This window comes from Mycolicibacterium sp. 624 (assembly GCF_040548615.1).
In the GTDB taxonomy this organism is placed as follows: Bacteria; Actinomycetota; Actinomycetes; order Mycobacteriales; family Mycobacteriaceae; genus Mycobacterium.
Genome location: NZ_JBEPRZ010000009.1, coordinates 113,985 through 229,327, shown reverse-complemented (window position 1 = coordinate 229,327; position 115,343 = coordinate 113,985). Strand labels below are relative to the sequence as shown.

The following is a 115,343-nucleotide window of genomic DNA, read 5'->3' as shown; positions in this document are numbered from 1 at the left end:
GGCCGTGCGCACGACTTCTTCGGCACCGTCGCGGTCGACGAGGTCGCCGTGCAGGTAGCCGGTCATCGACGAGAACGTGGCCCCGGTGCGCGCGAGTGCCTGCAGATCCTTGTCGTGCCAGCTCCAGATCTCGACGGCGAAGCCCAGTTCGTCGATCCGCTTCACGCGATCGAGGATCGGCAGGTCGGTGAACACCATCTCGGAGCACGCCGCCAGTTGGAGTTCCGTCATCGTTTGTCACCCATCTCAATCTGACCTGGATCAACGGACCCTAACATTTGACCTGCAGTCCGAATGTCCTAACAAAGTATTGACATTCTGGTGTGAGCCGTATTACATCAGGACCGAGGCGTGTCGCAGCGCATGGTCCCATCGGATCCGAAGACGCGGCCGGCCAAGTCGAGACAAGGAGACAAACAATGGCGTTCAGGCGGCTCGCGGCGATTGCTGGAGCGGGCGTTATCGTGCTCGGGATCGTGTCGTGTTCATCGACCGGCGGGAAGCCCGCGTCCTCGGGTAGTGGCATGGGCGGAGGAACCGTCGACACACCGCGGATGACCGTCGCGATGATCACCCACGAGGTGCCCGGCGACTCCTTCTGGGACCTCATCCGCAAGGGCGCCGAGACGGCTGCCAAGAAGGACAACATCGAGCTGCGGTACTCCAACGATCCGGAGGCGCCCAACCAGGCGAACCTGGTGCAGAGCGCCATCGACAGCGGGGTTGACGGCATCGCCGTCACGCTCGCCAAGCCAGACGCGATGGCACCTGCGATCAAGGCCGCCATCGACAAGGGCATCCCGGTGGTGGCCTTCAACTCCGGTTTCGACAACTTCAAGCAGATGGGTGTGCAGGAGTACTTCGGCCAGGACGAGAAGCTGGCGGGCGTCGCGGCGGGCGAGCGGCTTACCAAGGACGGGGCTCAGAACGTCATCTGCGTCATCCAGGAGCAGGGCCAGGTCGCGCTCGAATCACGTTGCGCCGGTGTCGCGCAGGGATTCAAGGGCAAGACCGAGATCCTGAACGTGAACAGCAAGGACATGCCGTCGGTCGAGGCGACGATCACCGCCAAGCTGCAGCAGGATCGCTCGATCGACCACGTCGTGGCCCTCGGTGCTCCGATCGCGCTGACCGCCGTTCAATCGGCGAGCAACGCGGGCAGTTCGACCAAGATCGTCACCTTCGACACCAACGCCGCACTCGTTGACGCCATCAAGGGCGGTCAGGTGCAGTGGGCGGTGGACCAGCAGCCGTTCCTGCAGGGCTACCTCGCCATCGACGGCCTGTGGCTCTACGTGAACAACAAGAACCTGATCGGTGGTGGCCAGCCCACCTTGACCGGACCGTCATTCATCGACGGCTCCAACATCGATGCCGTAGCCGAGCTGGCCAAGGCCGGAACTCGATAGAGACGACGGGGAGAGCAGACGTGTCTACTCAAGCAGAACTGGATGTCGCCGAACACAAGGTCGTCCGCGATGAACGGGTGAAGGAACGCAACCGCTTGCAGCGCACGCTGATTCGCCCGGAGATGGGCGCGGGCATCGGTGCCATCGGAATATTCGTCTTCTTCTTCGTCGTGGCGGCGCCGTTCCGGGAGGCCTCGTCACTGGCCACCGTGCTGTACGCCAGCTCCACAATCGGCATCATGGCCTGCGGTGTCGCGGTGTTGATGATCGGCGGCGAGTTCGACCTGTCGGCAGGTGTCGCAGTGACATTCAGTTCGCTCGCGGCGTCGATGCTGGCCTACAACCTCCATCTCAACCTCTGGGCGGGTGCGGGCTTGGCGCTGATTCTCGCGCTGGCCGTCGGCTTCCTCAACGGTTATCTGGTGATGAAGACCAAGATCCCAAGCTTCCTCATCACGCTGAGTTCGTTCTTCATGCTGGCCGGCATCAACCTCGCGGTCACCAAACTGGTGGCCGGCCAGGTGGCCACGCAGAGCGTTAACGACATGCAGGGCTGGGACTCGGCGCGCGCGGTGTTCGCCTCGTCGTTCACGGTCTTCGGTGTCAGCATCCGCATCACGGTCGTGTGGTGGCTCGTCTTCACCGCAATCGCGACTTACGTCCTGTTCAAAACCAAGATCGGCAACTGGATCTTCGCCGTCGGCGGCGACGCGGAAAGCGCCCGCGCGGTCGGTGTTCCCGTGACCAAGGTCAAGATCGGGCTGTTCATGTTCGTCGGATTCTGCGCCTGGTTCGTGGGCATGCATCTGCTGTTCGCGTTCAACACCGTGCAGTCCGGTCAGGGCATCGGCAACGAGTTCTTCTACATCATCGCCGCGGTCATCGGTGGCTGCCTTCTGACCGGCGGGTACGGCACCGCGATAGGTGCTGCCATCGGTGCGTTCATCTTCGGTATGACCAACCAGGGCATCGTGTACGCCGGATGGGACCCCGACTGGTTCAAGTTCTTCCTGGGCGCGATGCTGCTGTTCGCGGTGGTCGCCAACAACGCCTTCCGTAACTACGCAGCGAAGAGGTGACCCGTGACCACAACAGTTGAACGTCCCGAGCACGACGCTCCATCGGGCGGCAATGTGCCACTTGTGGAGTTGCGCAATGTCGGCAAGTCCTACGGCAACATCACCGCACTCAAGGACATCTGCCTGCGGGTGCACGCCGGTCAGGTCACCGGCATCCTGGGCGACAACGGCGCTGGGAAGTCCACACTGATCAAGATCATCTCGGGACTGCATCAGCAGACCGAGGGGGAACTGCTCGTGGACGGTGAGTCGATGACGTTCGGCTCACCCGCCGACGCGCTCGCCAAGGGCATAGCGACGGTGTACCAGAACCTGGCCGTCGTTCCGCTGATGCCGGTGTGGCGCAACTTCTTCCTCGGCCAGGAGCTTCGTAAGAAGACATTCCCGTTCTCGTTGGACGCCAACGCGATGCGGGCCACCACGCTGACCGAACTCGCGAAGATGGGCATCGAACTGCCCGACGTCGACGTGCCGATCGGCTCGCTGTCAGGTGGTCAACGCCAGTGCGTCGCGATCGCCCGAGCGGTGTTCTTCGGGGCGCGCGTGCTGATCCTGGACGAGCCGACGGCCGCGCTGGGCGTCAAGCAGTCCGGCGTGGTGCTCAAGTACATCACCGCCGCCAAGGAGGCCGGGTTCGGCGTCGTGTTCATCACACACAATCCGCATCACGCGCATATGGTGGGCGACCACTTCGTACTCCTCAACCGGGGCAAACAGAAGCTGGACTGCACGTACGACGAGATCACCCTGGAACACCTGACCCAGCAGATGGCCGGTGGTGACGAGCTGGAGGCGCTATCGCACGAACTACGCGGCGCCAAGTAGTACCCGAATCTCCGCGAGGGCCCCGCCGACCGATTGGCCGGCGGGGCCTTCGGGTATGCCGGACCCATGACTCCAGACATCCCGATATCGATAAAGACAGAGGACGCCGGTCCGCGCCGTGTCAGCCGCAGCGTCCAGGTCGCGGCTCCGGTGGCCGATATCTTCGCCTGGTCGGCGATCCCCATCGTCACCCGGAGATCGACGGCTCGGGAACCGTGCGTGACATCGACGTCGAGGGTCCGCACAAACTCGCCCAGGGGGACGAGTTCACCGTCGGCATGTCGCAGTACGGGGTGCCCTACAAGATCAAGTCCAAGGTCACCGACGTCGAGGAGAACCACCTCGTCGAGTGGCAGCATCCGCTGGGGCACCGCTGGCGTTGGGAACTCGCGGAGGTCAGCCCGCGCACGACGAAGGTCACCGAGACATTCGACTACTCGACGGCGAAACTGCCCTTCGTCATCGAGCTCCTCGGGTATCAGCGCAAGAACGCCGACGGCATCGAGTCGACCCTGCGGGCGCTCGCAGACCGATTCGCCTAGCGCACCCACCGCCGAAATCGTCGTCCCTGTCGTTGAGCGTGCGAGTTCGCGACCCTGGGTTCGGTCTCAGCGGGCGACCGGTGGTCGAACCGGCAGCGCCTAGCGTGGCTCCATGCCCGCCGCACGGTAGGCGTCGTCGATGAGGGCCATGTTGGCCACGGCGTCCGTGTTGTCGAGCGGGATCGGGGCACCGTCGCGGACGTGCGCGGCGAAGGCCTCCAGCTGGTAGGTGTAGGAGGCGCGCCTGCCGTGATGCTCGACGGTGGTGCCGGCCGACGTGCTGATCGTGATTCGGTCGTCCTCGTGCGGCTTGATGAAGTTGTGCACCAACGCTTCTCCGCGGGTTCCGATCACCCGCAACGTGAACGAGTACTCGTCGGCGACCATGGTGTTGGTCGACAGTCCGGTGGCGCCGGAGGGGAACGCGACCTCGACATCACACCACTCGTCGATCCCGGGTGTGCGCTGACCCGCTTTGGCCCGCACGACCGACGGCGCACCGAAGCGACGCATGATGTGCAGGCCGTAGCAGCCGAGGTCCATCAACGCCCCACCCGCGAGTTCCAGCGACCAGCGCGGGTCCCCGGGTTGCGGTGCGGGCATCCCCATCCGGACCTCGACTCGGTTGAGGTCGCCGAGTGTTCCGTCGCCGGCCAGTTGCAGCGCCCGCTGTGTGACGGGATGGAAGTAGTAGTGGAAGCCCTCCATGACCGTGACCCCGGCGGCATCGGCGGCCGCCGCGACGTGCTGCGCCTCGGCGCGGTTGCGCGCGAACGGCTTCTCGGTCAGCACCGGTTTACCGGCCTGCACCGCCGCCAGGTTCCACGGTGCGTGCAGCGAATTGGCCAGCGGGTTGTAGACGACGTCGACCTCCGCGTCATCGATGACGTCCTGGTAGGACGCGACGACACGTTCGACGCCGTACTTCTCGGCGAACGACTCGGCACGCGAGCGGTCCCTGGCGGCGACGGCGACCAGCCGGTGGCCCAGTTCTCCTGCGGGCCCGACGATCGCCGACTCGGCGATGCGTGACGCGCCGAGCACTCCAATGCGGATGCTCATGACGTGACGGATCGCAGATAGGCCACACTCGCCACGACGTCGGCCACCGGGCCCTCGCCGTCGGGTTCGCCGTCGAGAATCGTGTCCTGCTCGAGCACGAACCAGCCGTCGAAGCCGTTGTCCCGCAACACCGAGACGATACCCGCGATGTCCACGTCACCAGTGCCGAGCGGTGTGTACATGCCCGCCTTCACCGCCTCGGTGTACGTCAGCTCTCCCGACTGCACCTTGGCGGCCAGCGCGGCGTCGACATCCTTGAGGTGGGCGTGCGCGACGCGGCCCGGCACCGCCTTGGCCAACTCCAGCGGGTCGGTGCCACCGATCAGCAGATGCCCGGTGTCCAGACACAGCGGAATCGACGAACCCTGTAGCACGCGGTCCACGTCGGCGCGGGTCTCGACCATGGTGCCGACATGTGGGTGCAGCACGGCCAGCAGGCCCCGCTCGGATGCGATGGCGGCCAACCGATCCAGGTTGGTCAGCAGCGTGGCCCACTGGGTGTCGTCGAGCACGGGGCGCGAGTCGTAACCTTCGGCGCCCGTCGCGGCAGCGAGCACGACCACTCCGGCACCCGCTGCCACCAGCGACTCCAGCGGTCCGGCGAGATCACCGGCCGGGTCGTGATCCGCCCTGAACAGCACGACGGGCACGAAGCCGCCCACGCACGCCAGGTCGTGCTCGCGCAGCACCGCTCTCAGGTCGTCGGTGTTCGTGGGAAGGAATCCCTCTGGCCCCAATTCCGTTGCGGTCAAACCCGCTCCGCGCATCTCGGCCAGTACCCGGTCCTGCTCCAGCTGGAAACCCCAGCCGGGCACCTCGCACACGCCCCATGAGATCGGTGCTCCGGCGACCTTGATTCCCCGGTCGCTGCGCTCCTGCCCGCCGGTGTCGATTCCCCGGTCGCTGCGCTCCTGCCCGCCGGTGTCGATCGTGCTCATGCGTTGCGGACCTCCGCGATCGTGACCGGCGCACCCCGGCGGAGTGACTCGGTGGCGGCTTCGGCGAGCCAGGCGACCTCGACGGCATCGGCGACCGTCGCGCCGGGGATCGCCTCTCCCTGCGTGACGCGGACGAACGCGGCCAACTCGGTCCGGAACGCCTCTGTGAAGCGGTCCATGAAGAAGTGGTGCGACGGTCCGGTGGGAAAGTCGTTCGCGGGGTCGGTGTTCCGTAACGGCACGCCCTGATCCCAACCCGCCGCGACGCTGTCGTCGAAGCCGTGGATCTCCAGGCGGCAGTCATACCCGCGGGCGTTGTAGCGGGCGTTGGACACCACGCCAAGCGCCCCGCCGTCGAACTTGACCACCACGGCGGCGGTGTCGACGTCGTCGTACTCGGTGAACAGCGGATCGCCCTGAACCGTTCCGGTGGCGTACACCTCGACGGCGCGCTGCCCGGTGATCCAGTTGAGGACGTCGAAGTCGTGCACTGCGCAGTCGCGGAAGATGCCGCCGGACCCCTTGATGTAGTCCATCGGCGGCGGAGCGGGGTCCATCGTGGTGCTGCGCACCGTGTGTAGGACGCCAAGCGATCCGTCGTCCACCGCACGCTTGGCCGCGGCGAAGGCCGCGTCGAACCGGCGCTGGTAGCCGACCTGGACCGGCACGCCCGACTTGAGGATCACCTCGGCGATGCGGGCGCTCTCGGCAGCGGTGGAGGCGATCGGCTTCTCGCAGAACGTCGGGATACCGCGTTCGACGGCGGCCAGCGTCAGCGCCGCGTGGGCGGGTGTCGCAGCGGCGACGACCACGCCGTCCACCCCGGAGGACAAAAGTTCCTCCACGGTGTCAACGGCCTTGACGCCGTGCTTGGCGGCAACGGCGGCGGCGATGTCGGTGCGCTCGTCGGTGATCACCAGGCCGTCGAGACCGTCCAGGCCGGAAAGGGTTTCGGTGTGGAAGGCGCCGATGCGGCCCAGTCCGATCACTCCGAGGGTGGTCATGGGGTTCTCCGTTCGTTCTGCTCGCCGAGCGCGAGGTGCAGTGCTGTGGGGGACATGCCGTCGGCCAGGGCGGCCAGCACGATATCGACCTGACTCGGGGGAGCCAGGCTGCCGATCGGTTGGTCGCGATCGAGGTTGGTGGGGAAGGCATAGCCCTCGGCGGTGGCGTTGACCGCGTTGGCCAGATCCCGATCCGACCGGCCTGCGGCCTTCATCGCCAGCAGTGCCGGGTAGACGGCGTGGACCATCGCGGTGCGGTCCATGGACTCCATGGCGCGCCCGAACGGTGACGAGATCTGCAGCAGGTTGGCCATCCGGGCGATGTCAGCCGATGTGTTCCTACCCGCGCCGTGATAGAGGGCTGGGTTGAAGAACACCGCGTCGCCCTTGCGCAGCGGCACCTGCACGTGGTGTTCGGCGAAGTACTCGATGAACTCGGGTCGGTAGAAGGCGATGTAGCCGGCCGCGAATCGCTGCGAGTGCGGCAGCAGCATGGTCGGTCCGCTGGCCAGTGGCATATCGCAGTGTGCGACGGCGCCCTGCAGGGTGAGCGCCGCCGACATCGCGTGCATGTGCGCCGGATAGGCGGCCAGCTGATCCTCATCGACGAAACCGAGGTGATAGTCGCGGTGCGGAACCTGCGCGGCGCCACCGGGATTGACGACATTGACCTGTGAGGTCACCTGGTACCGCGGGCCGAGCCAGGCCTGTGACACGACCGCAAGGGCATCGGCGGCGTAGTAGTCGGCGAACACATCGGGGGAGTGCAGCGCGAGCTTCTGCGCGGCGTTCCAGATCCGGTCGTTGGCGCCTGCCTTGCCGAAGTGGTCACCAGCGGCCGCGCCGTCGGCGCGCTGCTCGGCGATGAGCGCGGTGAAGGCGTCGCTGGCGCGGTCCACGACGTCGTGATTGAAGGCGTCCTCGAACACCACCACGCCGGGACCGTCGGCGAGCGCGCGGATCAGCTCGGCCTGCAGGGCGCGTCGGTCCGCGCTGGCGACCGTCTCGGCGTCGTAGACGAGCACGCCCGCACGGATGTCGGTCGCGAGCGGGTAGTCGGCGTGGACGGAGTCGCGGGAGACCTCGGCGTGAAAGGCCGCGAGATCGCAGTCGGATTCCTCGATCCATGCCCGTCGTGGGGCGGTGAGTGGTGCGGCCATGCCCGCTAGTCTTGTTGTGACCTGAGCCGCAATCAACACCAGAAAACCATCAAAAAGCCATCACCTGCCGCGTCTGGCGGAGCGATTTCGGCGCGAAAAGGCGCGCTCAGCGCGGGTTAGCGCGCCGAAATCGCAGAGGAAGTGAGGGGAGAGATGCCGCACCGGTACAAGGTCCGCGAGATCGCTCAGCAGGCGGGGCTGAGTGAGGCGACGGTCGATCGCGTCCTCAATGACCGCGCCGGCGTCCGTGAGAACACCCGCGCCGAGGTTATGCAGGCCATCGCCGACCTCGACAAACAACGTGCGCAATTGCGACTCAACGGCCGGCGCTACCTGGTCGACGTGGTGATGCAGACTCCGCAGCGGTTCTCCGACGCCTTCCGGGCCGCGATCGAGGCCGAACTCCCCGCGTTCGCGCCTGCGATGGTGCGGGCCAGATTCCACCTGTGGGAGGCGGGGTCGACGGCGCAGATGGTCGACGTGCTGTCGCGGATTCGAGGCAGCCACGGCGTCATCCTCAAGGCGCAGGACGAACCTGAGGTGGGCGAGGCCGTCGACCGCCTCGTCGACGCCGGGGTGCCCGTTGTCACCTACACCACAGACGTGCCGACCAGCGCTCGGTGCGGCTATGTCGGCATCGACAACCACGGCGCGGGTGTGACCGCGGCGTACCTCGTCGATCAGTGGCTGGGATCCGATCCATCAGGCGTACTGATCACGCTGAGCCGCACGGTCTTTCGTGGCGAGGGTGAGCGTGAGGTGGGATTCCGGGCGGGGCTCCGCGGGTCGGGGCGACACATCGTCGAGGTCAGCGACAGCGACGGTATCGACGCCACCAACGAGGCGCTGGTTCTCGATGCGCTCGAGCGTCACCCCGATATCGAGGCGGTCTACTCGGCAGGTGGTGGCAACACCGCGACGGTGGCCGCGTTCGAGAGGCTCGGCCGGGCGTGCAGGGTGTTCATAGCCCACGACCTGGACGCGGACAACCGGCGCCTGTTGCGTGACGGCCGGATCTCGGTGGTCCTGCACAACGATCTGCGTGCCGACGCGCGACTGGCGATGCGCCTGATTCTGCAGCAGCACGGTGCACTGCCCGCCGAGCCGTTCCGGCCGACCCCGATCCAGGTCATCACGCCGTACAACCTCCCGGCCTGAGCGTTGAATGGTTGAAATCCGACCAACCCCGATAGCATTTCGCCCCACGGCGCGCCAGAACGCGCCGACGTAGACCAGGAGATCATCGGTGTCGAGAGAACTCGTCAACGGCGTGACCGTCCTGGGCAACCTGGCGATCGACGTCATCAACGGAGCCCCCAGGAGCCCGGGCGGCTGCGCGTCGTTCGCCGGCGTGGCGCTGCAGGCGGCAGGTGGACGCGGCCGCATCGTGGCAATGGGAGCCGAGCAGGACCACACGCTGTTCGCCCCGCTGCGGGAGCGGTTCGGCGATTTGGTCATGATCCTTCCGGCCGATCGCACCAGCGGGTTCCGCCTCGACTACGAAGACGTCGACCACCGCCGTATGTCGGTCGACGCGATTGGCCCGGTGTGGGGGCGTGCCGAGGTAGAGGCCGCCGATCCCGACACCACATGGGTGCACCTCGCGCCGCTGCTCCGTACCGACTTCCCGGCCGAGACGCTGGCGCTGCTGTCCGAGCGGGGCCATCGCGTCGCCTACGACGGGCAGGGCCTGGTGCGGGCCGACCGGTTGGGGCCCCTGGTGGAGGACAGCCACTTTCCCGCCGACCTTCTCACCCACCTCGACATCCTCAAGCTCGCCGAGGACGAAGCCGTCGTGGTCGCCGACGGGGAATTTGACGCCGCGGTCGCCGCACGGTTGGGAGTGCCCGAGATCGTCGTGACGTACGGATCCGAGGGGTGCGACATCCACGTCGATGGCACGGTCTCTCGCGTCCCCGCGGCATGGCGTGTGCTGGATGTGCAGACCACCGGCGCGGGTGACATGTTCACGGCCTGTTATGTCGCAAACCGGGCCGCGGGCGCCGAGCCGACACGGGCCGCCGAATTGGCGAGTGAACTGGTTGCCCGCGAACTCGAGAAGCGGTTGCATGTCGGCTCGCCCGATCCCGTGTAGTCGCAGGTCGTGACGTTGTGCTGGGCAGATGCTCAGCAAGTGTGCGCGTGCCTACCGATCGGTAACCGAGTCTTAGAGAATGCCATTCTCGAAAAGTGACGAAAGCCACAAATCACTGCGGTGGCACTTGACTTCACAGGGGCTGACCTGCGAAGTTCATCGCCCTTTACGTGCGGGTAACCGGCGAGTCCGGTAAAGGTCAGACTAAGAGCAGTGCAATAATCGGTACTGCCAGTGACAGAAAAATCTGGGTGCACGTCATACCAGCGGCGCATCGCGCGGCAGCGGCCTCGATTGCGACATGGAATGACGTAGCCCACACCAAGCGTGAAAGGCAGGGCGTCGTGAGTCTGGACGGCACCGGCAACGGAACTGCCCCGCGGCAAAAGCTCGAGAAGGTCGTCATCCGGTTCGCTGGTGACTCCGGTGACGGCATGCAGCTGACTGGTGATCGGTTCACCTCAGAGGCCGCCCTTTTCGGCAACGACCTTGCCACGCAGCCGAACTACCCCGCTGAGATCCGGGCACCACAGGGCACGCTGCCCGGTGTGTCGTCGTTCCAGATCCAGATCGCGGACTACGACATCCTCACCGCGGGAGACCGTCCCGACGTGCTGGTCGCGATGAACCCGGCCGCGCTCAAGGCCAACGTCGCAGACCTGCCCCGCGGTGGCCTGATCATCGCGAACTCTGACGAGTTCACCAAGCGCAACCTGGCCAAGGTCGGTTACGAGTCCAATCCACTCGAGGGCGACGAGCTGTCCGACTACGTCGTGCAGGCGGTCGCCATGACCACCCTGACGCTCGGCGCGGTCGAGGCCATCGGCGCCACCAAGAAGGACGGGCAGCGCGCCAAGAACATGTTCGCCCTCGGGCTGCTGTCGTGGATGTACGGCCGCGAGCTCGAGCACAGCGAGGCGTTCATTCGCGAGAAGTTCGCCCGCAAGCCCGAGATCGCCGAGGCCAACGTGCTGGCCCTGAAGGCCGGGTGGAACTACGGCGAGACCACCGAGGCGTTCGCCGTCACCTACGAGGTGGCGCCCGCGAAGCTCGACGCCGGTGACTACCGCCAGATCTCGGGTAACACCGCGATGGCGTACGGCATCGTCACCGCCGGTCAGCTCGCGAACACACAGGTCATTCTCGGCACCTACCCGATCACGCCTGCCTCCGACATCCTGCACGAGCTGTCGAAGTACAAGCACTTCAACGTTCTGACGTTCCAGGCCGAGGACGAGATCGCCGGCATCGGTGCCGCCCTCGGCGCGTCCTACGGCGGCGCGCTGGGCGTGACCAGCACCTCGGGCCCCGGTGTGGCGCTGAAGTCCGAGGCCATCGGCCTTGGCGTCATGATGGAACTGCCACTGCTGGTCGTCGACGTGCAGCGCGGCGGACCCTCGACGGGTCTGCCCACCAAGACCGAGCAGTCCGACCTGTTGCAGGCGCTCTACGGCCGCAACGGCGAGTCACCGGTCGCAGTGCTGGCACCGAAGTCGCCCTCGGATTGCTTCGACATCGCGGTGGAGGCCTCGCGCATCGCGCTGACCTACCGCACGCCGGTGATCATCCTGTCCGACGGTGCGATCGCCAACGGCTCCGAGCCGTGGCGCATCCCCGACGTCACGACCTACGACGCTATCGACCACACATTCGCGAAGGCCGGCGAGCCGTTCGAGCCCTACGCGCGTGATCCCGAGACCCTGGCCCGCCAGTTCGCGGTGCCCGGCACGCCGGGTCTCGAGCACCGCATCGGCGGCCTCGAGAAGGCGAACGGCTCGGGCAACATCTCGTACGAGCCCGCCAACCACGACCTGATGACACGCCTGCGCCAGGCCAAGATCGACGGCATCACCGTGCCCGACCTCGAGGTCGACGATCCCAGCGGCGAGGCCGAGCTGCTGCTCATCGGGTGGGGTAGCTCATACGGTCCGCTCGGTGAGGCATGCCGCCGTGCACGCCGCAAGGGCATCAAGGTTGCGCACGCTCACGTTCGGCACCTCAACCCGTTCCCGGCGAATCTCGGCGACGTGCTGGCCAAGTACTCCAAGGTCGTCGCTCCTGAGATGAACCTCGGCCAGCTCGCCATGCTGTTGCGGGCGAAGTTCCTGGTAGACGTCCAGTCGGTGACCAAGATGGAGGGTATGGCGTTCCTGGCCGACGAGGTCGAGGGCATCATCGACGCCGCGCTGGATGGAACGCTTGCTGAGAAGGAAACCGACAAGACCAAGTTCGCACGGTTGGCAGCGGCCACCGTGGACGCTGGTGTGGGAGTAGACGCATGACGGACGTGATTGGGGCCGACCTCGGTCTTACACCTGCCGGTCTGACGAAGACCAGCGCGGTGCCCAGGACTGACGAGCCGCAGAAGGCCAAGGACTTCACCAGTGACCAAGAGGTCCGCTGGTGCCCCGGCTGCGGTGACTACGTCATCCTCAACACGATCCGTAACTTCCTGCCCGAGCTGGGCCTGCGCCGCGAGAACATGGTTTTCGTCAGCGGCATCGGCTGCTCGAGCCGGTTCCCGTACTACCTGGAGACCTACGGTCTGCACTCCATTCACGGTCGTGCGCCGACCATCGCCACCGGCCTGGCGCTGGCTCGCGAGGACCTGTCGGTGTGGGTCGTCACCGGCGACGGCGATGCACTGTCCATCGGTGGCAACCACCTGATCCACGCGCTGCGCCGCAACGTCAACCTCACGATCCTGTTGTTCAACAACCGGATCTACGGCCTGACCAAGGGGCAGTACTCGCCCACGTCCGAGGTTGGCAAGGTCACCAAGTCGACCCCGATGGGCTCGCTGGACTACCCCTTCAACCCGGTGTCGCTGGCGCTGGGCGCCGAGGCGACCTTCGTCGGCCGGGCACTGGACTCCGACCGCAAGGGTCTGACCGAGGTGTTGCGGGCCGCCGCGACGCACCGTGGCGCCGCGCTTGTCGAGATCATGCAGGACTGCCCGATCTTCAACGACGGTTCGTTCGACGCCCTGCGCAAGGAGGGCGCGCAGGACCGCCTCATCAGTGTCTCGCACGGTCAGCCGATCACATTCGGCGCCGAGGGCGAGTTCTGCGTGGTGAAGTCCGGTTACGGGCTGGAGGTCGCCAAGACCGCTGACGTCGCCCCGGCGGATATCGTCGTGCATAACGCCGAGGTCGACGACCCGGCCTACGCCTTCGCGCTGTCACGACTGAGCGAACAGAACCTCGAGCACACCGTGATGGGCATCTTCCGTCAGGTGAGCCGGCCGACGTATGACGAGATGGCGCGCGATCAGGTCAGCTCTGCCATGGATTCCAAGCCCCACGACACGGCGGCTCTGCAATCCTTGCTCCGTGGAAAAGACACCTGGACTGTCGACTGACGTCACCTCTCCGCTGGCCGCGATCGTGCTGGCAGGCGGAGCCTCCCGGCGAATGGGCCGGGACAAGGCCACGCTGCCGTATGCGGGGCTAGATGGTGAGATCACGATGGTCGAGCACATCGTCGCGACGCTGAAGACGCGTTGTTCGCCCGTGTTCGTCATCGCTGCGCCCGGCCAGGCGCTCCCGCAGCTCGACGCCGAGATCCTGCGCGACGAGGTGCGCGGTGTGGGGCCGCTGCTGGCGACAGCGCGCGGGCTGCATGCGGCGGCCGCTGCCGGTCTTGACCTGGCCTTTGTCTGCGCCGTCGACATGCCGTACCTCTCCGTCGAGCTGATCGACGACCTCGTCGGACCCGCATTGCGGCTACATGCCGAGGTGGTCCTGCCGTGGGACGGCCGGGACCACTATCTGGCCGGTGTCTATCGCACCTCTCTTGCCGCTCGCGCCGACGAGCTGGTCGCCGCGGGGGAGCGCAGTATGCGCGCCCTCATCGGCACCACCGACACTCAGCGGGTTGTCATGCCCGAGCAGCGGTCGCTGACCAACGTGAACACGCCCGCCGACCTGTTCTGAAACTCCAGCAAACTGCGAATTATGTCGTGAATTTTCGGCAATTCGTCAAGTCGCTTCAAATTGGCAATTAATGTTGCTGGTGTGGCGTGTTATTCACGTGACAATTCATGCCCCGAAAGGTCGGCTCTAGTCGCCGACCGGCGCGCTCGATCCGTGAAAGCCTCTGAGGTGGAGGTGGTTTCGTGGTCGCGACGGCGTTGAAAGTAAAGGCGGGCAGTCTGATTCATATGAAGTCCGTGACCATTCCTCGTGGTGGTGAGCCACATCATCTGTGCGAGTGGGCAGATCCCGGCCGAGAGAGGGCGGGGATGCTGCGGGCGGTGGCGCCGAGTCCCCATGCAAGAGCGGTTGTCCATAGTTTGAAACACATTGCAGTGCAACGTACTAACGCATCTAGATGCCTGTTGCACTGCCTGGCGGGCCGAATCTGACTGGATCTGACGCCAACCGCACGGGGTTGTAAGTACTTGGCATGCAGTGGGATTCGGTGTTCCTGCAATCCCCTCGGCGAGTTGTGGCTCAGCGAAGGCCGGTGTACCCCGTTCATGCCCTGAGCAGCAGATCTGGTGCGGCAGAATAAAAGTCGGGGACGCGTGGTGCTGGTGTGATCACCGAAAATGTGGGGCAGCTCACAAATTCGTGGTGATCTCGGTCACGGATATGCCGTTCGACGGCGAGCCTGGATGAGTGTCAAAACGCAGTGCTGACCTGCACGGACCCGCCGTTGGCCGAGTCGTTATCTGAACGTTATCTTCCCGCCACACCCCCGTCGCCAAACATGACTTCGCCGAAAAACCTTTGTACGTTCCCAGGGACTCCAAACGGAGCAAACAATTTCAAATACACGAACTTGCGTGTGAGCTAGGGCTGCGGCGTGCCTGGGACGATCCCGGCATTCACTGCGGCCACCGGGCGTTCAGCCCCGGCGAGGCCTTCCTGCCTCCTGCTGTCGTGCCTGACAGAGACGGCGCGACCCACATATCCCATACCTGGATTGCCAGGCGATCACGTCCGCGCGTGCGCGGACGGTCTATTGGCGCGCGCATGGCGAAAGGATCGAAGTTGAAGAACATCCGCACCAAGCTTGGTCTGGCCACCATCGCCGGGGCGCTCGCCGTGGCCCCGATGGCACTGGCGACCGGTACCGCGAATGCGGACAGTGGCGTGAACTGGGACGCGGTTGCGTCCTGCGAGTCAGGCGGCAACTGGGCGATCAACACCGGCAATGGCTACTACGGGGGCCTGCAGTTCAACCTGGGAACCTGGCGTTCCAATGGTGGTTCGGGATCGCCGCACCAGGCCAGCCGCGAGGAGCAGATTCGGGTCGCCAACAACGTGCTGAAGTCGCAGGGCATCGGCGCATGGCCGGTCTGCGGTCGCCGGGGCTAGTTCCCCCGCGGTTCATCTTTCCCGCTTAGTTCTATCTAGGTCTTTCCTTGGATCGATGACGTGACCGTTTGGATTGACGGTGCCGGGCGTTTATTCGCCCGGCACCGTTTTCTTTTGTCCCAAGCTCCCCAACGACCCATCACGTCCCGATAAAGAACTTCAGTCGCTTCTGTAACGCGTGAATTCCCTCACACGAAGTACTCGATGACTGCAGTGCAAGAGCGCATCACTTTCACCGCGGTCCTCGTGTCAACCGGTCGGGGAAGGACCGCAGAAATGAACATCAAGAACAGCATTGCAGGCCTGATCACCCGGAGCGTTCGGTTTGTCATCCTGAGCTGCGGCTTCGCCGTCGCCGCGATGACCCTCTCCACGGTCCTCTCTGCGGGCAACGCGCACGCTGACACGATGAACTGGGACGCCGTCGCACAATGCGAGGCGGGTGGCAATTGGGCCGCCAATACCGGTAACGGTCATTTCGGTGGACTGCAGTTCAAGCCGGCCACCTGGTCCTCCAACGGCGGCGTCGGCTCGCCCGCCAATGCATCGCGTGAAGAGCAGATCCGCGTTGCCGAGAACGTGCTGCGCACCCAGGGTGTCAAGGCATGGCCGAAGTGCGGCCCCCTCGGTGGCACGGCGCCGGCAGTGTGGAACAACCCCGGTGTCCCGGCGGCGCCCGCGACGGCGGTCCCCGTGGGATGCCAGACCATGCCCACCAAGGGTCTGCTGGGGTTCATCAACCCCCGCCAGATGTGCACCGCGCTGCTCAACCCCCTCGGTACCTTCGGCCAGGTGCGCTGACACCGCTCAGAGCCCGGGTGGCGGTTCGGGAAGCCTGAACGCCGATCCCGAGGCCACCCACGCCAGATGTCGGGTGAGCATCGCCTCCGGGACGAGTGCCGAGGACCGCATCAGCGCGGCACTCAGGAACGCAGGCCGAAGATTCACCAGCTGGCCAATCAGACGCGACTCCCGGGCCAGCGAGCGCACGCGGGGACGCCGGATCGCGGCGAAACGGGTGAACGCGGCAGCCAGATCCTCGCCCGATGCGACACAGCGCGCCAGGATCGCGGCATCCTCGAGGCCTTGGCAGCCGCCCTGGCCGAGATGAGGTCGCATGGGATGGGCGGCGTCACCGACCACGACGACGGGGCCGCGAGACCACTGCCGGGCCTCGTCGCGGTCGTAGAGATCGTTGCGCAGTACCGCGTCCTCATCGGTCGCCGCCAGGAGCGCCGGGATGGGATCGGCCCACGCGGCGTATTTGGCTCGCAGATAAGCCAGTTCACCGTCGGGCGCCGACGCCCCCTCGGGTGAGCGTTCGGTACCGAACCAATAGGTGTGCCCCTCGCCGAGGGGAACATGGCCGAACTCCGTGCCAGAACCCATGGTCTCGCCGGCCAGATCCGGATTCAAGGTGTACGCGGCGACTCCGCGCCAGGCGGTGTATCCCGCGTAGCGGTGCCGCAGTGCGCCGTTGAGGTGGCGCGCCACGACGGACCCGGTGCCGTCCGCGCCGATCACGCCGGCCACCTCGCGGGTGGTGCCGTCGGTGAGCGTGACTCGCACACTGTGGCCGGTGGGTACGAGTTCGGTTGCCGCGAGACCAGTTTCGATGGTTCCGGTGTGGAGTGCACCGGCGAGAAGTTCCGTAAGCACCGATCGTCTAATCACCACGAGGGGTTCGCCGAGCGCGGTGACGATGCGCTCGGCGCTGGGGTGCCGTAACCACGAGCCGTCGCGCCAGCGCATGGCGCCCGCGGTCACGCGGCCGCCTGACTCGCGCACCGCATCACCGAGGCCGATGGCATCCAGCGCGGCAAGCGCATTGGGCCAGATGCTGATTCCGGCACCGGAGGAGGTGTCCGTCCGCTCCTCGACAATGGTGATGTGATGGCCTTGGCGCTGCAGGGCCACGGCGGTCGCCAAACCGGCGATGCCGGCACCGACCACGAGAATGCGTTGTGTCACGCAGATGAAGCTAGGTCAGATCAGAAGTCGAATACCAGCAGTGTGCTGCTGGCGGTTGCGACCACCGCGCCGCTGGCGTCGGTGACGACACCCTCAGTGAAGCCGACGCGGGACCCGGACTTGACCACCGTTCCGGTCGCGAGAAGTGGGCCGCTGGCCGGCCGGACTGCCTTGAGGTAGTTCACCTTGATCTCGATCGACGTGTAGCCCTTGCCCTGGGGCAGCGTGCTGTGCAGGGCGCAGCCCGCGACCGAGTCGAGCAGCGTGCAGACCAGGCCGCCGTGAATCGCGCCGATGGGGTTGTACGCCGATTCGTCGGGCTGGCAACTGAAGACCACGCGACCGGGTTCGACCGAGACCAGACCGAACTCCATCAGGCCCGAGATCGGCGGTGGGGGAAGCGTGCCGTCGGCCATGGCCCGCAGGTAGTCGATACCCGCCATGGACAGGCCCAGGCTTGCGGTGGGGGCCGGATCGTGCCAGGTGACGACCTTCGAGCGTGCCTCGCCCCAACCCTCGCGGGTGGTGTCCTCGGTCAGTTCTGCGGTCACGGTGTCTCCTTCGTATCGATGAGGCTGGCGTAGCGGTTGTGCAGGTCGGGGTCATCGGCGGCCACGGCGTGCGCGACGCCCCACGCCAGAAGCGACTCAAGGACGGGAGTGAGTGCGCGGCCGGACTCGGTCAGCGCGTACTCATCGCGATGAGCCGTGCGCGGCACCCGGGTGAGGACGCCCGCGGCCTCGAGGGTCTTCAGTCGGGCGGCGATGCGGTCACGGGGTGCCCCAGTGCCACGGACGATCTCGCTGAACCGCGTCGCGCCCAGGGCAACCTCGCGCACGACTAACAGCGCCCACCGCTCGCCGACGACCTCGAGCGCCGCGGCGATCGGACACGCCCGCCCCGGCAGGTCAGCCAGCGGTGACGTCGTCATGGTGTCCAGCGTGCCAGTCATCGGTTTGAAAATCAAACCGATGGATATTGCGATGAAGTCGCGGACTCGCGCGGGTACGGTTCGCGGTTGTGCTGCTCTGCCTTCGAGACCTCAGCTGATATGACCGCCACCCCGTTCCACGACCTCGACGAGTTCCTCGCACTGCCCCGCGTCGGCGGTTTAGCGGTGTCACGTGATGGATCGCGCGTCGTCACAACCATCGCCGAACTCGACGAGACGCGCACCGAATATGTCACGGCCATATGGGAACTCGACCCCGACGCCAAGCGGCCCGCGCGCCGGCTCACTCGCGGCGCCAAGGGGGAGTCGGCACCGGCGTTCACGTCCGACGGCGACCTGCTGTTCGTGGCATCCCGTTCCCGGGTCGGCGCTGCCGAAGGTGACGACAAACCGCCCGCCGCGCTATGGCGCCTGCCCGCCGAGGGTGGCGAGGCGGTGGCCGAGTTGACGCTGCCCGGCGGTGTCGACGGTGTGGTCGCGGCCCGCGACGCAGACACGGTGTTGGTGCGCGCGAGTCTGCTGCAGTCGGCGGCCGGGGTCGAGGAGGACCGGCGCCTGCGCGCGCTGCGCAAGGACAACAAGGTGTCGGCAGTACTGCATCAGGGATACCCGGTGCGCTACTGGGATCACGACATCGGGCCGGAGCAGCCGCATCTGCTGACCCTCGACGGTGTTCGCGACATCACCGCGGATCCGGGCCGGGCGTTGCACGAGGCCGATGCGGACATCAGCCGCAACGGACTGTTCGCCGTGACGGCGTGGAACGCGCCGGCCCCCGGCGCCGCGGTTCGCGGCCGATTGATGCGCGTCGACGTCACCACCGGTGAGCGCACCGTGCTCGTTGACGATCCCTGCGCCGACCTGTCCCACCCGGTGATCTCCCCGGACGGCACCAGGGTGGCGTACCTGCACGAGACGTTGACCACGCCCACCGAGGCGCCCCGAATCACGCTCTGGGTCAAGGGCTTTGATGGCGATCCAGTCCGCCTGGCAGCGGAGTGGGATCGGTGGCCGACCTCGGTCACGTGGACCGACGACGGTTCGGCGCTGCTGGTCACAGCGGACGAGGCCGGCAGGGGGCCGGTGTACGCGGTGGATCCCGAGCACTCGACTGTCACCAGGTTGACCCGTGACGACTTCACCTACACCGATGTGCACGCCGCCCCGGGAGGCGTCCTCTTCGCGCTGCGGAGTTCCTACGCCAGGCCGCCACATCCGGTGCGGGTCGACGCCGACGGAACCGTGACAGAGCTGCCGTGTGTCGCGAGACCCGAGCTGCCCGGCAACCTCGTCGAACTGAGCGCCTCGGCGGCGGACGGTACGACCGTCCGGTCCTGGCTGGCGCTACCCGCGGGTGCCGACCCGGCGCCGCTGGTGCTGTGGGTGCACGGCGGCCCGCTCGCCAGCTGGAATGCCTGGCACTGGCGATGGTGCCCTTGGCTGCTGACCGCGCTGGGCTACGCGGTGCTGCTGCCCGACCCGGCGTTGTCCACCGGCTACGGACAGGACTTCATCCAGCGCGGTTGGGGCGACTGGGGCGGTGCGCCGTATACCGACCTGATGGCCGCCACGGATGCGGCCTGCGAGCATCCGCGCGTCGACGGCACGCGGACGGCCGCGATGGGCGGATCCTTCGGCGGCTACATGGCGAACTGGATCGCCGGTCACACAGACCGGTTCGACGCGATCGTCACCCACGCCAGCCTGTGGGCTCTCGACCAGTTCGGCCACACCACCGACGGCGCCTACTGGTGGGCCCGCGAGATGACGTCAGACATGGCTGAGCGGAACTCGCCGCATCGTCACGTCGGTGAGATCAGCACCCCGATGCTGGTCATCCACGGTGACCGGGACTATCGCGTGCCGATCGGCGAGGGTCTTCGGCTCTGGTATGAGCTGTTGACCGACTCCGTGCGGCCAGCCGACGACGACGGCACCAGCCCGCACCAGTTCCTCTACTTCCCGAACGAGGGGCACTGGGTGGCGATGCCACAGCACGCCAAGGTCTGGTACCAGGTGGTGGCGTCGTTCCTGGGCACGCATGTGCTCGGGGTCGAGACGGACCTGCCGGACACCCTCGGCTGACCCCGCAGGCCCTCCACCGACCGGTAGGTTGGGGCCATGAGTGCAGCGCAGCGTGAATTCGACATCATTCTGTACGGCGCGACGGGATTCGTCGGAAAGCTGACGGCCGAGTACCTCGCCAGAGCCGGTGGGGATGCGCGCATAGCGCTGGCGGGCCGTTCCACCGAACGCCTGCGGGTCGTGCGGGACTCGCTGGGCGAGGCCGCGGCGGCGTGGCCGCTGATCGCCGCCGACGCGTCGGCACCGTCGACCCTCGCCGACATCGCGGCGCGCACCAGGGTGGTGGTGACCACCGTCGGGCCCTACACCAGGTACGGGCTGCCGCTCGTCGCCGCATGTGCGGCGGCCGGCACCGACTACGCCGACCTCACCGGCGAGACGATGTTCATCCGGGACAGCATCGACGGGTACCACAAGCAGGCCGTCGACACCGGCGCACGCATCGTGCACTCATGCGGATTCGACTCCATCCCTTCCGATCTCACCGTGTACGCGCTGTACAAGCAGGCGCAGCGGGACGGTGCCGGTGAACTGGGCGACACGACCTTCGTCCTGCGTGACATGGCGGGCGGGGTCTCGGGTGGCACCGTCGCATCGATGTTGGAGGTGATGGCCACGGCGTCGGGCGATCCCGCGGCGCGCCGCGAGATGGCCGACCCCTACACGCTGAGCACCGACCGGCAGGCCGAACCCGACTTCGGCCACCAGTCGGACACGCCGTGGCGACGTGGCCGCGATATCGCCCCCGAACTGGATGGCCTCTGGACCGGTGCATTTCCCATGGGGGCGCCGAACTCCAGAATCGTGCGGCGCAGCAACGCCCTGCTCGACTGGTCCTACGGCCGCTCCTTCCGTTACACCGAGATGATGAGCACCGGCTCGTCGATCGCCGCGCCGGTTGCCGCGGCACTGGGAACCGCCGCGAACGCCGCAGTGCTGGGTCTGGGCAGTCGCTACTTCAACAAACTGCCGCGCCGGATGGTCGACCGAGTGGTCCCGAAACCGGGCACCGGGCCGAGCGAACGCGCCAGGGAGAACGGGCATTACACCGTCGAGACCTACACCACCACAACCTCGGGCGCGCGGTACCGCGCCCTGATGGCGCAGCGCGGCGACCCCGGTTACAAGGCCACCTCGGTGCTGCTGGGGGAGTGTGGGCTGGCGCTCGCCCTGGACCGCGACGCCCTGTCCGATCTGCGTGGCGTGCTGACCCCGGCGGCCTCGATGGGCGACGCGCTGATGGCCCGGTTCCCCGCGGCGGGGGTGAGGTTGGAGACCGACCGTCTTGCCTGATCCGGCACGGTCGAACGCCTGTGGGACAAGGTCACATTCGTCTAGTGTCGTCTGCGAGGGCTTCAACTACGCCAGCAACGAAGGTGGGAAGAACAATGGCCGGTCTCGACGATCTCTTCGCGCAGATCCCGGTAGGGGATATCGCGAAGCAACTTGGCGTGAATGAGGGCGAGGTGGACGCGGCCATCAAGACCTTGGTGCCCGCGCTGGTCGGTGGTGTGGCAGAGAACGTGCAGGCCGACAACATCGACTCGAGTGACCTCGAATCGGCTGTCGCCGCGCATGCGGCGAGCGGTCTGCTCGATGGAGGCGTAAGCGTTGACCAGGTCGACGCAAAGGAAGGCGACCAGATCGTCTCGAAGATCTTCGGCGGCAACGACAGCAATCAGGTTGCGTCGGCATTGGCAGGTACCGGCGCAGGCGGTGGCGATCTGGTCAAGAAGTTGCTGCCGATCCTGGCGCCCATCGTGCTGGCCTACATCGGCAAGCAGTTCGCGCAGAAGAACGCGGCCCCAGCCGAGGCGCAGGCTCAGGGCTCCGGTGGCGGCCTCGGCGACATTCTCGGCGGCATCCTCGGCGGAGCAGGCGGCGGCGCAGGCGGCGGCGGCAACAACCCGCTGGGCAGCATTCTCGGCAGCGTGCTCGGTGGTGGCGGTGGCCAGGGCAACGCCATCGGCGAGATCCTCGGCGGCCTGCTCGGCGGCAAGAAGTAGCCGGTCGGTCCCTATCGCGACAGCCTCCGACACCCAGCGAACGCACCGGGTGTCGGGGGCTTTCGCGTATTGCGGTCCGTCCTTCCTAGAATGGCTCGGTGACCCCCAGCCCTGACAATCGCGCCGATGCCCTCCCCAAATCCTGGGATCCGGGTTCGGTAGAAGCCGACCTGTACCAGGGCTGGGTGGATGCCGGCTACTTCACCGCCGACCCGACCAGCGACAAGCCGCCGTACTCGATCGTGCTGCCCCCGCCGAACGTCACCGGCAATCTGCACATGGGTCACGCGCTGGACCACACCCTGATGGACGCACTGACCCGCCGAAAGCGCATGCAGGGTTATGAGGTGCTGTGGCTGCCTGGCATGGACCACGCGGGCATCGCCACCCAGAGCGTCGTCGAGAAGCAGCTCGCCGCCGACGGCACGTCCAAGGAGGACCTCGGCCGCGAACAGTTCGTCGAGCGGGTCTGGGACTGGAAGCGTGAGTCCGGTGGCACCATCGGCTCGCAGATGCGCGCCATCGGTGACGGCGTGGACTGGAGCCGCGACCGCTTCACCATGGACGAGGGTCTGTCGCGGGCGGTCCGCACCATCTTCAAGCGGCTCTACGATGCCGGGCTGATCTACCAGGCCGAGCGTCTCGTTAACTGGTCGCCGGTCCTGCAGACCGCGATATCGGATCTCGAGGTCAAGTACTCCGACGTCGAGGGCGAGTTGGTGTCGTTCCGGTACGGCTCGATGAACGACGACGAACCGCACCTCGTCGTGGCGACCACCCGGGTCGAGACAATGCTCGGTGACACCGCGATCGCCGTGCACCCCGACGACGACCGGTACCGCGCTCTCGTCGGTCGCACGCTGCCGCATCCCTTCATGGACCGCGAGATCCTCATCGTCGCCGACACGCACGTGGATCCCGAGTTCGGCACGGGCGCAGTCAAGGTGACGCCGGCGCATGACCCGAATGACTTCGAGATCGGCATGCGGCACAAGCTGGCCATGCCGACGATGATGGACGCCAAGGGTCGGATCGCCGCCACCGGAACCGAATTCGACGGTATGGACCGGTTCGAGGCCCGCGTCAAGGTGCGTGAGGCACTCGCAGCGCAAGGCCGCATCGTCGCGGAGAAACGCCCCTACCTGCACAGTGTCGGGCACTCCGAACGTAGTGGTGAGCCCATCGAGCCCCGCCTCTCACTGCAGTGGTGGGTCAAGGTCGAGACCCTGGCCAAGGCCGCCGGCGACGCAGTTCGCAACGGCGACACCGTGATCCACCCCGCCAGCCTCGAGCCGCGATGGTTCGCCTGGGTCGACGATATGCACGATTGGTGCATATCGCGGCAACTGTGGTGGGGGCACCGGATTCCGATCTGGCACGGACCCGATGGTCAGCAGGTCTGCGTGGGTCCCGACGAGACGCCGCCGCAGGGTTGGGAACAGGACCCCGACGTCCTCGACACGTGGTTCTCGTCGGCGCTGTGGCCCTTCTCGACCATGGGCTGGCCCGATCGCACGCCCGAACTCGAGAAGTTCTATCCCACCAGCGTGCTGGTCACCGGCTACGACATCCTGTTCTTCTGGGTGGCCCGGATGATGATGTTCGGCACGTTCGTCGGTGACGACGACGCGATCACCTCAGGTGGCGCGCGCGGCCCGCAGGTGCCGTTCGAGAACGTCTTCCTGCACGGGCTGATCCGCGACGAGTTCGGTCGCAAGATGAGCAAGTCCAAGGGCAACGGCATCGATCCGCTGGACTGGGTGGCGACGTTTGGAACAGACGCGCTGCGGTTCACCCTGGCCCGCGGCGCCAGTCCTGGTGGTGACCTGTCGATCGGCGAGGATCACGCCAGGGCTTCGCGCAACTTCGCAACGAAGCTTTTCAACGCGACGCGGTTCGCGTTGATGAACGGTGCCTCGCCGGCACCGCTGCCACCCGTCGAGGACCTCACGGACGCGGACCGCTGGATCCTGGGTCGACTGGAAGAGGTTCGCGCCGAGGTTGATTCGTCGTTCGACGCCTACGAGTTTAGTCGCGCGTGCGAGTCGCTGTACCACTTCGCGTGGGACGAGTTCTGTGACTGGTACCTCGAGCTGGCCAAGGTGCAGCTCGCGGGGGAGCCGGACGGGCCCACCAACGCGGTGTTGGCGGCCGTTCTTGACGCGCTGCTCAAGCTGCTTCACCCGGTAATGCCGTTCGTCACCGAGACGCTGTGGAAGACACTGACCGGTGGCGAGTCGGTCGTCATCGCCCAGTGGCCTGCCGCATCCGGTATCGCGTTGGATCCCGTTGCTGCGCAACGGATCGCAGACATGCAGAGGCTCATCACCGAGGTGCGCCGGTTCCGCAGTGACCAGGGCCTCAACGACCGCCAGCGGGTGCCCGCCCGGCTCGTCGGCGTCACCGAGGCCGATCTGGACACGCAGGTGGCGGCCGTCGCGGCACTGGCCTGGCTGACCGATCCCGCCGATGGGTTCAACCCGTCGGCATCGGTCGAGGTGCGGTTGTCTCGTGCCACGGTCGTCGTGGAACTGGACACCTCGGGCACCGTCGACGTCGCCGCCGAGCGGCGCAGGCTCGAGAAGGACCTCGCTGCCGCGCAGAAGGATCTCGCCCAGACCACCGGCAAGCTCGGCAACGCCGAGTTCCTGGCGAAGGCGCCCGATGCCGTGGTCGAGAAGATCCGTGCACGCCAACAGGTGGCCCAGGAAGAGGTGGAGCGCATCACCGGCCGCCTCGCCGCGCTGTCATGACCGCGCCGACACCCGACGAGGTCGCATCGCTACTGCAGGTCGAGCACCTGCTCGATCAGCGGTGGCCGGAGACCAAGATCGAGCCCAGCACCGCACGGATCAGTGCGCTGATGGAGTTGCTCGGCTCACCGCAGCGCGCCTACCCGAGCATCCACGTCGCCGGTACCAACGGGAAGACGTCGGTGGCCAGGCTCATCGACGCACTGCTGTCGGCGCTGCACCGACGCACCGGGCGGACCACCAGCCCACACCTGCAGTCCGCGGTGGAGCGCATCTCGATCGACGGGCATCCCATCAGCCCCGCGCAGTACGTCGAGACCTACCGCGAGATCGAACCGTTCGTCGAACTCGTCGACGCGCAGTCCGAGGCGGCCGGCGGTCCGAGGATGAGCAAGTTCGAGGTCGTGACCGCCATGGCGTTCGCCGCGTTCGCCGACGCACCCGTCGACGTGGCGGTTGTCGAGGTCGGGTTGGGCGGCCGCTGGGACGCCACGAACGTCATCGACGCGCCGGTGGTGGTCATCACCCCGATCGGCATCGACCACACCGACTACCTCGGTGACACCATCGGGGAGATCGCCGGGGAGAAGGCGGGGGTGATCGTCAAGCAGCCCGACGCGCTGGTGCCCACCGACACCGTGGCGGTGATCGGGCAGCAGGCGCCCGAGGCGATGGAGGTGTTGCTGGCCCAGGCGGTGCGCAGCGAAGCTGCCGTGGCCCGCGAGGACTCGGAGTTCGCCGTGCTGCGGCGCGAGATCGCCATCGGCGGGCAACTTCTGGAGCTGCAGGGCCTGGGCGGCACCTACTCCGAGATCTTCCTGCCACTGCACGGCGAGCACCAGGCGCACAACGCGGTGCTTGCGCTGGCGGCGGTCGAGGCGTTCTTTGGGGCGGGAGCCCAAAGCCAACTCGACATTGACGCGGTTCGGGCCGGCTTCGCGTCGGTCCTCAGTCCGGGACGTATGGAGCGGATGCGCAGTGCCCCAACGGTGTTCATCGACGCCGCGCACAATCCGGCGGGCGCTGCGGCGCTTACCGCAACGCTCGACCAGGAGTTCGACTTCAGGTTCCTCGTCGGCGTGATCTCGGTGATGGCGGACAAGGACGTGGACGGAATCCTCGCCGCGCTGGAGCCCGCATTCGACGTCGTCGTCATCACCCACAATGGGTCCCCACGGGCCATGGACGTCGAGGCGCTTGCGGAGCGCGCCGAGGAACGCTTTGGGTCCGAACGCGTCGTGACCGCTGCGACACTCGCCGACGCGATCGAGACGGCGACGGCGATGGTCGAGGAGTCGGGCAATGATGACGGATACTCCGGCAGCGGCATGGTGATCACCGGATCCGTCGTGACCGCAGGCGCGGCACGCACTCTGTTCGGACGGGACCCACAGTGAACGAGCAACCACAGTGACCGAGCAACCGGTGGAATCGCCCACCCCACCCGACCCGTGGAAGAGCTTCCGCGGGGTCATGGCGGGCACCCTCATCCTCGAAGCGATCGTCGTGCTCCTCGCGCTGCCGGTCGTCTCCATGTCGCACGGCGGGCTCACCGTCTTCTCCGGTGGCTACGTGATCGGCATGGCCGTCCTGCTGATCCTGTTGGCGGGCATGCAGGGGCGGCCGTGGGCATTGAAGGCGAACATCGGATTCCAGGTGGTGGTGATCGCCGGGGCGTTCATCCACGGCGCCATCGGCTTCATCGGGGTGGTGTTCGGCGGGGTGTGGCTGTTGATCGCCTACCTGAAGGCCGAGGTCAAGCGCCGTCAGGAGCGGGGTCTCCTGCCTGGGCAACAGGGCGACGGAGCCTGACCGGTACGCTATCGCGGTGACTGAGCGGACGCTGGTTTTGGTGAAGCCCGATGGTGTGAAGCGCAACCTCGTGGGCGAGATTCTCGGCAGGATCGAGCGGAAGGGCCTGAGCATCGCGGCCCTGGAACTCAAGACCGTCAGCGACGAGCTGGCGCGCGCCCACTACGCCGAGCACGCGGACAAGCCGTTCTTCGGTTCGCTGCTCGAGTTCATCACCTCGGGCCCGGTCGTGGCGGCCATTGTCGAGGGCCCGCGCGCCGTCGCGGCGTTCCGTCAGATCGCCGGCGGGACCGATCCCGTCGAGAAGGCCACCCCCGGCACCATCCGCGGTGACCTGGCACTCGTCACTCAGGACAACCTGGTGCACGGGTCGGATTCGGCCGAGTCCTCGGCCCGCGAGATCGAACTCTGGTTCCCCGGACGCTAGCCGTTCGGTAAGCCTCCGACGGCACCTCGTCGGAATCCACGCCGCGATGTGGGATACTGGGCTCGGGTGACCGGCTTCATACCAGAGGCCGACACCCGGATGAAGACTTAGACGAGCGCGACAACCTGTGATTTGCAGGTGCGGCGCCGGCCGTCCAGCCGTCATTCAGCCAGGCACCGAAGGCCCTGCGGGGTCACTAGGAGCGAGACCATACAAACTCGGGTCAATCTCGAGTCCATAGCGGGAGCCCTCGCGTGGCCGCGTCGATTAGGACGCGCCCGGGGGCTTGAGGAGAATACGTGGCCCAGGATGCGCATACCCAAGACCAGCCAGAAGACTTCCAGTTCGAGCAGGAGCCACCTGCTCAGCTGAGTGAGTCCAGCCCCGCCGAGGCGATCGCCGATGCCTTCGGCGACGTGACCGAGGCCAACGAGGCCGACGTCATCGAGCAGGCGATCGTGGTTGAGGACGATTCCGTCGTTGCGGACGATCCTCTGGTTGATGAGACGGCACAGGGCGAGGAGCCCGAGTCTCGGCTGCTGCTGGAGCCGATGGATCCGTTCGCCTTTCCATTCCAGGTATCGGCCCCTCTCGCCCCACCGGCCCCATCGTCGGCGCCGGCCGTCGCGGCGGACTACCTGCCGCTCTTTGTCGCGCCGCAGCCCGTCTCATTCGAACCGCGTCGCCGCGATGACGAGGACAGCGACGACGCGGATGACGCCGACGAGGCCGATGACGCCGAGGACAGCGCCCTCGAGACCGACGATGACGACGACTCCTCGGACCGGCCCGCCAACCGGCGGCGCAGGCGTGGACGCCGCGGACGCGGACGGGGGCGCGGCGAGCAGAACCCCGACGACCCCACCGACGGTGACTCCGACGACGAGTCCGGTGACAGCGACTCCGACGACGATGAGTCCGACGAGGACGACGCCGACGATGACGACAACGCCGGTGGTGAGGGCGGCAACCGCCGTCGTCGCCGCCGCCGCAGGCGCAAGTCGGGTACGAGCGACGGTGACGAGTCGGCGTCGCCCGACGATCCGCCCAACACGGTCGTCCACGAACGCGCCCCTCGGGCCAAGGTCGACAAGAGCAACGAGATTCAAGGCATCAGCGGGTCCACCCGGCTGGAGGCCAAGCGGCAGCGGCGGCGCGACGGACGCGACGCGGGCCGGCGCCGGCCGCCGATCCTGAGCGAGGCCGAGTTCCTGGCCCGTCGCGAGGCCGTCGAGCGCGTCATGGTGGTGCGCGACAAGGTCCGCACCGAACCGCCCCACGAGGGTGCCCGCTACACCCAGATCGCCGTGCTCGAGGACGGCGTCGTCGTTGAGCACTTCGTCACGTCGGCCGCGTCGGCGTCCCTCGTCGGCAACGTCTACCTGGGCATCGTGCAGAACGTGCTGCCGTCGATGGAAGCCGCGTTCGTCGACATCGGCCGTGGCCGCAACGGTGTGCTCTACGCCGGCGAGGTGAACTGGGAGGCCGCAGGCCTCGGCGGTGCGCAGCGCAAGATCGAGCAGGCACTCAAGCCCGGTGACTACGTCGTCGTCCAGGTCAGCAAGGACCCGGTCGGGCACAAGGGTGCACGGCTGACCACGCAGGTGTCGCTCGCCGGGCGGTACCTGGTCTACGTTCCGGGAGCCTCGTCGACGGGCATCAGCCGCAAGCTTCCCGACACCGAACGTCAGCGACTCAAGGAGATTCTGCGCGAGGTGGTCCCGGCTGACGCCGGCGTGATCATCCGCACCGCGTCCGAGGGTGTCAAGGAAGACGACATCCGCACCGACGTCAATCGTCTTCAGGAGCGCTGGACGCAGATCGAGGCCAAGGCCACCGAGATCACCGGGAAGGCCGCCGGTGCGGCGGTCGCGCTCTACGAGGAGCCCGATGTCCTGGTCAAGGTGATCCGAGACCTGTTCAACGAGGACTTCTCCGGCCTCATCGTCTCCGGCGACGACGCCTGGAAGACGATCGACGATTACGTGACATCTGTTGCGCCGGAACTTCTTCCGCGGATGACGAAGTACGAGCCCGCGGGTGGTGGCAACGGCCCGGACGTCTTCGCGGTGCACCGCATCGACGAGCAGCTCACCAAGGCGCTGGACCGCAAGGTGTACCTGCCATCGGGGGGCACCCTGGTGATCGACCGCACCGAGGCGATGACCGTGGTCGACGTCAACACCGGCAAGTTCACCGGCTCGGGTGGCAACCTCGAGCAGACGGTGACGCGCAATAACCTCGAAGCCGCTGAGGAGGTCGTGCGCCAACTGCGGTTGCGTGACATCGGCGGCATCATCGTCGTCGACTTCATCGACATGGTGCTCGAGTCCAACCGCGATCTGGTGCTTCGCAGGCTGACCGAGGCGCTCGCCCGCGACAGGACACGGCATCAGGTCTCCGAGGTCACCTCGCTGGGGTTGGTGCAGCTGACCCGCAAGAAGCTCGGCACCGGCCTGATCGAGGCGTTCTCGACCAACTGCACGCACTGCAACGGGCGCGGCATCGTGATCCACGGTGACCCCGTCGACTCGGGGTCGTCGAACTCCGGCCGCAAGGCCGAGCCGGGCACGGCCGGTGGCCGGCGTGGCAAGCGCGGGAAGAAGGGCACTCAGCCCGCCGAGGCGGAGGTCGCAGTCGCCAAGGTGCCCGTGCACGGCGCCAACGAACATCCGATGTTCAAGGCCATGGCCGCCGCAAACGGACGTCACGAGGACGATGACACCGAGGGTGAGGTCGGCGACGACGAGACCCTGGTGGTCCCAGACGGCGAGGTCGCAGAGTCGGTCGCCAGGCACCGGGCACCCGATGACGGTGACTTCGACGAGATCGATGACGCCGAGAGCGACGACGAGTCTGATGACGACGAGGACGACGCCGACGAGGAGAACCTCGACGTCGATGACGACGAGAACGACATCGACGACGACGACATCGAGGTGATCGGCGCCGATGACGACGCCGATGATGACGACGCCGATGATGACGATGACGACGACTCGGATGATGAGGACGACGAGGACTCTGACGACGACTCGGATGACGACTCTGACGACGATGAGGACGAGGACTCCGACGATGACGAGGATGACGATGAGGACCTCGTCGCCCCGTCCCGTCCCCGCCGTCGCCGCGCAGCCGCACGTCCGGCGGGTCCTCCGGCCTCATGACCTGTGCACCGACCTACGGGCGAGGCGGTTTGACCCCTTACCCGCTGGTCACGTAATCTTGAGCAGTTGTCTGCTGGCTCCGTGAATATCTGAGCCGGTGGCGGCGGGGCCTTTCCCCGCACCCCAGACCCGCGCACGCAGCCTTCGGGTAGCGCGCGCCCGCTTCAGCGAAGTAGAGGAAGACACACTTATGGCGACGTACGCAATCGTCAAGACCGGCGGCAAGCAGTACAAGGTCGCGGTTGGAGACATCGTCAAGGTCGAGAAGCTGGAGATCGAGGCCGGCGACTCGGTCTCGCTTCCGGTGGCGTTGGTCGTCGACGGTGCGAATGTCACCACCGATGCCAAGGCCCTCGAGAAGGTCGCCGTGACGGCAGAGGTCCTCGAGCACACCAAGGGCCCGAAGATCCGCATCCACAAGTTCAAGAACAAGACCGGCTATCACAAGCGGCAGGGCCACCGTCAGAAGCTGACGGTCGTCAAGGTCACCGGAATCAAGTAAGGCAAGGGAGCGAACAATGGCACACAAGAAGGGCGCTTCCAGCTCGCGCAACGGTCGCGACTCCAACTCACAGCGCCTAGGCGTTAAGCGGTTCGGTGGTCAGGTCGTCAAGGCTGGCGAGATCATCGTCCGGCAGCGCGGCACCCACTTCCACCCCGGCGTGAACGTCGGCCGTGGCGGCGACGACACTCTGTTCGCCACCGCTCCGGGCGCTGTCACGTTCGGTGTCAAGCGTGGACGCAAGACGGTCAACATCGTCCGCGTCCCGCGACCCGAGGCCTAATACCCCGAGGACTTCCACGCGAGTGAAGCTGCTGCGAGTTCTCACCCGAATCGCTCACTAGCTTCACAATCGAGGGGAAGGACACCATGCCCCGGTTCGTTGACCGAGTCGTGATTCATGCACGAGCCGGCAATGGCGGTCACGGCTGCGCCTCGGTGCACCGTGAGAAGTTCAAACCGCTCGGTGGACCGGACGGCGGCAACGGCGGCCGGGGTGGCAGCATCGTGTTCGTCGTGGACCCTCAGGTTCACACGCTTCTCGACTTCCACTTCCATCCGCACGTCGACGCGCCCTCCGGTAAGCAGGGGGCCGGTAATAACCGTGACGGTGCGGCCGGTGCGGACCTCGAGGTCCGGGTGCCCGACGGCACCGTCGTCCTCGACGAGAACGGGCGGCTACTCGCGGATCTGGTCGGCGAGGGCACCCGTTTCGAGGCCGCCGCAGGCGGTCGTGGTGGACTCGGCAACGCCGCGCTGGCATCGCGTGCCCGCAAGGCTCCAGGGTTCGCCCTGCTGGGGGAGAAGGGTGAGGCCCGCGATCTCACTCTCGAACTCAAGACGGTCGCCGACGTCGGTCTGGTCGGTTTCCCCTCGGCGGGCAAGTCCTCGCTCGTGTCGGTGATCTCGGCAGCGAAGCCGAAGATCGCCGATTACCCGTTCACCACGTTGACGCCGAATCTGGGCGTCGTGTCCGCAGGCGAGCGCACCTTCACCGTGGCCGATGTGCCCGGACTGATTCCTGGCGCGTCCGCCGGCCGTGGTCTCGGCCTTGACTTCCTGCGCCATATCGAGCGATGCGCCGTGCTGGTTCACGTCGTCGACTGCGCGACGATGGAACCGGGGCGCGACCCGATCTCCGATATCGAGGCGCTGGAGGCCGAACTCGCCGCCTACGTCCCGACACTGCAAGGTGATTCGACGCTGGGTGATCTCGCCGGGCGCCCGCGTGCGGTGGTGCTCAACAAGATCGACGTTCCCGATGCCCGCGAGCTGGCCGACTTCGTCCGCGACGAGGTGACCCAGCGCTACGGCTGGCCGGTCTTCGAGGTGTCGGCCGTCAGCAGGGATGGATTGCGGCCCTTGACCTTCGCGCTGGCCGATATGGTGACGGCGTTCCGCGAGTCGCAGCCCGTCGTCGCGCCCCGACGTCCCGTGATCCGGCCCGTCCCGACGAACGACAGTGGCTTCACCATCGAATCCGACGGTGAGGATGGCTTCGTGGTGCGTGGCACCCGGCCGGAACGCTGGATCAACCAGACCGACTTCACGAACGACGAGGCCGTCGGCTACCTGGGTGACAGGTTGGCCAGGCTCGGCGTCGAGGACGAGCTGATCAAGTTGGGGGCACGGCCGGGTTGCGCCGTCACCATCGGCGATATGACGTTCGACTGGGAGCCCCAGACTCCGGCCGGTGTCGACATGCCGCTGTCGGGCCGCGGTACCGACGTGCGCCTGGAACAGACCGACCGCATCGGTGCACCCGAACGAAAGGCCGCTCGCAAGGAGCGCCGTCGGGCCGGTGGAGACGAGCAGTGACCAGTCTCCATCGCGAGGCGGTCCGCACGGCCCGCAGCGTGGTGGTCAAGGTTGGCACGACCGCGCTCACCACGCCCTCGGGCAGGTTCGACGCCGACCGCCTGGCCACCCTCGCCGACGCCATCGAGGCGCGCATGGAGGCGGGATCCGACGTCGTGATCGTGTCCTCGGGTGCTATCGCGGCGGGTATCGAACCACTGCGTCTGACCAAGCGACCCACTGACCTGGCGACCAAGCAGGCGGCCGCCAGCGTTGGTCAGGTGGCGTTGGTCAACGCCTGGAGTGCGGCATTCGGTCGTTACAACCGCACCGTCGGACAGGTGTTGCTGACGGCCCATGACATCTCAATGCGCGTGCAGCACAACAACGCTCAGCGCACCCTGGATCGGCTGCGCGCACTGCACGCGGTGGCGATCGTCAACGAGAACGACACCGTCGCCACCAATGAGATCCGGTTCGGTGACAACGATCGCCTGTCAGCGCTCGTCGCGCATCTGGTCGGAGCGGACGCGCTGATCCTGCTGAGCGATATCGACGGCCTGTATGACGGGGACCCACGCAAGGCGACCGAGGATCGCCCCGCGCGATTCATCGCCGAGGTCGCAGCGCCCGACGACCTCGACGGCGTCGTGGCAGGTAACGGCAGCAAGCTGGGCACCGGGGGAATGGCCTCCAAACTGTCGTCGGCGTTGCTGGCAGCCGACGCGGGCGTGCCGGTGCTGTTGGCTGCGGCGGCCGACGCCACCGCCGCGCTGGTCGATGCGTCGGTCGGAACGGTGTTCGCGGCCCGGCCCGAGCGGATGACGGCCCGTCGGTTCTGGGTGCGCTACGCGGCGGAGGCGGCAGGTGTCCTGACGCTGGACGACGGTGCCATCCGGGCGGTGCTCAGACAACGTCGCTCACTGCTGCCCGCGGGTATCACCGGAGTGTCCGGACGCTTCCATGGCGGTGACGTGGTGGAGCTTCGGAGCACCGACGCGGTGACGGTGGCGCGCGGTGTGGTGGCCTATGAGGCGGGGGAGCTGGCGACCATGATCGGGCGCTCGACATCTGACCTTCCTCCCGAGATGCGTCGCCCCGCCGTCCACGCGGACGATCTGGTCGCTGTCTAGGGCGCTTCGAGATACAGTGCGCCCCAGATGATCTGGGTCAGCGCGTTGGCGAGTTCGGCGTCATAGGAGTCCGGTCTGCCTGGCAGGTTCTGCTGACACGACCGCTCCACCATCCACGTCAACGTCGTCGCGGTCGACTCGGGCGGCAGCTCCTGGCGGATGGTTCCCTGCGCCTGGCCCTGCTCGATGATGGCGGTCACGCGCGCCGAGATTCCGGCGAGTATCTCGGTGTAGGTGGAGCCGACCAGTGGGTCGTAGGCAGACATCTCGTTCAGCGCCACGAGCAGGGGTTGATGGCGGCGGTAGCTCGCGATGATCGCGGTCATGGCGACACGGACATCGGCGGGGTCGCGGCGATGCGCGACGCTCCACCAGCGCTCGGCGCCGTTGGCCAGATCGCTGAACACCTGGCCCGTCAGCTGGCGCAGGAGGTGGCCCTTGTCCTCGAAGTAGATGTAGAAGCTGGCCCGCGATATCCCCGCCTCGGTCGCCAGCCGGTCCACGCTCAGCTCGGTGAAGCTGGCACCGGCGCCCATGAGGCGATCGGTGGCGTCGAGGAGCTGGCGTTCGATCTGCTCGCGACGTTCCTGTCGCTTGGCCTGCGGTCTTCGGGTGACGGACGGCACCGACTCAGGGTATCCGAGCGAGCCACACCTTGACTAGACATAGTGTCTAGACCTATGGTCAGCGCCATGACTGTGTCGCCGCTCACACCCAGCTCGTCGCGTCCGTACGATCCCATCGACCTGTCGTCGAAGGCGTTCTGGTCGGGCACCGCCGCGGACCGTGAGACGTCGTTCGCCGAGCTACGGGCCGCGCGCCCGGTCAGCTGGCATCCACCGGTCGAGGACTCGCTCATGCATGACCCGGAGGACCACGGCTACTGGGCGGTCACCCGCCACGCCGACGTCGTCACCGTCAGCCGCGACAGCGAGACGTACCTGTCCGGCAAGGGTGTGCTGTTCGAGAACATCCCCGAGGAACTGCTCGAGGCCTCGCAGTCGTTCCTGGCGATGGACCCGCCGCGGCACACGCTGATCCGCAAGGTCGTGCACTCGGCGTTCACCCCGCGCCAGGTGCGGCGCATCGAGGACTCGATCAAGGAGAACGCGCGGAACATCGTGGGCGAGCTGCGCGAGGCGGGCAGTGGTGCCGACTTCGTCGAGCACTGTGCCAAGGAACTTCCGATCCGAACGCTGTCGGATATGGTCGGCATCCCCGAATCCGAACGCGCGCAGGTGGCCAGCGCCGCCGATGCGCTGGTGTCGTGGGGCGATGAGGTCTACCTGGACGGCCGCAACCCGCTTGAGGTGCTGGTCGGCAATCAGATGTACCTGCATCAGGTGGCCGGTGCGCTGGCCGCGGATCGGCGGGCCAATCCCGGTGACGACCTGATCAGCGCGCTGGTGCACGCCGAGGTGGACGGCGACCGGCTCACCGATGCCGAGGTGTCGGCGTTCTTCGTGCTGTTGGCAGTGGCGGGTAACGACACCACCCGCCAGACCACCAGCCACGCCATGAGGGCGTTGACCGACTTCGGTGATCAACGCGCCTGGCTGGCCGCCGACTTCGACGACCGCATCGGCGGCGCGGTCGAGGAGTTCGTCCGGTGGGCCACCCCGGTGATGACATTCCGCCGGACCGCATCGACGGACTGTGAACTCGGCGACCAACGCATCGCGGCCGGCGAGAAGGTCGTGATGTTCTACTCATCGGCCAACTTCGACACCGAGGTGTTCGACGCGCCGCACCGACTGGACCTGGGGCGCAAGCCCAATGCGCACGTCGGCTTCGGTGGCGGCGGGCGGCACTTCTGTCTGGGCGCGCACGTCGCCCGCGCGCAGTTGCGGTCGATATTCTCCGAGCTGCTCACCCAGATCCCCGATATCGCGGCCGGTGAGCCGACCTACGTCGCGGGCAACTTCATCCACGCCATCCGGTCGATGCCCGTCACCTTCTAGCGATTTCGGCGCGTTTTGGAGCGCTCACCGCGCCTTAACGCGCCGAAATCGCGAGTTCGTCGGCCAGCAGGGCCAGTAGTTCGGAGCAGCCGCCGTCGACCTTCACCGCCGCCAGCGCGTCGCCGCGGGTGGGCCCACGGTTGATGATCGCGACGGGCTTGCCCGCTGAAGCCGCGTGGCGGACGAAGCGCAGCCCGGAGAACACGGTGAGCGATGACCCGGCCACCAGCAGGGCATCGGCGTCGGCGACGAGTGAATACGCCCTCTCCACACGCGATTTCGGAACGCTCTCGCCGAAGTAGACGATATCGGGTTTGAGCATGCCCGAACAGCGCGGACAGTCGAGGAACCGGAACGACCCCGTCTCACGGACCACCGCGTCGGCGTCGGGCGCCACCGCGATACCGCCCACCCGCTCGGCGCTTTCGAGGAAGCCGGGGTTGAGCGCCTCCAACTCGTCGGCGAGCGCGGCCCGGCTCATCGAGAAGTCACACGCCAGGCAGATCACCCGCGCGTACGTCCCGTGCAGGTCGACGACCGTGCGACTGCCCGCCTTGGTGTGCAGCAGATCAACGTTCTGGGTGATGACGGCGGTGACCACTCCGGCGCGTTCGAGCGTGGCCAGCGCGCGGTGTCCGGCGTTGGGCATCGTCGCCGCCATGTACCGCCAACCGACGTGGTTACGCGCCCAGTACCGCTGCCGAAACTCGGGGTCGGAGGTGAACTGTTGAATGGTCATCGGGTTGCTCGGCGGTGAGTCCGGTCCCCGGTAGTCGGGGATGCCGGAGTCGGTGGACATGCCGGCGCCGGTCAGGACGGCCACGCGTTGACCAGCGAGCACGCGGAGCAGTTCGGGGCCTTCCACACCGTCGAGGCTAGCCACTTTGCGACAATTGAGCCGTGGACTTCCATTCGGCGTATCGGCACGGCTTCGTCCGAGTGGCCGCATGTACCCATCACACGACGCTGGCCGACCCCGTGGCCAACGCCGAATCGGTGCTCGCGCTGGCACGCGACTGCCACGATGAGGGTGTCGCGTTGGCGGTGTTCCCAGAGCTGACGCTCTCGGGATACTCCATCGAGGACGTGTTGATGCAGGACGGCCTGCTCGACGCCGTCGAACGGGCGCTGGCAGATCTGGTGGCGGCCACGGCGGACCTGCTGCCCGTGCTCGTCGTGGGGGCGCCGTTGCGCTACCGCAACAGGATCTACAACACCGCTGTGGTCATCCACCGCGGCAGCGTGCTCGGGGTGGTGCCGAAGTCCTATCTGCCGACCTACCGGGAGTTCTACGAGCGCAGGCAGATCGCGGCCGGTGATGACGTGCGCGGGACCATTCGCGTCGCGTCCACCGACGTGCCGTTCGGGCCGGACCTGTTGTTCGCCGCGACCGATCTGCCGAGTTTCGTGCTGCACGTGGAGATCTGCGAGGACATGTGGGTGCCGGTTCCGCCGAGTGCGGAGGCCGCGCTGGCCGGGGCGACGGTGCTGGCGAACCTGTCCGGAAGTCCGATCACGATCGGTAGGGCCGAGGATCGCAAGCTCATGGCCCGCTCGGCGTCGTCTCGCTGCCTCGCGGCCTATGTGTACGCCGCCGCGGGGGAGGGCGAGTCGACGACTGACCTGTCCTGGGACGGCCAGACGATGATCTACGAGAACGGCACCCTGCTTGCCGAATCCGAGCGCTTTCCCAAGGGCGAGCGGCGCTCTGTCGCCGATGTCGACACCGAACTGCTGCGCGCCGAGCGGATCCGCATGGGCACCTTCGACGACAACCGGCGCCACCACGGTGCGCGGACCGACGCGTTCCGGCGGATCGAGTTCACCGTCAACCCGCCGGCAGGCGATATCGGGCTGCGTCGCGAGGTCGAGCGCTTCCCGTTCGTTCCCGCGGATCCAGAACGGCTGCAACAGGATTGCTACGAGGCCTACAACATCCAGGTGTCCGGGCTGGAGCAACGGCTGCGGGCGCTGAACTATCCGAACGTCGTGATCGGTGTGTCGGGGGGCCTGGACTCCACCCACGCGTTGATCGTCGCCGCGCATGCGATGGACCGGGAGGGGCGCCCCCGTAGTGACATCCTGGCCTTCACCCTGCCCGGTTTCGCCACCGGTGAGCGCACCAAGGGCAACGCCATCGCGTTGAGTAAGGCGCTGGGCGTCACCTTCTCCGAACTCGACATCCGTGACACCGCGACGTTGATGCTGACCGAGATGGGCCATCCGTTCGCCCGCGGCGAGAAGGTCTACGACGTCACCTTCGAGAACGTGCAGGCGGGTCTGCGCACCGACTACCTGTTCCGGTTGGCCAATCAGCGCGGCGGCATAGTGCTCGGCACGGGTGATCTGTCCGAGTTGGCACTGGGCTGGTCGACCTACGGTGTGGGCGACCAGATGTCGCACTACAACGTCAACGGTGGTGTACCGAAGACGTTGATTCAGCACCTGATTCGATGGGTTATCGCCTCCGAGCAGTTCGACGACACCGTCAACGGCATCCTGGCGTCGGTGCTGGACACCGAGATCACACCCGAACTCGTGCCCACGGGTGAGGACGAGGAGATCCAGAGCAGTGAGGCGAAGGTCGGCCCGTATGTTCTTCAGGACTTCTCGCTGTACCAGGTGCTCCGCTGGGGATTTCGGCCGTCGAAGGTCGCCTTCCTGGCCTGGCATGCCTGGCATGACGCCGATCATGGCGACTGGCCCGCAGGGTACCCAGATGACAAACGACCGTCGTACTCGCTCAAGGAGATTCGGCACTGGCTGACGGTCTTCGTGCAGCGGTTCTACTCCTTCAGCCAGTTCAAGCGGTCAGCCCTGCCCAACGGTCCGAAGGTGTCCGCAGGCGGGGCGCTGTCACCGCGCGGGGACTGGCGGGCGCCGTCGGACATGTCCGCACGCACCTGGCTCGACGAGATCGAGCGCGAAGTACCCGAGGCATAGGGGCGTAGCGGTATCCGACCGCTACGCGCCAGATCGTGCGAAGATCACGACGATGGCAGAAGCGAGCGACCAAGAGTCGCTGGTCAACGTCGCTGCCGGGGTGCCGCTGCATCGGCAGCTGTTCCTGGTCCTGCACGACGAGATCGCCCGCGGCGCATTGGCCGCGGGCGATGGTCTGCCGACCGAACTGTCGATGTGCGAGCAGTTCGGCGTCTCGCGGATCACCGTGCGCCGCGCTCTGGCCGACCTCGCCGACGCCGGGTTGATCGAGCGCAGACACGGCGTCGGTTCCTTCGTCACCGACCGATCACCGCCGCGGGGGTACGACGAGACCGGTTCGTACATGGACGAACTGCGGCAGGTCGAGTTCGAGACCGAGGTCGAGGTGATCGAGTTCGGCGTGCGCACCGTGCCGGGACCCATCGCCGAGCGCCTTGGCGGACCAGACCAGGCGCTTCACGTGCTGAGGCTGCGGCGGGAGCGACGCACGGGTGAGCGGCTGATGATCTCCGAGGCATGGCTTCCCGAGGGTCTCGCCGACGAACTCACCGCGCCCGGGCTGGCAGGTGCCCCGATCTTTCACGTCCTGCACGACGCGGGTGTCGGGCTGACGAGCCTCGACCACGAGCTGACCGCCGAGATCGCCGGGCCCAGGACGGCGGCCACACTCGGTGTGTCGATCGGCGCGGCGTTGATCCGCATCAACTCGCTGGCCCACACCGCGGCCGGGCCGCATCACTGTCTGTCGGTGACGCTGTCGCCGAACCGAAGTCGGGTGCTGCTGACCCAGACGGCCGCGGATCTCGAATCCGGTGTCGGCATGGCGATCGCGCACGACGTGCGTCGGCCGCACGCCTGAGCGGCAGCGGCTAGAGCCGGCCGTCGGTACGCAGGTCGGGGTGCACCCATTCGGGTGAGCGGCGCTCCTTGAACGCCACGAAACCCTCGACCGCCTCGGGCCCGCTGTAGGAGGCCTTCATGCCGATCCGGTCGAACAGCCCCATGTAGTTGTCGAGGCTCGACTTCACCACCGAGCGCGCCTTGGGCGCGGTGCGGCACACCTGGGTCAGCACCTCGCGCGCGGCGCCCGCGAGATCGTCGTGCGGGACCACTCGCGCCACCATTCCCCAGTCCGCGGCCTCCTGCGCGGTCAGGGTGCGGCCGGTGAACATCAGGTCCCTGGTTCGCATGGGTCCGATGACGCGGGCGAGCATCTGGCTGTAGTAGGTGTCGGCGATGCCGCGGTACAACTCGGGGACGCGGAAGGTCGCGCGGTCGCTGACCACCGCCATGTCACTGCACATCGCGATCTGCAGGCCGCCGCCCTGACACAGGCCGTTGACCGCCGACACCACCGGCTTGACCGACTGACGCAGCGTCTCGAACGGCGTGACATCCATCGACAGCGCGGGCCCGAAGGTCATCCAGTCGTCCACGCCGTCACCGCCGCCGAGATCACCGCCCGGCGCGAACACGTCACCGGTGCCGGTGATCAGCAGGCCCGCCAGGTCGTCGTCGGCCTCGACGTGGGTGACCGCGTATCGGATGCCGAAGTACATCGCCGGCGTCATCGCGTTGCGTGCCTGAGGGCGGTCCAGCGTGACGATCCCGAACGGCCCCTCGCGCTCGAAGCGCAGGAACGGGGTGCCGAGCCAGTCGCCCTCGGGTGGGCGGGGCGTGCTCTTGGCGGCGGTCGTCATCGGGCTCCTCGGGCTCATTGCAGTACGTCGTCGATGGCTTCGCGGGTCGGCGCGCAGTTGCCCGCGCCGGGCGTCAGGGTAGCGAGCGCGCCTGCGGCGCACGCTCGAATCAGGGCGTTCCTGGGACCGCGGTGCCAGTCCGCGGCGAGCACGCCGGCGAACACGTCGCCCGCGCCGGTGGTGTCGACGGCCTCCACGGCTGGCGCCTCGACGTCGTAGCGTTCGGCGACGCCCTGATAGGAGGCGCCTCGCGCACCACGAGTGATCACCAGATGGGGTACCTGCCAACGAATTTCGCGAGACTCATGGTCGTTGACGATCACGACGTCCACGGCCTGGGCCAGCTCCTCGAGTTGAGCAGGCGGCGTACCGCCGGGTGATGCGTTGAGCATCACCACAGCGCCCCCGGCCCGCCCGGTGCGCGCGGCCGCGAGCGCGGTGTCGATCGGTATCTCGAGTTGGATCAGCACGACGTCGGCGTCGGCGATCTCGATCCGTGTGCGTGCCGATGCCAGATGCAGATGGGCATTGGCTCCCGGTGCGACCACGATGCAGTTCTCGGCGTGCTCGTCCACCAGAATCACCGCGGCACCGCTCGGTCCGGGCACGGTCATGACGCCGCCGAGGCCGACTCCGTTGTCGAGCAGGTGGGCACGCAGTCGTGAACCGGCATCGTCGTCGCCGACCGCTGCGACGAGATCCACCGTGGCGCCCGCGCGGGACGCCGCGACGGCCTGGTTGCCGCCCTTGCCGCCCGGAGACGACGTCACCGCGGACGCCAGCACCGTTTCGCCGGGTTTGGGCAGTGTCGAGACCTCGAAGGACTGGTCGAGATTCACGCTACCCACGACGCACACCCGGTTGCTCGAACCTGCCACGGGCTTACGGTAACCCCAACCGGGCCGATCCCGGCTTGTCTCGATACGCTGGGCGGATGAGTGTGGACGCTGCCGTGGACGCTGACCTGCGCCTGCAGGTGCATGACGCCGCCCGACGGGCCCGGGTGGCCGCGCGCGTGCTGGGCACATTGGACACCGCGACCAAGGACCGCGCGTTGCACGCCGCGGCCGATTCGGTGTTGGCCCAGGTGGACGCGGTTCTCGCGGCCAACGCCGCCGATCTTGACGCCGCGCGTGCGGCGGGTACCCCCGACGCGATGCTCGACCGGCTCGCCCTGAACCCGCAGCGTGTGGACGGTATTGCGGCCGGACTGCGTCAGGTGGCGGGGCTGCCGGACCCCGTCGGGGAGGTGCTGCGCGGCAGCACGCTGCCCAACGGTCTTCGAATCCGTCAGCAGCGGGTGCCGCTCGGTGTCGTCGGCATGGTCTACGAGGGCCGACCCAACGTCACCGTCGACGCCTTCGGGTTGACCCTGAAGTCGGGTAACGCGGCGCTGCTGCGGGGCAGCTCGTCGGCGAGGCGCTCGAATGAGGCGCTGGTCACCGCGTTGCGCGCCGCCCTGGTAGCCGAGGGTCTGCCCGCCGATGCCGTGCAGCTGCTGCCCAGCGAGGACCGCGCCAGCGTCACCCACCTGATCCAGGCCCGCGGCCTGGTGGACGTCGTCATTCCGCGCGGGGGAGCCGGGCTGATCGCTGCCGTGGTTCGGGACGCGACCGTGCCGACCATCGAGACGGGTGTCGGTAACTGTCACGTCTACGTGCACGAGGCGGCGGATCTCGATGTCGCCGAACGCATTCTGCTGAACTCCAAGACCCGGCGCCCGAGTGTGTGCAACGCCGCGGAGTCGCTGCTCGTCGACGCCGCGATCGCCGAGACCGCACTGCCGCGGTTCATCGGGGCGCTGCAGGACGCCGGTGTCACCGTGCATCTTGACCCCAGCGAGGACGAGTTGCGGGCCGAGTTCCTGTCGATGGACATCGCGGTCGCGGTGGTGGACGGCGTCGACGCCGCCATCGCCCACGTCAACGAGTACGGCAGCGGGCACACCGAGGCCATCGTGACCACCAATCTCGCTGCCGCCGAACGCTTCACGGCCCAGGTCGACGCGGCGGCGGTGATGGTGAACGCCGCCACCTCCTTCACCGACGGTGAGCAGTTCGGGTTCGGGGCCGAGATCGGCATCTCGACGCAGAAGCTGCACGCCAGGGGCCCGATGGGTCTGCCAGAATTGACCTCGACCAAGTGGATTGTGTGGGGAAACGGCCACACCCGCCCGGTCTAATCAAGCAACAACGAGGAGAACACCCCGTGAGCGTCCCCGCACGCCCAGTACCGCTTTTCGCGGACATCGATGATGTCGCCGCGCGTCTGGCCGAGACCGGTTACCTGCCCGACACTGCGACCGCGACCGCGGTCTTCCTCGCCGACAGGCTGGGCAAGCCGCTGCTCGTGGAGGGACCGGCCGGCGTCGGCAAGACCGAACTGGCCCGCGCCGTCGCGCAGTGCACCGGATCTGAGCTGGTCCGGCTGCAGTGCTACGAGGGTGTCGATGAGGCACGCGCGCTCTATGAGTGGAACCACGCCAAGCAGATCCTTCGTATCCAGGCCGGTTCGGGCGACTGGGACCAGACCAAGATGGACGTGTTCAGTGAGGAGTTCCTGCTGACCCGTCCGCTGCTGACCGCCATCAAGCGGACCGACCCCACCGTGCTCCTGATCGATGAGACCGATAAGGCCGATATCGAGATCGAGGGCCTGCTGCTCGAGGTCCTGTCAGACTTCGCTGTCACGGTTCCCGAGCTGGGCACCATCAAGGCCGAGCGGCCGCCGTTCGTGCTGCTGACCTCCAACGCCACCCGCGAGCTGTCCGAGGCGCTCAAGCGTCGCTGCCTGTTCCTGCACATCGACTTCCCCGAACCCGATCTGGAGCGTCGGATCCTGCTGTCGCGGGTGCCCGAACTGCCGGAACGACTGGCCGAGGAACTGGTCCGCATCATCGGCGTGCTGCGCGGCATGCAACTCAAGAAGGCGCCGTCGGTGGCCGAGACCATCGACTGGGGCCGCACCGTCCTCGCGCTGGGCATGGACACCATCGACGACGAGTTGATCGCCGCGACGCTGGGCGTGGTGCTCAAGCACCAGTCCGATCAGCAACGCGCATCCGGCGAACTTCGCCTGAACTGAGGATCTGCTGATGGCCGCCCGACGCACCCGACCCCCGCAACCGATTGCCCCCCACGGCATTCCGGGTCACCTGGTCGAGTTTGTCGAGGCGCTGCGTGGCGTGGGAATTTCCGTCGGACCATCCGAGACCGTGGACGCCGGGCGGGTTATGGCGACTCTGGGTCTGAGCGACCGCAATGTGCTTCGGGAGGGACTCGCGTGCGCCGTGCTGCGCCGTGCGGACCACCGCGAAACCTACGACGCCATGTTCGACCTGTGGTTCCCGCCCGCACTGGGCGCCCGGACGGTGGTGGACGACGACGGCACCGCCGAGGACGACCCCACCGCCCCGCCTGCCCAGGACATCGAGGGTCTGCGCGAGGCGTTGGTCGAGATGCTGGCCAACAACGCCGACCTTGAGAACCTCGACGCACGGCTGGCGGCGATGATCGCCCAGATCGTCGAGTCCCAGGGCCGCTACAACTCCAGCCGGGGGCCGTCCTACTCGTCGTATCAGGCGTTGAAGGCCATGGCTCTGGACGAACTCGAGGGCCGGCTACTGGCCGGGCTGCTAGCGCCGTACGGTGACGCACCGACGCCCACGCAGGAGGAGATCGCCAAGGCGATCGCCGCGAAGCGCATCACGCAGCTGCGCCGGATGGTGGAGGCCGAGACCAAGCGCCGCACCGCCGAGCAACTGGGCCGCGACCACGTCCAGATGTACGGCATTCCGCAGCTGGCCGAGAACGTCGAGTTCCTCCGCGCGTCGGGCGAGCAGCTGGCGCAGATGCGCCGCGTCGTCGCACCGTTGGCGCGCACGCTTGCCACCCGGTTGGCGGCCCGACGGCGGCGCTCCCGCCGTGGTGAGATCGACCTGCGCAAGACCCTGCGCAAGTCGATGTCGACCGGCGGTGTGCCCATCGACGTCGTGCTGAAGAAGCCGCATCCCGCGCGCCCCGAACTGGTGGTGCTGTGTGATGTCTCCGGTTCCGTCGCGGGGTTCAGCAGCTTCACGCTGATGCTGGTCAACGCCCTGCGTCAGCAGTTCTCCAGGGTCCGGGTGTTCGCCTTCATCGACACCACCGACGAGGTGACCGAGATGTTCGGCCCGGAGTCCGACCTCGCTGTCGCCATTCAGCGGATCACCCGCGAATCGGGCGTGTACACCCGCGACGGCCACTCCGACTACGGGCACGCGTTCGTGTCGTTCCTGGACAAGTACCCCAACGTGTTGTCCCCGCGCAGCGCGCTACTGGTCCTCGGCGACGGCCGCAACAACTACCGCAACCCCGAACTCGACCTGCTGGCCCGCATGGTCAGTGCGAGCCGCCACGCGCACTGGCTCAACCCGGAGCCCAAGCACCTGTGGGGCAGCGGTGACTCCGCCGTCCCGCGCTACGAGGGCGTCATCCCCATGCACGAGTGTCGCTCGGCCAAGCAGCTCGCCACGGTGATCGACAAGCTGCTGCCCGTCTAACCTCTGCGTTTCGGCGAGCGCAGGCGGGCCCGGATCACTGCCGTAAGCTGCCTATTCGTGACTCGACGCAGGCTGGGTGTGATGGGTGGGACGTTCGATCCCATCCATCACGGTCACCTCGTCGCGGCCAGCGAGGTCGCCGACCAGTTCGGCCTCGACGAGGTGGTGTTCGTGCCGACGGGTCAGCCGTGGCAGAAGCGGGAGCGCATCGTCACCGAAGCCGAGGACCGCTACCTGATGACCGTGATCGCAACGGCCGCCAACCCGCGCTTCTCGGTCAGCCGCGTCGACATCGACCGCGCAGGCCCCACCTACACCAAGGACACCCTGCGGGACCTCGCGGCGCAGCGTGCTGACACCGACCTGTTCTTCATCACCGGGGCGGACGCGCTGGCATCGATCCTGTCGTGGCAGAACTGGGAGGAACTGTTCTCCCTGGCCCGGTTCGTCGGCGTCAGCCGGCCCGGCTACGAACTCGACGGTGAGCACATCGCAGCGGCAATGAAGGAACTACCGGAGGACGCATTGCAGTTGGTTGAGGTGCCCGCGCTGGCGATCTCGTCGAGTGACTGCCGCGCGCGGGCCGAGTCCGGCAGGCCCATCTGGTATCTGGTTCCCGACGGTGTCGTTCAGTACGTGTCCAAGCGCGGCCTCTACCGATCCCAGTCCCAGGCCCAATCCCAAACCCACGCAGTCCAGGAGCCCCAAACATGAGCGCAGGCGACGAATCCGTACACATGGCGACGGTGGCCGCGCAGGCCGCCTCGTCGAAACTGGCCGACGACATCGTCGTCATTGACGTCTCCGAGCAGCTCTTCATCACCGATCTCTTCGTCATCGCCTCGGCCAATAACGAGCGGCAGGTCAACGCGATCGTCGACGAGGTCGAGGAGAAGATGCGCGTGGCCGGGTACAAGCCCGCCCGCCGTGAGGGCACCCGCGAGGGGAAGTGGGTGCTGCTCGACTACGTCGACATCGTCGTGCACGTCCAGCATCAGGATGAGCGCAACTTCTACGCCCTGGACCGGCTGTGGCGGGACTGCCCGGTGGTGCCGGTGGAACTCGAGGACGGAGCCGACCGAGCCGATGAATCCACGGAGGATTCGCAGTGAGGGTCTGCCACCTGGTGATGCTGCGGCACGGGCAGACCGAGTACAACGCGGGCAGCCGCATGCAGGGTCAGCTCGACACCGAACTGTCCGACCTGGGGCGCGCCCAGGCGGTATCGGCTGCCGAGGTGCTGGCCAAGCGCCAGCCGCTGCTGATCGTCTCGTCGGACCTGCGCCGCGCACTGGACACGGCGACCACGCTCGGGGAACGGGCAGGCGTACCGGTCACGGCTGACACCCGGCTGCGGGAGACACACCTTGGCGACTGGCAGGGCATGACGCACCACGAGGTGGATGCGATCGCTCCCGGTGCCAGGCTGGCGTGGCGCGACGATGCCCGGTGGGCACCGCACGGCGGCGAGAGTCGGGTCGACGTCGCGCGCCGCAGCCTACCGCTCGTCGAGGAACTCGTTGCCGGGCATCGGGAGTGGGGTGTCGATGAGCCCGACCGGCCCGTCGTACTGGTGGCGCACGGCGGTTTGATCGCGGCGCTCACCGGCGCAGTCCTCGGTATCCCGGTGGACAACTGGCCCGTGTTCGGCGGGATGGGCAACGCGAGCTGGGTGCAGCTGTCGGGGCACGGCGAACCCGACGCCGCATTCGGTGACATCCGCTGGCGCCTCGACGTGTGGAACGCCTCGGCGCAGGTGGCCAACGATGTCCTCTGAGGAGTCGTCGGGCACGCCGCGCAGGACACTGCTGGTCTTCTGCGATTCGCTGTCCTACTACGGACCCACCGGCGGGCTGCCGTCGGATGACCCCCGGATCTGGCCCAACATCGTTGCCAGCCAACTTGGTTGGGACCTCGAGTTGATCGGTCGGATCGGTTGGACGTCCCGCGATGTGTGGTGGGCGGCCATCGGCGATCCCCGGGCATGGGCCGCCCTACCGCGGGCCGGCGCGGTGATCTTCGCGACCAGTGGGATGGACTCACTGCCCTCCCCGCTGCCGACCGCCGCCCGCGAGTTCATCCGCTACATCAGGCCATCGTTCCTGCGCCGCTGGGTACGCGACGGTTACGGCTGGGCGCAGCCCCGACTGTCGCCGATCGCCCGACCGGCCCTGCCGCCGCAGCTGACCGTCGACTACCTCGAACAGACCCGTGCGGCCATCGACTTCAACAGGCCCGGCATCCCGTTCGTGGCGTGTGTGCCCTCGGTGCACATCGCCGACACCTACGGGCGGTCGCACCGCTGGCGCGATGCCACGGTTGACGCGATCACGGAATGGGCTGGCGAACACCGTGTTCCGGTGGTCGACCTCAAGGCTGCCGTCGATGAAGAGGTGATGAGCGGGCGGGGCAACCCCGACGGGATTCACTGGAACTTCGAGGCACACCAGGGTGTCGCCGACCTGATGATGAAGGGCCTCGCCGAGGCCGGAGTGACACCGGGCCCCGGCGACTGATCATGGCCGTCGTGGTGGTGACCGACTCATCCTCGCGGCTACGCCCGGATGAGTTGCAGCGGTGGGGGATCCGCCAGGTGCCGTTACACGTGCTGGTGGACGGCGCAGATCTTCTCGACGGTGTCGACGCGGTGCCGAACGACGTGTACGCACGCAGTCACGCCACCACATCTGGGGTGTCGCCGGCGGACCTCGCCGAGGTCTACCGTGCCGCCCTCGCCGACAGCGGTGGTGACGGCGTGGTGGCAGTGCACCTGTCCGCGGCGCTGTCGAGTACTTTCAGCAATGCCAGTGCGGCGGCGCGGGAGTTCGGATCAGCTGTGCGCGTGGTGAACTCGCGGTCGGCAGCGGCGTGCGTCGGCTTCGTCGCCGCCGCGGCGGCGCAATCGGCCATCGCGGGTGCCGACCTCGACACCGTCGAGGCGGCGGCCCGCGCGGCGGTGCCCCGCGGACACGCATTCATCGTCGTGCACCGGCTGGACAACCTGCGCCGCAGCGGGCGGATCGGCGCTGCGGCGTCGTGGCTGGGCACCGCGCTGTCGCTCAAGCCGCTGCTGTGCCTGGACGTCGACGGCAGGCTGGTGCTGTCCCAACGGATTCGCACGGTGTCGAAGGCACACGCGGCCATGGTCGACGCGGTCGCCGAGGTGGTCGGCGAGCGTCGGGCCACGGTCGTCGTGCATCACGTGGACAACCACGACGCGGCCGACGTCATCGGTGCCGCGCTGACCGATCGTCTGCCTCAGATCGAGTCGCTGACGGTGTCGGATATGGGTCCCGTGCTGGCGGTCCACGTCGGCGCGGATGCCGTCGGTGTGTGCGTGACCGTCGACGGGTAACAATGACCGTCGCCTCCGCGCATGCACTCCGAACGTGCCGCCACTGCGAGAAAATGGCGGATTCTTCGCAGTGGCGTCACGTTGGGCGAGCCCTGTTCCTGGCGCTGACCGACCAGCACGCAGCGGTATAGCGAACCTCGCCGTCATGGACGAACTGCTCGTGAGCGGGCCGGATAGCCGCGACTACCCGTGAGCGCGTCTGCTCGTCGCTGCCGTGCAGGATCTGACCGACCGGGCCCATGTGTGTCAGGTAGGGCACCAACTCCTCCTCGGCCAGAGTGCACCCGACGTCGATCGGCGTGATGTCGATGTCGGTCCATCCGGCTGACTCGAGGATGCTGGCGAGACGATCGGCGTCGGCGAACGCGAACGGTCCCTGCAGGCCGGGTCGGCGAAGGGCCAGGGTGGGCAGCAGCGGTGCCGCCGCGCGCTCGGCCGTTGTCATGAAGGGGTTCTCGTCGGGGGACCGCCAAGCGAAGAACTGGAGTTGGGCGTCGGTGCGCGCCGCGCGTCGTAGGTTCGCGAACGCGGCGATGGGGTCGCCGAAGAACATCACGCCGAAACGCGAAACGACAGTGTCGAACGACCCGGCGTCGAATTGGTGTGTTTCGGCGTCGTCGACGACGAAGCGCACCGGCAGCTTGGGACTTCCAGCTCGGCCGCGCGCGACGCCGATCATCGGGTCGGAGATGTCGATCCCCGTGCAGTGACCGCCTCCGGTCAGGTTTCGTGCGACTGCGAGAGTGGTGGCCCCGGTGCCGCACCCGACGTCGAGGACGCGGCCGCCGCCACCGGCTGTCACCGCCTCGACGAGTAGATCCGCGAAGGGCTCGAACGTGCGGTCCAGAATCTGCTGCATCACGATCCATGCCTGTGCCGTACCGCCGTTCCATGCGCGCGCCTGATCCGCCGTCGCCGTGTGCGTCGTCTTCACGATCTCTCCCTCTGCTGATAGGAACTGGTTGGCTTCACGGTTTCAGTTAAAGTCAACTTCAAGTCAAGGGGAGGAGCGAAACGTGGATATCGCCGAAGTGGCGAGACGTTGCGGTGTGCCCGCGTCGACGTTGCGGTTCTACGAGCAGAGGGGACTGATCTCGTCGATCGGCCGACGAGGTCAGCGCCGGCTGTTCGAGTCGAGCGTCGTGGATCAGATGGCGCTCATCGCACTCGGGCGGGCCGCAGGATTCTCACTGGACGAGATCGCCGTGATGCTGATGCCAGATGGACAACCGAGGATCGACAGGAAGACGCTTGCGGCCAAGGCAGACGAACTCGACGCGACGATAGGACATCTCAGCGCCATGCGAGACGGACTACGGCACGCGGCTGAGTGTCCCGCCTCCAGTCACGCCGAATGTCCAACATTCCAGCGCTATCTCAAGGCCGCGGCAGCAGGAGCCCTGGGCGTGCGGAGCGGAGGAAAGCGGAGAGCGGGGGTCAGCCGCGGAAGCGTCCGGTGACCGGGGGCAGGTCCTTGAGCGTGACGATGCCCGGCGGGGCCGCCACCACGGCGGGCACGGCGTTGGTCACCGGCATCGCGGTGTAGATCATGCCCAGCCCCATGAAGCCCGGCTCCGTCCAATCCCGCGGCGGCAGGCAGTGCAGCACCGTGCGCATGTTGGGTGTGCCGAAGACCTGAATCACGTGTCCGTGCTCCAACGGCTTTGGCGGGGTGACGTGATCGCCCATCGTCCAGTTGAATCCGACGCTGACGACGTTCTTGTCGCCGACCCAACCGCGGTGGTAGCCGTAGACGCCGCCGACGGTGCCCTTCGGTATCCGCATGAAGCCCAGGTCGCTGTCGCCGGTGGCCGTGGTGAACTCGACATCGAACGTCAGGCGGTCGAGGTGGGCGCCGATGGCATCGGCCATCATGGCCGCGGACTCGGCGAACACCTCGCTCTCGCGTCGCACACTCTCGGCCAGATTCGGTGTCTCGGGGTCCTGGCCGAAACCCATGGCGGCCTGCGTTCCCTCCGACTCGTACGTCGAGCAGTCGACCGACTCGGTGATGCGGATCTCGTCGACGTTCTCACACGCACCGGAGAGCACCATGCCGACCATGTTCGTCATACCGGGATGCGCGCCGCTGCCGAAGATCGTGGAATTGCCCTCCTGGCAGGCCTTCTCGATCCTGGCCGTGTCCTCCGGTGACTGCTTGCCGCCGGTGATCCAGGCGGCGCTGGAACAGACGTTGACGCCCGCGGCCAGCAGCCGGACGAGCTCGTCGACGTTGGGCCACAACGGGTTATAGCAGCACGCGTCGGGACGCAACGCGATCAGCGCGTCGATGTCGTTGGTGGCAGTAACCCCGGTGGGCTCGGTCCGGCCGGCGAGGACGGCGGCGTCGACGCCGATCTTGTCCGCGCCATGGGCGTACACGCCGACGAGTTCCATGTCATCACGGCCGATGATGGCGTGCAGCGAGCGCTTGCCGATGTTGCCGGTGGTCCACTGGATCACTCGAAGCGGACGGTTAGTGGTCAATCGCGATCCCGCTTCGGCGCTCATACGGCGACTCCTCGTTGTGGTGGTTCAGTAGACACCTTCGGTCAATATGTATACGCGAGGATCCGGTGCGCTGGCATCATCTCTGCGGTGCAAGATCTCCCACCCGCAATCCGCGCGTTCACCTTCACCCCCGACGACGGCGTGCCTCCGAGTGTCGCTCCGTTCGCTCACGCCACCGTCGCGGGCGAGACCCTCTACGTCACCGGGCAGATGCCGACAGACGTGACGGGCACCGTCGTCGGCGCCGACGTGGCGACCCAAACGGATCAGGTGATGCGCAACCTGATGCGGGTCACCGAGCTGTGCGGCGGTCGCTTGAGCGACGTCGTCTCGGTGCGCGCCTACCTGCTCGACTGGGCGGATTACGCGGCCTTCAACGACGCGTACGCGGCCTGGTTCCCGGACCGACTACCGTCGCGGACCTGCGTCGGGGTTACCGGCCTCGCGGTCGGCGCACTGGTCGAGATCGACTGGGTGTGTTGGCGCCCGGGCGGGTGGGCGTAGCCGCGGCGGCAGCAGACGCCAAGCCGGTATCCACAGACCGGTTTTCATCCACAGGGCGGTGCGGCGGCAGCGTCGCCCGGCCTCTCGCGTCGCGTCGCACCCTTACCGTCGCGCCATGCGAACCGAACTGCCCGCAGACAGGGTTGCGCGCCGCCTCAACGGATCCGACGGCGCCGAGGCGTCGCCGGCGGGCGAGTCCTCCGAGGACGAGCAGCCCGACACCTCGCTGGCCAGGTGGCTACCCGAGGGGGCCTCGCGCGGCCATCCGCAGTGGCTGGCGACGATCCGCGCCGATCCCGGCCGCGCCGGTGCCATCGCCCTGGCCGCCGTCGGGGCGATCGCGGTGCTGGTGACGGTCTTCACCGTCACCGGCGACGATCCGCCGCCCGTCGTATCGGCCAATCTCCCTCCGGTACAGATGGTCTCCTCGACGGTCCCGTCCGCACCGTCGGAGCATCAGCCGGTCGTGGTCAGCGTTGTCGGACTGGTCCACCGCCCCGGTTTGGTCACGCTCGAGCCGGGCGCCCGCATCGACGACGCCCTCACCGCGGCAGGCGGGGTGCTCGACGGTGCCGACCTGAGCGGCCTGAACGTGGCGCGCCGACTCTCCGACGGGGAGCAGATCGTCGTCGGCATCGCCGCGCCGCCCGGTGTTCGGACGGCGATGGGCAGCTCCGTCAGCAGCCCGGCCGAGCAGTCCGCGCCCCCGACCAGCGCCACGGACAGGCCCACGGCGGGTCCGGTGAACCTGAACACCGCAACGGTCGAGGAACTCGACGCCCTTCCGGGAGTCGGACCCGTCACCGCCGCGGCGATCATCGCCTTCCGCGACGCCAATGGCAGCTTCACCGACGTCGAACAGCTCGGTGACGTCGACGGTATCGGCCCGGCGCGGCTGGAGAAGCTGCGCGACCTGGTTCATGTGTGAGCACCACCGGGTCCGACCTGCGGTTGGTCCCGGCAGCGTTGACCAGCTGGGCGGTCACGGCATCGGGAATCGTGTGGGGTCCGGCCGTGACGATGAGTGTCCTGATCGTCGCGACCGCGCTGACCGCGTTGACCATGCGGATGAGCCGCGATCCCGGGTCGGCGACGCTGACCTGGCCCGCCGTACTGGCGGTCACCGCCGCCGGCGCGATGTTCGCGCTGTCGGTGGCCCTGCGGGTGGCCGACGCGGAGCATCATCCCGTCATCGCCCGGCTGGGCGACACCGTTGCGGTGACGATCGCCCCGACCGAGACACCGCGCGTCGTGGCGGGCGGTCGGCTGATGTTTCGAGCCAAGCTGCTCGCCATCGGTGATCATCGGCAGTCCGGTCGGGTCCTGGTGTTCGCGTCGGTGAGCGGCTACGGCGATCTGACGGTGGGCCGCCCGGCGGCGTTTCGCGCGCGCGTCGGAAGGCCCATTCGCCGTGATCTGACGGTGGCGGTGTTGTCGGCTACCGGTGAACCGCGGGTGGGGGAGGCGGGGCCGCTGTATCGCGTGGCCGCGGACGTCCGAGCCGACTTCGGGGCGGCCGCCCGCGCCGCGCTGCCCGCCAGCCAGGCGGCGATGCTGCCTGCACTGGTGCTGGGCGACACGGCCGCATTGTCGCGCGACACCGTCGAGGACTTCCGGGTTGCCGGGCTGACGCATCTGACCGCGGTCTCGGGTGCCAATGTCACCATCGTGTGTGGTGCGGTCCTGTTGTCCGCGGCGCTGGTGGGTCCGCGCGTCGCGGTGAGCCTGGCGGCGTTGGCATTCATCGCGTTCGTGATCGTGGTGCAACCCTCTGCCAGCGTGCTGCGGGCATCGAGCATGGCCGCGATCACGTTGTTGGCCTTGGTGTCCCGCCGCCGGCGCCAGGCGATACCCGCGCTCGCGGCCACCGTCATCGCCGTGCTGATCGGATGGCCCGAGATGGCCGTCGATGTCGGCTTCGCGTTGTCGGTCTCGGCGACGGCGGCACTGGTCGTCATCGCACCGGCATGGTCGGAGCGCCTCGTCCAACGGCGGTGGCCCAAACCGCTGGCCGATGCGGTCTGCGTCGCGGTGGCGGCCCACCTGGTCACGGCGCCGCTCGTCGCGGGGATATCGGGGTCGTTCAGCGTGGTAGCGGTCGCAGCCAACCTCGCAGTGGCCGTGGTCATCCCGCCGATCACGGTGCTGGGCACCGGTGCGGCGGCGTTGGCGTCCGCGGCGCCCGACCTCGCGGGCCTGGTGATCAGGTTCACCGGGCCCGCCCTGTGGTGGCTGCTGCGGGTCGCCGACGTGGCGGCCGCGGCGCCCGGCGCGGCGGTGCCCGTCCCGTCGGGTGCGGCCGGGGTGCTGTGCGTGACACTGGCGGGTGTCGCGGCCGTGGTGCTGTGGCGGTGGCGGTGGGGCCGAATCGTGCTCGGCGCGTGCTTGGTCTGCGTGGTTGCGTGGACGTCGGCGGGACGTGACACGATCTTCGGGTGAGCCAACTGCACCTCGTTCTCGGTGATGAAGATCTGCTCGTCGAACGTGCGGTGGCCGCCGTTCTGCGTTCAACGCGTGAGGAAGCCGGCACGTCTGACATCCCGGTGGACCGCATGCGCGCGGGCGAGGTGAGCACCAACGAACTCGCCGAGCTGCTCAGCCCGTCGCTTTTCGCCGACGAGCGGGTCGTGGTCCTCGAGGCAGCGGGCGAGGCAGGCAAGGACGCGGTCGCGCTCATCGGTTCCGCGGCGGCGGACCTGCCGCCGGGCACCGTGCTCGTCGTCATTCACTCCGGTGGCGGGCGCGCGAAGGCGCTGGCCGACCAGTTGAAGAAACTCGGGGCCGACGTGCATCCGTGCGCGAAGATCACCAAGCCCGGCGATCGGGCCGATTTCGTCCGTAACGAGTTTCGTGCCCTCAAGGTGAAGGTTGGCGACGATGCGGTGAACGCGATGCTCGACGCCGTCGGATCCGATATCCGCGAACTCGCGGCGGCGTGCTCACAACTCGTTGCGGACACCGGCGCCGACGTGACTCCCGCGGCTGTGCGGCGCTACCACAGCGGCAAGGCCGAGGTGAAGGGCTTCGACATCGCCGACAAGGCGGTCACCGGGGATATCGAGGGTGCGGCGGAGGCGCTGCGCTGGGCCATGATGGGCGGCGAGCCGCAGGTGGTTCTTGCCGACGCGCTGGCCGAGGCGGTCCATGCCATCGCCCGCGTGGCACCGCTGTCCGGTGACCCCTACCGGCTGGCCGGAGAACTGGGCATGCCGCCGTGGCGGGTGCAGAAGGTGCAGAAGCAGGCTCGTCGCTGGTCGCGTGATTCCGTGGCGGAGGCGATGCGGCTGGTGGCCACGCTCAATGCAGACGTCAAGGGCGCAGCGGCTAGTGCCGACTACGCCCTCGAGACTGCGGTTCGCAGAGTGGCCGAACTCGCGGCCAGGGGATAACTCAGAGCTTGTTCAGCGCGAGCGCCAGAGCCGACTTCTTGTTGGCGGCCTGGTTCTTGTGAATGACACCCTTGCTGGCGGCCTTGTCGAGCTTGCGGCTGGTGGCGGCGAGCAACTCGGCTGCCTTGTCCTTCTCGCCGGCGTCGATGGCCTCACGGAAGCCGCGGACAGCCGTGCGAAGAGCCGACTTCACCGACTGGTTGCGCAAACGCGCGCGCTCGTTGGTGAGGATGCGCTTCTGCTGCGACTTGATATTGGCCACGCGTGTCGTTCCTTCTTAAGGTCGGCTTGGGTTTACCAAAGTGTTTCTGGGGCGCCCGAACGCGGGCAGCGAGTGTTCAGATTACCAGCGGAGGGGGTGAATCCCCAAAGTGACGCCTCTGGCCTGCCGAAACGTCGTTATTGGTGCAGCATGTCAGGGTGAGCCCGCGAACAGTGCCCGTCGAACCGTCGCGAACGGCGCCCAGCAAGTCATCGGTTAGCAAGTCATCGGTTGGCAAGTCATCGCGTGGCAAGTCCTCGAAACGCCATGACGGGATCTTCGGGGGTTACAACAGCGTAGGGGGCTACGCCAGGGCGTTCGACGAGATGTTCGACGCCGCGGGCAACGTGCGGGGACCCTACAAGGGCATCCTGGCCGAACTCGCGCCGTCGGATGCCTCCGAACTCGCCGCCCGCTCAGAGGCGCTTGGCCGCGCCTTCGTCGATCAGGGCATCACGTTCTCGCTGTCGGGTCAGGAGCGGCCGTTCCCGCTCGACCTGGTGCCGAGGGTCATCTCGGCCGCTGAGTGGTCGAGGTTGGAGAAGGGCATCAAACAGCGCGTCAAGGCGCTTGAGCTGTACCTGGACGATATCTACGGCGAGCAGGAGATAGTGCGCGACGGTGTCATCCCGCGCCGGTTGATCACATCGTGTGAGCACTTTCATCGAGAGGCCGTCGGCATCGTCCCGCCCAATGGTGTGCGCATCCACGTGGCGGGTATCGACCTGGTGCGCGACGCCCAGGGCAGCTTCCGGGTGCTGGAGGACAACCTGCGCTCGCCGTCGGGTGTCTCCTATGTGATGGAGAACCGCCGGACCATGGCGCGGGTCTTCCCGAATCTGTTCGCCACGCACCGCGTCCGTGCGGTCGGGGACTACGCCTCGCATCTGCTGCGCGCCCTGCGCAATGCGGCGGCGTCCAATGAGGCCGACCCGACCGTGGTGGTGCTCACCCCGGGCGTCTACAACTCGGCCTACTTCGAGCACTCGCTGCTCGCCCGCCAGATGGGTGTCGAACTGGTCGAGGGCCGCGACCTGTTCTGCCGGGACAACACCGTCTACATGCGGACCACCGAGGGTGAGCGTCAGGTCGACGTCATCTATCGCCGAATCGACGACGAGTTCTTGGACCCGATGCACTTCAAACCCGACTCCGTGCTCGGCGTGGCCGGGATCCTCAACGCGGCCCGCGCGGGAAACGTGGTCATCTCGAGCGCGGTGGGCAACGGTGTCGGCGACGACAAACTGGTCTACACCTACGTGCCGACGATCATCGAGTACTACCTCGGGGAGAAGCCGCTGCTGGCCAACGTCGACACCTTCCGGTGCTGGCTGGACGATGAGCGCGAGGAGGTGCTCGACCGCGTCGATGAGCTGGTCATCAAGCCCGTCGAGGGCTCCGGCGGGTACGGCATTGTGTTCGGCCCCGACGCGTCGGAGAAGGAACTGGCCACGATCTGCAAGAAGATCCGGGCCGATCCGCGCGGCTGGATCGCTCAGCCGGTGGTGCAGCTGTCCACCGTCCCCACCCAGATCGACGACAAGCTGGCGCCGCGGCACGTGGATCTGCGTCCGTTTGCGGTCAATGACGGTGACGACGTGTGGGTGCTGCCCGGCGGGTTGACCCGGGTGGCACTTCCGGAGGGCTCGCTGGTGGTGAACTCCAGCCAGGGCGGCGGGTCCAAGGACACCTGGGTGCTGGCCTCGCGCACGTCGGCCGCCGACCGCGAGCTGGCGGCTGCCGAGGTCGTTCGGTCGCTGCCGAAGAACGCCAAGGGGCCGACGGTGGAGAAGGACGCTGACACCATGAGCCAGCAGCAACAGCAACAGCAGCAGCAACAGAGCAGCGGGAGGCACTGATGCTGGCGCGCAACGCGGAATCGCTGTACTGGATCGGACGCTACGTCGAGCGAGCCGATGACACCGCCCGCATCCTCGACGTCACCGTCCATCAACTTCTGGAGGACTCCAGCGTTGACCCCGACCAGGCATCGCGGACACTGCTGCGGGTGCTGGGCATCGAGGCCCCGAAGATCGCGTTGGACGTGTGGTCGCTGACCGACCTGGTGGCCTTCAGCCGGGACACCGACGGCGGCTGCTCGATCGTCGAGGCGATCTCCGCGGCACGTGAGAATGCCCGTGGCGCACGGGAAGTCACGTCGACCGAGATCTGGGAGTGCCTCAACACCACCTACAACGCGCTGGCCGAACGCGAACGCGCCGCGAAACGCCTCGGACCGCACGAGTTCCTGTCCTACGTCGAGGGCAGGGCGGCGATGTTCGCCGGGTTGGCCGACTCCACGCTGTCCCGCGACGACGGGTACCGCTTCATGGTGCTGGGCCGCGCGATCGAACGTGTCGACATGACGGTGCGCCTGCTGCTGTCCCGTGTCGGCGACAGCGCGTCCTCACCGGCGTGGGCGACGGTGCTGCGCTCGGCCGGCGCGCACGACACCTATCTGCGCACCTACCGCGGTGTGCTCGACGCAGGCAGAGTCGTCGAGTTCATGTTGCTGGACCGGCTTTTCCCGCGGTCGGTCATGTACTCGCTGCGGCTGGCCGAGCACAGCCTCGAGGAACTGCGCCACAGCGCGCTCAATCGGGTCGGCGCCACCGCCGAGACGCAACGGCTTTTGGGTCGGGCGCGCAGCGAGTTGGAGTTTCTGCGGCCGGGAGTCCTGCTGGAGTCCCTCGAGGAGCGGTTGGCGGGCCTGCAGGAGACCTGCCACGAGGTCGGAGAGGCGCTGGCGGTGGAGTACTTCCACTCCGCGCCGTGGGTGGCGTGGACCGATGCGGGGCGCAATGCCTCGGTCGTGATCGAGGAGGGTGAGGTCTGATGTGGCGCATGCGTGTCATCCACGCCACGGGCTACGCCTACAAGTCACCGGTGACCGCGTCGTTCAACGAGGTTCGGCTCACGCCTCGGTCGGACTCGCGGCAGAACGTCATCCTCAACCGCATCGAGACGGTGCCCGCCACCAGGTCCTACCGGTACGTCGACTACTGGGGGACCGCTGTCACGGCCTTCGATCTGCACGCCCCCCACACCGAACTCGAGGTGACGGCGTCATCGGTGGTCGAAACCGACACGGAGGAGATGCCCGAGACGACGGTCACCTGGGAGGAATTGAAGTCCGGGGCGGTCATCGACCGGTTCGACGAGGTGCTCACGGCCAGGCACTACACGCCTGCGAGCGGTCGCATCGCTCGGGTCGGGCAGCGGATCGCCAAGGAGCACGACCCCGCCGAGGCTGTCATCGAGGCCGCCAACTGGGTGCACGGTGAGCTCGACTACGTGCCAGGGACCACCGGCGTGCACTCCTCGGGTCTTGACGCGTTGCGGGAGGGCAAGGGCGTCTGCCAGGACTTCGCGCACCTCACGTTGATCCTGTTGCGCAGCATGGGGATCCCCGCTCGATATGTGTCTGGTTATCTGCATCCGCACAAGGAGGCCGTCGTGGGTGACACCATCGACGGTCAGAGCCATGCCTGGGTGCAGGCGTGGACGGGCGGATGGTGGAACTTCGACCCCACCAACGACGCCGCGATCAACGAGCAGTACGTCAGCGTCGGTGTCGGCCGTGACTACGCCGATGTCAGCCCGTTGAAGGGCATCTACTCCGGTGAGGGTTCGACCGATCTGGACGTCGTCGTCGAGATCACCCGCCTGGCCTAGCCGCGTCGGCGCCGTCGATCTTGTGTCCACAGACGCCGGGGTGCACGTCCACTCGCAGCAGGTCGTCGCCGAGTTCGATCTGGCGACTGAACGTGGTGGCGGCCAGTGCGCGCCACTCCTCCTCCTGGCCCGGTGCGATGCCGGGCACGTAGTGAGTGAGGATCAGGATGCCGACGCCCGCCCGCGTGGCGGTTGCGCCTGCCTCCTCGACTGAGGAGTGGTAGTCGCAGATGTCGCGGATCCGCTGCGCGGGCATCAGGGCGATGAGTTCCTTGCGAATCACGGTGTGCACCAACGCACCCGCGCCTGCGGCCAGCTCGTCCAGGCTCTCGCACGGCACCGTGTCCCCGGCTAGAACCACCGACGCGCCCGCATGCTCCACCCGGAAGGCCACGGTCGGGGCCACGGGCCGATGGTCGGTCGGGGCGGCGCGGATCAGCACGTCGCCCTGCTCCCACACGACACCCTCGGTGTACTCGAGGACCTCCACCTGCGGTGGACCCGTGAGATCTGGATGGTGGGCCAGGCGATAGCCGATATCGTGCCCGAACGCCTTCAGCGTGGCATCGACGACCTCCGCGGTGCCGGGTGGCCCGATGATGGGCAGTGGCGGGGCATCTGGGGTGAACGTCATCACCCATCGGGTGATGAGGAGGTCGCCGAGGTCGGCGATGTGATCGCTGTGCAGGTGAGTCAGCAGCAGTGCGGTCAGGGCGGGGGCGCTGCTGCCCGCCGCCGCGAGGCGCTGCTGGACGCCACGTCCGCAGTCGACCAGGAAGGTCTGCTCGCCGGCGCGAATCAGCGTGGCCGGTCCTGCTCGGTTCGCGTCGGGTACGGGGCTGCCGGTGCCGAGCAGCGTCACGTCGATCATGGGCACAGGTATACCGCCCAGGGTCGGGCGCCGGACGGTTATGCGAGTTCGTTGGGGCTTTCCTCGCGCTGAGATCCGACCTAGCCTGGTGTGAGCCAGGTCACCTAGGAGGCTGCGGTGCGGATCTCGGATGTGTTGAAGAACAAGGGTGCGGGTGTGCTGACCATCACCCCGGACACCATGGTCAGCGACCTGCTGACCGGCCTGGTCACACGGAATGTCGGCGCGATGGTGGTGATAGGCCCCGAGGGGCCGGTGGGCATCGTCTCCGAGCGCGACGTCCTGCGCAAACTGCACGAATTCGGCCCCGCACTGCTCCACAGGTGCGTCGCGGACATCATGACCCCCGAGCTGATCACCTGCACGCCGGATGATCCGGTGGACCTCCTCAGCGGGCTCATGACCACGAATCGGGTGCGCCACGTGCCCGTCATCGCCGACGGGCAGCTGGTGGGCATCGTCAGCATCGGCGACGTGGTGAAGACCCGGATGGAGGAACTCCAGATGCAGCAGGAGCAGTTGGAGGCCTACATCACCCAGGGGTGAGGTTCGACCCTTTCACCTCGGCAGTGCGATCAGCCAAGATGGCGGGGTGACCAGCGTCGAGGTTCGTCCCGCCACCCGTGCCGATGTGCCCGCCCTGTCCAAGACGCTGGGCCGCGCCTTCTTCGATGACCCCGTGATGCGTTGGATGCTGCCCGATGACGACGAGCGCCGACGCAAGCTGCACCGACTGTTCGGCGCGCTGACCCGCCATCACCACCTGTCCCGCGGTGGTGTCGAGGTCGCCCCCGACGGCCAGGGGATCGGCGGAGCCGCACTCTGGGACCCGCCCGGGCAGTGGCAACAGACCCGCTGGGAGGAGATGCGGGCGATGCCCGGCCTGGTCATGGCATTCCGGAAGTCGATGACGCGCGGCCTGGCGGTGTCGGAGCTGATGAAGAGGGCGCACCCCGAGGAACCGCACTGGTATCTGGCGGTCATCGGCAGCGACCCCGACGTGCGCGGTAAGGGCTACGGCAATGCGCTGATGAGGTCGCGCCTGGACCGCTGCGATGCGGAGTACGCCCCGGCCTATCTCGAGTCGAGCAACCCTGACAACGTGCCCTACTACGAGAGGTTCGGGTTCGAGGTCACCGGCGAGATCAGGTTGCCCGACGGCCCGAGCCTGGTCCCAATGTGGCGCCAGCCGCGCTGACGCGCGCGGTCTAGCCGGTCTGCGCAGCCTGCTCTGCCCGACGATCCAGCGGGCGTTGCAGCCCCAGATGACCACGCAGCGTGGTGTGCCGGTACTCCCGACGGAACAGGCCGCGGTCGCGGAGGATCGGCACCACGTGGTCGACGAACAGTTCGAGCCCGGACGGGAAGACGTCAGGCATCAGGTTGAAACCGTCGACAGCCCCGGCGACGAACCACTCCTCGATCGCGTCGGCGATGCGCTCGGGCGAGCCGATCACCAGTCGGTGCCAGGTGATCACTCGATCGAGAAGCTGACGGACCGTCAGTTCCTCGCGGCGTGCCAGGTTCACGACGATGTCGCGTGCACCCTGGGATCCCGTATCGGTCACCGCACCGTCGAGCAGCCACTGTGGCAGTGGCTTGTCCCAGTCGAGTTCGCCGGGATCGACGGAGATCTGCCCGGCCAGGTGTGCCAGCCGGCGCTCCCCGGCCAGCTCGTTCAATTCGTCGTTGCGGCGCCGGGCCTCATCGTCGGTGCTGCCCAGCACGAACGACAGCCCGGGCATGATGCGGATTGCATCCCGGGGTCGTCCGTACGCGACTGTGCGCGAACGCAGTTCGTCGGCGTTGCGTAGCGCATCCGGCAGCGAGGCCTGCGCGGCGAACACACCGTCGGCATACCGGGCCGCCAGATCGAGGCCACCCGGCGAGCCGCCGGCCTGGAACAGCACCGGATGCCCTTGCGGGGAACGGGGCAGCGTCAGCGGTCCGTCGACGCTGAAGAACTCGCCGCGGTGGTCGATCGTGTGGATGGCGCCCGCTCTGCTGAACGCTCCTGTGCGTTTGTCGGCGAGTACGGCGTCGTCGTCCCAGGAATCCCACAGCGCACGAACCACGTCGATGAACTCCGCGGCGCGCCGGTACCGGTCGCGCCGGTCGGGCCGGCCGCCGGGGTCATCGCCATGGCCGAAGTTGTTCCACGCGTATGGATCACTGCTGGTCACCACGTTCCATGCCACCCGCCCGCGGCTGAGGTGATCCAGTGACGAGAACCGGCGAGCGAGGTTGTAGGGCTCCTCGAAGGACGTCGACACGGTGCCAATGAGCCCGAGATGTGTGGTGGCCGATGCCAGTGTCGACAGCAGCACCAGCGGGTCGAGTGCGAGCGGCGGTGCCACCAGCGGCTCGTCGGGCTTCTGGAACAGCGACGGGCTGTCGGCGAGAAACAGCGCATCGAGCGTTCCGCGCTCCGCGATCTGGGCCACCTCGATCCAGAACGCGGGGTCGGTGAACCAGTCGGGGTCAGCGCTGGGATGCTGCCACGCCGCCGGGTGCATACCGTCGGACAGCACGTTGACACCCAGGTGCAGTTCCCGGCTCGCCGTGCTCACTGTGGATCGCCAGGCAGCGCAAGCTTCTTCACGGCGGGGTCCTCGGCGATGAACGTCTGCACCCGGGGGTCCTTGAACGCCTTGACGAGGTTCTGGACGTTCTCGGTGTCGGCGTAGTTGCTCCCGATAGTCAGCACCGAGGCGAACTCGTCAGGTGATTTCGGGGCGTAGATCAGCTTGTCCTCCGGCACACCCGCCGCGAGGAAGGACTCCGCGTATCCGACGACCGCGTCGAGGTCGGGCAGGGCGCGCGGCTGGGCGCCGAAGTCGAGCAGCGTGAACCTCAGGTTCTTCGCGTTGCCGACGATGTCCTTCTGGGTCAATGCGGTGATATCGGCGTCAGGTCGCAGGGTGATCAAGCCGGCCTGGGCCAGGTACCAGATGCCCTGGGCGTTGTTCGCGGGGTCGGCGAGCAGCGATACCGTTGCGCCGTCAGGGATCTCCTGCGGTGTCTTGTACTTGTCCGACCAGATGCCGAACACCCAGTGGAAGAACGGACCGGTAGCCGCCTCCTCCCGGAAGCCCGGGTTGGCGTCGAGCACCTGCTGCAGCCAATGCCGGTGCTGGAAGATGGTGCCGGCGTAGCGACCGTCGCTTATCGCCTGGTTGATCTGCGTGCTGTCACCGAGTCCGACCGCACCGACCCGTACGCCGTAGTCGGGGGCAATCTTGTCCGCAATGAACTCGATGATTCGCTTCTCGGCCGGGTTCGAGTCCAGATAGACCACATCGAGAGTGGCACCGGCGGTTTCATTCGGTGACGCCGTGCCGGCGCTGCGCTGAATGACGACGAATGTGGCGATGGCGATGACGACGATCGCCGTGACGACGAGGTAGGGCCACTTGCGTCGCTTGTCGATGGTGAAACCGTGTGGTTCGGCCCCGTCGCGGACGGAGACCGAGTCGTCGATGCTCATGTCTTCAGAAGTGTGGCGGCCGTGAACCGCTTCGCCCATGGTTTGGATCATGTTGGCGTCAATTGCATTGATTCATGGTGATTGCAATGGTTTTCGCTCGGTGCCGAGTTCTGAGACGGTTCGACTCCAACGGCGATGACGCCTGCACACCCCACTTCCTGAGGACGTCCCCCTTCGATGATCGAGCTGACTGACCTGACGAAGATCTACGGCCACGGCGACGAACGGACGGTGGTGCTGGACCGGATCAACTTCCGCGTGGATGCCGGCGAAATCCTCGCCGTCGTCGGCCCCAGTGGGGCCGGGAAAAGCACGCTGGCACAGTGCGTCAACCTGCTTACGGCGCCGACGTCCGGGTCAGTCGTGGTCAACGGTGACGACCTGACGACACTCTCGTCGAGGGAGCTTCGCGTTGCCCGCCGCAGAATTGGGACCGTCTTTCAGTCGTCGGGCTTGTTCGAGCGCCGAACTGCAGCCGAGAACGTCGCGCTGCCACTGGAGTACCTCGGCGTCACCCCAGTGGAGACGCGCGCCCGCGTCGCCGAACTGCTCGACCGGGTGGGTCTGACCGAGCGGGCTAACCACTACCCGTTCCAGCTCTCAGGCGGTCAGCGGCAGCGGGTCGGAGTGGCCCGCGCACTGGCGCTGCGGCCCTCGGTGCTGCTATCCGACGAGGCGACGGCGGGGCTGGATCCGACGACCACCGAGTCCGTCGTGGCGCTCCTGCGTGAACTGCGCGACGACCTGAGTCTGTCGATCGTGTTCATTACCCATGAGATGGACACCGTGCTCAAGATCGCGGACTCCGTCGCCAGGCTCGACCGCGGCAGCATCGTGGAGTCCGGCCGTCTGGTGGAGCTACTCACCGACCCCGATTCATCGCTGGGCGCCGAACTGCGCCCGCAGGGGGTGGCAGCGAGTGCGGCGACGGGGCAGCAGGTGTGGCACGTGGTGTACGACGCGCCGGACGTGCCAGCGGACTGGATCGCGCGCGCCTCGGCGGACCTCGGTGCGCCCCTCTCGGTGCTGGGCGCGTCCGTGCAGCAGATCGGCGGTGTCACGATAGGCGCTGCGACGCTGGGGATTCCGGAGCGGTTCGACTCGCGGGCTGCCGAGGTTCTGGCGCGCTATGGATTGGCCACCAACACGGAGGGCCGCATCGACCCCGCGCTGGAGGGCGTGGCGTGACCGAGACGCTGCTGGCCACCACCAAGGTGCCGGTGAACGAGCTGCCCGGTCTGCTGTTCCCGGCGCTGCTGGACACGCTGATCATGGTCGGGATCGTCATGACCATCGTGGTGCTCGTTGGCGTGCCGCTGGGCGCCCTCGTGCACAACCTGGCGCCAGGCGGGCTATTCGAGAACCCCAGCCTGCACACGGTCTTGAGTTGGATCATCAGCATCGGCCGGTCGCTGCCGTTCCTGATCCTGATGGCCGCGATCATGCCGTTCACCAGACTCATCACCGGTACCAACATCGGCATCGCCGCAGCGGTAGTGCCGATGACGTTGGCGGGCACCGCGTTCTTCACCAGGATCGTGGAGAACTCGCTGCGCTCGGTGGCGCCGTCGGTGGTGCAGGTGGCCCGCGCGTCAGGCGGATCGAATGTTCAGATCATCCGCAGCGCACAGCTCGCCGAGGCGGTGCCGTCGATCATCGGCGGCCTGACCATCAACGTCATTGCGATGATCGAGTACTCCGCGATCGCAGGCACCATCGGCGCCGGCGGAATCGGCTATGTCGCAGTTACTTACGGTTACCAGCGCTTCGACCAGGGCGTCATGCTGGCCACCATCATCATCCTGGTCATCACCGTCGCCGCGGTTCAGTTGATCGGTGATGCCCTCGTTCGCTTCACCACGCCGCGCAGCCGCCTTGGCACCGGCGCGGCCCGTCCGCTGCGCAAACGCGCAGTCCCCGCTTGAGAGGAAATCCCATGGCGACCAACACCACGGTGGAGGGCACCGACGATCACGGGTTCGAGCTGAAACGTCGGCCGAAATGGCTCTGGATCGCACTGAGCCTCGCAGTTGTGGTGGTCGTGGTCGTCGGGGCGCGGCTGCTGTTCTTCGGCAAGACGGAGTCGGCGAACGAGATTCCCGGCGCAACCCTGGTCGTCGCCACCAATGAGGGCAACGCGGCCGAGCAGGCGTTGATCGAGTACATCGCGGCGGAGGTCGCACCGCGGCACGGGATCAAGGTGGCCTTCCAGGGCCTGTCGGACAGCAACACGATCAACCGTGCTGTCAGCGACGGCGAGGTCGCCGGGACCATCTATCAGCACAAGCTGTGGCTGGGTCAGGTGCTGGAGGCCAACCCGGACTTCAAGGAGGAGGCGGCGACGCCGGTGTTCCGGTGGGGCTTCGGAATCTGGTCGGACAAGTACACCGACCCCGCGCAGCTGCCTGACGGGGCCAACGTCTCGCTGTACTCGGATCCGGCGAACGAGGCGCAGGGACTGTGGCTGCTGGAGCGGGCGGGGCTGATCACGCTGAACCCGGCGGTCGACAAGTGGACGGCGACGCAAAAGGACATCGTTGGCAACCCGAAGAACCTGAAGTTCACCCTCCTGGACTTCGCCGCCCAGTCGCGATCGTTGCCCGATCTGGACGCCGCGGTCGGCTACACGGAGTACTACCTGGCGGCCAAGGTGCCGATCGGTCAGCAGATCTTCGCGCCGCCGGCACCCGATGAGTTCGCCGGACAGCTGACGATCGGCAGCGAGTGGGCTGACACCGAGAACGTCAAGAAGCTGGTCGAGACGTTCAAGGACCCGGCCGTGCAGGAGTACCTGGCCAATGATCCGGACGTGAAGAACATCCTGCTGCCGCTGTAGCGGCGCAGGTCCGTCGACGTCAGCTCCAGGAGTACTCGGCGCGCAGGCGGGCGGCGACCGCTTCGAAACGCTCGCGTTCCAGGATGGCGCCCTCGCGGCGGATTCCCTCCTCGGGCACGTCGAGCACGCGGTCCAGTCGAACAAAGCTGGGGCGACCCTCGTGGTCCCAGCCGCCGGTGCCGATCGCAACCCACTGGTGATCGACGACGTGCCGGTCCTGACTCGACAGCATGAGCCCGAGAAGTGTGCGCTGGTCGCGGCCGACCACGAGAACTGGTCGGTCCTTGCCGCGCGTCGGGTCATCCTCGTAGACCACCCAGGTCCACACGATCTCGCCAGGGTCGGCGCGGCCGTCGAGGTCGGGGGCGTAGACCACCCGCCGCGCCCGGTGCGCGGTCGGGACGCCGTTCTGCGTTATCGGGCGGCCTGCGGTGATCGCCTCCGGCGGCGGGCTGGTTGTCGCGTTCAGCGCGGCCAGACCTGCATCGATGCCGATCTTGATGCCCTGCGCAAGGCTGCGCTGCACCGATTCGGGCACGGGTAGTTGGCGGATGAGCTTGGGGGTCTCGCGGAACACCAGGTTCTCGGTGTTCTTCAGAATCCGCTGAAACGTCTTCCACTGCGACGCCATGGAAACGAGCATAGGTGAGGATCCGGGGAGTTGTTCTGGCGACGATTGGTGTGCGCGATTGTGCCGTCGCGGGTGTGGCTCGATACCCTGGTAGAGCCTCACCCAGGGCTAAGCCCCGTTCTATCAGGAGATTCCCATCAGCAGTTTCGCCGACAAGACGTTCACTGCACCGGCGCAGATACGGAACTTCTGCATCATCGCCCACATCGACCACGGCAAGTCGACGTTGGCCGACCGGATGCTGGGCATCACCGGTGTCGTCGCCGACCGTGACATGCGGGCCCAGTACCTGGACCGAATGGACATCGAGCGCGAGCGCGGCATCACCATCAAGGCGCAGAACGTGCGCCTGCCCTGGGAGGTGAACGGTGAGCAGTTCGTCCTGCACCTGATCGACACCCCCGGGCACGTCGACTTCACCTATGAGGTGTCCCGCGCGCTCGAGGCCTGTGAGGGAGCGGTGCTCCTGGTCGACGCCGCACAGGGCATCGAGGCGCAGACGCTGGCCAACCTGTACCTGGCACTGGACCGCGGGCTGACGATCATCCCGGTGCTCAACAAGATCGACCTGCCCGCCGCCGATCCCGACCGCTACGCGGGCGAGATCGCCCATATCATCGGCTGCGAACCCAGCGACGTGCTGCGGGTCTCGGGTAAGACCGGCGAGGGTGTCACAGAGCTGCTCGACGAGGTGGTCCGCCTGGTCCCCGCTCCGGTGGGTGACGCCGATGCGCCCGCCAGAGCCATGATCTTCGACTCGGTCTATGACATCTACCGCGGCGTGGTGACCTATGTCCGCGTGGTGGACGGCAAGCTCAACCCGCGCGAGAAGATCAAGATGATGTCGACCGGGACGACGCACGAACTGCTGGAAGTCGGCATCGTCTCGCCCGAGCCGAAGGCCACCGGGGGACTGGGCGTCGGCGAGGTGGGCTACCTCATCACCGGTGTGAAGGACGTTCGACAGTCCAAGGTCGGTGACACCGTGACGTCCGCCCGCAACGGCGCCACCGAGGCGTTGACTGGATACCGCGAACCCAAGCCGATGGTCTACTCGGGCCTCTACCCGGTCGACGGCTCCGACTACCCGAACCTGCGGGACGCGCTGGAGCGGCTGCAGCTCAACGACGCGGCGCTGGTGTGGGAGCCAGAGACCTCGGTGGCGCTCGGCTTCGGATTCCGCTGCGGCTTCCTCGGTCTGCTGCACATGGAGATCACCCGTGAGCGCCTCGAGCGCGAGTTCGACCTCGATCTCATCTCCACGTCACCGAACGTCGTGTACCGGGTGGTCAAGGACGACGGCAGCGAACTCGTCGTGACGAATCCGTCGCTGTGGCCCGAGGGCAAGGTGGGCGCCGTCTACGAACCGGTGGTGAAGACAACCGTCATAGCACCCAGCGAGTTCATCGGCACGATCATGGAGCTGTGCCAGCAGCGTCGCGGCGAGCTGGGCGGTATGGACTACCTCTCACCCGAGCGCGTCGAACTGCGGTACACGATGCCGTTGGGCGAGATCATCTTCGACTTCTTCGACTCACTCAAGTCGCGCACGCGCGGCTATGCCAGCCTCGACTACGAGGAGGCCGGCGAGCAGGAGGCCGACCTGGTCAAGGTCGACATCCTCCTGCAGGGCGAGGCGGTGGATGCGTTCAGTGCAATCGTGCACAAGGACTCCGCCGCCGCCTACGGCAACAAGATGACCACCAAGCTCAAGGAACTCATTCCGCGCCAGCAGTTCGAGGTCCCGATTCAGGCCGCGATCGGGTCGAGAATCATTGCGCGCGAAAACATCCGGGCCATCCGCAAGGACGTGCTCTCCAAGTGCTACGGCGGTGACATCACCCGCAAGCGCAAGCTGCTGGAGAAGCAGAAGGAGGGCAAGAAGCGGATGAAGACCATCGGGCGGGTAGAAGTCCCGCAGGAGGCCTTCGTCGCCGCGCTGTCCTCTGATGCGGCAAGCGACAAGCCGAAGAAGTAGACGCCAAGAAGTGGACGTTGTCAGAACGCGGCGGAGGGCCGCTGTGTCCGTCACAATGACGCGGTGAGTACTGCTGGCAAGGGGCCGACCCCTCGACTACTTGTCGTGCTGGCCGCCGCCTGTCTCCTCACGGCGTGTACGAGCACGGTGACGGGGTCCGCGGTACGCGACCCGGCGGCCGCGCCGGCGAACGTCGGGTCCCTCAAGGAGTCCGATATCGACCGAATCATGTTGACCGTCGACGAGATCGAGGACATCGTCGGCGCGCGCAATCTGGAGGTCATCCTCGAGACCGGGGAGATGTCCGACAACGCCGACTCGGTGTCGGATCCGGATTGCCTGGGCGCGCTCTTCGGCGCCGAGGAGGCCGTGTACGAGGGCACCGGCTGGACGGCGGTCCGCGATCAGGTTGTCGGCGACGAGGAGAACGACAGGCAGCACTGGGTCGAGCAGACCGCAGTGCTGTTTCCGTCCGAACGCCAGGCCCGCGAGTTCTTCGACGACTCCGCTGCGGCGTGGGGTCACTGCGCCGGTTTCTCGGTCTCCGTGGACGACTACGAGTCCACCTACATCTGGCACGTCGAGGACCTCGACACCCGCGATGACGTGATCGCTCAGGTCACTGTGCAGGAAGACTTCGACGACTGGCAGTGCCAGCACGCCATGTCGGTGGTGTCGAACCTGAGCGTCGAGACGTGGGCGTGCGCCTTCGGTATCGAGGATCAGGCCGTCGACATCGCCGAGAAGATGCTGGCAAAGGCGGCCAAGCGCTAGGTCCGATCTGCTGGTTGCGACCAGCCTGATTCGAACACCGATGCCCGCCCGGCGATTGGTACGTCGGGCACGGAATGAGCTGTTCGGCAACCGATTCGGTGGCACCAGCACGTCGTCGTCGCCCGCCGGTGAGCGGGGGAGTCGGACCGGCACCCAGCAGGTTGGGCACACCGCGGCCTAGCGTCGTGGGTACCTGCCGTCGAAGGAGCCCGCCATGCTGCGTCTAGTCCGGCCGTGGATTCCGTTGGTACTGGGTGCCGCGGCCGTCGTCATCGGGGGAATCCTGTTCTCTCCGCATCCCGTCGGCGCCCCAGATTCGGGGTCGCCGACCGGTGGGTTCTCCGCCTCGCCATAGGCGTCCGGCGGCGCGGCGTTCGGCTTAGCCCAGGGCACCGCTGTCGCGGCGCACGATCTGTTCCACGTCGTCGCGCAGGCTCTCGAGTTCGGCCCGTTGCTCATCGGTGTAGTCGCGCGGGCCGTCGTCGAGCACGCAGACGGTGCCGAGCACCGCGCCCGACTCATCGTGGACCGCGACACCGAGGTAGTTGCTCAAGCCGAATTCGACCTCGTCCTCATTGCCGGCGAAGGTGGCATCCTCCCGCGAATCCCGCACGAACAAGGGAGCATCGGTGTCCACGATGCGTTCGCAGTACAGCGGCACCCGGTCGGCGTCCCTGCCGGCCTTGCGGCCCGCGGCGCCCACGGTGTAGTGCTTGGTCGCCTCGCCGGCCGTGGCCGCCACGACCATCGCGTCTGGATCGGAGCGCATCACCAGCACTGACTTCACCCCCAGCCGCTCTGCGAGCGCATCGAGCCTGCGGGCGATCTGCGCCAGTCCTGCGGTGGTATCGGTGACGTTGGGTTCCGGGGCGGTCATGCGCGGATAGTGACCCAGTGCGTGGGGCATCGCAACGGTTTAGATCACGTCGATCCTGCGGGGATCGTGTTCGGCTCGCGCCGCGCTTTACCGGCGACGGAGGCTCGCACCATCGTTACCGTCGAGAATCCCAACGCCACAAGGAATGTCGCAAGGAGTGCTTCACCCGTGACCCGTCAACTGCATCTGCTGCTGTTCGGCAACACCCGTTCGGCAGGGCCCTGGCGGCATCCCGATATCGACCACACCACCGCGGGCGTACGACGCGCGTTGATCGAACGGGCGCGCACGGCTGAGCGCGGGGGACTGGACGCGCTGTTCTTCGCCGACGGGCTGAACTTCGGCCCACCTGCCACCTGGGCGTACAAGACCACCGAGGACTTCGAACCGCTCACCACGGCGGCCGCGCTGTCGTCGGTCACCGAACACATCGGCCTCGTGCTGACCGGATCGGCGACCCTCGCGCACCCATTCCACCTGGCCCGCCAGTTCCTCTCACTCGATCATCTCAGCGGGGGACGAACCGGCTGGAATCTGGTGACCAGCTTCGCCGCGGCGGCCGCCGACAACTTCAGCGCCCGCGGAGTGGTCGACCATGACGAGCGATACCGCATCGCCGAGGAGGCCATCGACGTCGTCACCAACCTGTGGGACGGCTGGGGCGAGGACACCATCGTCGCCGACCGTCAGGCGGGAGTCTTCAACGACGTCAGCAAGATTCACGTCACCGAACACCATGGGCGCTACTTCGACGTCAAGGGGCCGATCGGTGCCGCGCGTTCCCCTCAGGGCAGGCCGGTGATCTTTCAGGCGGGCAGCTCGAGCGCGGGAAGTGCGTTCGCCGCACGGCACGCCGAGGTGATCTTCACCGGCCAGGGCAACCGGGCGCGGGCAGCTGACTTCTACCGTCAGATCCACGCCAAGGCGCTGGCCGTCGGTCGGAGGACACCACCGCTGATCACACCGTCGCTGCGGTTCATCGTCGGTTCGACAGAGGACGAGGCCGCGCGTGCTGAACGCACCGCCTACGAGCACTTCAGCCCCGAGTACCAGGCGGGCTGGTTGCTCGAGGTCGACGTCGACGTCACCGGTGCGGACCTGGACAGTCCGGTGCCCTCCTCGGCGTTCCCCGCCACCACCCAGACGCACCAGACCGCCCTGGCCGGCTATCGGGCGTTGGCAGCCGAAGCCACCACGGTGCGGGAGTTCCTGTACCGCACCGTCAACGGCTGGGGTGCGCAGGTGATCGGCACCCCCGAACGGATCGCCGACGATATCGAGGAGTGGTTCCACACCGGGGCCTCCGACGGCTTCGTGCTCAGCGACTCGGGTCTGCCCGGGCAGCTGGATCTCTTCGTCGACCAGGTGGTGCCGGTCCTGCGCAAGCGTGGTCTGTTCCGGCACGAGTACGCCGGTGCCACGTTGCGCAGCCATCTGGGTCTCGAGGTGCCCGCGCGGTTCGGCGTGCAGGCATGACGCGGGTGGACAGGCCGTTCGCGTTGTCGGCGTTCACCATGTCGACGGCCTCGCACGGCAACTTCGGCATGTGGCGACACCCCGAGGATCACACCTCGCGCTACACCGACCTGCGGTACTGGACCGATCTCGCCAAGCTGCTCGAGGACGGCGGGTTCGACGTCCTGTTCGTTGCCGACGCGGTCGGCCAGCTCGACGTCTTCGGTGGTGACGCGTCGGCCGCACTGTCGCGCGGCGTGCAGACACCCGTGACCGATCCGCTGCTGGCGGTGTCCGCGATGGCCGCAGTCACCGAGCGAATCGGGTTCGGCATCACCGTGTCAACGACCTATGAGAGCCCCTATCTACTGGCCCGCAAGTTCAGCACTCTGGATCACCTGACGGGCGGCCGGATCGGCTGGAACATCGTCACGTCGTTGTTGGACAGTGCGGCGCGCAACATCATCGCCAGGGACCGCCAGATTCCGCACGACGAGCGCTATGCGATGGCCAGTGAGTTCCTCGATGTCGCCTACAAGCTGTGGGAGGGCTCGTGGGAGGACGATGCGGTGGTCAGGGACCGTGACCGCGGTGTCTACACCGATCCGCAGAAGGTCCACCCGATCGAGCACAGCGGTCGCTACTTCAGCGTGCCGGGAGCCCATTTGGTGGAACCCTCGCCGCAGCGGACCCCGGTGCTGTTCCAGGCCGGCACATCGGCCGCGGGCCGCGAGTTCGCCGCCCGTAACGCCGAACTCGTCTTCGCCAGCGATCCGCGCCCTGACGTGCTGCGCGCGAACATCGACGACGTCCGGCGCCGCGCGGTGGGCCACGGGCGTGATCCCGACTCGATCAGGTTCATCACCTCGGTCGAGATCGTCACGGACAGCACTGATTCCGCGGCACGCGCCAAGGCCGACGAGCTGGCCACCTACCACGACCTCGAGGGCGGCCTGGTGCTGCTGTCGGCGCTCAGCGGTGTCGACTGGTCGAGCTACGGGGTGGACCGGCCGATCGAACAGTTCGACACCGACGCCAGCCGTTCCATTCTCGCGTCGGTCGCCACCTCGGAACGATTGACGTTGCGCGACTACGTGGGAGGTCTCGGCGGATTCGGCGGCGAGCTGTTCGTCGGCTCGGGATCCACCGTCGCAGACGAGCTGGAGGCCTACGCAGAACGCTCCGGCGTGGACGGTTTCAACATCGCCTACCACGTCACGCCCGGAAGTTTCAGGGACGTCGCCGAGCACGTCATCCCCGAACTGCGACGCCGTGGCCGCGCTGCGGAGCAGGGGGACCCGACGACGTTGCGGCAGCGGCTGTTCGGCTCCGACTCGGCGCGGCTCGCGCGCGATCACCCGGCCGCCGCATACCGCAGATAAGAATCTGCCCGATCCGATGACTGCCGCCGACAGAGGTGTTGCGGCAGTGTGACTACAAGATCATTTCAGCGTTAATCACAGTTCCGGCAACGCATTGCGCCGCCCGGCGATGACGCATGTGCGAAAGGCGGTAATCGTGTCGAACTCGGCGAATCCAGAGGTCAGCCTGTCGGGCAAGAGGCTGACGTCGGCTCAGGACACCGGACTGGAACGGGAGGCACTCGGACCCTGGGGCGTCTTCGCCCAGGGACTGGCGGCAGCCGCCCCCAGCGTGGCGGTCGCGGTGGTGCCTTTCTCACTGTTCGTGGCGGCGGGCAAGGGCGCCGCGTGGGCGGTGCTGGTGGGCTTGGTGATTGTCGTCCTCATCGCCACCACCATCAGCTTCCAGGCCAAGCGCACGGTGTCCTCGGGATCGCTGGGCACCTACACCGGCAACGGTCTCGGGTCCGGATTCGCCTATGCCGCAGGGTTCAGCCTGCTGATCGGCTACATCGGCTTCGCCACCACCGGCACCCTCGGCGGTGTGCTCTACCTGGACTCGTTCCTGGAGGCCATCGGCATCGGTTCGGAGGCAACCTGGTTCAAGTTGCTGCTCGTCATCGTGGTGGTGGCCGCCGCGGTGTACCTGCCCTACCGGGGGGTCTCGATCGCGGCGAAGTACGAACTGGCCTTCGAACTCATCGCGATCGCGTCCATCCTGGTGATCATCATCGGCTCCTACGTGGCGTACGGCGTCCGAATCGACTGGGAGCAGTGGAATCCCGCACATCTGGGATCCAGTGCCACCTTCATCGCCGCCGTGACCGCGGTGGGTTCTTACGCAGGCTTCGAGAGCGTCGCCTCGCTGGGCGCCGAGGCCAAGGATGCGCACCGCAACATCTCGCGTTCGCTGCTGCGGGTTGTCCTTCTGCTCGGTGTGCTCTACATCGTCGCCACCTACCCGCAGATCCTGTTCTTCGACGATATCGACGGCGATAAGGCGGTACTGCCACAACTGGCTGACGCCGTTGGTGTGAGCTGGGTCAACTACGTGGTCAGCGCCGCGGTCGCCATCGCGTTCATCGTCTTCGTCACCGCGGTCACAACCGCCGCTGCTCGGTCGTTGTTCACGTTCGCCCACGAGGGCGCGCTGCCCGCGGTCTTCACCAAGGTGCACGAGAGGCACCGCACACCCTGGGCGGGAATCGTCTTCGTGGGTGCTGTGTCGCTGATCTTCTCGGTGGTCGCGACGTTCAGCTCGGTGGGGCGTCTGGTGTTCGACGTGTACGGCGGTTACGTCGCCACATGGGGCTTCCTGATCAGCTATCTGCTGGTCGTCATCGCGACGCCGATTTGGCTGGCCAAGATCAAGGCGCTCACGCCGGTGCGGCTCGCGGTCTCGGTGGCGGCGGCCATCGGGCTGGGATACGTCATCTTCAGCAACTTCTACCCGGTGCCCGAGTTCCCGTTCAACATCCTGCCGTTCATCTACGGCGGCATCCTGCTCGCCGGGCTGCTCTGGTACGCCTACCTGCGCTGGGCGAAACCCGAAGTGGCCGAGCGGATCGGAACCATCCAGACGCTGTCGGAGGAGGAGCAGCAGCGGCTCGTCGACGCGGGCATCCTGGAAGTCCTCGCCGAGGAGCACCGGGCCGAGCAGGACCCGGCCGAGGACGGCGATCCCGAGTCGTCGCGCGACCGGGAGCCAGTCGCGCCATGACACTGACCGACTTTCGTGGCGTCGGAAGCTGGTCGCGGTCACCGGCATCCGCCGTCGACCATCCCCTGATCGCCGACTTTCTGGCCACCACCAGCGGGTTGGGCGGACGCAAGTTCTCCGCTGACTCCCGCGATGTCGCCGAGCAGCTCGACGGCGTCTATCCCGACGGCGCGACGGTGTTGCGTGACGAGGCGGGTCGGGTGCGGGGTTACGCGCTGCTGCGACCGCCACACGGTGTCGACCTCGCGGAGATCTCGGGCGAGTTCGTGTTCGGCCCCGATGCGCGACATGTCCTCATCGACGAGATCGTCGGCGCGACTGTGGATCGGTTCCACCGTGAGGCGAGGGGTGTCGCGGGGGCGTATCTGCGCGTCTTCATCGGCACAGACCAGGCTGCGGCGCTGGATGCGCTCATCGCACGCGGCGCCTGGCGGGAGGGGGAGTTCATCAGGACCCGCAAGCCGCTGGAGGGGGAGGACGTCGACGGGCTGGCAGCGGTCGAGGTGTCGGGATTGACGGTGCTGAGCTGGGCGGAGGTCGTCGACCGCGGCCTGGGTGAGCAGGTGCGCCGCCTGCAGTACGACACGTTCCTCGAACACTTCGGCAACATGTCGAAGACCCCGGCGGCGTTCGCGCATCACCTGCACAGCCGGTCGTTCACGCCTGACTTCAGCGTCGCGGCGGTCGACGTCTCCGGTGATGTCGTGGGCTATGTGCTTGGCTCGACGTTCACCGCAGGGGCGGCGCCGGGCGAGGAACGCAGTGCCCACACCGACTACATCGGAGTCCGCAGCGATCAGCGTAAGCGGGGGATCGGTGAGCTTCTGCTGCGCAAGGTCTGGCTCGCGGCGCTGCGGCGCGGCGTGACGGTCGCCTCCCTGGGCACCGACATCAACAACCAGAGCAATGCCCACCTGCTGTACCGGCGACTCGGGTATGTCGCCGTGGAGAACCAGTACGCATACCGTATCGATGCCGTGAGGGAGCCGAACACCCATGAGTGACAACGAGACCTACCTGCGCCACCCGAGCGCAACGGACGACGAGCTGTGGGTGAGGTTCGGGCCCGTGTTCGAGTTCATCGCCGAGGGCAATACCGAGCGAGAGCGCGACCGGACGTTCCCGCACGAGCAGGTGCGCTGGTTGCGGGACGAGGGTTTCGGCACGCTGCGAATCCCCAAGGAGGACGGTGGTTTCGGAGCCTCGCTGCAGCAGACGTTCGAGCTGTTGGCGGATCTTGCTGCCGCCGACCCGAACGTCGCGCACATCTTCCGCAACCATCTCGCCTTCGTCGAGGACCGGCTCAACGCGCCACGGTCGGCTGGTGCCGACACCTGGCTGAAGCGCTTCCTCTCGGGTGCGTTCGTGGGTGGCGGATGGACCGAGGCGAACAACGTCACCCTGGCCAACATCGCCTCGACCGTGATACAACGCGACGACCACTGGGAGGTCACCGGCGCGAAATACTATGCCACCGGCAGCCTCTACGCGGACTGGCTCGACGTTCTGGGTAAGGATGACGACGGGACACTGCTCACGGCGCTCGTGCGGGCCGATGATCCGGGAGTCGAACTGGTCGATGACTGGCGAGGATTCGGTCAGCGCACCACGGCCAGTGGATCGGCGCGCTACAACCAGGTCCCCGCGCAGGAGGGTGACGTCTTCCCAGCCACAGACCGGTTCGTCTACCAGGCGCACTTCTATCAGACCGCGATGCTGTCGGTGTTGACCGGTATCACGCGCGCGGCGTTGCGTGACGGCACAGCCCAATTGAGGGCGCGGACGCGCAACTACCCGCAGGGGCTCACCGAGGTTCCCTCCGATGACGCACAACTACTTCAGGTCATCGGTCAGGTGTCGGCCGATGTGTTCGCGGCGGACGCCGCACTGAGCAGAGGTAGCAGCACGCTGGACGATATCGTCGACGCTCGCGTGCAGGCCCGCGAATCCCGCGTCGAGCAGCTCTTGATCGACGCCGAGGTTGCGGTGTCGCAGGCGCAGCTGGTGATTATCGCCGCTGCGCTGAAGTCCACCACCGAGATCTTCGATGCCCTTGGCGCATCGGGGGTGTCGGAGGTCAACGGGCTCGACAGGCACTGGCGCAACGCCAGGACCCTGGCGTCGCACAACCCGCGGGTCTACAAGGCCCGGATCCTGGGGGACTGGCTCGTCAACGGCAGGACACCGGTGTCGAGTCTCGTTGCCGGCGGTCGCGGCGGGCAGGGTAACTGAGTCCGCGTAGCTCGACCGCCCAGACGCAGAAGGCCACAGCAGCGTAGGCACCGCCAAGGACGCACACCGCTCCCCACCCCGCGGACGCAAAGACCGCGGCGCTGCTCATTGCTCCGATGGCGCTGCCGAGCGAGTAGAAGACCATGTAGCTGCCGACAACGCTGCCTGCGGATTCCGGCGCGTGCGCGACGATCCGGTTCTGGCTCGTGACATGTACGGCCTGAACGGCGAAATCGAGTGCGATGACGCCGATCACGAACAGAACGAGGGAGTGGGGAGCCTGCGCACTGAACACCCAGGAGATCATGAGGACGATCAGCCCTATCGCGGTGACGCGCTGCTGTTTCCCCCGATCGGCCCATCGTCCAGCGCGGGTGGCGCCGAGGGCGCCGATCAAGCCCGCGATCCCGAACAGCCCGATCTGTGTGGTCGACAAGTGCCACGGGTCTGCGCTGAGCGGCAGCGCCATCCCGCTCCACAGCACCCCAAAGGATGCGAACAGAAACAGGGCTATCACCGCCCGCGGGCGGAACACTCGATCGGTGGCCGTCAGGGTGATCACCGAGACAACTGCCCGGGCATACGTGCGCTCGGGCGGTACCCGTTTGTCACGAGGTAGCCGAGCCAGCGCAACACCCGCAAGCAGCACGGAGATGAGGGCCGACCCCGCGTAAACGGCACGCCAGCCCACGAGATCCGCGATGACGCCGGAAGCGGTACGCGCCATGACAATGCCAATGACCACCCCACTCGTGACGACACCGATGTTCATACCGCGCTCGGCAGGTGCGCTGACCGCCGCCGCGTAGGCCACCACCACTTGCACCACCACCGAGAAGAGTCCTGCCACAGCCATTCCCACCAGTAGCTGCACACTCGTCGTGGAGAAGGCGACCAGCGTCGTCCCCGCGGCTGCGGCGCCGATCTGGATGGCAATCAGCTTTCTGCGGTTCACCAGATCGCCGAGCGGAACCAGGGCTATCAGACCCACCAGGTAGCCGAGTTGGGCGATCGCGATGATGACGCCGAGGTTGGCGCGCGGAATCGACAGGTCGGAGCCGATTCGTTCGAGAAGCGGCTGGGCGTAGTAGATGTTGGCAACGGCTACGCCGCACAACACCGCCAACAGGATTCGCAGGGATGTCGATATGCCCGTCCCCGCCGGCGCCGCCGCGCCTTGCTCATCCTCGACCACGCCAACCTCCGTATGGTTTTCTATTGCAACCATGTGAAGGTAGATCAAAACGGTTTCATTATGCAACCATAGCGGAGGGTTGATGACTGACAACGATCGATGGACCGACCAGCACTGCCCCGTCGCGAGAGCACTCGACCTCGTCGGCGATCGGTGGTCGCTGCTGATCGTGCGGGACGCCATTGACGGTGCTCGCCGGTTCAGTCAGCTTCAGCGCAGTCTCGGTATCGCCAAGAACATCCTCAGTGACCGGCTGCGCGTCCTGGTCGAACAGGGGATTCTCGAGACTCAGTCAAACGAGCAGGGAACCCGCAAGGAGTACGTGCTCACCAGTAGCGGCCGTGACCTGTTCACGGTGATCGTGAGTCTCCGTCAATGGGGTGAACGCCACGCCTTCTTGGCTGGCGAGCGGCACTCGACGCTGGTCGACGACACCGGTGGAGGTGCTGTGCCCACGCTTCGCGTGGTGAACAAGGACGGCGTCGAACTCACTCCTGCAAACACCCACGTGCACAGGGTGGACACCTGAGGCCTCACACCAGGCCGCGGGCGCGCAGCACCGCGCCCGCGCCCTCGGCGAACCAGTACGCCTCCTCGACGTGTGGTTGTCCCGACAGGACGAAGTGGTCGATGCCCAGCGCGTGGTACTCCGCGATGCGGTCGGCGACCTCGGTGTGGCTGCCGACCAGCGCCGTGCCCGCACCACCGCGCACCAGACCGTAACCGGCCCAGAGGTTCGGCGAGATCTCGAGATTCGCCGTTCGCCCCTCGTGCAGGGCGGTCATCCTGCGCTGGCCCACGGACTCCGAGCGGGCCAGGACTTGCTGCGCGGTCGCGATCCGTTCATCGCTGATGGCCGACAGCAGGCGTTCGGCGTGCGCCCACGCCTCGGCCGACGTGTCCCGGCTGATCACGTGCAGCCGGATGCCGAACTGCAGCGAGCGGCCCTGCTCGGCGGCACGGACACGCAACCGGTCGAGCCGCTCGGCGATCTGGGTTGGCGTCTCGCCCCACGACAGATAGGTGTCGACATAGCGTGCCGCGACGTCCTCGGCGGCGCTGGATGCACCGCCGAAGAAGATCTGCGGAGGATCCCAGTCGCCGAAATCGATTCGGGCACCAGATATCTGGTAGTGGTCACCGTCGAGGTCGAACGTCTCGCCGCGTGGCAGCGCCGAGACGCCGCGCAGTACCCGAAGGAACTCCCCGGTGCGCCGGTAGCGTTCGTCGTGCCCCAGGTGATCGCCGAACCGGGCCTGCTCGACGGGATCGCCACCGGTGACGATGTTGAGCAGCAGCCGGCCACCGGAGATGCGCTGGAACGTGGCGGCCTGGTGCGCCGCGAGCGTGGGGGAGATGAAGCCCGGCCGGAACGCCACCAGGAACTTCAACCGGGAGGTGACCTGGGTCAGCGCCGCCGTGGTGACCCACGCGTCCTCGCACCACGTCCCGGTTGGCGTGAGCACCGACTCGAATCCGAGAAGCTCTGCGGTGCGGGCGATTTCGCCGAGGTAGGCGATCGTCGGCTGGCGGATTCGGCTCGCCGACGGACCAACGGCCAGATGCGAGTCATCACCCGATCCGAGAATCTCCCGGCTGTCGCCGTTGGTGGGCAGAAACCAGTGCAGATGGATGCTCACCGGCAACATGGTCCGTGCTGGCGGCGGCCGCGACAAGATATCGGTGCAGCGTGATCCTGACGTCAGGACCCGCTGTTAGGTCGGCGCGTTGGCCGGTTGGAACACGCCGGTGCTGTCCGCCTCCTCCTCGGCGCGGATGACGTGCACCACGGCGTTGATCAGCGCCAGGTGAGTGAATGCCTGCGGGAAGTTGCCGAGGTGGCGGCCCGTGCGGGGCTCGATCTCCTCGGCATACAGGTGCAGCGGGCTGGCGAATGACAGCAGCCGCTCGCACAGGTGCTTGGCCCGGCTGAACTCGCCGATCTCGACCAGCGCCGACACCAGCCAGAACGAGCAGATGGTGAAGGTGCCCTCCTCGCCGGACAGCCCGTCGTCGGTCTCCTCGACGCGGTAGCGCAGCACCAGGCCGTCCTCGGTGAGCTCGTCGGCGATGGCCAGCACCGTCGCCCGCACTCGGGGGTCGTCGGACGGCAGGAACCGCACCAGCGGTGCCAGCAGCAGCGAGGCGTCCAGTGCGGGGTCGCCGTAGCGCTGGGTCAGTACGCCGCGCGAATCGACACCGTGGGCCAGGATGTCGGCCTTGATCTCCTCGGCGATCGCCCGCCACTGCTGCGCGTAGCTCTTCTCGCCCTGCAGCTCGGCCAGTTTGGAGCCGCGGTCCAGCGCCACCCAGCACATGATCTTGCTCGAGGTGAAGTGCTGCGGCTCGCCGCGGACCTCCCAGATGCCACGGTCTGGTTCGCGCCAGTGCTTGACGGCCTCCTCGACCTGCTCCTTGAGCACCGGCCACAACATCTCCGGAATCTGCTCACGGGACTTGGCGTGCAGATACACCGAGTCGAGCATGGTGCCCCAGATGTCGTGCTGCATCTGGTCGAACGCACCGTTGCCGATGCGGACGGGCCGCGAATTGTCATAGCCCGAGAGGTGGTTCAGCTCCTCCTCGACCAGCGTGCGTTCGCCGCCGACGCCATACATCACCTGAAGTGGGTGGCGTTGCCCGTTGTTGGCACCGGACACATCGGCGATGAACGCGAAGAAGTCATCGGCCTCACGATCCAGGCCCAGCGTGTACAGACCCCACAGTGCGAACGTGGAGTCCCGAATCCAGGAGTAGCGATAATCCCAGTTGCGTTCGCCCTGAGGGGTTTCCGGTAGCGACGTGGTGCAGGCTGCCAGCAGTGCGCCGGTGGGGGAGTACGTGAGGCCCTTGAGCGTGAGCGCGCTGCGCTGCAGATAGGAGCGCCACGGATGGTCGGGGAAGTCGCCGATGTTGATCCACTGCCGCCACGACTCGCTGGTCTTCCACATCTTGTCGGCGGCCTCTTCGTAGGTCTGAGGGGCCGGGTGCTTGGACCAGCTCAACGCCACGAACACGTTGTCGCCCTCGTTGAGCCGCGTCCGCGCCCGCGCCTCGTGACCCTCCAGGCCGATCCGCAGATTCGTGGTGAGCCGCAGGGTGGGGTGGGCCTCGGGATTCTTGCTGGCCCTCGCGATGGCCTCGCCGTAGGCGGCCGCCGAGTACTCCCAGGTGGCAGGCTCGCGGTGGTAGTCAAAGGACGGCTCGCAGCTCATCACCAGTTCGACCACACCGCTCACACAGCGCACCGTGCGCAGCAGGATGTGTTCGGCGTCCCAGTCCATCGGCGTGCGGCGGTGGGTGCGCGAGCGAGTGTCCAGGTCATGCCAGGGCCCCATCACCAGTGCGTCGCGGACGATGACCCAACCCGTGTGGGTCTGCCACGTCGTCTCCAGGATCAGGCTGCCCGGCAGGTAGCGACGCGCAGACGGAACCGTCACCCCGTAGGGGCCCAACCGGAAGTGGCCCGCGCCGCGGTCCAGGATCGCCCCGAACACGCTCGGTGAGTCCGGCCGCGGAACACACATCCACTCCACCGACCCGGCCGAGGAGACCAGACAGCTGTTCTCACAATCGGACAGGAACGCGTAGTCGGCGATCGGCGGGAACGGGTTGCGCAGCGGCCCCCCGCCGGGCGCGTACGGCACCGGCGCGGTCACAGTGAAGGGCGCCTCGGCCACGGCATCCGTGTCGGTGTCGTCGGCGGACTCGGTGTGCTCCATGACCATGGGCACATCATCGACCGCCAACCCGCCCGCCGTCTACTTGTGAGCCGGCCGCGACTCAGCGGCGGGCGTAGGCCGGTGCATGCTCCGGCAGCGGGCCGATGGCCACGCCGTACGCAGCCACAGCCCCCAACGCGGGGAATCTGTTGACCAGGCGCACCGCCCGCGGTGCGGTCCGCAGGCCGGTGTCGGTGCCGAGTCCCACCGCGATGGCGCGGTCCTGCACCGTGCGCTGAACCCGCTGAATGATGGCCGCGGGCAGCCACCGTCTCGCCTGCACTCCGGCCAGGTGTCTGGTGGTGACAGACCGCCGGCGAAGCGGATCGGCGAGGATCCGGCCTGCGGCCACCGCGTCGGCGACGGCCAGGTTGATGCCCACCCCGCCGATCGGCGACATGGCATGCGCCGCGTCGCCGATGAAGAGCAGCCCGTCGGTGTACCAGCGGCGCAGCCGGTCGAGTTGCACGTCGAGGAGTTTCACATCGTCGAAGGACTCCAGCGCGTCGATGCGGTCGGCGAGCCAGGGCACCAGTTCGCAGACCTGACGCCGCAGTGACTCGATGCCCTCGGCACGCATCGCCGCGTCGGCGCCCTTGCGGATCAGGTAGGCGATCTGGAAGTAGTCGCCGCGGTCGATCAGCGCGCAGCCGTGTCCGGACCGAAAGATGCCGTTGAGGCCGTGCGGGTCGCCGGCATGACGGGGCAGACGGAACCACCACACGTCCATCGGGGCGCCGAAACTGCGGGTCGCGAGCCCGGCGGCCGCGCGCAGGGTCGAGGACCGCCCGTCGCAGCCGACGGTCAAATCGGCCCGCATCTGCGCCTCCGCGCCGTCGGCGCCTCGGTAGCGCACCCCTGTGACGCGGCCCCCTGACCGCACCGGACCGAGAACCTCGGTGCTGCGCATCAGGCGGAAGGTTGGCTCGTCCTGCGCCGCGCTGGCCAGCAGCTCCAGGAAGTCCCACTGGGGGACCAGTGCGATGTGCTTGTGGGGGCCGGGCAACCGGGTCAGGTCCACCTTGACCGTGGTGTCCTGGACGGTCGCGTTGACACTGTCGATCATCCGGTGCGGGAGGGCGGCGAACTCGTCGCCGAGACCCAACTCGTCCAACAGGCGCAGCGTGCTGGCATGCACGGTGTCACCGCGGAAGTCGCGCAGGAAGTCGGCGTGCTTCTCCATCACCGTGACGTCCACCCCGGCCCGGGCGAGCAGTAGACCCAGCATCATCCCCGCCGGACCACCGCCCGCGACCAGGCACGTCGTCACATCGAGAGGAGCCTTGCCGGGGTCCGCCATGGCGTTGATCGTATGGTGGTCGTGATGAGCGGCATTCTGAATTGGTGGGACGGCGTGGAACTGTGGCTGTCGGGCCTCGGATTCGTCGCGCAGACCGCGGTGGTGATGCCCGTGGTCCTGCTTCTCGCCTACGGGATCGCGGTGGTGCTCGACGGGGCGCTCGGCAATGGCATCCGTTTGTTGCGACGCGCCGGGCACACCGGCGAGGAAGAGGGGTGACCGGCATGCCCCGTTCGCGCGTCACGCTGATCCTGATCCTGTTGGTGGTCCTGGTCATCGTCATGTGGCTGTTCACCCGCTGATCGGATCGTCGGGCTCGCTCGTCTCATGTTCGGCGAACACCTCTGTTATTCTTCGCGCCATGCACGCAGCGTCCCGCAGCGCCGAGAGCCACATCGTGGCTCTCGTTGGCGTGGGCTCTCCCGTTGTTGCAGCCGTTCTCTGTTGTCGCTGACCCCAGCCCGTTCGCGGTTTGGCGTCAGTCGTGTGGCCAGGGTGCCCGGGAGCTGATCGATCACCTTTCCGTTGTGACGGGGTAATACTTTCCCTCACCTCTCGAAAGGTCCCCATGTCCCACATCAAGAAGTCGCTCAACAGCAGGAAGTCCTGGCTATCGGCCGGTGCCATCGCGCTCACCGCCACGCTGCTCACTGCTTGCGGCGGCGGAGCCAGCGACGTCGCGGGTGGTGACGGAGCGAGCAAGGCCGACACGACATTGACCCTGGTGGCCTACGCGGTCCCGGAACCCGGTTGGAGCAAGATCATCCCGGCGTTCGCCGCCACCCCGGAGGGCAAGGGCGTTGCGGTGACGACCTCCTACGGCGCGTCGGGTGACCAGTCCCGCGGCGTCGTCGACGGCAAGCCCGCCGATATCGTCAATTTCTCGGTCGATCCCGACATCACCCGACTGGTCAAGGCCGACAAGGTGGCAAAGGACTGGAACGCGGATGCCACCAAGGGCATCCCGTTCGGATCCGTCGTGTCGTTCATGGTCCGTAAGGGCAACCCCAAGGGCATCAAGGACTGGGACGACCTGCTCAAGCCGGGCGTCGAGGTGATCACACCCAGCCCCCTGAGTTCGGGTTCGGCGAAATGGAACCTGCTGGCGCCCTACGCCGTCAAGAGCAACGGTGGCCAAAACCCGCAGGCCGGCCTGGACTTCGTGAACAAGCTCGTCACCGAGCACGTCAAGCTGCGACCGGGCTCCGGCCGTGAGGCCACCGATGTGTTCCTGCAGGGCAGTGGTGACGTCCTCCTCGCCTACGAGAACGAGGCCATCAACTCCCAGCGCCAGGGCCGCGACTTCGACTACCTCAACCCTCCGCAGACGTTCAAGATCGAGAACCCAGTCGCGGTCGTCACCAGCAGCGCACACGTCGAGAAGGCCAACGCGCTGAAGAACTTCCTCTACACCGACGAGGGGCAGAAGCTGTGGGCAGAGGCCGGGTTCCGGCCGGTGAACCCTGCCGTGGCCGAGCAGTTCGCCGCGCAGTTCCCGGCCCCGGAGAAGCTGTGGACAATCGCCGACCTGGGTGGCTGGACTGAGGTCGATCCCGCACTGTTCGACAAGGACAACGGCACGATCACGAAGATCTACAAGCAGGCGACTGGATGACCACAGCCGTCGACCCGAATCCCGAGGCGGTCCGCCCCGAGGTCACCGGAAGCGGTGCCTCGGGCGGATCTCCCCGGAGGCGGCGGGCATTCGGCGCGGCACACGGAACCACGGGACTGCGTGTGGGTGCCGCGACCCTGTGGCTGTCGGTGATCGTGCTGCTTCCGCTGGCGGCGATCCTCTGGCAGTCGGCGGGCGGCGGTTGGAGTGCGTTCTGGAGTGCGGTGTCATCGCCCGCGGCACTGCAGTCGTTTCGTGTCACGCTGACGATCTCGATCGGTGTCACGGTGATCAATGTCGTGTTCGGTCTGATCGTTGCGTGGGTGCTGACACGCGATGACTTCCCGGGCAAGCGACTGGTTGACGCGGTCATCGACCTGCCGTTCGCGCTGCCGACGATTGTCGCCAGCCTGGTGATGCTGGCCCTGTACGGACCGAACAGTCCAGTGGGACTTCACTTTCAACACACTCAGTGGGGCGTGGGGATCGCGCTCCTGTTCGTCACGCTGCCGTTCGTGGTGCGCTCGGTGCAACCCGTACTGCTCGAACTCGACCACGAGGTGGAGGAAGCCGCGGCGTCGCTGGGCGCCAACAACGTGACGATCTTCACCAAGATCATCCTTCCGGCGCTACTGCCCTCGCTACTGTCCGGTGCGGGCCTGGCGTTCTCGCGCGCGATCGGCGAGTTCGGCTCCGTTGTGCTCATCGGTGGTGCCGTTCCCGGCGAGACCGAGGTCTCCTCGCAGTGGATCCGGACCCTGATCGAGAACGACGACCGCACCGGCGCCGCAGCCATCTCGATCGTGCTGCTGGCGATCTCGTTCGTAGTGCTGTTCGTCCTTCGGGCGGTCGGATCCCGGGCCGCCAAGCGCGAGGAGCTGGCGCAATGAACCTGTCGCCACTGGTTCGCAACCTGCTGCGCTACACCGCACTCGGCTACATCCTGATCCTCGTCATCGTGCCGGTCGGGTTGATCCTGTGGCGCACCCTGGAACCGGGCGTCGGTGAGTTCATCGCGTCCATCACCACCCCAGCCGCCATCTCGGCGCTGCAGTTGTCCCTGCTGGTAGTGGCGATTGTCGTCCCGCTCAACGTGATATTCGGCATTCCGACCGCACTCGTACTGGCCCGCAACAGGTTTCGCGGCAAGAGTGCGCTGCAGGCCGTCATCGACCTGCCGTTCGCGGTGTCACCCGTTGTCGTCGGCGTCGCGCTGATCCTGCTGTGGGGTTCTGCCGGCGTGCTGGGGTTTGTGGAGAACGACCTCGGTTTCAAGATCATCTTCGGCCTGCCCGGCATCGTGCTCGCGTCGATCTTCGTCACCGTGCCCTTCGTCATCCGGGAGGTCGAGCCCGTGCTGCACGAGCTCGGCACCGACCAGGAGGAGGCGGCATCGACACTGGGCGCGTCATGGTGGCAGACCTTCTGGAAGATCACGCTGCCGTCCATTCGATGGGGTCTGACGTACGGCATCGTGCTGACCATCGCACGCACGCTCGGGGAGTTCGGCGCGGTGATCATGGTGTCGTCGAACCTGCCCGGCACCTCGCAGACGCTCACCCTGCTGGTCGCCGACCGCTACAACCGCGGCCAGGAGTACGGCGCATACGCCATCTCAACGCTGCTCATGGGTGTCGCCGTCTTCGTGCTCGTCGCACAGGTGATTCTCGACGCCCGCCGCGCCCGCGCGGCAAAATAGGCCTTCGATCGACAAGGACCCGATGACATGACACTCGATGAGCGCTCGCGGGGCGAGCAGCAGAAGAACGCGATCACCGTGCGCGGCGCCAACAAGCGCTACGGCGATTTCGTGGCCCTGGACAACATCGACTTCGACGTGCCGGAGGGATCGCTGACCGCACTTCTGGGTCCCAGCGGTTCGGGCAAGTCGACGCTCCTGCGCGCCATCGCGGGGCTCGATCAGCCTGATAGCGGCGTCATCACCATCAAGGGCGAGGACGTCACCAATGTGCCGCCCCAGCGACGCGGCATCGGCTTCGTGTTCCAGCACTACGCGGCGTTCAAACACCTGACGGTTCGCGATAACGTCGCCTTCGGGCTCAAGATCCGCAAGAAGCCGAAGGCCGAGATCAAGGACCGGGTCGACAACCTCCTCGAGATCGTCGGGCTCTCGGGTTTTCAGACCAGGTACCCCAATCAGCTGTCCGGCGGTCAGCGGCAGCGGATGGCCCTGGCCCGCGCGCTCGCCGTCGACCCGCAGGTGCTCCTGCTCGACGAGCCCTTCGGTGCGCTCGACGCCAAGGTGCGCGAGGACCTGCGCGCGTGGCTGCGTCGGTTGCACGACGAGGTGCACGTGACGACGGTGCTCGTCACGCACGATCAGGCCGAGGCCCTCGATGTGGCCGACCGTATCGCGGTTCTCAACAAGGGACGCATCGAGCAGGTGGGCTCTCCCACCGAGGTGTACGACAGCCCGCAGAGCGCCTTCGTGATGTCCTTCCTCGGCGCGGTGTCATCACTCAACGGCACCCTGGTGCGGCCCCACGACATTCGCGTCGGCCGCAATCCGGATATGGCGATCGCGCAGGCCGAGGGCAGCATCGCGGCCACGGGTGTGATCCGATCCGTCATCGACCGAATCGTGGTCCTGGGCTTCGAGGTTCGTGTCGAGCTGACGAACTCCGCCGACCACACGCCGTTCACCGCCCAGATCACCCGTGGCGACGCCGAGGCCTTGGGACTCAAGGAGGGCGACACCGTGTACGTGCGCGCCACCCGGGTACCGCCGATTCCCGGCGGCGCCGCCACGGCTTCGGTGGACCACGAGGTCGAGACGCTGACCAAAGCCTGATTCGGGGGCCTGATTTGCGTCAGCGCGGCGGGTCCCCGCGCCACATGAAACTGTTGACGTACTTGCTCATGTCCAGCGCGAGAAAGAAGTTGGCGCCGGACGGGTGCCCGGAACCGAAGTCCGGAGTGAATTCGTGATACGGCCCTGCGCCTTCGGCGATCAGCGCTAGGTCGTGCTTCACAGCGACCATGATCAGGACCCGCAGCCGGGCGGAACCGCCGGACGCATTGGGCTTGTACACATCCACGACGGCGCCGTATCCCGGTTGATAGCCGACCTGCGCGTTCGGTATCTCGTAGGCGATGGTCGAGTCCGGGAAGTGCTCGTCGATCAGGTCATTGGCGATCTGACGCGGCTTCCGGCCCAGTGCGGGCTGACCGAACAGGTGCAGCGTCCCGCCGTCTCCGGCCTGCAGGTCCAAGACCACGCCATCGGGCTCGAGGGTGGCCTCGTACGCCGTCGTGGGCCCAGGGTAGGAGACCGAGAACGCGCCATCTGCGGATGTGAACCGGGGATTGGTCGCGACGGGTTGGCCGATGGGAGGCCGTCCGCAGTCGGGGGGACACGCGTAGTCCGCCGGGGCGGGCGTGACCAGAAGTGACAGGCCGATCGTCGCCGCCACCACGACAGCCGCTGCGGTGCCCTGCATCAGCAGCAGGCGCCCCAGTGACGTATGGCGCGGTGGTGGGGCTAGATACGATCCGCCCGGGACCGACTGTCCCGGCCACTGTGGCGTCGGGGCGGCAGTCGTTGGCGCGCTCATGGGCCGGCCTGTGGCTGGTCGATCGACACCGGGCGGTCGGTCCGTCGTGCCCGCCGAGACGATCGCGATGCCGCGTTCGCCGCGATCCCGCAGTTGACGCAGAAGGCCCGATCAGGCACCACGTGGTCGCACTGCGGGCACAGCACCGGCTGGGTGGGGTTGGTGTCAGCGGAGGTCTCACCGAGCAGGGCGGAGTGCAGAACCGCCCGCAGCGCGACGAGGGAGAGCACCGCGATCGCGGCGTAGAGACCCACAATCAGGCCGTACGAGATCCAGGCGAAGTCGATCGCGTTCTGCGCGACGTACGCGAGCAGGGCGATGGTGATGGCAGGCACGGGAGAGGTCAGCGAGTGCCAGTGCCGCACGACCTCGGGATCTGCTCGCGGCCTGAACCAGAGCGCTGCACCCACCATGCCGCCGATGGCCGCCGCCGTCAGGGGTGCGGCCACACCTCGGATCGCGGCCAGCGAGATCAGCGCGTCCCGTGGATAATCCTTGGCCACAAGCCCGTTCGCGAACTCCGGCGCACCGTACGTGAGGACGCCCGCGGCGATGAAGCAGAGGGCCCCGAGCGCACCGATGGAGAACCCGTCCAGCGACTCCCGTGCTCCGGTGTGCCACAACCGCACGACGGCCACCGGAAGGAGCATGAGGAGGACACCGGCGATGGGCAGAACCACCAGGTTGATCAGCGCCTGCACCGGCGTCATCGGTGTGCCGAGCACGTCGTCGTAGGTCCGAGCCCAGACGGCGTTGGTGACGACCGCCCAGCCGATGCCCAACCCGATGCCGAGGGCTGCGCTGACCACGAGGGAGCGGACGGACACGCCATCGAATGCGTCGGTCTCCCACAGATAGACACCGAACAAGAGCGGCAACCCGAGCGCGCTGATCCCGATCAGCGCTGGCTCCAGCTGCAGCGCGGCGAAGACGGTCAGGAGGACGACCAGCAGGATAAGGCCCACCCGGAAAGCCGTTCGAGAACGGCGTGGCAGCTGCGGAAAGACCGAGGTTGTGATCGAAGGGCGCACCATGTGCTCGTCCGGTGCCGCGGCGTAGGCCCGGATCCGCAACCACACGGGTCCATCACCAGGCTGAGGGGACAGTGCGGTGCCGCACTCACCGCAGAACGCGCCGGCGGGAACGCTTCGCCCGCACGCACGACAGGGCATGGTGGGCAACGACTCCCACTCATCGGGCGGCAGCTCAGCGGTCATCGCGGCGCCGCCCCGCGTTGGATGTCGAGGAAGTCGTGCACCAGCCCCTCGACATTGGGGCTGCCGAGTCCGGTGACCAGGTCGTAGCCGGGAGCCGCGACATCGACCGCACTCGCGCCGAGGCTGACGTCACGGAAGCCGGGACGATTCGCGCCAGCCGCCACCCGGTAGAGCAACGGATTGATGTCGCCGAGTGCTCGTCCGCCGTTGGCAAGGAGGTACTGATTCATGATTGCGGTCAGCCCAGCCCAGATGGGCGCGGCCTGAGACGTGCCCGCACCGACGAAGTCTTGCTGGTCGTACCGGATCCGCATACCGGTGAACGGATCGGCCACCGCGGCGACGTCGGGCGTCAATCGACTCTCGAAGTCGGGGTCGCGCTTGGAGAACACATGCTCCTGCCAGATCGGGCGGGGGAACAGCTTCGACACACCCCCGCTGGAGCCCTGGGACAGGGGCGAGTCGAACCAGGCTTGCTCCGACTGCCATTCGCCCCTGTCGTCGGTCGACAGTGTGGTCCCGCCAACCGAGGTCATGCCGGGCAACGATGCGACGGCGTCAAGTCCGACGTCATCCGGGCCAGGCGGGGATGACCAGTTCGGGCCCCCCTTGCATTCGAGCCCAGCGGTGTCCCCGCTTGCGTCGAAGGCCGTCGTCCCATGCGCGTGCGCGCGCTGCAGTGCGGACTGCACGGGTCGCAGGTCGGTGGCAGTGATCAGTGCGTCGCAACCCCAGCCGATCGACAAACTCCATATGGCGCCGGGGAACTGGCGGTCGACCGAGTCGAACATCTCGGCGATGCGCTCGTAGGTGCGGCCGCCCTCGAGAGTGGGCCGCGCGTTGACGACGACCTTCTGCGCGTCGGGTGCGATGGCGTGCACCACCTCAAGATCCATCACGGTCTCAGCGCCGTTGGTGTCGTCTGGCATTCCGCCGACCACGATGGGCTTCAGCAGCGGCAACCCGGATCCGGTGGCGAACTCGTCGAGATCGGTCTGGTCGAAACCGTGAAACGCATAGATCGCAATGGTCTGACCCTTGCCGGTGAACCCCTCCGCCGCAAGACGATTCGCGTTGTAGGCCGTCAGCACGTGGTTCGGCGACAGGCCGTGGTTCGGGACGTCGAGCGGAAGCATCCATGGACGTGCCTCGCGGTGCGGGGTGAAGCCGAGGATGCGCCCGAGGTCGCTCACGGTGCCACGTATCGCCTGCGGCACCGCCGCTTGTTTGGCCGAGGCGTAGAACACCTGACCTTGCATGCCTCGGTAGTCGTGCACCGGGACGTCGAAGGCGTTGGCGAGCTGAGCTGGGCGACCCCCGACGATGGCCCAGTCCTCGCCGTCGTCCCAGCGCACGTCGAGGCCCTCGGCCTCGGCCCACCGCATCAACGCCAGAGGGCGCGCCGAATCACGAATGGCGACAGTCAGCTGCGCGCTGTCGAGGGTGGAGGGACCCAGATCGGTGGAACTTGCGAGCAGCCGCGCATAGGGGCCACCGATCGTCGTGGCATCCGGTGTCACCGGATCAGCGTTCTTACCCGCAACGAGCACGGTCGCGGCGGCAAGCGACACCGTCAACCAGCATCCGAGCAGCTGGCGAAAGAGCCTGCGCCTACCCATCAATGATCGCCGACCTGTGCCGAACGCACCTCCCGCAGAGTGGCGAATTCAGTGCCATCTGCAGGAGGTGCGGTTGGCTGTCAGCCGCGGTGGCTTCCGTCCGAGCGGTGGTTGCCGGGAGCCTGCGTCGCAGCAGGCGGCGCCACAACCGTGGGCGAGAAGCTGTTCCCGCCGCCGGGAGTGATGTTCTTCTCCGTCGGAGAAGGTGCAACCGAGGACGTGGTCGTCGTGGTCGTGGTCGACGGGCTCGGCTCTTCGCTGGTACCGCAGCCAGCGGTCAGCGCACCCATCGCGATGATCGCGCCCCCGCCGGCGACCAACGCCAGTCGACGGGCAAAACGACCTGATTTCATGCTGTTGTCCAATCTCATCCCCGAATTGGAACCAACGACTGCTCTGCGAGTCGTTGGCGTACAACGGTAACGTCAATATTGTGGCACACCAGAGCAAACTTTTGTGGCAAAGCTCAGACGGCGAATTCGCGAATCTGACGGGCTCGAGCCGCAGGTCGGACCTCGTAGCCGTTAATCCAGGCGGGTAAGCCGCCGAGGCCAAGGGTTCGTGGCAGGCGCGTCAGGCCGCGACGTAGGCGGACTGCGTTTCGTCGAACCGATCCAGCAATGCCGCGGCGACAAGATTGTGGGAGCCCAGCGGCGCGGTCATCGACGCACCCACGGTAGCCACCGACTTCGCGACGCGATCGGTGATGAGGCCGTGGGCGAGAAACCAGGGGGCGACGACAATGCGGCGCGCACCCCGGCGCCGCAGGCGGTCGGCGGCCTCGGTCAGATCGGAGTGCGGTCCCGTCGCGAAGGCCACCTCGACCCCAGCCCAGCTCGTACCCGACCCAAGCGCAGGCCCGACGGTGCCGGTGCGGGCGTTCGCGGCGTCACTCGAGGAACCGACCGCCACGACGATCACCCCGAGATCACGATCACCAGGGGACACGCCGTGTTCGGCGAGACGCTGCCCGAGCACGGCGAGCAGTGCCGGATCCTCGCCGAGGACGTCGGCCTGGCGTACCGCCGCGCCGGACGCCTCGATCATGGCCGGGATGTCGACCCGCGCGTGATACGCGCTGGCCAGCAGCATCGGCACTACCACAGCGGAGTGGTCGCGTTCCGCGATGTCGGCGAGCACGTCGGTCAGGTTGGGCTCGGAGTGATCGAGGAACGCCGCGCGGACGTCCAGCCACGGGCGCAGGCGCCTGATCCGACCGGCCAGCGCGTGCGTCACGGTGGCCGATCGGGGATCAGCGCTGCCGTGGGCCGCGAGGATCAAGACACTCACGAGGCGTGTAGACCGCATTCCGTCTTGGCCTGCCCGGCCCACCGGCCGCTGCGCGGGTCGGCACCCTCTTCGGGCTTGGCGGTGCAGGGGGCGCAACCGATCGACGGGTAGCCCTCGTAGACAAGGGGATTGACCAACACGTCGTTATCGTCGATGTAGGCCTGCATATCCTCGTCCGACCACGGCGCGATCGGGTTGATCTTCACCAAGCCGAACGCATGGTCGAAGCTGATCAACGGCGCGTTGGCGCGCGTCGGTGCCTCAACGCGGCGAATGCCTGTCACCCACGCCGTGTAACCCGACAGGGCCTTGCCCAGCGGCTCGACCTTGCGCATCCGGCAGCACGACGCGGCGTCGCGGGCGAAGAGATCCTTGCCGTGCAACTCGTCCTGCTGCGCAACGCTGTTCTCGGCGGTCACGTTGACGACGTTGATGTCGTACACCGCCTCGACGGCGTCCCGTGTGCCGATCGTCTCGACGAAGTGGTAGCCGGTGTCCAGGAACAGGACATCGACACCCGGGCGCACCTTGGCGGCCAGGTCGACCAGAACCGCGTCCTGCATGTTGGACGCCACGACGTACTGCCCGCCGAAGTGCTCGTCGGTCCAGCGCAGCAGCTCCTCGGCGGACGCGTCCACCAGTTCTGCCGCGCCGCGCTCGGCGAGTTCGATCAGGTCTTCTTCAGATCGCAAGTCAGTCATCGATTACCTCAATCTGCTCTTCGCGCAAGCGGCTCATCGAAGGTCCGCTTCGTCAGCACGCACTGCCCACGTAGCGAAACGCTCGCCATCCTCGCGTTGTTTCATGAAGTTGCGAACGACTCGCTCGATGTAGTCGGCGACCTCGGTGCCCGGCACCTTGTGCTGGCGCAGTTTGCGCCCGAAACCGCTGTCCAGGCCAAGGCTGCCGCCGAGGTGGACCTGGAAACCCTCGACCGGGCCGTCACCGTCGTCGACCATCTGGCCCTTGAAGCCGATATCGGCGACCTGAATGCGGGCGCACGAGTTCGGGCAGCCGTTGATGTTGATGGTCACCGGGACGTCGAGTTCGGCGTTGAGGTCCTCGAGTCGCTGCTCCAGCTCGGGAACCAGCGTCTGGCTGCGCTTGCGGGTCTCGGCGAAGGACAACTTGCAGAACTCGATGCCGGTGCAGGCCATCAGGTTGCGCCGCCAGTGCGACGGCTGCGACGGCAGGCCGAGGGCGTCGAGGCCGGTGCGCAGTTCCTCGACCTTGTCATCGGGCACGTCGAGGATGATGAGCTTCTGATACGGGGTGAACCGGATCCGGTCGGAGCCAACCGATTCGGCGAGATCGGCGACCTTGCTCAGGATCGTGCCCGAGACCCGGCCCGCGATGGGAGCCACGCCGACGGCGTTGAGCCCATTCTTGATCTTCTGCACGCCGACGTGGTCGATGGGACGCGTCACCGGGTCGGGTGCGGGGCCGTCGATCATGGGGCGCTTCAGGTACTCGGTCTCGAGAACCTCCCTGAACTTCTCGACACCCCAGTCCTTGATCAGGAACTTCAGCCGGGCCTTGGCGCGCAGCCTGCGGTAGCCGTAGTCGCGGAACGCGCTGACCACGGCCTCCCACACATCGGGCACCTCGTCGATCGGCACCCACGCGCCGAGGCGCTGACCCAGCATCGGGTTGGTGGACAGGCCGCCGCCGACCCACAGGTCGAAGCCGGGCCCGTGCTCCGGGTGCACAACGCCGATGAATGCGACGTCGTTGATCTCGTGCACCACGTCCTGCAGGCCCGAGATCGCGGTCTTGAACTTGCGGGGGAGATTGGAGTACTCGGGCTTGCCGATGTAGCGCTTGACGATCTCGTTGACCGCCGGGGTGCCGTCGATGACCTCGTCGAGCGACTCGCCGGCCAGCGGCGAGCCCAACACGACGCGCGGGCAGTCGCCGCAGGCCTCGGTGGTCTGCAGGCCGACCGCATCGAGCCGGTTCCAGATCTCGGGCATGTCCTCGACGCGGATCCAGTGGTACTGGACGTTCTGACGGTCGGAGATGTCGGCGGTGTCGCGGGCGAACTCAGTCGAGATCCCGCCGAGGGTGCGCAGCGCGGCCGCGGTCAGCGCACCGCCGTCGCTGCGGACCCGCAGCATGAAGTACTCGTCCTCGAGCATGTCGGTGTTGTCGTCACCGGTCCAGGTGCCGTCGTAGCCGGGCTTGCGCTGTGTGTAGAGACCCCACCAGCGGAAACGGCCACGCAGGTCGCCCTTGTCGATGGACTCGAAGCCGCCGGGGGCGTAGATCTTCTCGATGCGTTCCCGCACGTTGAGCGGGTTGTCGTCCTTCTTGGCCTGCTCGTTGGCGTTGAGCGGCTCGCGGTGGCCAAGCGCCCACTGGCCTTCGACCTTGGGGGCTTTGGCGGGCTTGGCCGCGGCGGATGTATCTGCGGGTTTGGATGCTGCTGTGGTCATGGGGTGGGCCCCTTCTTGCGAGGAGCCGGCGTTTCAGATCACGAGCGTCCACCGGGGGCTGTTCCGGCGGCGCAGATCCGGCGGCCAGCTGGAAGTACAGGTGGGCAGGTCTACGACGTCAAAGCAGACAGATACAGGTGCAAACGCGCTTGAAGTCAACGTGCCGCCGCGCCACGAGCGATACGCGGCGTGGACTCAGGGCGGCAGACACGGTGCCCATTCTGCCACGACCGGCCTCATGCGCCCTAACTGGGCCAGCTTTGCGATCACGGTGAGTGCAACCGGTTCTGCAACACTGACATGGTGAGTTCCCGTCCGTTCGGCATGTACGTCCACGTGCCGTTCTGTGCTACCCGGTGCGGGTACTGCGACTTCAACACCTACACACCGTCGGAGCTGGGCGGCGCTAACCCCGACGGTTGGCTGGCCGCTCTGCGTATCGAGCTGGAGCTGGCCGCCCGGCGCCTCGGTGATCGCCGGTCGCTGCGGACGGTGTTCGTCGGTGGCGGTACCCCGTCGATGCTCGGCGGCAAGGGCCTGGCCGCGGTGCTGGCAGCGGTCCTTGAGCACTTCGATCTCGAACCCGGCGCTGAGGTCACCACCGAGTCCAACCCGGAGTCCACGTCACCGGCGTTCTTCGCCGAGTTGCGCGCCGCGGGGTTCACCAGGATCTCGCTGGGTATGCAGTCGACGGCGCCGCACGTGCTCGCCGCGCTGGATCGGGTGCACTCGCCGGGCCGCGCGCCAGCAGCGGCCATCGAGGCCCGTGCGGCGGGGTTCGAGCACGTCAACCTCGATCTCATCTACGGCACACCTGGCGAGACCGACGACGATCTGCGGGCCTCGATCGACGCAGCCATCGGGGCCGGGGTGGACCACGTGTCCGCCTACTCGCTGATCGTTGAGGACGGCACAGCCCTCGCCCGCCGGGTCCGGCGCGGTGAGATCGCGGCACCCGACGACGACGTGCTGGCCGGCCGCTACGAACTGCTCGACGCGCGACTGTCCGACGCCGGTTTGCACTGGTATGAGGTGTCGAACTGGAGTCGGCCGGGAGGGGAGTGCCAGCACAACCTCGGCTACTGGCAGGGCGGCGAATGGTGGGGTGCGGGTCCCGGTGCGCACGGCTACGTCGACGGCACGCGGTGGTGGAATGTCAAGCACCCCAACGCCTATGCGAGCGAACTCGCCGCTGGCAGGCTGCCCGTCGCCGACTCCGAGGTGCTCGATGACACCGATATGCACGTCGAGGCCGTGATGCTGCAGGCCAGGCTGCGTGACGGCCTCGCGGTGGATCTCCTCGACGCCGACGAACTGGCCCGAGCCGAAACGCTGCGTGGTGACGGCCTTCTCCTGCGCCGCGACGATGCCCTGGTCCTGAGTGACCGAGGGCGACTGCTCGCCGACGCCGTCGTGCGCGACCTGCTCGCCTGACAGGTGGGTTCGCCGGGGCCGGTGGCGGCCCGGCGTGTGAGTGAGCTAACACCGTGTCGGCCCGCGTGCTGGGGGCAAGCGCTGGTGTGACAACCCGGCAACGGTGAAACCCCACGTCATGGGCGCCGACAGGCAAACTCCCCCTTCTTCGCGCTCCCCGCGCGGGTGGGGACCAACCGGCAGGGTCGGTATGCCAGTATTGTCCGCATGTCGCCAGCGCACTTAGGCAAGGCTATCCAGACTTTCGTGTCCTCGGAAACCTGCTGACATGGCGCCAGAAACCTCAGCCCCGGAAACGTCGGCCCCGGAAACGCTGGTGCCGGAACCCATCGCCGTCATCGGTCTCGGCTGCCGCGTCGCGGGCAACATCGCCACCCCGGCTGACTTCTGGACATTCCTGCTTGAGGGCCGCAGCGACGTGCGGGAGGTCCCCGAGGAACGGTGGGAGCCGTACCTTCGTCGCGACCCGCGCAACGCCGCGGTGCTGCGTGAGACCACGCGCTGGGGCACCTTCCTTGACGATCTGCCCGGTTTCGACGCCGAGTTCTTCGGGGTGTCGCCGCGCGAGGCGGAGCTGATGGACCCGCAGCAGCGCCTCGCGCTTGAGGTGAGTTGGGAAGCGCTCGAGAACGCGGGCGTGTCACCGAAGGCGTTGGCGGGCAGCGACACTGCCGTGCTGATGGGCGTCAACTCCGATGACTACGGCAAGTTGATCATGGAGGATCTGCCCGGTATCGAGGCGTGGACCGGGATCGGCACCTCGTTGTGCGGCATCGCCAACCGCGTGTCACACCTGCTCGACCTGCGTGGCCCCAGCGTCGCGCTCGATGCCGCGTGCGCCGCGTCGCTGGTCGCCGTGCACCAGGCCTGCCAGATGCTTCGCGCGGGCGAGACGTCGCTGGCGCTCGCAGGCGGTGTCAGCGCGCTGATCGGTCCGGGCCTGGTCCGCGTGCTGGACGAGGCCGGCGCCACCGCGTCCGACGGCCGGTGCAAGACCTTCGACGCGGCCGCCGACGGCTATGGCCGGGGTGAGGGCGTGGGCGTTGTGGTGCTCAAGCGACTCTCCGACGCCCAGCGCGACGGCGACCACGTGCTGGCGGTCGTGCGCGGGGGAGCGATCGCGCAGGACGGCCGCACGGTCGGCATCATGTCGCCCAACGGCGATGCCCAGGCAGACATGTTCCGACGGGCCTGCACCATGTCGGCTATCGATCCGGTCAGCGTCGGCTATATCGAGGCGCACGGAACCGGCACGCCCACAGGCGATCCCACCGAGGTGGGTGCGCTGGCCGCGGTGTACGGCGCCGGACGCCCGGCCGATCAGCCGTGCCGCATCGGCTCCGTCAAGCCCAACGTCGGCCACCTCGAGGGTGGCGCGGGCGTCATCGGGCTCATCAAGACCGTGCTCACCCTGCATCACGAGGCGATTCCGCCGACCGCCGGACTGAAAGCGCTGACTCCCGCGGTGGACTGGGCGAACAGCGGCCTGCGTGTTCCGATCGAGGTCGAGCCGTGGGTGCGCGGTGCGGTGCCGCGGCGGGCGGCGGTGTGCAGTTATGGATACGGCGGCACCATCGCGCACGTGCTGCTGGAGGAGGCTCCCGTCGCTGCGCAGCGCGGGCCTGCCGTGCAGCCCGTGCCCGTTGTCATCCCCCTGTCAGGGCGCTCGGAGGCGAGGCTGGTCCGTCAGGCCGAGGCGCTGGCCGACCACCTCAGGGCCGCCGACGTGCCCGCCGAGCAGGTCGCGGCGACGATGTGGGCGAGACGGACCCACGAGCCCGTCCGCGCCGCCGTCGTGGCCCGGCATCCACACCAGCTGATCGCGGGACTGGACGCGCTGGCTCGCGGCGAGTCCACCACCAATCTCGTCACCGGCACCGTGCCATCCGGCCGGGCCCGCGATGCGGTCTGGGTCTTCTCCGGTCACGGCTCGCACTGGGTCGGCATGGGCCGCGAGCTCATCGAGTCCGAACCGGCGTTCGCCCGTGTCATTGACGAGGTGGACGAGGTATTCGGTGTCGAGCTCGGCTTCTCGGCTCGCCAGGCATTGACCTCCGGCGAGCTGGGCGGCACCGACCGGGTCCAGGCGCTGACATTCGCGATGCAGGTCGGGCTCGCCGCCGTGCTGCGAGACCGCGGCGTCACACCGGGCGCGGTGATAGGCCACTCCGTGGGCGAGGTCGCCGCCTGCGTGGTGTCCGGCGTCTTCGACCTACGCCAGGGCGCCGCGGTGGCGTGCTATCGGGCCCGCGGATTCCGCTCGGTCATGGGTGCTGGCTCGATGGCACTGGTCCGCATGCCGTTCGCGGAGGCGGAGCGCCGACTGGCCGGTCGCACCGATGTCGTCGCGGCCATCAGCGCCTCGACGGAGTCGACCGTCATCTCGGGACTGACCGACGCCGTCGAGGCAGTGTGCGAGTCGTGGGCCGCTGAGGGCGTCGTGGTGCGGCGGGTCAACACCGACGTGGCGTTCCACAGCCCCGCGATGGATGCGCTCACCGGCGATCTCGCGCGGCTGGTCGGCGGGCTCGCACCGTCACGGCCCGCGCGCATCCCGCTGTACTCGACGGCACTGGCCGATCCGCGCTCCACCGCGCCGCGCGATCCCGACTATTGGGTGACCAACCTGCGGGGGCGCGTGCGCTTCGCCGAGGCCGTCACCGCCGCCGCCGAGGACGGGCACCGGCTCTTCCTCGAGGTGTCCGCGCATCCGGTTGTGTCGCACTCGATCGTGGAGACACTGTTGGGCCTCGGCATCGACGAGCACGGGGCCGTGCCAGTGCTTCGCCGTGACACCCCGGAGGTTCGGGCCGTCGCGACGTCGGTCGCATGGCTGTACTGCCACGGCGCCACCGTTGAGCACGGTGTTACCGCCGAGGACCCCTGGGCCGGCGATCTGCCCGGCACGCAGTGGCAGCACCGCCGCTTCTGGCGCACCCCGACCCCGCCGCCCGGCGGTCGCGGCGTCCACGACACCGACAGTCACACCCTGCTCGGCGGACGGACCGAGGTCACGGGCGCCGTGTCGACCCGGATGTGGCAGACGAGGCTGGACCTCGACACCCGCCCGTACCCGGGCGACCATCCCGTGCAGGGCACCGAGATCGTCCCCGCCGCAGTGCTTCTCAACACCTTCCTCACCGCGGCACGCGGCGGCGAACTCGGTGCTGGCCGTGAGTGCACCGGTATCGGGCTGGCCGACGTCCAGTTGCGAACCCCTGTCCCGCCGGGACGCGCCCGCGATCTCCAGGTGGTGTTGCAGGACCGGGAGCTGACGCTCGCCTCGCGGCTTGTCGAACTCGACGACTCGCATGACGGTGGGTGGTTGACGCACAGCCGCGCCGTGGTGGCCGTGCAGGACGATATCGACGAACTCCTGGACACCCAGGTGGATCTCGAGTCCGCGAGACAGCGCTGCACCGAGCAGCTGCCGCCGCGCCACGTCATCGACACGCTCGCGACCCTCGGCGTCGCGGCGATGGGCTTCGGCTGGGATGTGCGGGATCTGCGTCGCGGTGCCGACGAGTTGCTTGGTGTCGTTGCGGCGGAGGCCGACGGATCGGCCCCGAGCACGTGGGCGTCGCTCATTGACGCCGCGACATCGGCCGCGTCGACGACGTTCGACGGACCGCCGCGGCTTCGGATGCCCGCCCGCATCGAGCGAGTGCACGTGCACGGTGCGCCGCCCGCCGTCGCGACGCTGCACGTCAGGCGCCGACCCGGCACCATGACCACCGATGTGTCCATCGCCGACGAGTCGGGCTCGGTACTGGTGTCGATATCGGGGATGGCGTTCGAGGAACTCGACAATCCGGGCCGGGAGCGTTCGTTGAACGACGCGGCCGGAATGCTTCACCACGTGGACTGGCAGCCCGTTGCCTGGCGTGCGGACGACCGTCCCAGCGGCGTCGTACTCGTCGGCGGCGACGCCCACGGGCTGGACGGCGCGGTACGCGACCTGGCGGCCGCGGGCGTGCCCTACCGTGCGGTGGAGGATCCCGCCGAGATCGCGTCGATCACCGAATTGAACGTTCTCTCAGAGGAACTCGGTCCCACCGCGGTGGTGCTGGTACTTCCACGGCAGGACGATGCGCCCGAGGCGTCTGTCGATCTGGTCATGCGCACATTGGCCCTGGTGCAGGAGTCGGGGTTGAACGCCCGGTTGTGGGTCCTCACCACCGGCGTGTACGAGGGTGCCAACCTCGCTCACGCACCGCTGTGGGGCCTGGCCCGGGTGGCCGCCGCGGAACAGCCTCAACACTGGGGCGGTGTCATCGACGTGGCTGACGGACGTCTGCCGCTCGGCGCGATCGCACTGCACGGTTACGGTGTTGTCGTGATCCGGGACGGTGCCGCCCTGGTGGCGCGCCTGGCTCCGGCCGGACCCGGAACGGCGTCCCCGATGGAGTGCTCCCCGGCGGGCACCTACCTCATCACCGGCGGTACCGGCGTGCTCGGCCTGCGCATGGCGCAGCGCCTCGCCGACCTCGGCGCCCGACGCCTGGTGCTCCTGTCGCGATCGGGGCTACCGGATCGGGCGTCCTGGAGCGAGGGTCAGTCCGACGCGGTCCGCGCGGTCTGCGCGCTGGAGGATCGCGGTGTCACCGTGACGGCCGCCGCCGTCGACATCGGTGCGCCCGGTTCCGCCGACGCGCTGCGCGCGGTGCTGGCAGACCTGCCGCCGGTGCGTGGTGTCATCCACGCGGCTGGTGTGGAAGCCGGTGCGCTGCTGTCGAATACGACGCCGGATGACTTCGCCGCGGCAATGCACCCGAAGGTGCGCGGCACGCTGGCACTGCACGAGGTCTTCCCGCCGGAGCAACTCGACTGGATGGTGTTGTTCTCGTCGTGCGGCTACCTCGCCGGATTCCCGGGCCAGGGCGCCTACGCGTGCGCGAACTCGTTCCTCGACGTGATGGCGCGGCACCGGCGCAGCCTGGGTGACCGGACCACCGCGGTGGCGTGGACGGCGTGGCGCGGCCTCGGTATGGGTTCGGCGTCGGAGTTCGTCGCCGCCCAACTCGAGGCGCTCGGCATGGGCACCGTGGGAGCCGATGACGCGATGCGTGCGCTGGACCTCGCGATGCGTGATGACGATCCGAACGTCGTGGTGCTGCCGTTGCTGCCGGCCGCCGCCGCGGTGCCGATCCTGGCCGATGTGGCGCCCAGCGACGATGAGCCCGTCGATGAGGGCTCCGCACCGTCACACATGGCATCGGGTGAGGTGGATCCGGAGTGGCTGGCCGGCCAGGTGCTGGCTGCGGTGGCCGCCCAGCTCGGGCTGTCCGAGGCCGATGTCGATCCGGACCTGCCGCTGGTGGAACTCGGTGTCGACTCGATCATGACGGTGCGGCTGCGGCGTCAGTTGGAGAAGCAGACGGGCCTCACGCTGCCCCCGACGCTGTTGTGGGAGCACCCCACCGCGGCCGCGGTCGCCGAGAAGATCACCGAGATGCTGGATTCGGCCGCCAGCGTCACCCTCTAGCCGCACTAGCCGCGATTTCGGCGCGCTTTGGAGCGGTGAGCGCTCCTTAGCGCGCCGAAAATCGTTGGTCCCGAGGACGATGTCCGTGAGACCGTAGCTTTGTGGCAGACAACTTCATCGCCGATATCGCCGACCGCCTGGTCCGGCTGCCCGGCGTGGAGGCGGTTGCCCTCGGCGGGTCCCGAGCGCAGGGCACCCATCGGCCCGACAGCGACTGGGACCTCGGCCTGTACTACCGCGGCCACTTCGATCCGGACGACCTGCGAGCCGTCGGCTGGACGGGTGAGGTGTTCGACGTCGGCGCCTGGGGCGGCGGGATTTTCAACGGCGGCGCGTGGCTTCAGGTCGACGGCCAGTCCGTCGATGTGATCTACCGCGACCTCGACGTCGTCGAGCACGAAATGGGCGAGGCGCAGGCCGGCCGGTTCCATGTCGAGCCTCTGCTGTTTCACCTCGCGGGCATCCCGTCGTACCTCGTGGTCGCCGAACTCGCCATCAATCGCGTGCTGCGCGGCGAACTCCCCGATCCGTTGCAGAAGCCGGCCTATCCCGACGCACTGCGGAAGCATGCGCCTGGCGTCTGGTGGGCGGACGCTGAGTTGGTGTTCGGGCATGCCCGCAACGCGTGCGCTCCGCAGGGACGTGTGGCGCAGTCCACCGGATTGCTGATCCAGGCAGCGATGAAGAGCGCACATTCAGTGCTCGCGGTGCGGGGCGAGTGGATCACCAACGAGAAGACCCTGCTGGCGCGCGCGGGCCTCGGCGCGATCGACGATGTGGTTGCGGGCCTGGACGCCGAGCCCGCGGCACTGCGCGCCGCCGTGGAACGGGCCCACGGCCTGTGCGAGGCGGCGCGGCGCGGCTGAACCCCGCGATTTCGGCGCGTTTCGGAGCGCTCACCGCTCCTTATCGCGCCGAAATCGCGGCCACGAGACTCTTCTTGTCGACCTTGCCGACGGCGGTCATCGGCAGCGACGGCATCGGTACCAGCATGTCGGGCCGTGCGTGCGCCGAGGCGCCGCGCTCGTCGAGGAAGGCGTTGAGTTCGGCCAGCGATATCTGAGGCCCCCTGAAGACGACTGCGGCGCAGATCTTCTCGCCGAGGTAGTCGTCGGGAAGTGCGACTGCGGCAGCCGCGTAGATCGCGGGGTGCGTGTGCAGGTGATCCTCGAGGTCGGTGGCCGACACCGTCTCACCGCCGCGGTGGATGACGTCCTTGATCCGGCCGACGACCTCGATGTTGCCGGCCAGCGGGCCGTCGGCGAAGATGCGTACCCGGTCACCCGAGCGGTAGAAGCCGTCGGGGGAGAAGGAGCGGGCGTTCGCCTCGTCGGCACGGTAGTACCCGTTGAGGGTGTAGGGCCCGCGGACCAGCAGTTCGCCCTCCTCGCCGGGTGCCACCTCGACACCTGACTCATCGACCACGCGCAGCTCGTCGTGCGGGGACATCGGCCGGCCCTGAGTGTTGGCCACCACCTCGACGGGGTCGCCGGGCCGGGTGAACTGCAGCATGCCCTCGGCCATGCCGAAGATCTGCTGCAGTCCCGTGGTCAGGCCGTCATATATGTAGCGGGCCTCATCGGGGGAGAGTCGCGACCCGCCCACCTGGACCAGCCGCAGTGTGGTCGGCAGCACGGGCTCCCAGTCGCACGCCTGTGTCCACAGCTTGGCCAGGGCGTTGACCATGCCGGTGATGGTGACGCCGTGCTTGTCGATCAGGGCGAACGCCGACTCGGGGCTGGGATCGGCGGTGAACACCGAGGACGCTCCGACGGTCATGGCTCCGAGCAGGCCGGGGCAGGCGAAGGGGAAGTTGTGCCCGGCAGGCAACACCACCAGATAGACGTCGTCATGGACCATCTCGCAGGCCTGCGCACTGGCCACCGCGTTGTAGACGTAGTCGTCGTGGGTGCGGGGGATCAGCTTGGGTAGGCCCGTCGTGCCGCCCGATACCAGCAGCACCGCGGGCTCGCTGGTGTCGACGGTGAAGACAGGAGGGCTCGGATCCTCGAAATCTGCGAGTGCGGACCAGGATTCGAAGGAGCCGGGCTCACCGTGCACCAACACGTGGCGCAGATCGGGGTGTGCGTCCCGGAGCTGACCGGCCATCTCGCGGTAGTCGAAGCCGCCCACCACGTCGGGAATCACCAGGCCGACGGCGCCGCTCACCTCGGCGAAGTGGCCCAACTCCGCCGAACGGTGGCCCGGCAGGCACAAGACCGGGACCACGCCGGCCCGCAGCAGCGCGAACGCCGCCACCGCGAACTCCCGGGTGTTGGGCAGCTGCAGGAGCACGCGGTCGCCCGGTGCGATGCCACGGGCGGCCAGCGCGGCGGCCATTCGATCGGCCACCGCGTCGAGTTCGGCAAACGTGTGGCTACCAGTCGCATCGATCACAGCGGGCTTGTCCGGCCACTGGGTCGCCGCGTCGCGCAGGATGCTCTCCAGGGCCCGTCCCCGCCAGTAGCCGGCGCTTCGGTATTCCTCGGCGCGGTGGTCGGGAAACGGCACGAAACCCCGGCCGAGGTCACGTTGCCCACGTTGAGATCCGGTGCTCATCGGTGAAGTCCAGCCCCTCTGGGTAGATGTGTTCCCAAGATCCTATATAGGGTAGCCTGCTCAAAGTTAGGGCAGCCTTTACTAAATGTTGGAGAGGTCCAGAAGTGCGTGCAGGTGCGACAAGTGCTCAGACTGTTCGCGACGAGGTCGCTGAACTACTCGGCATCAGCGCCCACGACCTCGATCCGGAGGCCGATCTCATCGCCTCGGGTCTGGACTCCATCCGGATGATGTCCCTGTCGGGGCGCTGGCGGAAGCAGGGCATAAACGTCGGCTTCGCGGCACTCGCAGCAAATCCGACGGTCGCCTCGTGGATCGATCTGGTCGCCGAGCACAGCAGTGCCGACGAGGCCGCTGCGGCTGACGCCTCCGTGGTCGATGACCTCGATCCCGACACCGCGTTCCCGCTCGCCCCCATCCAGCACGCGATGTGGTTGGGGCGCAACGGGGAACAGGAACTCGGCGGTGTCGCCGCCCACCTGTACGTCGAGTTCGACGGCGCCGGTGTCGACCCCGATCGACTGCGCGCCGCGGCGGTCAAACTGGCTGCGCGCCATCCGATGTTGCGTGTCGAGATCCTCCCCGACGGCACCCAGCGGATCAGCGACCGCGAGCTGCCGGTGCACGTGTACGACCTTCGTGGACTGGACGCCGCGGCCGCCGATGAGCAGCTCGAGATCACCCGCGACGCGAAGTCCCATCAGTTGCTCGAGGTCGACATGCTGGAACTGAGCCTGTCGCTCTTGCCTGACGGGCGCACCCGCCTGCACGTCGACATGGACATGCAGGCCGCGGATGCGGTGAGCTATCGCAACTTCATGGGTGACCTGGCCGCCCTCTACCGCGGCGTCGAACTGCCCGAGCTGGGTTACACCTACCGGGAGTACCGCGCGCAGTTGACCGCCTCCACGCCGCCGCCTCCGGAGGAGGACGTGCAGTGGTGGGCAGAGCGGATCCCCGACCTTCCGGAACCGCCTGCGCTGCCACTGGTTCCGCGTGCCGAGCAGGCCAACCCGCTGCGAAACATCCGGTTGTGGCACGTGTTCGACGTGCCCACCCGCGACGCGTTGTTCGCCGCGGCGCAGCGCCGCGGAATCACCCCGGCGATGGCGGTCGCGGCGTCGTACGCGAACGCGCTGGCACGGTGGTCCACCAACTCGCGGTTCCTGCTCAACCTGCCGATGTTCGGGCGCGAGCCCTACCACGCCGACGTCGAGAAACTCGTCGGCGACTTCACCTCCTCGCTCATGCTCGACATCGACCTGACCAACACCGACTCACCGATCTCGCGGGCCCGGTCGGTGCAAGAGACCCTGCACGCCACCGCGAGGCACTCGGCGGTGTCCGGGCTCTCGGTGTTGCGCGACACCAGCCGCCACCGCGGCACCCAGACCCTTGCGACCATCGTCTACACCAGCGCGCTGGGCCTCGGTGACCTGTTCGCCGGCGATGTCACCGACCAGTTCGGCGAGCCGGTGTGGACGATCTCGCAGGGACCGCAGGTGCTCATCGACGCTCAGGCGACGCCGCTCGCCAACGGGCTGATGATCAACTGGGACGTCCGCGTCGAGGCCTTCCCGCCCGGCGTGGCCGAGGGGATGTTCGCCTACCAGGTCGCCGAGCTGACGCGACTCGCCACCGATGACGCGGCGTGGGAGGCCACCGACCCGCCCGCGCTGTCGGAGACCGCGCGCGCCGTGCGAGACGCGGTCAACTCGACGGTCGCCGCTCCCAGTGGGGATGCCCTGCACGACGGGTTCTTCCGCAACGCGGCACGGACACCAGATGCCACGGCGCTCATCGGCAGCGCCGAGACCCTGACGTATGCGGAGCTGCAGGACAAGGTGCTCTCGATCGCGGCCGCACTGCAGTCCCGGGGCGTCGGCCGACGTGACGTCGTCGCGATCATGGGGCCCAAGGGCGCCGAGCAGATTCCCGCGCTACTGGCCATCCTGGCTGTCGGTGCCGCATACCTCCCGATCGGGCCCGACCAGCCCGCAGACCGGGTCGCCGGCATCCTCGAGACCGGGGGAGTCGAGTTCGCCCTCGTGTGCGGCACGGACACCCCGGACGTGCTCGACACCTGCGGAGTGCCATCACTGACCGTCGCCGACGCCGAGATCATCGGTGATCCAGCTCATTTCGAGGCGACGGTGGTCGATCCGCAGGAACTGGCGTACGTGCTGTTCACGTCGGGCTCCACCGGTGCGCCCAAGGGTGTCGAACTCACCCACGACGCCGTGATGAACACCCTCGAATTCCTATACCGCCACTTCGAGATCGGTTCCGCCGACCGGGCGCTCGCGCTGTCCCACCTCGAATCAGACATGTCGGTGCCCGACGTGTTCGGCACGCTGCGTGCCGGCGGAGCGATCGTCGTGGTCGACGAGGAGCACCGCCGTGACCCCGACACCTGGGCCCGGCTCATCGACGAGCACGGCGTGACGGTCGTCAACTTCCTGCCGGGCTGGCTGGAGATGCTCGTCGAGGCGGCTGCCTCCACCGGGCGGTCGGTCTCGTCGTTGCGCGTCGTGCTGACCGGCGGTGACTGGGTGCGCCCTGATCTGGCCCGGGCGGTGCGCAGGTGCGCGCCGCAGGCACGCTTCGCCGGTCTGGGCGGGGCCACCGAGACCGCGGTGCACGGAACGCTATTCGAGATCGGTGCTGACCTGGATGCGGCGCTCCCGGCGCATTGGCCGTCGGTGCCCTACGGCGTGCCGTTCGCGAACAACGCCTGCCGCGTGGTCAGTGCCACCGGCGCGGACTGCCCGGACTGGGTGCCCGGCGAGCTGTGGTTCTCCGGTCGTGGCATCGCCAGGGGTTACCGGGGACGTCCGGACCTGACGGCCGAGAAGTTCGTCGAGTACGAGGGGCGAACGTGGTACCGGACAGGTGATCTCGCGCGCTACTGGCCCGATGGCACCATCGAGTTCGTCGGTCGTGTCGATCACCGCATCAAGCTCAGCGGATACCGCATCGAACTGGGCGAGGTCGAGGCCGCGCTGGCTCGCGTCGACGGTGTGGGCGCCGCTGTGGCAGGCGTTGTGCAGGTCGACGGTGGCCGCGAGGTGCTCGGTGCGCTGATCCGGGTCGACGCCGAGGCCCTGGGCGGGGGTTCGATCGACACCGCCTCGGTGACCACTACGATGGCCGAACTCGTTCCCGCGCACATGATTCCTCAGATCCTGATCGCCACCGACCGGATCCCGTTCACCGTCGGCGGAAAGATCGACCGCAAGGCCGTCGCTCAACGTCTCGCCGAGGCCGGTGCCCCCGCCGAGCGGGTGTACCGTGCGCCGTCCACACACCTGCAGAAGGCGCTGGCCGCCATCGTCGGCGAGGTGCTCGCACGCACGGACGTCAGCGTCGACGACGACTTCTTCGCACTGGGCGGCGACTCGGTCCTCGCGACCACTGTGGTCGCCCGTGTGCGGGACTGGCTGGACACGCCGACGGTCGGGGTGCCCGACATCTTCGCCACCCGGACGGTCGAGATGCTCGCCGCGCGGTTGGCCGACCGTGAGGCGGGCAGCGACCGGCTGGAGCAGGTGGCCGAGCTGTACCTGGAGATCTCTGACATGGACAACGCCGAAGTGGTGTCCGAGTTGGAACGCGCATCGGCGCAGCCATGATCGAGGACAGGGCGCAGCTCGCCTTCAAGCCGTGGGTGAAGCGCTACCCCGCGGTGGGCGGCGACGCGCATGCCACCCTGGTCTTTCCGCACGCCGGGGGCGCCGCACTGGCCTATCGGTCGCTGGGAACCGCGCTGGCCACGGCGGGCTCCGACGCATACGTGATGCAGTACCCCCAGCGGGGTGACCGCCTGACGCACCCCGCGCCCGCCACGGTCGGCGACCTCGCCACGGATCTCTTTGACGCGGGCGACTGGGCCGGCCTGGGCCCGCTGCGCCTGTTCGGGCACTGCATGGGTGCGGTAGTGGCCTTCGAATTCGCCCGCGTGGCGGAGCATCACGGCGTCGAGGTGAGTTCGCTGTGGGTCTCGGCCAGCGAGGCACCCTCGACGGTCGCGGCATCGCCTGCGCTGCCGACCGCGGAGTCCGAGATCCTCGCCGAGATGGTGGACCTCGGTGGGACGGACCCACAACTGCTCGCCGACGACGACTTCGTCGAGCTCCTGCTGATGGCGGTACGCGCCGACTACGACGCGTTCAACCGCTACGGCTGCGAGACCGACGTGACCATCGGAGCGGACATCCACACCCTCGGCGGTGACCGCGACCATCGGGTCAGTGAGAACATGCTGCGCCGCTGGGAGTCTCACACCACCGGTGCGTTCACCGTGTCGATGTTCGACGGTGGTCACTTCTACGTCAACGAGCACACCGCGGACGTCGCGGAGCTGATCAATGAGCTCTAGCCAGCTCACTGCGCATGATCCAGTGGTCATCGTCGGGATGGCGCTCGAGGCCCCCGGCGGGATCGACACCGCCGACGCCTACTGGTCACTGCTGTCCGAGCAGCGAGAGGGGCTGGGGCACTTCCCGACCGACCGTGGCTGGGCGATCAGGGACCTGTTCGACGGCTCGCGCCGGGACGGCTTCAAGGCGATCCACGATCTCGGGGGCTTCCTCTCGGACGCGGCGACGTTCGACCCCGCGTTCTTCGGGGTCTCACCACGCGAGGCCGTCGCGATGGACCCGCAGCAGCGAGTCGCACTGCGCCTGGCGTGGCGCGCGCTGGAGAACAGCGGGATCAACCCCGATGACGTGGCAGGCCACGACGTCGGCTGCTACATCGGAGCGTCGGGCCTCGAGTACGGACCTGCGTTATCCGAGTTCTCCAACCACAGTGGCCATCTCATCACCGGGACATCGCTCGGCGTCATCTCCGGACGCATCGCCTACACCCTTGACCTCGCAGGCCCGGCTCTGACCGTGGACACGTCGTGCTCGTCGGCACTGACCGCCTTCCACACCGCGGTGCAGGCGGTGCGCGCGGACGACTGCGATATGGCGTTGGCCGGTGGCGTGTGCGTGATGGGCACCCCCGGCTACTTCGTCGAGTTCTCGAAGCAACATGCGCTGTCCGACGACGGGCACTGCCGACCGTACAGCGCGCTGGCGAGTGGAACGGTGTGGGCCGAGGGTGCCGCGATCTTCCTGCTGCAGCGCAAGTCCCGGGCCCTGGCCGATGGTCGACGCATCCTCGCCGAGGTCCGCGCGACGGCCGTCAACCAGGATGGCCGCACGGTCGGGCTGACCGCCCCGAGTGGCAGGCAGCAGGCCCGCCTGTTCACCAAGGCGATCGAGGCCGCAGGCGTGCAACCGGAGGACGTCGGCATGATCGAGGGCCACGGCACCGGGACTCGCCTCGGCGATCGCACCGAGCTGCGGTCGTTGGCCCAGACCTACGGGGCCACCGCTGCCGGCACGGGCGCGCTGCTGGGATCGGTGAAGTCCAATATCGGCCACGCGCAGGCCGCGGCGGGTGCGCTTGGTCTGGCCAAGGTCGTCGTCGCCGCCCAACACGGCGCGGTTCCCGCCAGCCTGCACATCGACGAGGTCAGCCGCGAGATCGACTGGGATGCACAGGGTCTGAGGCTGGCCACCAAGCAGACTCCGTGGCCCGCAGTCAATGGCCAGCGGATCGCCGCGGTGTCGGCCTTCGGCATGAGCGGAACCAATGCCCACGTCGTCGTGTCGATGCCCGAGGATCCCGCCAGCGACACCGATGGGCGGGCCGCCTGATGGTCGCGAATCCGCTGCCCGACAGCCGTACACCGGTGCTGCTGAGCGCCCACGCCGATGACCTCATCGGCGGTGACGCCGCCGCGATCCTGACCTACCTGGACGCGCGACCCGCTGTGACCGACGTCGACGATGTGGCCGCGACCCTGTTGCGCACACGTCGGACCCGGCGCCACCGCGCCGTACTGCGGGCCGCCGACATCGGTGAGCTGCGAGCGGGGCTGAGCGCACTCGCCGCGGGCGATGAGCACCCGCTACTCACGCGCTTCGCGAGCAGCGCCGCGGGTTCGGTGCCGAGGGTGGCCTTCGTCTTTCCCGGGCAGGGCAGCCAGTGGCCGTCGATGGGCGTGGATGCCTATCACCGTCTTCCCGTCTACCGCGCGGAGGCCGACAAGTGCGCCGCGGCCTTCGAGGCGGCGGGAGCGCTGTCACCGCTGTCCTACCTGCTCGCCGCCGACCCGACCGCCGAGTTCACACAGGTGGCAACCCAGGGTGCCCAGTTCGTGCACGGCGTCGCACTGGCCGCCGTGTGGCGCTCCTGCGGTGTGCTGCCCGACATCACCGTCGGGCACAGCCTCGGCGAGATCGGTGCCGCGTGCGTCGCGGGAACCATCACGTTGTCGGACGCCGTCGGCGTGGTCATCGCGCGTGCGACGCTGCTGGACCGTCTCACTGGTCCCTATCGGGTGGCGGTGCTCGGCATCACCCCCGACGAGGCGCAGGCAGTGATCGAGCAGACACCCGGCTGGCTGGAACTGTCGGTGGTGAACTCGAACTCGTCGGTCGCGGTGTCCGGTGACTGCGACGCCGTCGCGGCCGCCGTGCGGACCGTCGCCGAGCGCGGCGCGTTCGCCAAGGAGATCGAGATGTGGTTCCCCGCGCACACCACAGCCCTGGATCCGCTGCGGGCCGATCTCGAAGCACTGCTTCCCACAGCGGAATTCACCGAGACGCCGGTTCAGTTCATCGGCTCGGCCACCGCCGACGTGGTGGCGCCGAACACGCCGTTCGCCGACTACTGGTACACCAACCTGCGTTCGACGGTCCGATTCGACAGGGCCGTCGCCGCGGCCGTCTCGCACGGTGCGCGGACCTTCGTCGAGATGTCGGCGCACCCCGCTCTGCTGTTCGCCATGGGCGCGGTGCTCGACGACCTGCCCGATCTGACCGACGGCGCGGCGGTCCTGCTGGGCTCGGGCAGACGCGACGAACCGATAGCGGATCAATTGGCGGCCAGCATCGTCGCGGCCGCGCTGGCCGAGCCGGGGCATCGCTGGGCAGATCAGGCCGACGGAACGCGCCGACCGCTGGCCGACTTCCCGTACGCGCCGATGCGGCGCGAACATCACTGGGCGACAGCGGAACCGCTACCACCGATCCCCGGCCTGACCGTCGCGGTCGAGCACTGGGAGGCGCTCGCGGCATCGATGCCCGCGACGGGCACCCGGCGCGCCGCCATCCTCGACAGCAGTGCGCAGGGACGCGTCGGCGCATGGCTGCGCGCCGCTGTCGAAGGACACGAGGCGCTCGAGCTGGTGGACGCCGCCGACGCCGATCTGCTCATCGTGGTGGCACCCGACGTCGACGGCGACGCTGACGAGGCCGCTGACGAGCTGAGCCGCCGAATCGGCGACGGACTGTTCGGCTATGTCGAGGCCATCACCGCGGCATGTCGCGACGTGTGGCTGGTGACGACCGGCGCTGAACGCGTCGACCCGTCGGCGACGGGCCCGCGACCGGGTCCCGCGGCGCTGGCGGCCATGCACCGCAGCGTCGGCCTGGAGTACCCCGACCAGCGATTCCGGCACCTAGACCTACCCGCTGACCTGCCCGCTGCGGCCACGTCCGCGGTCATCGGTGCGCTACTGGGCGATGTCGACACGGTGGCCCTGCGAGCCAGTGCCTCCGGTCTGAGCGCATACGGGCGCTCGACGCGCGATGAGACGTCTCGGGCGGCGCCGTGGTCGGCGGACAGCGGCGTGTTCGACGACGTCGTGATCACCGGCGGTGGCGGAGCGATTGGCCTGCACTATGCGCGCTGCCTCGCCGAGCGTGGCACCCGCAGGATCGTGCTGCTGAGCCGCGGCGGCGCCGATATCACCGCACTGACCCGGCTCGCCGAGAGGCACGGCACCGAGATAGTCGCTCCCCGCTGCGATATCACCGACGCCGCCGCGCTGTCGGCCATCGCCGCTGAATACGGCGGAGACGGTGCATCACTGGTCATTCACGCCGCGGGCGCGGCCACCATCGCAGGCCACCGCGAGCTGACCCGGGAATCGGCCCACCACACGTTCGCCGCCAAGGTCGTCGGCCTCGGTCTGCTCGAGAACACGTGGCCGATGCGGACCGATGCCCGAATCCTGTTGTGCTCGTCGGTGTCCGGGCTGTGGGGCGGCCGTGGGCACGCCGCCTACTCGGCAGCCAACCGGCTGCTGGACGTCATCGCCGGGCAGATGCGCGACCGGGGGAGACAGTGCACGTCCGTGCGCTGGGGTCTGTGGCAGGGCACCGGCGTCATCGATGCCGACGAGATCGCCCGCGTCGAGCGATCGGGTCTGCGGGCGATGCAGCCCGAACGGGCCGTCGAGGAGAGCCTGCGCGATCACGGCGCGGATCCGCTGGTGTTCTCGGCGGATCCGGACCGGCTGCGGGCATTCCTTCGAGCCGAACCGGAGTCGGGCGGACCCGCGGACGCGCCCGGCGCGGCCGATCTGGACACCAGCGGTCTGGACACCGTGGGCATCATCCGCGCCGCGCTGGGAGCGGTCCTGAAGTTGACCGACACCAGTGGGCTGGACCTGGATACCTCATTGCTGGACCTGGGGGTCGATTCACTACTGGCGATCGACCTCCGCAAGAAGCTCAAGAAGGCCACCGGGCACAACGTTCCCCTGGCCAGAATTCTCGGCGGAGCCACGGCCACCGAGTTGATCGAGCACCTCGAACGACCCGAGAAGAAGGCACTTTCGCGTGACTGACATTGCAGACGGCACCCGTACCGACAAGACGGCGGGATCAGAGCAGGGCGACAAGGAGTCCCGCCTCGAGCTGATGAAGCGCAAGCTCGCCGAGCGGGGGCTGTCCTCGACCGCCGCCGACTCGGGCCGGACCGCCGAGGCCGATCCGAACGCGCTGTCTGACGGGCAGCGCCGGATGTGGTTCGTGCAGGCGGTGGACCCCAGTGGCGTGCTGCTCAACATCTGCCTGTCCTACCGGCTCACCGGGATCGTCGACGCCGACCGCCTGCACACCGCGCTGGCCGCCACCGCACAGCGCCATCCGATTCTGCGGACCACCTATGCCGCCGACGAGAACGGCGAGCCGCAGGCGAGCGTGCACGAGGACCTGGCTCCCGGGTGGGCGGTGCACGATCTGTCCGAGTCCTCGGAACGGGCGCGCAAACTTCGGCTCGAGGTGCTCGCGCAGCGCGAGTTCGGCAAGCCCTTCGACCTGCGCACCGATTCGCCGCTGCGCATCACCCTGATCAAGACCGGCCCGGCCGAACACGTGATGCTGCTGGTGGCGCATCACATCGCCTGGGACGACGGCTCGTGGCGGGTGTTCTTCGGCGACCTCACGCAGGCCTACTCCGGTGCCGAACTGGCACCGACGCCGCGGCCCGCCGCCCCGCCGGCCGACACCACCGCCGAGGACCTGCGGTACTGGCGTGAGGTGATGGCGAATCCACCGGAGCCGCTTGAGCTTCCGGGACCCACCGGATCTGCGATACCCACAGGCTTCCGTTCGCAGCGCAGCACAATCCGGTTGTCCGGCGACACCGTCGAGCGGGTGTCGGCGCTGGCCCGCGACACCGGGTCCACGCCCTACATGGTGCTGCTGGCTGCGTTCGGGGCGCTCATCAACCGCTACACACACGCCGACGACTTCCTGGTGGCCTCCCCGGTGCTGAACCGCGAGTCCGACGAGACCATCGGCTACTACGGCAACACGGTGGCCATGCGGTTGCGCCCGCAGGGGTCGGCGGGTTTCCGCGATCTCGTCACGGCGGCCCGCGACACCGCACTTGGCGCGTTCGCACACCAGCGTGTCAACCTGGACCGGGTGGTGCGTGAGCTGAACCCGGATCGCCGCCACGGCGCAGAGCGCATGACGCGGGTCAGCTTCGGCTTCCGCGAACCCGACGGCGGCGGATTCAGCCCAGACGGTGTGCTCAGTGCCCGTGCTGAACTTCGTGGTCACACCACACAGTTGCCGCTGGGCTTCATGATCGAGATCGACGCGGCGGGAGCCGTTGTCGAGGCCGAGCATCTGACCGAGATCATCGACGCCGGCCTGGCTCGCCAGATGCTCAATCACTTCGTCGTGCTGCTCGAGGCGGCGCTGGCGGATCCGAACCTTCCGCTGTCCCGGCTTCCGCTGTTCACCGCCGAGGACGCACAGTGGATGGACTCGGTGTCGCGCGGTGAGATCTTCGAGACCCCGGCCAGGACGCTCACCGAACTGGTCGGTGAGCAGGCGGCCAGCACCCCCGACAACATCGCCGTCGTGTACGAGGGACGCCATTACACCTACCGCGAGATCAACGAATCCGCGAACCGGTTGGCGCACTGGCTGATCGGCCAGGGTATCGGCACCGAGGACCGTGTCGCCGTGTTGCTCGACAAGTCCCCGGAACTCGTCATCACCGCACTGGCGATCGTCAAGGCGGGTGCGGTGTACCTGCCGGTGGACCCGACCTACCCCGAGGATCGGCTGACCTACATCCTCGCCGACTCCGATCCCAGGGTGGTCCTGCGCGAGCCCGTCACCGGACTCGACGACTACTCGGCGGCAGACCCGACCGATGCCGACCGTGTCCGACCACTGCGGCCCGAGAACACCGCGTACCTGATCTACACGTCGGGCTCCACCGGCCTGCCCAAGGGTGTGCCGGTATCGCACCGCCCCATCGCCGAGTACTTCGTGTGGTTCGGCGCCGAATACGAGGTTTCCCAGGACGATCGGCTTCTGCAGGTCGCCTCGCAGAGCTTCGACGTCTCGATCGGTGAGATCTTCGGCATGCTCGCCGCCGGTGCCCGCCTGGTGATTCCGCGGCCGGGAGGACTGGGCGATATCGG

At 67.5% G+C, this 115,343-nt stretch carries 100 protein-coding genes and 1 pseudogene (2 of these 101 cut by a window edge); 69 read left to right on the top strand and 32 right to left on the bottom strand.

Annotated elements, in window-relative coordinates; genetic code table 11:
* Positions 1 to 231, bottom strand: the beginning of a protein-coding gene (locus ABIA65_RS29560; protein WP_354525773.1) for a TIM barrel protein. 543 nt of this gene lie to the left of the window's left edge; 231 of the gene's 774 nt are visible here — the first part of the coding sequence; its start codon is at positions 229 to 231; its stop codon lies beyond the left edge, outside the window.
* A 188-nt stretch (positions 232 to 419) separates the two neighbouring features.
* On the opposite strand from ABIA65_RS29560, the gene ABIA65_RS29555 reads away from it, so the two are divergent.
* The 4 genes and pseudogenes from ABIA65_RS29555 (at position 420) to ABIA65_RS29540 (ending at position 3,855) form a co-directional block, all read left to right on the top strand.
* Positions 420 to 1,409 (top strand): substrate-binding domain-containing protein, encoded by a 990-nt coding sequence (locus ABIA65_RS29555; RefSeq protein ID WP_241404365.1) that lies wholly within the window; start codon positions 420 to 422, stop codon positions 1,407 to 1,409.
* A 20-nt stretch (positions 1,410 to 1,429) separates the two neighbouring features.
* Positions 1,430 to 2,488 (top strand): ABC transporter permease, encoded by a 1,059-nt coding sequence (locus tag ABIA65_RS29550; RefSeq protein WP_241404366.1) that lies wholly within the window; start codon positions 1,430 to 1,432, stop codon positions 2,486 to 2,488.
* A 3-nt stretch (positions 2,489 to 2,491) separates the two neighbouring features.
* Positions 2,492 to 3,313: an ATP-binding cassette domain-containing protein gene (locus tag ABIA65_RS29545; protein WP_354525772.1), complete on the top strand. Its 822-nt coding sequence runs from the start codon at positions 2,492 to 2,494 to the stop codon at positions 3,311 to 3,313.
* 66 nt (positions 3,314 to 3,379) lie between these two features.
* Positions 3,380 to 3,855, top strand: a pseudogene (locus tag ABIA65_RS29540) (SRPBCC family protein).
* Positions 3,856 to 3,954: 99 nt separating this feature from the next.
* On the opposite strand, the gene ABIA65_RS29535 reads toward ABIA65_RS29540, so the two are convergent.
* From ABIA65_RS29535 to ABIA65_RS29520, 4 genes are all read right to left on the bottom strand, one after another.
* A complete protein-coding gene (locus tag ABIA65_RS29535; protein WP_354525771.1) occupies positions 3,955 to 4,917 on the bottom strand; it encodes a Gfo/Idh/MocA family protein in 963 nt (320 codons plus the stop codon).
* Complete coding sequence (locus ABIA65_RS29530; RefSeq protein WP_354525861.1) at positions 4,914 to 5,774, bottom strand: sugar phosphate isomerase/epimerase family protein; 861 nt, start codon at positions 5,772 to 5,774, stop codon at positions 4,914 to 4,916. Before ABIA65_RS29530 ends, ABIA65_RS29535 begins: the two co-directional genes overlap by 4 nt.
* 77 nt (positions 5,775 to 5,851) lie before the next feature.
* On the bottom strand, positions 5,852 to 6,859 hold the full coding sequence (locus tag ABIA65_RS29525; RefSeq protein WP_354525770.1) for a Gfo/Idh/MocA family protein: 1,008 nt from the start codon (positions 6,857 to 6,859) through the stop codon (positions 5,852 to 5,854).
* Positions 6,856 to 8,019, bottom strand: coding sequence for a phytanoyl-CoA dioxygenase family protein (locus ABIA65_RS29520; RefSeq protein WP_354525769.1), 1,164 nt, complete (start codon positions 8,017 to 8,019; stop codon positions 6,856 to 6,858). The genes ABIA65_RS29525 and ABIA65_RS29520 overlap by 4 nt, the downstream gene beginning before the upstream one ends.
* Before the next feature lie 153 nt (positions 8,020 to 8,172).
* Here ABIA65_RS29520 and ABIA65_RS29515 point away from each other — a divergent pair, with 153 nt between their 5' ends.
* The 7 genes from ABIA65_RS29515 (at position 8,173) to ABIA65_RS29485 (ending at position 16,239) form a co-directional block, all read left to right on the top strand.
* Positions 8,173 to 9,177 carry a LacI family DNA-binding transcriptional regulator gene (locus ABIA65_RS29515; protein ID WP_241404372.1) on the top strand — a complete coding sequence of 335 codons (1,005 nt, stop codon included), beginning with the start codon at positions 8,173 to 8,175 and terminating at the stop codon, positions 9,175 to 9,177.
* A 112-nt stretch (positions 9,178 to 9,289) separates the two neighbouring features.
* Complete coding sequence (locus ABIA65_RS29510; protein WP_354525860.1) at positions 9,290 to 10,114, top strand: PfkB family carbohydrate kinase; 825 nt, start codon at positions 9,290 to 9,292, stop codon at positions 10,112 to 10,114.
* A gap of 350 nt (positions 10,115 to 10,464) precedes the next feature.
* Positions 10,465 to 12,396, top strand: a complete 1,932-nt coding sequence (locus ABIA65_RS29505; RefSeq protein ID WP_371747094.1) for a 2-oxoacid:acceptor oxidoreductase subunit alpha — start codon at positions 10,465 to 10,467, stop codon at positions 12,394 to 12,396.
* The gene (locus tag ABIA65_RS29500; RefSeq protein ID WP_241404374.1) at positions 12,393 to 13,475 is read left to right on the top strand and encodes a 2-oxoacid:ferredoxin oxidoreductase subunit beta; all 1,083 of its coding nucleotides are present in this window, start codon (positions 12,393 to 12,395) and stop codon (positions 13,473 to 13,475) included. The genes ABIA65_RS29505 and ABIA65_RS29500 overlap by 4 nt, the downstream gene beginning before the upstream one ends.
* Positions 13,447 to 14,049 carry a molybdenum cofactor guanylyltransferase gene (gene mobA, locus ABIA65_RS29495; protein WP_354525768.1) on the top strand — a complete coding sequence of 201 codons (603 nt, stop codon included), beginning with the start codon at positions 13,447 to 13,449 and terminating at the stop codon, positions 14,047 to 14,049. The genes ABIA65_RS29500 and mobA overlap by 29 nt, the downstream gene beginning before the upstream one ends.
* 1,062 nt (positions 14,050 to 15,111) lie before the next feature.
* Positions 15,112 to 15,438 (top strand): transglycosylase family protein, encoded by a 327-nt coding sequence (locus tag ABIA65_RS29490; RefSeq protein WP_241405578.1) that lies wholly within the window; start codon positions 15,112 to 15,114, stop codon positions 15,436 to 15,438.
* 276 nt (positions 15,439 to 15,714) lie between these two features.
* Positions 15,715 to 16,239 carry a transglycosylase family protein gene (locus ABIA65_RS29485; protein WP_371747015.1) on the top strand — a complete coding sequence of 175 codons (525 nt, stop codon included), beginning with the start codon at positions 15,715 to 15,717 and terminating at the stop codon, positions 16,237 to 16,239.
* A 6-nt stretch (positions 16,240 to 16,245) separates the two neighbouring features.
* Here ABIA65_RS29485 and ABIA65_RS29480 read toward each other — a convergent pair whose 3' ends face one another.
* The 3 genes from ABIA65_RS29480 to ABIA65_RS29470 are packed head-to-tail and all read right to left on the bottom strand — an operon-like array spanning position 16,246 to position 18,361.
* Positions 16,246 to 17,409 carry an FAD-dependent oxidoreductase gene (locus ABIA65_RS29480; RefSeq protein WP_354525767.1) on the bottom strand — a complete coding sequence of 388 codons (1,164 nt, stop codon included), beginning with the start codon at positions 17,407 to 17,409 and terminating at the stop codon, positions 16,246 to 16,248.
* A gap of 20 nt (positions 17,410 to 17,429) precedes the next feature.
* A complete protein-coding gene (locus ABIA65_RS29475) occupies positions 17,430 to 17,960 on the bottom strand; it encodes a PaaI family thioesterase (protein ID WP_354525766.1) in 531 nt (176 codons plus the stop codon).
* Positions 17,957 to 18,361, bottom strand: coding sequence for a winged helix-turn-helix transcriptional regulator (locus ABIA65_RS29470; RefSeq protein ID WP_241404377.1), 405 nt, complete (start codon positions 18,359 to 18,361; stop codon positions 17,957 to 17,959). The genes ABIA65_RS29475 and ABIA65_RS29470 overlap by 4 nt, the downstream gene beginning before the upstream one ends.
* Positions 18,362 to 18,460: 99 nt before the next feature.
* Here ABIA65_RS29470 and ABIA65_RS29465 point away from each other — a divergent pair, with 99 nt between their 5' ends.
* The 12 genes from ABIA65_RS29465 (at position 18,461) to proB (ending at position 34,046) form a co-directional block, all read left to right on the top strand.
* On the top strand, positions 18,461 to 20,446 hold the full coding sequence (locus tag ABIA65_RS29465) for a S9 family peptidase (RefSeq protein ID WP_354525765.1): 1,986 nt from the start codon (positions 18,461 to 18,463) through the stop codon (positions 20,444 to 20,446).
* A 36-nt stretch (positions 20,447 to 20,482) separates the two neighbouring features.
* Positions 20,483 to 21,739 carry a saccharopine dehydrogenase family protein gene (locus ABIA65_RS29460; protein ID WP_354525764.1) on the top strand — a complete coding sequence of 419 codons (1,257 nt, stop codon included), beginning with the start codon at positions 20,483 to 20,485 and terminating at the stop codon, positions 21,737 to 21,739.
* A gap of 95 nt (positions 21,740 to 21,834) precedes the next feature.
* Positions 21,835 to 22,452 (top strand): DUF937 domain-containing protein, encoded by a 618-nt coding sequence (locus ABIA65_RS29455; protein ID WP_241404380.1) that lies wholly within the window; start codon positions 21,835 to 21,837, stop codon positions 22,450 to 22,452.
* 98 nt (positions 22,453 to 22,550) lie between these two features.
* On the top strand, positions 22,551 to 25,205 hold the full coding sequence (locus tag ABIA65_RS29450; protein WP_354525763.1) for a valine--tRNA ligase: 2,655 nt from the start codon (positions 22,551 to 22,553) through the stop codon (positions 25,203 to 25,205).
* Positions 25,202 to 26,602: a bifunctional tetrahydrofolate synthase/dihydrofolate synthase gene (gene folC / locus ABIA65_RS29445; RefSeq protein ID WP_241404382.1), complete on the top strand. Its 1,401-nt coding sequence runs from the start codon at positions 25,202 to 25,204 to the stop codon at positions 26,600 to 26,602. Before ABIA65_RS29450 ends, folC begins: the two co-directional genes overlap by 4 nt.
* 76 nt (positions 26,603 to 26,678) lie before the next feature.
* Positions 26,679 to 27,017 (top strand): DUF4233 domain-containing protein, encoded by a 339-nt coding sequence (locus tag ABIA65_RS29440; RefSeq protein WP_241405580.1) that lies wholly within the window; start codon positions 26,679 to 26,681, stop codon positions 27,015 to 27,017.
* Positions 27,018 to 27,033: 16 nt separating this feature from the next.
* Positions 27,034 to 27,444 (top strand): nucleoside-diphosphate kinase, encoded by a 411-nt coding sequence (ndk, locus tag ABIA65_RS29435; RefSeq protein ID WP_241404383.1) that lies wholly within the window; start codon positions 27,034 to 27,036, stop codon positions 27,442 to 27,444.
* Between the two features lie 299 nt (positions 27,445 to 27,743).
* Positions 27,744 to 30,614, top strand: coding sequence for a ribonuclease E (rne, locus tag ABIA65_RS29430; protein WP_354525762.1), 2,871 nt, complete (start codon positions 27,744 to 27,746; stop codon positions 30,612 to 30,614).
* Positions 30,615 to 30,804: 190 nt separating this feature from the next.
* Positions 30,805 to 31,116 carry a 50S ribosomal protein L21 gene (gene rplU / locus ABIA65_RS29425; protein WP_241404385.1) on the top strand — a complete coding sequence of 104 codons (312 nt, stop codon included), beginning with the start codon at positions 30,805 to 30,807 and terminating at the stop codon, positions 31,114 to 31,116.
* Between the two features lie 16 nt (positions 31,117 to 31,132).
* Positions 31,133 to 31,399, top strand: a complete 267-nt coding sequence (gene rpmA / locus ABIA65_RS29420; protein ID WP_241404386.1) for a 50S ribosomal protein L27 — start codon at positions 31,133 to 31,135, stop codon at positions 31,397 to 31,399.
* An 86-nt stretch (positions 31,400 to 31,485) separates the two neighbouring features.
* Complete coding sequence (gene obgE / locus ABIA65_RS29415; RefSeq protein ID WP_241404387.1) at positions 31,486 to 32,934, top strand: GTPase ObgE; 1,449 nt, start codon at positions 31,486 to 31,488, stop codon at positions 32,932 to 32,934.
* Positions 32,931 to 34,046, top strand: a complete 1,116-nt coding sequence (gene proB / locus ABIA65_RS29410; RefSeq protein WP_354525761.1) for a glutamate 5-kinase — start codon at positions 32,931 to 32,933, stop codon at positions 34,044 to 34,046. Before obgE ends, proB begins: the two co-directional genes overlap by 4 nt.
* On the opposite strand, the gene ABIA65_RS29405 is transcribed toward proB, so the two are convergent.
* Positions 34,043 to 34,672, bottom strand: a complete 630-nt coding sequence (locus ABIA65_RS29405) for a TetR/AcrR family transcriptional regulator (RefSeq protein WP_354525760.1) — start codon at positions 34,670 to 34,672, stop codon at positions 34,043 to 34,045. The genes proB and ABIA65_RS29405 overlap by 4 nt on opposite strands.
* 66 nt (positions 34,673 to 34,738) lie before the next feature.
* On the opposite strand from ABIA65_RS29405, the gene ABIA65_RS29400 reads away from it, so the two are divergent.
* Positions 34,739 to 36,007, top strand: coding sequence for a cytochrome P450 (locus ABIA65_RS29400; protein WP_354525759.1), 1,269 nt, complete (start codon positions 34,739 to 34,741; stop codon positions 36,005 to 36,007).
* Positions 36,008 to 36,041: 34 nt separating this feature from the next.
* On the opposite strand, the gene ABIA65_RS29395 is transcribed toward ABIA65_RS29400, so the two are convergent.
* Positions 36,042 to 36,872, bottom strand: coding sequence for an SIR2 family NAD-dependent protein deacylase (locus tag ABIA65_RS29395; RefSeq protein ID WP_354525859.1), 831 nt, complete (start codon positions 36,870 to 36,872; stop codon positions 36,042 to 36,044).
* Between the two features lie 35 nt (positions 36,873 to 36,907).
* Here ABIA65_RS29395 and ABIA65_RS29390 point away from each other — a divergent pair, with 35 nt between their 5' ends.
* Positions 36,908 to 38,950 (top strand): NAD(+) synthase, encoded by a 2,043-nt coding sequence (locus ABIA65_RS29390; protein ID WP_354525758.1) that lies wholly within the window; start codon positions 36,908 to 36,910, stop codon positions 38,948 to 38,950.
* Between the two features lie 52 nt (positions 38,951 to 39,002).
* Positions 39,003 to 39,809, top strand: a complete 807-nt coding sequence (locus ABIA65_RS29385; protein ID WP_241404393.1) for a GntR family transcriptional regulator — start codon at positions 39,003 to 39,005, stop codon at positions 39,807 to 39,809.
* 10 nt (positions 39,810 to 39,819) lie between these two features.
* On the opposite strand, the gene ABIA65_RS29380 is transcribed toward ABIA65_RS29385, so the two are convergent.
* Together ABIA65_RS29380 and ABIA65_RS29375 are read right to left on the bottom strand one after the other, a co-directional pair.
* Positions 39,820 to 40,650, bottom strand: coding sequence for an enoyl-CoA hydratase/isomerase family protein (locus tag ABIA65_RS29380; protein WP_241404394.1), 831 nt, complete (start codon positions 40,648 to 40,650; stop codon positions 39,820 to 39,822).
* 14 nt (positions 40,651 to 40,664) lie between these two features.
* Positions 40,665 to 41,528: a ribokinase gene (locus tag ABIA65_RS29375; protein ID WP_354525757.1), complete on the bottom strand. Its 864-nt coding sequence runs from the start codon at positions 41,526 to 41,528 to the stop codon at positions 40,665 to 40,667.
* Positions 41,529 to 41,584: 56 nt separating this feature from the next.
* On the opposite strand from ABIA65_RS29375, the gene ABIA65_RS29370 reads away from it, so the two are divergent.
* Genes ABIA65_RS29370 through ABIA65_RS29335 form a run of 8 tightly spaced genes read left to right on the top strand, consistent with a single transcriptional unit; the run spans position 41,585 to position 48,545 of the window.
* Entirely contained in the window at positions 41,585 to 42,832 is a 1,248-nt protein-coding gene (locus tag ABIA65_RS29370) for a glutamate-5-semialdehyde dehydrogenase (RefSeq protein ID WP_354525756.1), read from the top strand.
* A gap of 26 nt (positions 42,833 to 42,858) precedes the next feature.
* On the top strand, positions 42,859 to 43,734 hold the full coding sequence (locus ABIA65_RS29365) for an AAA family ATPase (RefSeq protein ID WP_241404398.1): 876 nt from the start codon (positions 42,859 to 42,861) through the stop codon (positions 43,732 to 43,734).
* 10 nt (positions 43,735 to 43,744) lie between these two features.
* Positions 43,745 to 45,190, top strand: a complete 1,446-nt coding sequence (locus tag ABIA65_RS29360) for a vWA domain-containing protein (protein WP_354525755.1) — start codon at positions 43,745 to 43,747, stop codon at positions 45,188 to 45,190.
* Positions 45,191 to 45,247: 57 nt separating this feature from the next.
* Positions 45,248 to 45,904 carry a nicotinate-nucleotide adenylyltransferase gene (gene nadD, locus ABIA65_RS29355; protein WP_354525754.1) on the top strand — a complete coding sequence of 219 codons (657 nt, stop codon included), beginning with the start codon at positions 45,248 to 45,250 and terminating at the stop codon, positions 45,902 to 45,904.
* On the top strand, positions 45,901 to 46,302 hold the full coding sequence (rsfS, locus tag ABIA65_RS29350) for a ribosome silencing factor (RefSeq protein ID WP_241404400.1): 402 nt from the start codon (positions 45,901 to 45,903) through the stop codon (positions 46,300 to 46,302). The genes nadD and rsfS overlap by 4 nt, the downstream gene beginning before the upstream one ends.
* Complete coding sequence (gene gpgP / locus ABIA65_RS29345) at positions 46,299 to 46,967, top strand: glucosyl-3-phosphoglycerate phosphatase (protein WP_241404401.1); 669 nt, start codon at positions 46,299 to 46,301, stop codon at positions 46,965 to 46,967. Before rsfS ends, gpgP begins: the two co-directional genes overlap by 4 nt.
* Entirely contained in the window at positions 46,957 to 47,706 is a 750-nt protein-coding gene (gene octT, locus ABIA65_RS29340; protein ID WP_241404402.1) for a diglucosylglycerate octanoyltransferase, read from the top strand. Before gpgP ends, octT begins: the two co-directional genes overlap by 11 nt.
* 2 nt (positions 47,707 to 47,708) lie before the next feature.
* Entirely contained in the window at positions 47,709 to 48,545 is an 837-nt protein-coding gene (locus ABIA65_RS29335) for a DegV family protein (protein WP_241404403.1), read from the top strand.
* A gap of 76 nt (positions 48,546 to 48,621) precedes the next feature.
* Here the strand turns inward: ABIA65_RS29335 and ABIA65_RS29330 are convergent, their stop codons facing one another.
* Entirely contained in the window at positions 48,622 to 49,479 is an 858-nt protein-coding gene (locus tag ABIA65_RS29330; protein WP_354525753.1) for a class I SAM-dependent methyltransferase, read from the bottom strand.
* 82 nt (positions 49,480 to 49,561) lie between these two features.
* Between ABIA65_RS29330 and ABIA65_RS29325 the strand changes: the two genes are divergently transcribed.
* The gene (locus ABIA65_RS29325) at positions 49,562 to 50,005 is read left to right on the top strand and encodes a helix-turn-helix domain-containing protein (RefSeq protein WP_241404405.1); all 444 of its coding nucleotides are present in this window, start codon (positions 49,562 to 49,564) and stop codon (positions 50,003 to 50,005) included.
* Here the strand turns inward: ABIA65_RS29325 and ABIA65_RS29320 are convergent.
* Positions 49,983 to 51,056 (bottom strand): NAD(P)H-dependent amine dehydrogenase family protein, encoded by a 1,074-nt coding sequence (locus tag ABIA65_RS29320; RefSeq protein ID WP_354525752.1) that lies wholly within the window; start codon positions 51,054 to 51,056, stop codon positions 49,983 to 49,985. The two genes, ABIA65_RS29325 and ABIA65_RS29320, sit on opposite strands and share 23 nt — an antisense overlap.
* Before the next feature lie 87 nt (positions 51,057 to 51,143).
* Here ABIA65_RS29320 and ABIA65_RS29315 point away from each other — a divergent pair, with 87 nt between their 5' ends.
* The 4 genes from ABIA65_RS29315 to holA all read left to right on the top strand — a co-directional run bounded on the left by ABIA65_RS29315 (position 51,144) and on the right by holA (position 54,949).
* Positions 51,144 to 51,560, top strand: a complete 417-nt coding sequence (locus ABIA65_RS29315; RefSeq protein ID WP_354525751.1) for a RidA family protein — start codon at positions 51,144 to 51,146, stop codon at positions 51,558 to 51,560.
* A gap of 115 nt (positions 51,561 to 51,675) precedes the next feature.
* Positions 51,676 to 52,488, top strand: a complete 813-nt coding sequence (locus ABIA65_RS29310; protein ID WP_354525750.1) for a ComEA family DNA-binding protein — start codon at positions 51,676 to 51,678, stop codon at positions 52,486 to 52,488.
* On the top strand, positions 52,485 to 53,999 hold the full coding sequence (locus ABIA65_RS29305) for a ComEC/Rec2 family competence protein (protein ID WP_354525749.1): 1,515 nt from the start codon (positions 52,485 to 52,487) through the stop codon (positions 53,997 to 53,999). The genes ABIA65_RS29310 and ABIA65_RS29305 overlap by 4 nt, the downstream gene beginning before the upstream one ends.
* The gene (holA, locus tag ABIA65_RS29300) at positions 53,996 to 54,949 is read left to right on the top strand and encodes a DNA polymerase III subunit delta (protein ID WP_241404410.1); all 954 of its coding nucleotides are present in this window, start codon (positions 53,996 to 53,998) and stop codon (positions 54,947 to 54,949) included. Before ABIA65_RS29305 ends, holA begins: the two co-directional genes overlap by 4 nt.
* A 1-nt stretch (position 54,950) precedes the next feature.
* Here the strand turns inward: holA and rpsT are convergent, their stop codons facing one another.
* On the bottom strand, positions 54,951 to 55,211 hold the full coding sequence (gene rpsT / locus ABIA65_RS29295; protein WP_241404411.1) for a 30S ribosomal protein S20: 261 nt from the start codon (positions 55,209 to 55,211) through the stop codon (positions 54,951 to 54,953).
* A 158-nt stretch (positions 55,212 to 55,369) separates the two neighbouring features.
* Here rpsT and ABIA65_RS29290 point away from each other — a divergent pair, with 158 nt between their 5' ends.
* Genes ABIA65_RS29290 through ABIA65_RS29280 form a run of 3 tightly spaced genes read left to right on the top strand, consistent with a single transcriptional unit; the run spans position 55,370 to position 58,886 of the window.
* Complete coding sequence (locus tag ABIA65_RS29290) at positions 55,370 to 57,070, top strand: circularly permuted type 2 ATP-grasp protein (RefSeq protein ID WP_502919633.1); 1,701 nt, start codon at positions 55,370 to 55,372, stop codon at positions 57,068 to 57,070.
* Positions 57,070 to 58,047: an alpha-E domain-containing protein gene (locus tag ABIA65_RS29285; RefSeq protein ID WP_241404412.1), complete on the top strand. Its 978-nt coding sequence runs from the start codon at positions 57,070 to 57,072 to the stop codon at positions 58,045 to 58,047. The genes ABIA65_RS29290 and ABIA65_RS29285 overlap by 1 nt, the downstream gene beginning before the upstream one ends.
* The gene (locus tag ABIA65_RS29280) at positions 58,047 to 58,886 is read left to right on the top strand and encodes a transglutaminase family protein (protein WP_241404413.1); all 840 of its coding nucleotides are present in this window, start codon (positions 58,047 to 58,049) and stop codon (positions 58,884 to 58,886) included. Before ABIA65_RS29285 ends, ABIA65_RS29280 begins: the two co-directional genes overlap by 1 nt.
* On the opposite strand, the gene ABIA65_RS29275 is transcribed toward ABIA65_RS29280, so the two are convergent.
* The gene (locus ABIA65_RS29275) at positions 58,870 to 59,757 is read right to left on the bottom strand and encodes a ribonuclease Z (protein ID WP_241404414.1); all 888 of its coding nucleotides are present in this window, start codon (positions 59,755 to 59,757) and stop codon (positions 58,870 to 58,872) included. The two genes, ABIA65_RS29280 and ABIA65_RS29275, sit on opposite strands and share 17 nt — an antisense overlap.
* 117 nt (positions 59,758 to 59,874) lie before the next feature.
* Between ABIA65_RS29275 and ABIA65_RS29270 the strand changes: the two genes are divergently transcribed.
* Both ABIA65_RS29270 and ABIA65_RS29265 read left to right on the top strand, forming a co-directional pair.
* The gene (locus ABIA65_RS29270; RefSeq protein WP_241404415.1) at positions 59,875 to 60,303 is read left to right on the top strand and encodes a CBS domain-containing protein; all 429 of its coding nucleotides are present in this window, start codon (positions 59,875 to 59,877) and stop codon (positions 60,301 to 60,303) included.
* A gap of 46 nt (positions 60,304 to 60,349) precedes the next feature.
* Complete coding sequence (locus tag ABIA65_RS29265; protein ID WP_354525748.1) at positions 60,350 to 60,955, top strand: GNAT family N-acetyltransferase; 606 nt, start codon at positions 60,350 to 60,352, stop codon at positions 60,953 to 60,955.
* Positions 60,956 to 60,965: 10 nt separating this feature from the next.
* On the opposite strand, the gene ABIA65_RS29260 is transcribed toward ABIA65_RS29265, so the two are convergent.
* Both ABIA65_RS29260 and ABIA65_RS29255 read right to left on the bottom strand, forming a co-directional pair.
* Positions 60,966 to 62,327, bottom strand: a complete 1,362-nt coding sequence (locus ABIA65_RS29260) for an LLM class flavin-dependent oxidoreductase (protein WP_354525747.1) — start codon at positions 62,325 to 62,327, stop codon at positions 60,966 to 60,968.
* Positions 62,324 to 63,244 (bottom strand): MetQ/NlpA family ABC transporter substrate-binding protein, encoded by a 921-nt coding sequence (locus ABIA65_RS29255; RefSeq protein WP_354525746.1) that lies wholly within the window; start codon positions 63,242 to 63,244, stop codon positions 62,324 to 62,326. Before ABIA65_RS29255 ends, ABIA65_RS29260 begins: the two co-directional genes overlap by 4 nt.
* 177 nt (positions 63,245 to 63,421) lie before the next feature.
* On the opposite strand from ABIA65_RS29255, the gene ABIA65_RS29250 reads away from it, so the two are divergent.
* Genes ABIA65_RS29250 through ABIA65_RS29240 form a run of 3 tightly spaced genes read left to right on the top strand, consistent with a single transcriptional unit; the run spans position 63,422 to position 66,080 of the window.
* On the top strand, positions 63,422 to 64,432 hold the full coding sequence (locus ABIA65_RS29250) for a methionine ABC transporter ATP-binding protein (protein WP_354525745.1): 1,011 nt from the start codon (positions 63,422 to 63,424) through the stop codon (positions 64,430 to 64,432).
* Positions 64,429 to 65,169, top strand: coding sequence for a methionine ABC transporter permease (locus ABIA65_RS29245; RefSeq protein WP_354525744.1), 741 nt, complete (start codon positions 64,429 to 64,431; stop codon positions 65,167 to 65,169). The genes ABIA65_RS29250 and ABIA65_RS29245 overlap by 4 nt, the downstream gene beginning before the upstream one ends.
* Positions 65,170 to 65,180: 11 nt before the next feature.
* The gene (locus ABIA65_RS29240) at positions 65,181 to 66,080 is read left to right on the top strand and encodes a MetQ/NlpA family ABC transporter substrate-binding protein (protein WP_354525743.1); all 900 of its coding nucleotides are present in this window, start codon (positions 65,181 to 65,183) and stop codon (positions 66,078 to 66,080) included.
* 19 nt (positions 66,081 to 66,099) lie between these two features.
* On the opposite strand, the gene ABIA65_RS29235 is transcribed toward ABIA65_RS29240, so the two are convergent.
* Positions 66,100 to 66,711, bottom strand: a complete 612-nt coding sequence (locus tag ABIA65_RS29235) for a type II toxin-antitoxin system PemK/MazF family toxin (protein ID WP_241404421.1) — start codon at positions 66,709 to 66,711, stop codon at positions 66,100 to 66,102.
* Between the two features lie 130 nt (positions 66,712 to 66,841).
* On the opposite strand from ABIA65_RS29235, the gene lepA reads away from it, so the two are divergent.
* The 3 genes from lepA to ABIA65_RS29220 all read left to right on the top strand — a co-directional run bounded on the left by lepA (position 66,842) and on the right by ABIA65_RS29220 (position 69,818).
* Positions 66,842 to 68,689 carry a translation elongation factor 4 gene (gene lepA, locus ABIA65_RS29230; RefSeq protein ID WP_305853349.1) on the top strand — a complete coding sequence of 616 codons (1,848 nt, stop codon included), beginning with the start codon at positions 66,842 to 66,844 and terminating at the stop codon, positions 68,687 to 68,689.
* Between the two features lie 63 nt (positions 68,690 to 68,752).
* Entirely contained in the window at positions 68,753 to 69,463 is a 711-nt protein-coding gene (locus ABIA65_RS29225; protein WP_241404423.1) for a sensor domain-containing protein, read from the top strand.
* A 214-nt stretch (positions 69,464 to 69,677) separates the two neighbouring features.
* Complete coding sequence (locus ABIA65_RS29220; RefSeq protein WP_241404425.1) at positions 69,678 to 69,818, top strand: hypothetical protein; 141 nt, start codon at positions 69,678 to 69,680, stop codon at positions 69,816 to 69,818.
* Between the two features lie 24 nt (positions 69,819 to 69,842).
* Here the strand turns inward: ABIA65_RS29220 and ABIA65_RS29215 are convergent, their stop codons facing one another.
* The gene (locus ABIA65_RS29215; RefSeq protein WP_354525742.1) at positions 69,843 to 70,340 is read right to left on the bottom strand and encodes a GAF domain-containing protein; all 498 of its coding nucleotides are present in this window, start codon (positions 70,338 to 70,340) and stop codon (positions 69,843 to 69,845) included.
* A 168-nt stretch (positions 70,341 to 70,508) separates the two neighbouring features.
* Between ABIA65_RS29215 and ABIA65_RS29210 the strand changes: the two genes are divergently transcribed.
* The 5 genes from ABIA65_RS29210 (at position 70,509) to ABIA65_RS29190 (ending at position 77,108) form a co-directional block, all read left to right on the top strand.
* Positions 70,509 to 71,816, top strand: a complete 1,308-nt coding sequence (locus ABIA65_RS29210; RefSeq protein ID WP_354525741.1) for an NtaA/DmoA family FMN-dependent monooxygenase — start codon at positions 70,509 to 70,511, stop codon at positions 71,814 to 71,816.
* Positions 71,813 to 73,177: an LLM class flavin-dependent oxidoreductase gene (locus ABIA65_RS29205; protein ID WP_241404431.1), complete on the top strand. Its 1,365-nt coding sequence runs from the start codon at positions 71,813 to 71,815 to the stop codon at positions 73,175 to 73,177. The genes ABIA65_RS29210 and ABIA65_RS29205 overlap by 4 nt, the downstream gene beginning before the upstream one ends.
* 136 nt (positions 73,178 to 73,313) lie before the next feature.
* Positions 73,314 to 74,876 (top strand): APC family permease, encoded by a 1,563-nt coding sequence (locus tag ABIA65_RS29200; protein ID WP_354525740.1) that lies wholly within the window; start codon positions 73,314 to 73,316, stop codon positions 74,874 to 74,876.
* Positions 74,873 to 75,880 (top strand): GNAT family N-acetyltransferase, encoded by a 1,008-nt coding sequence (locus ABIA65_RS29195; protein WP_354525739.1) that lies wholly within the window; start codon positions 74,873 to 74,875, stop codon positions 75,878 to 75,880. The genes ABIA65_RS29200 and ABIA65_RS29195 overlap by 4 nt, the downstream gene beginning before the upstream one ends.
* Positions 75,873 to 77,108, top strand: coding sequence for an acyl-CoA dehydrogenase family protein (locus tag ABIA65_RS29190; protein WP_241404438.1), 1,236 nt, complete (start codon positions 75,873 to 75,875; stop codon positions 77,106 to 77,108). Before ABIA65_RS29195 ends, ABIA65_RS29190 begins: the two co-directional genes overlap by 8 nt.
* On the opposite strand, the gene ABIA65_RS29185 is transcribed toward ABIA65_RS29190, so the two are convergent.
* Positions 77,047 to 78,303 carry an MFS transporter gene (locus tag ABIA65_RS29185; RefSeq protein ID WP_354525738.1) on the bottom strand — a complete coding sequence of 419 codons (1,257 nt, stop codon included), beginning with the start codon at positions 78,301 to 78,303 and terminating at the stop codon, positions 77,047 to 77,049. The two genes, ABIA65_RS29190 and ABIA65_RS29185, sit on opposite strands and share 62 nt — an antisense overlap.
* 82 nt (positions 78,304 to 78,385) lie before the next feature.
* On the opposite strand from ABIA65_RS29185, the gene ABIA65_RS29180 reads away from it, so the two are divergent.
* Positions 78,386 to 78,832 (top strand): winged helix-turn-helix transcriptional regulator, encoded by a 447-nt coding sequence (locus tag ABIA65_RS29180; RefSeq protein WP_241404441.1) that lies wholly within the window; start codon positions 78,386 to 78,388, stop codon positions 78,830 to 78,832.
* Positions 78,833 to 78,836: 4 nt separating this feature from the next.
* Here the strand turns inward: ABIA65_RS29180 and ABIA65_RS29175 are convergent, their stop codons facing one another.
* The 3 genes from ABIA65_RS29175 to ABIA65_RS29165 form a co-directional block, all read right to left on the bottom strand.
* Entirely contained in the window at positions 78,837 to 79,943 is a 1,107-nt protein-coding gene (locus ABIA65_RS29175) for an LLM class flavin-dependent oxidoreductase (RefSeq protein WP_502919632.1), read from the bottom strand.
* Positions 79,944 to 80,018: 75 nt separating this feature from the next.
* A complete protein-coding gene (locus ABIA65_RS29170; RefSeq protein WP_371747097.1) occupies positions 80,019 to 82,025 on the bottom strand; it encodes a glycoside hydrolase family 15 protein in 2,007 nt (668 codons plus the stop codon).
* Between the two features lie 61 nt (positions 82,026 to 82,086).
* On the bottom strand, positions 82,087 to 83,325 hold the full coding sequence (locus ABIA65_RS29165) for an FAD-dependent oxidoreductase (RefSeq protein ID WP_354525736.1): 1,239 nt from the start codon (positions 83,323 to 83,325) through the stop codon (positions 82,087 to 82,089).
* Positions 83,326 to 83,349: 24 nt separating this feature from the next.
* Between ABIA65_RS29165 and ABIA65_RS29160 the strand changes: the two genes are divergently transcribed.
* From ABIA65_RS29160 to ABIA65_RS29140, 5 genes are all read left to right on the top strand, one after another.
* Entirely contained in the window at positions 83,350 to 83,544 is a 195-nt protein-coding gene (locus ABIA65_RS29160; RefSeq protein ID WP_241404449.1) for a hypothetical protein, read from the top strand.
* Positions 83,545 to 83,893: 349 nt separating this feature from the next.
* A complete protein-coding gene (locus tag ABIA65_RS29155; RefSeq protein ID WP_241404453.1) occupies positions 83,894 to 84,940 on the top strand; it encodes a sulfate ABC transporter substrate-binding protein in 1,047 nt (348 codons plus the stop codon).
* Positions 84,937 to 85,830 (top strand): sulfate ABC transporter permease subunit CysT, encoded by an 894-nt coding sequence (gene cysT / locus ABIA65_RS29150; RefSeq protein WP_241404454.1) that lies wholly within the window; start codon positions 84,937 to 84,939, stop codon positions 85,828 to 85,830. Before ABIA65_RS29155 ends, cysT begins: the two co-directional genes overlap by 4 nt.
* Positions 85,827 to 86,639 carry a sulfate ABC transporter permease subunit CysW gene (cysW, locus tag ABIA65_RS29145; RefSeq protein ID WP_241404456.1) on the top strand — a complete coding sequence of 271 codons (813 nt, stop codon included), beginning with the start codon at positions 85,827 to 85,829 and terminating at the stop codon, positions 86,637 to 86,639. Before cysT ends, cysW begins: the two co-directional genes overlap by 4 nt.
* Positions 86,640 to 86,666: 27 nt before the next feature.
* Positions 86,667 to 87,752 carry a sulfate/molybdate ABC transporter ATP-binding protein gene (locus tag ABIA65_RS29140; RefSeq protein ID WP_354525735.1) on the top strand — a complete coding sequence of 362 codons (1,086 nt, stop codon included), beginning with the start codon at positions 86,667 to 86,669 and terminating at the stop codon, positions 87,750 to 87,752.
* A 19-nt stretch (positions 87,753 to 87,771) separates the two neighbouring features.
* On the opposite strand, the gene ABIA65_RS29135 is transcribed toward ABIA65_RS29140, so the two are convergent.
* The 7 genes from ABIA65_RS29135 to ABIA65_RS29105 all read right to left on the bottom strand — a co-directional run bounded on the left by ABIA65_RS29135 (position 87,772) and on the right by ABIA65_RS29105 (position 95,076).
* Positions 87,772 to 88,515, bottom strand: coding sequence for a hypothetical protein (locus ABIA65_RS29135; protein WP_354525734.1), 744 nt, complete (start codon positions 88,513 to 88,515; stop codon positions 87,772 to 87,774).
* Positions 88,512 to 89,732, bottom strand: a complete 1,221-nt coding sequence (locus tag ABIA65_RS29130) for a zinc ribbon domain-containing protein (RefSeq protein ID WP_241404463.1) — start codon at positions 89,730 to 89,732, stop codon at positions 88,512 to 88,514. The genes ABIA65_RS29135 and ABIA65_RS29130 overlap by 4 nt, the downstream gene beginning before the upstream one ends.
* On the bottom strand, positions 89,729 to 91,351 hold the full coding sequence (locus tag ABIA65_RS29125) for a S53 family peptidase (protein ID WP_354525733.1): 1,623 nt from the start codon (positions 91,349 to 91,351) through the stop codon (positions 89,729 to 89,731). The genes ABIA65_RS29130 and ABIA65_RS29125 overlap by 4 nt, the downstream gene beginning before the upstream one ends.
* A gap of 80 nt (positions 91,352 to 91,431) precedes the next feature.
* The gene (locus tag ABIA65_RS29120; protein WP_354525732.1) at positions 91,432 to 91,704 is read right to left on the bottom strand and encodes a hypothetical protein; all 273 of its coding nucleotides are present in this window, start codon (positions 91,702 to 91,704) and stop codon (positions 91,432 to 91,434) included.
* 220 nt (positions 91,705 to 91,924) lie between these two features.
* On the bottom strand, positions 91,925 to 92,641 hold the full coding sequence (locus ABIA65_RS29115; RefSeq protein ID WP_354525731.1) for a sirohydrochlorin chelatase: 717 nt from the start codon (positions 92,639 to 92,641) through the stop codon (positions 91,925 to 91,927).
* A complete protein-coding gene (locus tag ABIA65_RS29110) occupies positions 92,638 to 93,342 on the bottom strand; it encodes a phosphoadenylyl-sulfate reductase (RefSeq protein ID WP_241404475.1) in 705 nt (234 codons plus the stop codon). The genes ABIA65_RS29115 and ABIA65_RS29110 overlap by 4 nt, the downstream gene beginning before the upstream one ends.
* Positions 93,343 to 93,375: 33 nt before the next feature.
* On the bottom strand, positions 93,376 to 95,076 hold the full coding sequence (locus ABIA65_RS29105) for a nitrite/sulfite reductase (RefSeq protein WP_241404476.1): 1,701 nt from the start codon (positions 95,074 to 95,076) through the stop codon (positions 93,376 to 93,378).
* A gap of 324 nt (positions 95,077 to 95,400) precedes the next feature.
* Between ABIA65_RS29105 and hemW the strand changes: the two genes are divergently transcribed.
* From hemW to ABIA65_RS29090, 3 genes are all read left to right on the top strand, one after another.
* Positions 95,401 to 96,510, top strand: coding sequence for a radical SAM family heme chaperone HemW (gene hemW, locus ABIA65_RS29100; protein ID WP_371747098.1), 1,110 nt, complete (start codon positions 95,401 to 95,403; stop codon positions 96,508 to 96,510).
* A gap of 268 nt (positions 96,511 to 96,778) precedes the next feature.
* Positions 96,779 to 101,995, top strand: coding sequence for a type I polyketide synthase (locus ABIA65_RS29095; RefSeq protein WP_354525730.1), 5,217 nt, complete (start codon positions 96,779 to 96,781; stop codon positions 101,993 to 101,995).
* A 101-nt stretch (positions 101,996 to 102,096) separates the two neighbouring features.
* Positions 102,097 to 102,861, top strand: coding sequence for a nucleotidyltransferase domain-containing protein (locus tag ABIA65_RS29090; RefSeq protein WP_354525729.1), 765 nt, complete (start codon positions 102,097 to 102,099; stop codon positions 102,859 to 102,861).
* 40 nt (positions 102,862 to 102,901) lie between these two features.
* Here the strand turns inward: ABIA65_RS29090 and ABIA65_RS29085 are convergent, their stop codons facing one another.
* A complete protein-coding gene (locus ABIA65_RS29085; protein ID WP_354525728.1) occupies positions 102,902 to 104,554 on the bottom strand; it encodes a (2,3-dihydroxybenzoyl)adenylate synthase in 1,653 nt (550 codons plus the stop codon).
* A gap of 104 nt (positions 104,555 to 104,658) precedes the next feature.
* Here ABIA65_RS29085 and ABIA65_RS29080 point away from each other — a divergent pair, with 104 nt between their 5' ends.
* The 5 genes in view from ABIA65_RS29080 to ABIA65_RS29060 are tightly spaced (each overlapping or abutting the next) and all read left to right on the top strand, a layout consistent with a single transcriptional unit that may run on beyond the window.
* A complete protein-coding gene (locus ABIA65_RS29080; protein ID WP_354525727.1) occupies positions 104,659 to 108,186 on the top strand; it encodes a non-ribosomal peptide synthetase in 3,528 nt (1,175 codons plus the stop codon).
* The gene (locus ABIA65_RS29075) at positions 108,183 to 108,932 is read left to right on the top strand and encodes a thioesterase II family protein (RefSeq protein WP_354525726.1); all 750 of its coding nucleotides are present in this window, start codon (positions 108,183 to 108,185) and stop codon (positions 108,930 to 108,932) included. The genes ABIA65_RS29080 and ABIA65_RS29075 overlap by 4 nt, the downstream gene beginning before the upstream one ends.
* Complete coding sequence (locus tag ABIA65_RS29070; RefSeq protein WP_354525725.1) at positions 108,922 to 110,262, top strand: beta-ketoacyl [acyl carrier protein] synthase domain-containing protein; 1,341 nt, start codon at positions 108,922 to 108,924, stop codon at positions 110,260 to 110,262. Before ABIA65_RS29075 ends, ABIA65_RS29070 begins: the two co-directional genes overlap by 11 nt.
* Positions 110,262 to 113,243, top strand: a complete 2,982-nt coding sequence (gene mbtD, locus ABIA65_RS29065; protein ID WP_354525724.1) for a mycobactin polyketide synthase MbtD — start codon at positions 110,262 to 110,264, stop codon at positions 113,241 to 113,243. Before ABIA65_RS29070 ends, mbtD begins: the two co-directional genes overlap by 1 nt.
* Positions 113,236 to 115,343, top strand: partial view of an amino acid adenylation domain-containing protein gene (locus ABIA65_RS29060; RefSeq protein WP_502919631.1) — the 5' portion only. 3,364 nt of this gene lie beyond the right edge of the window; the window shows 2,108 of its 5,472 coding nt (coding positions 1-2,108); the start codon lies at positions 113,236 to 113,238; its stop codon lies beyond the right edge, outside the window. The genes mbtD and ABIA65_RS29060 overlap by 8 nt, the downstream gene beginning before the upstream one ends.

Coding starts and splice junctions, on each gene's coding strand:
- ABIA65_RS29385 (WP_241404393.1), top strand. CDS start 39,003: ATGGCAGAAGCGAGCGACCAAGAGTCGCTGGTCAACGTCGCTGCCGGG.
- ABIA65_RS29525 (WP_354525770.1), bottom strand. CDS start 6,859: ATGACCACCCTCGGAGTGATCGGACTGGGCCGCATCGGCGCCTTCCAC.
- cysT (WP_241404454.1), top strand. CDS start 84,937: ATGACCACAGCCGTCGACCCGAATCCCGAGGCGGTCCGCCCCGAGGTC.
- ABIA65_RS29520 (WP_354525769.1), bottom strand. CDS start 8,019: ATGGCCGCACCACTCACCGCCCCACGACGGGCATGGATCGAGGAATCC.
- ABIA65_RS29240 (WP_354525743.1), top strand. CDS start 65,181: ATGGCGACCAACACCACGGTGGAGGGCACCGACGATCACGGGTTCGAG.
- ABIA65_RS29125 (WP_354525733.1), bottom strand. CDS start 91,351: ATGGGTAGGCGCAGGCTCTTTCGCCAGCTGCTCGGATGCTGGTTGACG.
- ABIA65_RS29165 (WP_354525736.1), bottom strand. CDS start 83,325: ATGGCGGACCCCGGCAAGGCTCCTCTCGATGTGACGACGTGCCTGGTC.
- ABIA65_RS29155 (WP_241404453.1), top strand. CDS start 83,894: ATGTCCCACATCAAGAAGTCGCTCAACAGCAGGAAGTCCTGGCTATCG.
- folC (WP_241404382.1), top strand. CDS start 25,202: ATGACCGCGCCGACACCCGACGAGGTCGCATCGCTACTGCAGGTCGAG.
- ABIA65_RS29280 (WP_241404413.1), top strand. CDS start 58,047: ATGTGGCGCATGCGTGTCATCCACGCCACGGGCTACGCCTACAAGTCA.
- ABIA65_RS29120 (WP_354525732.1), bottom strand. CDS start 91,704: ATGAAATCAGGTCGTTTTGCCCGTCGACTGGCGTTGGTCGCCGGCGGG.
- ABIA65_RS29160 (WP_241404449.1), top strand. CDS start 83,350: ATGAGCGGCATTCTGAATTGGTGGGACGGCGTGGAACTGTGGCTGTCG.
- ABIA65_RS29170 (WP_371747097.1), bottom strand. CDS start 82,025: ATGGAGCACACCGAGTCCGCCGACGACACCGACACGGATGCCGTGGCC.
- ABIA65_RS29235 (WP_241404421.1), bottom strand. CDS start 66,711: ATGGCGTCGCAGTGGAAGACGTTTCAGCGGATTCTGAAGAACACCGAG.
- ABIA65_RS29275 (WP_241404414.1), bottom strand. CDS start 59,757: ATGATCGACGTGACGCTGCTCGGCACCGGCAGCCCCGTACCCGACGCG.
- ABIA65_RS29215 (WP_354525742.1), bottom strand. CDS start 70,340: ATGACCGCCCCGGAACCCAACGTCACCGATACCACCGCAGGACTGGCG.
- ABIA65_RS29250 (WP_354525745.1), top strand. CDS start 63,422: ATGATCGAGCTGACTGACCTGACGAAGATCTACGGCCACGGCGACGAA.
- mbtD (WP_354525724.1), top strand. CDS start 110,262: ATGGTCGCGAATCCGCTGCCCGACAGCCGTACACCGGTGCTGCTGAGC.
- ABIA65_RS29465 (WP_354525765.1), top strand. CDS start 18,461: ATGACCGCCACCCCGTTCCACGACCTCGACGAGTTCCTCGCACTGCCC.
- cysW (WP_241404456.1), top strand. CDS start 85,827: ATGAACCTGTCGCCACTGGTTCGCAACCTGCTGCGCTACACCGCACTC.
- ABIA65_RS29220 (WP_241404425.1), top strand. CDS start 69,678: ATGCTGCGTCTAGTCCGGCCGTGGATTCCGTTGGTACTGGGTGCCGCG.
- ABIA65_RS29085 (WP_354525728.1), bottom strand. CDS start 104,554: ATGAGCACCGGATCTCAACGTGGGCAACGTGACCTCGGCCGGGGTTTC.
- ABIA65_RS29180 (WP_241404441.1), top strand. CDS start 78,386: ATGACTGACAACGATCGATGGACCGACCAGCACTGCCCCGTCGCGAGA.
- ABIA65_RS29335 (WP_241404403.1), top strand. CDS start 47,709: ATGGCCGTCGTGGTGGTGACCGACTCATCCTCGCGGCTACGCCCGGAT.
- ABIA65_RS29460 (WP_354525764.1), top strand. CDS start 20,483: ATGAGTGCAGCGCAGCGTGAATTCGACATCATTCTGTACGGCGCGACG.
- ABIA65_RS29190 (WP_241404438.1), top strand. CDS start 75,873: ATGAGTGACAACGAGACCTACCTGCGCCACCCGAGCGCAACGGACGAC.
- ABIA65_RS29555 (WP_241404365.1), top strand. CDS start 420: ATGGCGTTCAGGCGGCTCGCGGCGATTGCTGGAGCGGGCGTTATCGTG.
- ABIA65_RS29095 (WP_354525730.1), top strand. CDS start 96,779: ATGGCGCCAGAAACCTCAGCCCCGGAAACGTCGGCCCCGGAAACGCTG.
- ABIA65_RS29140 (WP_354525735.1), top strand. CDS start 86,667: ATGACACTCGATGAGCGCTCGCGGGGCGAGCAGCAGAAGAACGCGATC.
- ABIA65_RS29135 (WP_354525734.1), bottom strand. CDS start 88,515: ATGAGCGCGCCAACGACTGCCGCCCCGACGCCACAGTGGCCGGGACAG.
- hemW (WP_371747098.1), top strand. CDS start 95,401: ATGTACGTCCACGTGCCGTTCTGTGCTACCCGGTGCGGGTACTGCGAC.
- ABIA65_RS29440 (WP_241405580.1), top strand. CDS start 26,679: ATGGCGGGCACCCTCATCCTCGAAGCGATCGTCGTGCTCCTCGCGCTG.
- ABIA65_RS29195 (WP_354525739.1), top strand. CDS start 74,873: ATGACACTGACCGACTTTCGTGGCGTCGGAAGCTGGTCGCGGTCACCG.
- ABIA65_RS29400 (WP_354525759.1), top strand. CDS start 34,739: ATGACTGTGTCGCCGCTCACACCCAGCTCGTCGCGTCCGTACGATCCC.
- octT (WP_241404402.1), top strand. CDS start 46,957: ATGTCCTCTGAGGAGTCGTCGGGCACGCCGCGCAGGACACTGCTGGTC.
- ABIA65_RS29500 (WP_241404374.1), top strand. CDS start 12,393: ATGACGGACGTGATTGGGGCCGACCTCGGTCTTACACCTGCCGGTCTG.
- ABIA65_RS29310 (WP_354525750.1), top strand. CDS start 51,676: ATGCGAACCGAACTGCCCGCAGACAGGGTTGCGCGCCGCCTCAACGGA.
- obgE (WP_241404387.1), top strand. CDS start 31,486: ATGCCCCGGTTCGTTGACCGAGTCGTGATTCATGCACGAGCCGGCAAT.
- ABIA65_RS29070 (WP_354525725.1), top strand. CDS start 108,922: ATGAGCTCTAGCCAGCTCACTGCGCATGATCCAGTGGTCATCGTCGGG.
- rpmA (WP_241404386.1), top strand. CDS start 31,133: ATGGCACACAAGAAGGGCGCTTCCAGCTCGCGCAACGGTCGCGACTCC.
- ABIA65_RS29255 (WP_354525746.1), bottom strand. CDS start 63,244: ATGAGCATCGACGACTCGGTCTCCGTCCGCGACGGGGCCGAACCACAC.
- ABIA65_RS29360 (WP_354525755.1), top strand. CDS start 43,745: ATGGCCGCCCGACGCACCCGACCCCCGCAACCGATTGCCCCCCACGGC.
- ABIA65_RS29515 (WP_241404372.1), top strand. CDS start 8,173: ATGCCGCACCGGTACAAGGTCCGCGAGATCGCTCAGCAGGCGGGGCTG.
- rplU (WP_241404385.1), top strand. CDS start 30,805: ATGGCGACGTACGCAATCGTCAAGACCGGCGGCAAGCAGTACAAGGTC.
- ABIA65_RS29380 (WP_241404394.1), bottom strand. CDS start 40,650: ATGACGACCGCCGCCAAGAGCACGCCCCGCCCACCCGAGGGCGACTGG.
- rsfS (WP_241404400.1), top strand. CDS start 45,901: ATGAGCGCAGGCGACGAATCCGTACACATGGCGACGGTGGCCGCGCAG.
- ABIA65_RS29110 (WP_241404475.1), bottom strand. CDS start 93,342: ATGACTGACTTGCGATCTGAAGAAGACCTGATCGAACTCGCCGAGCGC.
- ABIA65_RS29130 (WP_241404463.1), bottom strand. CDS start 89,732: ATGACCGCTGAGCTGCCGCCCGATGAGTGGGAGTCGTTGCCCACCATG.
- ABIA65_RS29455 (WP_241404380.1), top strand. CDS start 21,835: ATGGCCGGTCTCGACGATCTCTTCGCGCAGATCCCGGTAGGGGATATC.
- ABIA65_RS29105 (WP_241404476.1), bottom strand. CDS start 95,076: ATGACCACAGCAGCATCCAAACCCGCAGATACATCCGCCGCGGCCAAG.
- ABIA65_RS29470 (WP_241404377.1), bottom strand. CDS start 18,361: ATGACTGGCACGCTGGACACCATGACGACGTCACCGCTGGCTGACCTG.
- ABIA65_RS29205 (WP_241404431.1), top strand. CDS start 71,813: ATGACGCGGGTGGACAGGCCGTTCGCGTTGTCGGCGTTCACCATGTCG.
- ABIA65_RS29485 (WP_371747015.1), top strand. CDS start 15,715: ATGAACATCAAGAACAGCATTGCAGGCCTGATCACCCGGAGCGTTCGG.
- ABIA65_RS29075 (WP_354525726.1), top strand. CDS start 108,183: ATGATCGAGGACAGGGCGCAGCTCGCCTTCAAGCCGTGGGTGAAGCGC.
- ABIA65_RS29285 (WP_241404412.1), top strand. CDS start 57,070: ATGCTGGCGCGCAACGCGGAATCGCTGTACTGGATCGGACGCTACGTC.
- ABIA65_RS29370 (WP_354525756.1), top strand. CDS start 41,585: ATGAGTGTGGACGCTGCCGTGGACGCTGACCTGCGCCTGCAGGTGCAT.
- ABIA65_RS29535 (WP_354525771.1), bottom strand. CDS start 4,917: ATGAGCATCCGCATTGGAGTGCTCGGCGCGTCACGCATCGCCGAGTCG.
- ABIA65_RS29320 (WP_354525752.1), bottom strand. CDS start 51,056: ATGAGCGCCGAAGCGGGATCGCGATTGACCACTAACCGTCCGCTTCGA.